The sequence below is a fragment of the Enterococcus sp. AZ167 genome, assembly GCF_051714025.1.
GTDB classification, from domain to species: domain Bacteria; phylum Bacillota; class Bacilli; order Lactobacillales; family Enterococcaceae; genus Enterococcus_D; species Enterococcus_D casseliflavus.
The window spans coordinates 229914-345256 of the sequence record NZ_JBIORB010000001.1 but is presented as its reverse complement, the minus strand read 5'-3'; the positions used below and the strand labels follow the sequence as shown (position 1 = coordinate 345256).

The window sequence follows — 115343 nt, the reverse complement described above, 5'->3', positions numbered from 1 at the left end:
CCACAAAAAAATGCTTGTCAACGGCATCAAAACCTTATTAGTCAGTGCTTCTGACTCAGGTGGGATCATTAGTAACAACATCGAGAACATCAGTATGCTGATCACCATCTCTAAATCTGGCGAAACACAAAAAGTGCTGGAAAAGATGGCATTAGCCAATGAACATCACATACCAACTGTTTTGTTTTGCGGGAACGGTGATCATCGCGCCAATCAACTAGCGACCTTTTCCTTTGAAGTGACCGATGAACGTCCCTACGACACCCAAAACATCCAGTACACTAGCTTCTTTGGTAAACTGCTCTTATTGATGGAATATATCGTCGACGCTTTTACCCATGTTGAAAAAGAAAACCAGCAACCCTAGTGGATTGCTGGTTTTTGCTTATGCTTGAAAATAGGTTTTTGCCAATTCTTGATAGAGCGCTTGGTTCTGCAGATCAGGAACAAATTTTTCATCTGGTTGATCTTGCCGCACAACAGAGCTTTTGTATAAATCATACAAGCCGAATATCGGTTCGTTTTCATCGGAAAGATAACAGGTCAGCCCCAACACATCCGCGGTCATTTGACCTAAAAGTTTTGTTTGAAAGAAACCACCACTTACAGTGACTGCCCCTTCCAACTGCGCCATTTGCTTTAATAAATCGATGTTCATCAGCATGCCTTCGATGACTGCCCGCAACATGTCTGAGCGATTGTGTTTCAGGGTCAAGCCAGAAAAGCCGCCTGTGATCTCATTTGTCCAAAAAGGTGCCCGCTCCCCGTTTAAATAGGGGAAAAAACGTAAGCCGTTACTGCCGATCGGCGACTCCTCCATGACTTGAGGCAGATAATGATAAAACGCATCAGGATCTTCTGATAAGGTCTCTTTTGCCCAAGCAAGGACACAGCCACCATTGTTTGAAGGTGCCCCTACGACATAGAGGTCATCTTGCAGATAGTAGCAAAAATTTTGTTTTTGGCGATCAAAGACGGTGGTCTCACTTACTTTACGAACCGCCGCACTGGTTCCGATCGTCAAGCTGTTGCGGATCCCAGTAGAAATATAGCCAGCATATGCTGCTAAACACCCATCGCTAGCCCCACACATCACTTCTACCTCAGGCTTCAAGCCACACCGCTGCGCCATCTCCTCGGTAATCAAAAAACGATCAGTCGGTGCACATAAAGGCGCTAACTGGGCTTTTGAAAGGGATAAATAATTGAGAATCTTTTGACTCCATTGCTTTTCTTTCAAAGAAAAAAGACCGGTCGCCGATGCGGTACTATAATCGATCCGTGCTTGTCCGGTAAACAACGCCATTGCTAGTTCTTTTAAGCCAAACCATTTCGTCTCTTTGGAATATGAACCATTCGTTTGAAAATAAGCCAGTTTCGCAAAGGGAGACATCGCATGGATCGGGGTCCCTGTCTCTTCATAAAACGTTGCCGCCAGATCCGTTTGACGAAAGGCCGTCATCGTTTGACTCGCTTGATTGTCTGACCAAATGTAAATCTCTTCTGCTGTCTCACCAGCCACTGGCATCAAACTGTGCATGGCGGTACTGAACCCGATCACTGTGATTGCCGCTTTTAATTGAGCGGGAATCGTTGTGACACCACTGATCAATTGGCTACTGATCTGGGTCGCTGATTGGGTCTGTTTTAACCCGTGGCTATGGGTTTTGATTGGTAATGACTGTGAGTAAATGATTTTCCGATCTTCAATGACCCCAAATTTTATGGCTGTCGTGCCGATATCAATCCCTAAAAACATCGCATTGCTCCCTCTCATCTGATTCAATTAGCTTTATTCTACCATAGTTAGTGGCATATTCTAGTATACCTGTCTGATCATTTTGTTGATAAGACGTTTCGTGGTGATTTTCTTCAGAGAATTATCCTTCCACAACAAAAGTAAATATCCACCCGTGAAACGGGTGGCTTTTTAACAGCCCTAGAAGGGCTCACCACTCGCTAGCCCCTTAAAAGGGGCTTTTTAAATGACCACCAACCGCTCACAGCCCTATCTCTCTTTAACTATTTAAATGGATCTACATACTCTTGTTTACTTATACTATCTCTTATTCGATCATCTGCTTCTTGTTCTCGAATATATTTTTCAATTGTTTTTTGATTTAACCCAACCGTACTCACGTAGTATCCTTTGGACCAAAAGCTTTTATTCCCATACTTATATTTCAAATTCGCATGTTTTTCATGGATTAAGGTTGCACTTCGTCCTTTTAAGTAGCCCATAAAACTAGAAATACTAATCTTTGGTGGTATTCTTACTAACATATGAATATGGTCAGGCATGGCATGAGCTTCAATGATTTCAACATCTTTCATCTCATACAATTTTCTTAATATCTGATTAATACTTACTCTTAACTTTCCATAAATCACTTTTCGTCGATACTTCGGGGTGAAGACTATGTGATACTTACAATTCCATCTGGTATGTGCTAAACTTTTATCGTCGTTAGACATAAAAAAACTCCTTTCGATCTGATATGCGGTTGGTAGCCACTATTAGTATATCGAAAGGAGTTTTTTATCGCTAAAGCTATTTCGTCCACGCGTAGAAACGCGCGGTTTTTTTGTTTCGTACGCTACGCGAACGAAACTGACTAAAGTCAATAATCAAAAAAGAGAAAGATTCTTGGAGAATCTTCCTCTTTCAGTTATCCAACCAGAGAATGTTTCGCAAATGTGAAACAAATCAAGACAATCCTGGCCAGTAATCACCATTTTCCGAGACCAAATCATCGAGCAACTCTTTGGCTACTTTTGCGCTAGGAATCGTTTTGGAAAGGCTTAACGCTTGCCACATTTTTTGATAGCTCTTTTCCACATATGCTTCGACCACTAATTTTTCCACAGTCACCTGCTGGAACATGAGCGCTTGTTGGAAGGCAGGAATTTTTCCTTGAGCGAGAGCTTCTGGTCCATCAGAACCGACGATACATGGCACTTCCACCATGGCATCATCCGGGAAGTTCGCAATCGCGCCGTTGTTTTCCACAATCATGACCATTCGCTCATGCGTATTAAAAGCGATGGCGCGTGCCAAATCAACGATAAAGGTTGCATGGGCATCAATCTCAAAGGCGATCCCTTCAGCAGAGCCTTGGGCAGTGATCTTTTTGGCATGATCGAACACTCGTTTTTCCCGTCCTTCCATCACTTCATTGGAACGCGTATACTCTGGATGTTCTTTCATGTGTTCGTAGACGTAATCTGGGTATAAATAATACTTCAAGTACGTATTTGGCAGATATTCTGGTGTGAGCGCCAAGAGGTCTTTGGCTTTTTTGTGGGTGTCTTGCCAACTTGGGTCAGTATGTTGGGTATCCACTTCGATCTGCGTCAAATAGCCGTGTTCTGCAACGTAGTCACGAATGGTTTGAATGTACTCCGTGCCTTCTTTGTCTTTGACGCTGGTCCACCAGCCAAAATGATTCAAGCCAAAGTAGCGAACTTCTAGTTCCTCTGGCTGTTTGCCAATGATTTGCGACATGCGACGCAACGTGCCCACGGGCATGTCACAGATATTCAGAACCTTTGATTTCGGACGCAAGACCCGACACGCTTCAGCTACGATTGCAGCTGGATTGGAATAATTCAGCATCCAACAATCGGGGGAATATTTTTCCATGTAATCAATGATCTCCAGCATACCAGTGATGCTGCGCATCCCATAAGCGATCCCTCCTGGTCCACAGGTTTCTTGGCCAAATACGCCATGACGCAAGGGGACTTTTTCATCTTTTTCCCGCATGTCATACTTTCCTACTCGGATATGCGCCATACAGAAATCGACATCGCTGAAGGCTTCTTCAGGATCCGTCGTAAACGAAAATTCGATTTGCGGTGCTTGTTCTTTTAATAAAATCGCTAGGGCTTCACCAAGGATCGCTTGGCGTGCTTCATCATTGTCGTATAGTTTCAGCTTTCTTAAAGGAAAGCGTTCTTGATTGTCAAGCAGCATCATAACGATTCCCGGGGTAAAAGTACTGCCGCCCCCTGCGATCACTACTGAAAAATTTTTCATCATTCAATCTCTCCTTCTCTTCCAAGATAATTTTCTAACTCTTCCCGCACTTTCGGCACGGTCAACCCATAGACGACATGGACATTTTCACCATTTTTGATCACGCCTTTGGCTTGTGTTTCGTCTTTTAGCAGTGCTTCATCCACGAGTTCAGGATCCTTTAGTTTTAAACGTAAGCGGGTATAGCAGTTGTCGATGGTTTTGATATTGTCATCGCCACCTAGCGCTTTGGTGATGATTGCTGAGATACTTGTTTCACTAGTTGGACTAGGGGCGGCTTGGTCACTCGCCATGACCCCGACACCTGCTCCAGCAAGTTGTTTTTCTTTGTACTCTTTCTTCGAATACAGTTTGGTCTCTGCCCCTTCTTCTTCACGCCCGACCGTTTTCAAATTCAGTTTCGTGATCAAAAAGCGGAACAAGAAGTAATAAAGAAAGAAGAAGACGACCCCGACGATCAAGTACACTGGCCAGCGAGTTTTCTCGATCCCTAAGGGCAAGTTGTACAAAAGAAAGTCGATGAAGCCATTCGGTCCGATGGCGCGAGAACCAAAGAGATTTAACGCCACCATGCTCAAGCCGCTAAGGGCAGAATGAATGACGAACAAAACTGGTGCTACGAACATAAAAGAAAATTCGATCGGTTCAGTCACACCTGCAATAAAGGAAGTCACAACTGCGGGAATCAAAATGGCTTTGACTTTGACTTTATTTTCTGGTTTTGCCGTTTGATACATCGCCAAACAGGCACCGATCAGTCCAAACATTTTTGAGATCCCACGAGCGTCCCAAATGACACTTTGCGATAATACGCGGACTGCTGGGTCAGCAATTTCCGCAAAATAAATATTCCGTGCCCCTTCAAAGACTTGACCGCCAACTTCTGCGACACCGCCTAATGAAGTATACAAAAACGGCGTGTAGATCAAGTGATGCAAGCCAGTTGGTATCAATAAGCGTTCTAGCGTACCATACAAGAAGATACCAAAGTTGCCCGTTTGTTGAATGATGCCGCCTAAACCGTCGATGCCAGTTTGTATTACTGGCCATACAAACGTGGAAACGATGGCTAATAACACGACGACCGGAATCAAGACAATAAAGACGAAGCGCGCGCCACCATAAACTTGAAAGGCATTGTTAAAGCTCGTATCGATGAAACGATTGTGGACCAAAGCCACGACGATTCCTAAAATGATGCCAAGAAAGACCCCCATATCCAGCACTTGGATCCCTAAAACGATCGCTTGCCCTGAACCTTGAAGCGCATCGGCTGGAACCAACATCCCCCGAAGCTCCATGAATTTGTTCATGGCATTTAAGAAGACGAAATATCCCAACAACGCGGTAAATCCCGCTTCAGCCTTTTTCTTATTGGCTAGCCCTAGAGCGATCCCAACACAAAAAATAATGCCTAAATTGGTTAAAATCGGTAATAAGGAAGCGGATAAGATACTACCAAAACCGGTGGTTATCGGATTATCCAAAAAAGGAAACTGCTCAAGCAAGCGGACATTTGTAAACACATTCCCAACGGCAATCAATATCCCTGCGATCGGCAAAATCAAAACGGGCACAAACATTGCCTTGGAGAATTTCTGCATCGCATCCATCACTTTTTCTTTCATTGAGGAAACTCCTTTGTAGTTGATTTGTAGGTTCATTATAGGAAACATTTGTTACTAATAGAATAGCAAACGCTTTCAATTCAATGCGTTTCAAAGATTGGAACATGTTTCATCCATGACAAAGTACATTAAAAAGTGCATTATCATGGTTGCTTAAGCTCTCCCTAAAAAAATGACTTGGATTATCGTTTGCTAAGAGTTGATAAAAGACAAGGAAGAATATAAACTTTTAGTTATCCCAGAAAAACCAATTGCTAATAGTACCACTAGTCCTTTGAGCAAAAAAAGAAGCTGCAACTAGCTGCAGCTTCTTTTTACTTTATTGTTAAGGAACAAATGAAAGTTCCCAGAGGATCGTTGCTGTATATCGTGTGGCTTGAGGTGCTGCACTCACTGGCACCTCCAGTTTCACACTTTGATCCATTGTTTCTCGATCGCCAAAGCGCTGGACCCAAGTGCCTCTACCTTCGTTGGCATTTGCTTGCGCAATCACTTCAGCCTGTCCAACAGTCAGGGTTGCTTGCGGTTTATACGTAGGGGGATCAGACGCATTTTCTCGAGTCGTTGCTACATCGATATTGTTTAACAAAATTCTAGCACCATTCAGTTGATGCCCTTCATCACTTTCAAAAGGGGTTCGTAAGGTTGCACGGAGGGTCCAACCAGAATTTTCCCGCCTCCGATCCGAAACTTGCACATAATTAGGGCGTAGATTATCATTTGGATCAGCCGGATGAAGCAATTTCTGCGGCAAGGCATCATAGGTCGTCGTTTCTGACCGAATGCCAACTGTCCCAAACTGGAATTGGGAAACAAAATCCAAGCTGACAAACCCTTGTTCTTCATCAATCTCAGGCGGATTCTCAGGGTTTACTTGCGTATCCGGGTCAAGAGGATCTACTGGTTGCGGAGTACTTTCTAAACCATACACCAGCCAGTATTCTTGTTCATCTCGGGTGACTCTTGTTTCCAGCGGCTGACCGTCCCGCTCGTAAAGATATTAAAAATAAGGAATCTCCTCAGGCAGTATATCAACCGATTCATTTACGAATTCTCCTTGATAGGTGGGTTCCCTCAGTGCTACCCCTTCTTCATCTATGTGATTGATCTTGATGTTCGATGGCACGCGATCAAATAAAAAAGTCACCTCCTGATGGAAAGGCTGCGGCATAATGTCAAATGTATCTGGGTCAAAGTATTCTGCTTCATACTCAACACCATAATAGTCATACCCTAACTGATAAGGTTCATCGCTTTCTCGATTCTTGGGGTCCAGTGTATGAAGGAAACGTAATGGCAGTTCTAATGTTTCAGTTGGTAAAATATCCACCCCTGTCTCTCTATCTCGATAATTCACATGGACGGTTCCGGTACCAATGTAGTAATTCATCTCTTCAAAATAAAAGGTATGACGATCACTTCTCGCCCCTGTACTACCAGATATTATAAAAGCCATTGCAGAAATATCAGCGGGTTGCCAATCACTGATATCACGTCGCCAAGTCCGATCTCTATACGTAACTTGAAACCAGCGGCCTTGACTATCTGGCCTGTACTCAATCAAGATCGGGTCATTTGCTCCATTCCTAACACCCGTTCTTGCTGCTGGAGCGTCATTTCCCATATATGTTTCCAGTAACAATGGCGTCCTATGATAGATAAAGCCAGCAAAAGGTGCTCCACCGACGGCTATAGGGTCCCTTTCAACAATAAACCTATTCTCGTCAAAAAAACCTCGAGTATCATTATAGTTATTGTCTAGCTTAAAAGCAAAAGCATCCCTCAATCCTCCAATTCCAAACGCATTGCCTTCGTGACCTCTTATGTGAGTCTCAGAATTGTGAAAGCCAAACGCCATCCCATCAGCACCATTCAGTTTAGCCCCTATATTAGCTCTACCTTTAAGCGTAAATGGCTGATCCAGACTAATTCTGTCTTTTAAGGTAACATAACCGACTGACCAAGTGATATCTTCTGTCAAGACTAATAGCCCAGTTTCTTCATTGTAAGTAGCAGTGCCTTGGACATCAAAGTGTTCTCTAAAATTGTTTTTGTCAATCGTCACTTCGACCATCTGATCACTTCTATCATCCACTTCCGCCTCTTTTGCTGCCTCATCCGAAGCCTCGTCTACTTCTTCCTCTGGTGCAGCTTCCGCAGAATCATTTTCATCTTCGTCTTGATCAATATCTTCAATCACCGTGTTTTCAACTATCAGAAGCCGTTGTGACGCAGAATCGGCAACGATGATCTCATATTCTCCGATCGTATCCACAATAATCGGTAAGACAAAGGTGGTTTGTGGGGTCTCGCTGGTCAGCTGCCACACACCTTCGTTTTCTGTTTCTACAGCAGTTAGCCCCTCAATCAATGATTCCTGATCGATGATTACTTGTTCAGGCAAAGCGAGGTCCACCGTTTCAAGGGCATCTTCTGAGTAGAAGATAAAATCTAGTACATGATCGACTTCTCCTTGGATCATTTCTTCTGGAAAAGAAATTTCTCCGATTACGTCTTCAGCTGATTTTTCCTCTTGCTCATTCTCTGGGGTCCACGAAAAAATCGTCTCGGCATTCATGATCGTGAACGTCGTAATCAGTGGGAGTAAGACAAGCAAAACCAGCAATCCTTTATTTTTTTTACGAAAAAATGAGTTCATCCCATTCACTCCTAAATGTCATTCTCTTGTTTGTTTAATGGACGCTATCCCCAGTCAGGGGATGCAACTTTTCCTTTTCGAATGATTTGTTTTAACATATATAAGTCAAGCGCGATAATTAGCAAAAGACCGCCTAGGATCACCCAATCCAATCGCTGAACGGTGTTGGTCTGAGGCAGTTGTCCCCCCGGCTTCACCGTGTCTTGCGGCGGACGTGGGACTGGTCCTGTTGGCGGTGACGGTACTGGGGGATCTAGCGGTTCATATACTCCTGTAAACTGTACGGTCCCATCTGTTTCGGTTGATCGCAGCTCATTGCTGAAGCTTGTTATTGGAAAGCTGCATGCGACCCATAAGACGAGAAAGCCTTTTAGAAGTTTTGCTCGAAAAGGCGCACCTTTGATGTTCATTCTCCCTCCTCCTTTTATAGAATTCACTTCAAAAACCATCGTTTTTGGGATTATAAAAGGATTTGCAAGAAATACAGGAGAAAACCATTTTAAAGCATGGTTTACCAGCCTTATTAAAAATATCGCTCAAAATAAAATAACACGTCTCAAAAACGATGGTTTTCAAACATGTTCTATTTATTATATCGTTGTTTGACTTTTGATAAAATTCACATTCTTCATCGAATGGTGAATATTGTGAATCTTCGTTATCTTTCGTGGCTCATTCCTTCCAAAATACTCGTCATTCTATAAAAATCTAGTGAAAATGACACGAATCCAAGTCATTTTTACTGCACACTTTATCTCACCCCTCATTTCCCCTTGCTTGTCACTTTACTTTTTTTCATACAGCAAACTTTTCAAGTCGACTTTTAACGATACCTAAACCTATTTTTTTCTCTTTTTCCTAATAAAAAAAACAAACAGCCGAATCATTCCATCAAAGGAATCCCTTTTGATGGAATGAAGCTGTTTGTTGATTTACATGTGAATAAAGAGAAAAATCCGTTTACAATTCTTCTGCTGTTAACGAAAACTGACGAACCGTCTCTGATAAAGCTTCCACTAAGAAAAGACAAGGGATTTGCGTCGTCAAATCTTCATACTTGTTGATGCGTTTTACATCAACTGAATAATCCAAGACATAATCGGACATTCGTCCCAGAGTGCTATTGGCGTCACTGGTGATCGCTACCGTGGTGAAGTCTGGATTGTTACGAAACCCATTGACGACTTCAATGATCTCGGTAGTCGTTCTCGTGATGGAAAGGACGACGATCATATTATCCGAAGTATGCTTCAGCTTAGCAAAAATGGGGTACGTATTATCCACTAATGCATAGCTATTAAACCCAATCGTAGCAAAACGGCGGGCAGCGTATTCACACATGGAACCAGAGGCACCGATGCCATAAAAAATGATGTTGTCGCATTCCAACATTCTTTCTGCGATCCGACGAATCTTTCCTTCAATATCTCGCGGAAAATGTTCAGCATTCAGGACATTCATGCTGCTATAAAAACTAACGGCATCTAATTCAGGGACTTTAAACTGGGTACGAAACTCCGTAAAACTTTCGTACCCTAATTTACGGATAAAGCGCATGACCGAAGAAGCTGAAGTGTGGGATTCAAGCGCGATCTCCCGGACAAGCATGTAAGGAATTTTATCACTTTGGCTGGACATGTAATGATAGATTGCACGATCGGTCTCTGATAACTCATTGAAATCGATTTTTCCAAAAAAAGACATGTTAAACGCTCCTATTTTTTTGTTCTCCTATCAATGTACCATAAGCAGGCAGAAACATCACAACTGTTTGACAAGGAACAATTCCATCGGCTGTTCAAATCCAGGACTTGTCAAAAGTAACCCACCGGCATCTTGGTAACCGAGTTTGCGATAGAAATGCTGTGCCTGCTCGTCGACTTGTGAGGAAGTCAAGCAAAGAGCATGGCCAGCTGCTTTTTGCTGTTGTTCCCAATAAGTAACCAACCGTTTCCCGAGTCCCTTGCCTTGATGCGCTTCTGCGATCACTAACATGGTACAAAAAGGAATCGTGTCCCAGAAAAAATTGTAGCGTAGCAACCCTACTGGCTGGTCGTCTGCAACTACAACATAAGCAGTTTTTTCCATTATCTTTTTGGCGAAGACTTCCGTTGGTAAGTGAGTATCCAAAGAAAACCAAAATGCTTGATCTGCAGCTACTGCCGGTCGAATCGTAATCACTGATGTTTCGTCCCTTCCTGCTGTCTTTTTTGTCTTATCTTAGAAAAATGATCTATTTTAGTCACTTTCCGTCTTTTCGTATTCAGAAAGCAATGCTAAAAAGGCGTCGCCATACTTATCCAACTTGTTTTGGCCAACTCCTTTGATCTGTAAAAACTCGATCGGTGTTTTTGGCTGGACTTCTGCCAGCTCTCGCAGTGTTTTATCAGAAAAAACCACATACGGCGGCAAATTTTGTTCTTGTGCGAGATTCAATCGTAAGGTGCGCAGTTGATCGAATAGCTCATCGTCCACCACTAACTGTTTGACTTTGGTTTGTTTTCTATAAACTTTTGCTTTTCCAAGCAACACATCAATCCCCGCATTAGTCACACTTAACAACGGGTATTGCCCTTCAGACGGCAAAAGATACCCTGATGCTGTTAAATAATCGATCAGCTGATTGACTTCCTTTTGGGACCAATCTTTCATTAATCCATAAGTTGGTAACTTTTCAAAGCCCCACTGTTTGACTTTTTGATCGCCTGAGCCAGTTAGCACTTTCCCCACCAGGGCTTTCCCAAAGCGTTCGCCCATTCGTTTCACACATGACAACACTTTTTGTGTATCCACTGTGATATCCACTTGTTCTCTTTCATCAAGACAATTGCTGCAACGACCGCAATCGGGACCATCTTCTCCGAAATAACGCAAAATATAGCGCTGCAAACACAATTGGGTATGTCCGTATTGGCTCATCTCCCGCAACTTCAAGTATTCGTTTTGGCGATAAAGAATGTCTGATTCGGATTGATCGATAAAGAATTGCTGGATCTGCATGTCTTGCGGCGCATAAAGCAAGATCGCATCACTGGGTTCCCCATCTCGTCCAGCACGCCCTGCTTCTTGATAATAAGACTCCAAATTACCTGGTATCTGGGCATGGATCACGAAGCGGACGTTGCTTTTGTTGATTCCCATTCCGAATGCATTGGTGGCTACCATCACTTGCAGGCGGTCATAGAGAAATTCTTCTTGGAAAAAGGAGCGCTCTTCTTCTGAAAGCCCGCCATGGTAATATCCGACTGACACGTGTTCATGCTTCAACAGGTGATAGATTCGTTCCACTTCTTTACGGGTGCTGGCGTAAATAATACCTGATTGTCCTTGGTTCATTTTCAAATACGTCGTTATGTAGGTATCTTTTTGATCCTTGACGACTTGAAAAGCCAAATTTTCCCGCGCAAAGCCGGTCTTGACTTGATTTTCAGCTGGAATCGAAAGTAAATTTTCGATATCTTCGGCAACTTTGGGCGTAGCTGTTGCGGTAAGGGCTACGATCGTGGGCTTTTGTTCCCAATTGTCGATCGTTTCGGCGAGCCGCAGATAGCTCGGGCGAAAATCGTGCCCCCATTGGGAAATACAGTGGGCCTCATCAACGGCTAACAAAGCGATCGGCATCTGCCGCAGCGAATAGCGAAAAGCTTCTGAGTCCAGACGTTCTGGAGAAACGTACAGCAGCTTGATTCGTCCTTGGCGAGCTTCTTGCAAGCGTTGATTGATCTGTGCTCCGGTCAACGAAGAATTGATGTAAGCAGCAGGGATCCCCATATCAATGAGGCTGTCTACTTGATCTTTCATTAAAGAAATCAAAGGGGAAATGACCAAGGTGACCCCATCCAGCAAGAGCGCTGGCAACTGATAACAAATCGATTTCCCGCCACCAGTAGGCATGATTCCCAAAACATTTTGTTGTGTTAAAATAGATTGAATAATCGTCTCTTGACCTTCACGAAACTGTGAATAGCCAAAATGTTCTTTTAAGACTGTTTGAATAGTTTGCATAATACCCTCTTTTCCATTTCCTTATTATACGCAATTAAGTACGCAAAGAAAACGGCATTAAGAGAACTTTCGCTTTTTATTCGCTTTTCATTGAAATCAACCAAAGGAGTCTTCTACTATGAAAAAAGTTGTGATTATCGGCGGTGGGATCATTGGATTGACCCTCGCCAATTATCTTGATAAAACCAAATTTGACGTGACTGTCGTTGATTCCCTTATCGGACAAGCAACGTCTGCTAGTGCTGGCATCATCTCCCCTTGGCTCTCCAAACGCCGCAATAAAAAATGGTACCAGCTTGCACAAGACGGTGCCGCGTTTTTCCCACAATTGGTGCGGGATTTTGCATTAGATGATTCCATCTATGCCCCCTGTGGCACGTTGGTGGTGCGTCCCGAAAACGCGCTTCAGGAGCTGGCAGATCTGGCTGTGAGTCGCCGCAAAGAAGCCCCAGAAATCGGCGAGATCGATTTGCTGACAGGACCACAAACCAAAGAGGCACTGCCATTATTGAAGGAAATGTCCTCATTACGGATCTCAGGAGGTGGTCGTTTAGATGGTCGTGCTTATCTTGCGCACGTAAAAAGAGTTGCCTTACAGCAGCAAGTCACTTTTATCGAAGAAAAAGCCGAGATTTTAAGAAAGGACAGCCATTGGCAAATCAAAGCAAAGGATCAACTCCTTGAGGCAGAGGTTCTTTGTCTGACAGCTGGACCTGGATTGTTAGACTTGTTATCACCTTTGGGGTATCACGTTGATATTCGTCCGCAAAAAGGCCAATTGCTTTCCTTTGCTGCCAACTTGCCGACAGATAATTGGCCAGTCGCCATGCTAGAGGGTGAAGGCGACTTGATCCCCTTCTCAAATGGACAAATTTTATTAGGCGCTACGCATGAAAATGATGCTGGTTGGGATCTGACGCCTACGGAAGCTGCCAAGCAGCAATTGATGACAGGAATCGGTGCTTTTCTTGAAGATCCCGAAGCACTCTTTGCCACACCTGTGACCATGCGCGTTGGCACACGTGCCTATACTTCTGATTTTGCGCCGTTCTTTGGGGAAGTGCCTGATGAAACGAATTTGTTCGCCGCCAGTGGACTTGGTTCTTCTGGGTTAACGACCGGGCCTTATATCGGTTATCTCCTAGCCAATCGGATCAATGATGGACGATCTCAACCAAAAAACTTCTTGAGCTACACAAAACCGATGACAGAATATATCAAGAAGCGTCTTTGACAGAAGACTTAAAAACCACCAGACCCTAGCGGTTCTGGTGGTTGTCATTGATAGTCTTGCAAAATTACGATACAGTCTTCTAGCTGATCGCTAAACATATTCTCCTGTTTCCCAATAATCGAGTAACATTTCATTGATGATCTCGCGATCCAATGGTTCTCTGAAATCGTCATCAAAGGCATCTTCAATTGGAACGTCGCCAACAGCTTTGATACAAACTGGAACGACGGGATCTGGGTGATCTTCTGTGGTCAACACTTTTTCAATTTTGATCTTATGTGTCCAATCTGCCCCCATATCATAAATGTAGGTCATGGACTTGCAATACTGAAAATCTTGGTCAATACCGGAAGCATCCGTTGGTACGGAATTGCCTAAGCCGATCGATTTCGAACCGGCAATAAACAAGTACAAATGTTGATTCATCCACTCAAAGGCAATCTGGATCAAAATATGCAGCTGCTCATAAGTCAGCCCTGCAGGAATGATCAAACGACGCCAAATTGGCGGACGGTATCCTTCTAAATCAATACGGATCTGATAGGCGACTGGTCTATTCGCCGCTTCATCAAAGGCCGTATGTTTCGTTGGAAATGGGACGATTTTTGGCGAGATTGCAGCAATACGCGGGTCATCAACGGGCAATAGTTCATGTTCTTCAGGATCGGTGTCTTGAATCATCGCTAACATCGCTTCTTTCTTTTCAGCTGACCAAAACTGGGGTTTGGACATCCGTGCGAAAAAGATAGGTTGTTTTTCAGCCAATACAAAGGCGATTTCTTGGTATTGTGATTTGGTGATATGCTTTTCTTTATACATGCAGTAATAAAAGTCTTCAATGGCTGTTTTGGCAAACGGAAGAAAATTTAAACTGTACGGTACTTCTTGAGGCAGCATTTCGGTGTACACCGATTCGACAAAGACTTTGTCTTTTAATTTAGTCATGCCACCATCTGTTTCCGCGCAAAAGATCAAGTAAAAAACAGGATCTAAGTAGTGTTCAAGATCGTCGTCACTAACCACACTTGGTCCGCCATACAAATCAACGTGATCCATCATACGGTCAATCACTTTCGCTAATTTCTTCAATGTTTTTTCCAAAAAAATTCTCGCTCCTTCCTATCAAGTTTACTTTGACGAAAAGAGCGAGGATTGTCAATCTTTTTTTTAATGGGAAAGCATTTCCTGTGCAATTTCTAATCCGCTCATCCCAGTTGGATAATAGGTTGGCCAATGATCCATTTCTTCTAATAAGGCTTCATGACTATCATTGCCGAAGTAGATATGGAAATGATGGGACGCACTTGGTGCGATCATATGGTCGCTGAATTGGATGTATTTGAATGCCGCATCTTCGTCAGTGCTTTCAAACAAGAAACGTACGCCACGATTACCAGCGGAATAGTTCAAAATCTCTTTGCCAGTATACACATAATTTGCTTCTTTCTTCGTACCATCATCGAAGATAAACGTCATTGTATTGTCTGTGATCTTGATCTGAGCAACATCTGTTTGATAACCGGTCGTATAATACTCTTTGTATTCGTCAGCCGTCATTTTCTTGTCCATTTTTGCTTTATAATCAAACACTTGGTCTAATGTTCCGTCTTGTAAAAATGGATACACGGATTGCCATTCTCCTGCCCAATCAGATAAGGGACGATCTTGAACATCTGCATCCTCGAAATAGCCGTTATAAACCGTTTTTTCTTTTTCGGCTTCCGCTATTTCTTTGTCATTTGCTACATCGGTCGTTTTTCTCAAGGCATCACGGTTTTGTTCCATGATCGAAATATAGTCTTCCCCGTTATCCATTTGTTCTTGGGTCAACCCTTCTAATGGATTCAAGACAGCCAGTTCGACACCTGCTTCTGAAGCTAACGTTCGTGCAATGCTGTCTTTGGCATTTTCTTCAAAGTAAATCGTTTGGATACCTGTTTCTTGAACGAACTCTTTTAGTTCTGCGATTCGTGAAGCGGAAGGTTCCTCGCTTGGTGAAAGACCAGAGATCGGTACTTGGGTCAACCCGTATTCCAATGCCAAATAACCAAAAGCTGCGTGCTGGGTCACGAAGTGATTTTGCGCTGGATTGCTAAACGCTTCTTCATAAGACGCATGAAGCTCTTGTAACTTCGCTAAATAATTCGCAGCATTTTCTGCAAAGGCTGTCGCTTTCTCTGGATAAGCCTCACTTAGTTGGTCACGGATCGCCTCTACTTGTTTCATGGCTAAGCTTGGTGCTAACCAAACATGGGGATCCAATTCATGGGAATGACCATCATCGCCATGATCGTGGTCATGATCATGATCCTCGTCTCCTGGAAGTAAGACCATTCCTTCTGTGGCTTTGACCACTGTCACATCGCCATCATTTAACGTAGCTTCAATCGAAGGAACCCACATTTCCATGTTTTCATTGTTGTAGACAAAGACATCCGCATCTTGGATCTTTGCCATGTCCTTTGCAGAAGGTTCGTAGTCGTGGGAATCAGTGCCTGCGGGCATCAATAATTCGACCTGCCCTTCCTCCCCTACGACTTGGCGTGTAAAATCATACATCGGATAAAACGTGGCCATGACCTGAATTTGTTCATTCTCAGAAGAGGCGTTTCCTGACTGCTCCGTAGCGTCAGAACCACCTTGACCACAGGCAGCCAATGCGAGGGCTACTGCTGATAACATCGTTATTTTAAAAAACTTCTTCATTTTCTAACTACACTCCTTTTATTTTTCCTCTTTTTCTTTCCCTTGGTAAAATACTGATAAATCAATTACGATTTATAAAAACAAAACGTAACGTTTACGTTTTACCATCGGTTTTATACTTTACACAACTATTTGCAACCTGTCAACCGCTTTTTCACTTGTTTTTTTATATGTAAAAACCTTCATATGTACCACCACAGATATCAGTGAAGAAATTTTCTTGAAAGACCTGCTCTGCTGATTTTTTTTCAATCGTCGAACATCTCTTTTTATTGTCCTTTGCTGGGTCCTGTGCTACACTCGAGGGGTAATTGAATAGAAGATTATCCACTAGGGGCGCTTTATGCTGAGATAGACGTAAGTCTGGTCCCTTAGAACCTGATTTGGTTAGTACCAACGTAGGGAAGTGGCAGCGCATGATTTTTCGCGTTCCCATTTTTTCTGTCTACGTGTGGATAGAAAAAGGAGGAACGCTTTTTTTTGTAGACAGAAAAACCATCGAGAGGAGAAGAGAAAATGACAAATGAACCAATCGCCTGTGCCGCAGGCGGGATCGATATCACTGGGTGCCGAGTAAGTTTGTACCCCATGAAAGACCACTTCGCGCAACAAATCGTAGCGAGCATTGAGCGGACGGATACAACAGCTGTTTGGCAGCAAACCGATCTGTTCAGCACCCTTTTCCGAGGGGAAGCCCCAAGTGTTGTCGATGCGGCAGCTGGGCTATTTATCAACGCTTACGAATCCAAGACACACCTCGTGGGTGAGTTTACTTTTTCTAAGGGCTGTCCTGGCGATTCTGCAGGTGACGCGTTTTTGAATGGAGAACAGGCACAACCCAATAAAGCAAGCAATCTTATGAATGGTACGTTTGACGTGGATTGTAAATACTCGTTTTATGTATTTGGGGAAAACAATTATATGGAAGAGATCGCCACCATCGTCCAACTGGCAGAAACCTATGGTTTGGCTCCTCGCTCCGCCCATTATGTCACGATGCTGACGGGAACGGCCAGCCAACTCTTTGCGTATTTTGAAGCGGCATTAGCGTATACCCATGACCATCTTCCCCATTATGTGTTAGAAGCAACGGTCTCAGTCAACAGTCCTTCCAAAAAGAAGGCGGTGACGCATGACTAAATGGGTCTTAAAAGATGTCATTATGGTGGGGATCGCTTCGTTGATTTTTGGCGTGATCTATTTGGGCGCTGTTCATTTTGGGCTGTTGTTAGGTACGCTTTTAACCCCCTTTGGTTTGTCTGTTTTAGCGAATGAGTTTATTTTCGGGGTTTGGTTCATGGCAGCGGCTTTTGCTGGCTATGTGCTGCGCAAACCGGGCGCAGCGACGATCACTGAGATGATCGCCGCACTTTTAGAAGTGTTTATGGGGAATTTTTATGGACCGATTATTTTTATCAGCGGGTTTGTACAAGGGATTGGAACAGAAGCTGGCTTTGCATTAGGTGGCTACCGTCGCTATGGCTGGTTCCCTTTGATCACTGGTGCCATTGGCGCCACGATCACGAGTTTTCTTTGGGGGATCATTCGGTCAAATTTCGTTGACTTGCAATGGCAGTTGTTGGTGGTGATTTTTATTATTCGCTTGCTTTCTTCTTTATTCTTTTCCGCCTTTTTGGTCAAGATCGTCTGTGACCATCTGACACGCATGGGCGTTCTCAACAGTTACCCGATTGCTGAAGACCAAACCATTAGCGCCAAACGAGAAGCGGCATGAGCCTGCTCGTGAAAAACGGCTGCTTTTTCGTGGATCAAAAACGGCTTGATCTGACACTGTCTTTAGCCCCCGGAGAAACAAAAGGAATCTATGGTGCTTCAGGAACAGGAAAAAGCACTCTTTTCCACCTCTTAGCGGGGCTTAACGAGAAAGGGTTTGAAGAAGGAACCTATACGATCGATGACCGAATGCTAAACCAGCTTTCCATTCGAGAAAGAAGCACGTCGATCAGCTTACTGTTTCAAAATCCAGATATGCAATTTTGTATGGCCACGCCTCGAGAAGAACTACTATTTTGTCTTGAAAATCAATGTATTCCCCAAGCCGACATGCCAAAAAAAGTAGCGGATGCCTTGACGTTTTGCGAGATCAGCCATCTTGCCGATCAGCCCTTTACGACCTTGTCTGGCGGTGAGAAACAGTTAGTAGCATTGGCTTGTTGTCTGATTTTAAAGAGTCGCTACTTGCTTTTGGATGAACCATTTGCCAATTTGGACGCCGACACAAGTCAAAAAATCATTCGAAAACTGCGACAGCTCCAAAAGCAACATGCCATTGGCATCTTACTGATCGACCATCAAATCAAAGAAACTGCTGACTGGGTTTCTGAGTGGCTGCTGATTGAAGAAGGATTCAGATCCGTCGATCAAGAAAAGATGCGCACACTCGATCAGGAGTTGCGCAGGTCACTAGCGCCTGTTGAGATCAAGAAACTTTCTGCAAAAGGGCGGCTATCTTTTCAAGATTTTCGCCTGCCGATCCGTAACCAAGCGATTGTTTTTCCGAATCTTACCTTTGATAGTGGGACAATGATTGGGCTTACCGGACGTAGCGGCAGCGGCAAATCTTCGTTTTTAAAAGCGATCTTGCAGCAGCAGGCGTACTCAGGAACCATTCGCCTGTGCGGGGATCCAATCAAGAAGCATCCCTCCCCTTTTCGGTCCATCAGCTGGATCATGCAAAATCCGCAGGACCAGTTTTTGGCTGCTACAGTGGCACAGGAGCTTAGTCAAGGACGTGCAGCGACCGAGAGTGACAAACTGCTGGAAAAATTGCGACTACAAAACAAGAGCACTCAGTCCCCTTTTCTACTCAGCCAAGGCCAGCAAAGACGCTTGGCAGTAGCAGCTTTATTGCAGCGACCAGTCAAATTACTGTTGGTGGATGAACCGACCTATGGCCAAGATGTCAAGCAAGCTTGGCAGGTCATGCAGCTGTTAGCCGAAAAAGCCGCAAGCGGCACCTTGGTTTTAATCGTTAGTCACGATGTCTTATTATTGGAAGCATTTTGTTCACAAATCATTGATTTTAATCATTATGAAAAGGAGGACATAGATGCGCACCCTCAACCCGACAGTCAAGTTATTCGCCATTTTAGGACTCGCCTTACTGGTTTCTTTTCAAAATAATTTCAGATTGAATCTGCTACTCTGTGTCCTGTTCTTTGCTGTTTCTGTAAACGAACGCTCTTTGAAAAAAAGCCTTTTGCTTGTTTCTGCATTGACCTTGGCAGCTGTGGGGGTCTTTTTCACCGGACTCCTTTACTACCAGGACAACCAAGGTGGCTCCTCCTCAGCAGCAGCTATGCGCTATGGACTTGACATGGCAAGCCGTATCTATTGCTTTGGTATGTTGGGTAGTTCTTTCAGTGTATCGACCACGATCAATGAGCTGATTTATTCGCTGCAGCAACAGCTGCGACTCCCCGCCGTTTTTGCCTATGGTCTGCTCGCTGCGTTTCAAATTGCGCCCATCATTCCAGCCGAGTATCAGAATATCCGTAATAGCATGCGTTCTAGAGGAATCCCCGTCAATCTATTTTCATTCAAGATGCTGATCCCTTTACTGGTCAAATCGATTCGTTGGTCTGAGCTCTTGGCGACTGCGATGCTTTCAAGAGGATTTGACAGCGAGGCAAAGCGAACCTACGCCAAGTCATTTCGCATCACTTTCGCCGATATGCTCTTTCTATCTTTTTGTCTGATAATCGGCCTCGCTGGAACACTGCTCTTATAAAGGGGAAAAAGAGAAAAAGCCAAAGAAACACTGCCGTTTCTTTGGCTTTTTCCTTCTTATGGCTAAGAGATGATTGATTTTTTTATGGATCCAGATTTGATTTGATAGAGCGTTACAAACAAGGTGGTCACTAAAATATACATTGCGAAAAGGAAATACATGTTTTTAAAAAGCTGGATCGTCGTTTGATTGAGCCAAGCCCCTACTTTAGGGATATAAAAAATGGGTTGCCCAATCAATTGGCTTTTTTGGATTTCTTTTGGTTCCATCTGGCTTTGGTTATCACCGATCGTATAAAGCACCGATTGGTTTTCTCCCACTGCAACGATTCGCCGTGTGCGCATCTGTCTGCCGTGATCGACATAATAGGTCACTTCATTACCAACGACCAAATTGTCTTCTGAAGCCTTTTTAACAAAAAGCAATGTCCCTTCGGAATATGTAGGTTCCATTGCATCGCTGTTAACGATGGCCATTGTGAAACCAAACGCATGAGGAATCACGACCGCTAAAACAGAAATCAGCATAAACAACAATACAAAAAGTGAGAGCATGATACTTTGTTTTGGCAAAAGTTTCTTTTTCTTTTCTCCTTCTAAGGCTCAGTTTCTTTTTCGATTCTATAACATATTTAAATTTTTTTCAAATATTTAAAAACGATTCATTGAATTTTTATGCGTATTTTTTCTCATTATTATTTGACTTTATTTTACTATTTATATTATGCTAAAGGCGATTAAAAAACATAGGAGAAAAAGTATGCTTTTTTTAAATAACAAGTTCTTTTTTAAACGTTGGATTCCCTTTATCCTACTCGTTCTATTTTTGCTAGGAAGCATCGGTTTTTTTCTTATACTCTTCCTATCTCCTACTTCTGATAACCATACCGTGGAGAAGAAGGAAGATTGGATTTTTTATGCGGAAGACAATCCTGATTCTACTTTTATTAGCCGTTATGTGAAATATTTACCTAGCGTAAAAGCCAATGAGCGATTTGTCATGCAGCGAAAAATGACCAATGAATACAAATATCCAACGATGCTGCTGATTGGCGATCATCAACACATGACCGTCTATTTGGATGATCAAGAAATTTATACCAATGAAGCTGCCGAACATTCATTGACCTTCAACCATCCTGGCAAAACCTTATCTTTTATCACATTGCCAGAGGATTACGTTGGAAAGACGTTGAAGATCTACGTGACTAGTCCTTTCGACACCTATTCTGGCTTTCCAGCCGAAGTCTTTTTCGGTCCTGCCAATGCATTGATCGGTTATGTTTTTAGTCTATCAATTTTGAATATCTATATCCTCCTATTTACCGGATTTATTTGTATCCTTAATTTATTTTATCTCTTCGTTTCTTTTATCAACCAAAGAAAGCTGAAAGTATCTTCCATTTTATTCAGTGGCTTTGCCTTAAGTGCAGGTTTAGAAGCAGGCTTCGGGGATCTGCTGGGTGGACTGCTTTTTTCTCCCATCGTGAATTCATTTATGTTAAATTTTCTTTCGATTATTACGCCCATGTTTTTGATTGGGTTTTACTACACAAACATGCACTTCGTACGTAAGTATTATCAGAAATGGTTGTTTGTTCACTACTCCTTTGGGATCTTTGCCATGTTTTTGGCACTTTTTCAAAAACAAAGTTTGCCAGTCGTCATGAACTATCTGTTTTTATTAAATATCACCAGCACCTTTGTGACTTCATTTGCGGCGATTTATGAGGCGTTAAAAAAGAATCAATTTTATGTCCTTTGTGCACCTTGGATCGTTGTCGCGGCAATCGGTCATGGGTTCTTGTATATCCAAGATATTTTAGTCCTCCCGCAATCTGACATCAATTGGCGCTCGATCATCTTTTTCTTACTGATACTTATTTTTACTTGTTATGGGTTCCTCGAACTCTTTTTTGCCAGTGAAGGCAAAAATAAGCAGATCGACACAGCAGACATCAAAGTGCGATTGTATGAAAATCAGCAGGCGATCGGTCCAGATCAAACGGCACAATGGCAGCAAGTTCTACAAACCATCAAAAAGAGAACCCATACCATTAAAGACATGTTAGAAGACGAACAACTAGCGGCTGCGTATGAAGGTCTTTGCGAGATTGAAGAAGAAATCAAGCAGCAGCTAACGATCCCTGCGGTTGAAAAAGAATCGATCACGACGATGCTGCTTGCTGATTATCAACACACTGCCGCTCAAAAAAGAATCACGCTTACCTGCGATGACCTCACGGAACCACTGGAACGATTGGAAGAAAATGATCGTCTGTCCTTGATCGCCCATTGCTTAGAGTACGCCATCCGCTACACCTGTTCGGTCACAGATCCTCAAAATCGCAGGCTTTCGTTGAAAGTGACTGACACAAAAGAACAGCTACATATCGACTGTCAAATGCCGCTTTTGACAGAGGATGAGGCAGAAAAACTGCAAACTGACGAAGCAAAACGACAGGCGATCCATACCGATGTGCAAATGCTGGAACAAATTTGTCTTGTCTATCAAGGAAGTATGCGTATCGAGGATTCAGATGGTTTTCATTTTTTGCGTTTGACACTTGCCGCTAAAGCGGATCTGCTGTCTTTTGACTGACTGCCTTTTCTCCGATACGTTAAACGGTCTATTTTAAGAAAAAGCGAAAAAACTCTTGCTTTTTTCGCTTTTTCGCTTTAGCATGATAAAGAACAGCAACAAGCATTGGAATAGTAATTTTATGATGGTCTTAGAGAGTCGATGGCAGCTGAAAAATCGACACCCGCTGATAAAATGAACCTACCCAATGGCAATGACCGCAAAACGGTCGGTGGAAAGGCCTTATCCTTTACGAGTTGGATTATCCCTATCGATAATCAACAAAGGTGGTACCGCGAAATCCAAGCATTTCGTCCTTTTTTAGGACGAGATGCTTTTTTATTTTTTTAAGGAGGAAAAACAATGACACAAAAAAATGATTTTACAGAATGGTATATACAAACGATCCAAAAAGCCGAATTGATGGCTTACTCCCCAGTGAAAGGTTCCATTATTTTCCGTCCTGACGGCTTCGAACTTTGGGAACATATTCAAGAGGAGTTCAATCGTTTCTTGAAAAAAGAAGGCATTCGCAATGCATACTTCCCAATGCTGATTCCGCAAAATTTCTTTATGAAGGAAGCGGATCATATCGAAGGCTTTGCCCCTGAATTACCTTGGGTCACAGAAGTCGGCAACGAAAAACTGGAAGAACCTTTGGCCTTGCGTCCAACCTCAGAAACCATGATCGGCTCTGCCTTTTCTGATTGGATCAACTCCTACCGTGACCTGCCTTATGAAATCAATCAATGGGCAAACGTCTTTCGTTGGGAAAAGAAAACATTGCCTTTCTTGCGTACCTCAGAGTTTTTATGGCAAGAAGGTCATACCGCTCATGAAAATGAAGAAGATGCTCGTCAACGCACCATGAAAGTCTTAGATGAATATGCCCGCCTTTGCGAAGAATTTCTAGCGATCCCTGTTTATCGTGGACAAAAAACCCCATCTGAGCGCTTTGCCGGGGCAGTAGATACGTATTCGATCGAAGCGATGATGAAAGACGGCAAAGCAGTCCAAGCAGGAACCAGCCACTACATGGGGACAAAATTTGCTGAAGCATTTGATATTACGTATTTAACGAAAGAAAACAAGCATACCCATGCCCACACAACCTCTTGGGGTGTCTCTACCCGCTTGTTAGGTGCCTTGATCATGACCCATGGCGATGAAAATGGTTTAGTTTTCCCACCAACCATTGCACCAACCCAAGTTGTGTTGTTACCAGTCGGTCCTTGGAAAAAGAATCCAGCCATCTTAGAAAAATTAGAAGAACTGTATGCCAACTTTAAAGCCAAGGGCATTCGTGTTCGTTTGGATGATTCTGATAACTCACCTGGCTATAAATTCAATGAATGGGAACTAAAAGGCGCTTGCTTGCGAATCGAATGTGGCCCAAGAGATTTAGAAGCTGGCAAGGTCATGGTCAAAGTCCGTGACCTACCTGACAAGCAAACGGTGGTGCTTGAGGAATTAGAAGCGTTTGTTGACCAAGAATTACAAGCAATGACTCCACGTTTATTAGCAGCTGCGAAGGAACGTAACAAAGATAATGAGTACACCGACATCGATACATTGGATGAACTAAAAGCCCATATCGAAACGTGCAAACAAGAAGACAAAGTGACTGGTTTTGTTTTGATCGGTTGGGACGGCTCGGAAGAAACCGAAGCCAAAATCAAAGAAGAAACTGGCTTTACTACTCGGAACATTCCGTTTGAAGCGCCAATGGAAAAAACGGTCGATATCGTCAGCGGGAAACCTGCCAAACACACCGTTTGGATCGCCCGCGCATACTAATAAAAAACGAAGCAGCCAGATGGAAAAGGCTGCTTCGTTTTTTGATTAATAAATCAATGAAAGAAAATCTTCAGGCGTGATGTTGCCAAAATATTTTTTGACATCAATGTTGGCAATGACTTGTGCCAAATCTTCTTTGGCATAACGAGTACCGATCAGTGCTTGTTCTACATCTGCAATGTCCCCTAGGCCGAAAAAGTCGCCAAAGATTTTGGCATCTGTGATTTTTCCTTCTGCCACATTTAAACGAACTTCGATGGAACCGATCGGGAATCGATGACGACGTTCTATATCAAAGGCTGGTGATTTGCCGTAATTCCAATCCCAGTTACGATAATACTTATCGGAAATCTCATTGATCTTGACCCAATCCTCTTCTGTTAGTTCATAGGTTTTGACGTCTTCCACGGAATCGACACCAAAAATCTTCAATAAGATTTCTTGACGGAACTCTTCAGTCGTCATGTCTTGCTTCTCTTTTGGCAAGAATGGTTTGATGTTGGTCACTCTTGAACGGATCGATTTGATGCCTTTTGATTCGATTTTGTCTTTACGGACTTTCAAGGCGTTAACTACTTCATTGATATCACTGTCAAACATGATCGTGCCATGAGCAAACATCCGGCCATTTGTTGCGTACATCGCATTCCCAGAAAACTTCATGTCATTGATCACAAGGTCGTTGCGGCCTTTTAGTTGCGCCCCTTCAACCCCCATCTCATGTAAAGCTTGGACGATTGGTTTGGTCAGTTTTTCAAAATCTCTGAAAGAATTCCCATCGTCAGGCATAATAAAGCTGAAATTCAAGTTTCCGAAATCATGATAGACTGCACCGCCGCCGCTGAAACGACGAACGACATGGATCCCATGTTCATCCACATATTCCTTATTGATCTCTTCGATCGTATTTTGATTGCGTCCAATGATAATCGATGGTTCATTAATGTAAAAAAGTAAGATGGGTTCATCCACTTTCATTTCTTGAAGAAGAAAAATCTCGATGGCTAAATTGATGCGTGGGTCATTCAGTTCGTTCGGTACAAAAAGCATACTATTCGTTCCTCCTAATTAGATGATTTCAATTATTTTTTGAACAGCCGCCAATTCAACGGGGATCCCGTTGGCAGCTAGTGCAGCCTCTTCTCGTAACTGTTCTAAATCACCGTGTTGCGGCAAATGCGTCAACATTAATTTTTTTACCTGCGCCGCATGGGCGATCTCGCCTGCTTCTTTTGACGTAAAATGAGCCTTGTGCCGCTCATTGCCTGCAAAAAGATAGGTATCTGCCAAAAACAGGTCAGCTCCTTGTGCAAACGGAACAAAAGATTCTAAGTAGCCAGAATCGCCTGTAAAAACAAAAACCTTGCCTGTGCTTTTCTCAACAAATCGCATGGCATAGCAAGTGACTGGATGGATCGTTTTCATAAAGGTAATGGTAAACGGGCCCAATTCCAATGACTCCGTTTGGAGGTAATCAATTCCTTGAGTCACTCCAGGCATCGTCAGGCTTTCAAAATGAACAGTGTCCTCCCCATGTCCGTAGATCGGCAAAACCTGGCGTTCTTCGTTTCCTGGATATAATTGCCAATAGTATTGCAATACCCCTAGATCCGCAATATGATCGTGATGGTAATGCGTCAGAATCACTGCATCTAAGTCTAAGGGATCAAGGATTTTTTCTAGTTGGACCAAGGTGGTGCTTCCCGCATCAAGCAGCAAATGAAAGCCTTCCGACTCAATTAAATAGCCAGTAGTCCCTTCACCATTATACGGATAGGCACCTAAACAACCTAAGACAGTTATTTTCACTTGTGTTTCCTCCTCTTTGGCTCAAGCTGATTTTCTACTTCTTTTATGCTATCACATCTCAGCTGATTTGACTAAAATCCGACCATTTTTTTGCAAAAAAAGATCGAGAAAACGAGAAAAAAACGACGTCTATTGGTAGAACCCTATGAATGAGTTTTTTACTCTATCTGCAGGGAGCCAGACCAATGGGCCATCGTCTTTTTTGTTTATCTGATCATCGCTCGTTGTTCATTGATCAATTCCTCATAAAATACTGCATTAACCGCATAAGCGTAGGCGTTTGCCCATAGCATCCCGATCATCAGTGCCAAAAAGCCGAGAATAAACCAACCAATCAATGATAACTGTAGCCAAATGTATTGACCCAGATGTGGACGCAAGAGCGCAAAGGCCACTTTAATTGACTGAAGAACCCCTAATTCCGGTTGATCATAGCGCAGATAGATCGCTAATTGGATCACACCAGTAACGACTTGTGACAAAAAGAAGAACAAAATGATGGCGAGAAAAGTCCCGAGTACAAAAGCCAGGGAGCCATTAAACATCGCCAAATCAATAGAGATTCCCCGATTAAAATTGAATACCAAGTCCAAATATTGATTGAGCCCTGATAAGACAAACTGCGGCAAGAAAATCGCAAAACTCAAAAGATAATTTAAAAGCGCGCTCACTAAATTTAGTAGCAAAAACGGTACATACAGACGTTTATCAAAGACTAGAAAAATATCCCCCACCTTGATTCCTCTGCCACGAACCAGATAGAGTGCCATGATACTCAACGCTACCGAAAACGCAAAGAAGACAAAATTGTCCAAGATCAGATCGATCCAGCTCCCTGCATTGTTTGCACCAAAAGAAGTCCCAATACTACTAAAAAGCGAGCTGACCACCGCTTGTACCGCAACCGTCGCTAAAATACTTAAGACGAACGTTCCCCAGAATCCGCGCAAGGAGTTTTTGGCGGTCTCTCGAATCATTGTATTTGATCTCATAGACTCACCTTAATAACTGCGCAATGCTTTAACGGTCTTATCGTCTAAGCGGCGAACCACTTCCGTTACAAGCTTGACTGTATTGAAGTAGTCATCCTCATGAATGACAGAAGTATGAGAATGCAGGTAACGAACTGGCACGGTAATAGCGATCGAAGGGACCCCATCACGAGTCAAATGCATTTGACCAGCATCGGTTCCTCCACCAGTGATCACGGTATATTGGAAAGGAATTTCCATTTCTTCTGCGACATCGATCACAAAATTCAATAATTTCTTGTGAGGAATCATGGAAGCATCAAAAATCAGGACTTGTGGGCCTTTGCCTAACACAGAATCCGCTTCTTTTGGTGTCATTCCAGGCGTGTCCCCAGCGGTACCAGTATCTAGTGCGATCGCGATATCGGGATTCACTAAGTGAGTGCTTGTTCGCGCCCCTCTTAGGCCAACTTCTTCCATCACGTCACTGCCAGCAAACAAGCAGTTGGGATGTCCTTCTGCTGCCAAGGTTTCTAATACCCGCAGTGATACCGCCGTACCGATTCGATTGTCCCATGCTTTGGCTAATAAAAATTTGCTGTCGTTCATCCGTTTGTATTGGATATAAGGGGTGATCATATCTCCCGGACGGATCCCCCAGCCTTTGGCTTCTTCTTCACTTGAAGCGCCGATATCAATGAACATATCTTTGATATCATACGGTTTATTTCGAGTCTCTGGACTCAAGACATGGGGTGGTTTTGAACCGACGACACCGTGGATCAATTTGCCTTCATTGGTTTTGATCTCGACTTGCTGTGCCAGCATCACTTGCCCCCACCAACCACCAAGGGTCTGGAATTCAATAAAGCCTTTTTCTGTGATTTTAGTTACCATAAAGCCGACTTCATCCATATGTCCCGATATAAAAATTTTCGGTCCACCGCCATCACCAACATGTTTGGCAATGACACTTCCTAAACCATCAAAAAAGATATCTTCAGCAAAGTCTTTGGCATATTCTTTAAAGACTTCACGCACTTCCTCCTCATTCCCAGGAACCCCACGTGCAGTCGTTAGGTCTATTAAAAGCTGTTCTTCTTTTTTCTCCATCTTGCTTCCTCCTTTGTCTCATTGATTATGATTATACCATTCTCTTAATCTGGTGCCAGAGGGAAATACAAAAAGATTGGTTAAATGAAAAAACGATCCTCGTTTTGTAGTGATCCTCAAGGTTAGATTTTTTGGTCTAACTTGTAAGGTTCGCTTCAATTCTAAGGATCGTTTTATCAAGAATTCAATCAAGTTTCAATTATTCGCAGACACAGCTTGACGGTAATCAAATAGGCAAATAGATAGACGACTGCTGCAACTGCCGCAAACAAATGAGCCACCCAATACCCAGGACTGTCGATGATTTGGGTGAAGGTATTGATGGCAAAGACGGCATGCAAGATCGCCAGTAGCGTACCTGGCATAAAAATCCAGATGTTTTGCCAGTAAACGAGTTTGCGTACTTCTTTTCGGGTGTAACCTAGTTTGGTCAATAATCGGTAATTGTGTTTCTCCCGCTCGGTATTTGAAAATTGCCGAACGATCAAACTGCTGGATGTCGTGATCAAAACGATCACACCTACAAATAATGACACAAACAAAACGATTCCTGCTTGCCGCCGCACGCCGCGCATCGTTGTAAAACGATTCGCTAAGGTCAGTCGATATGCGGTCATCTGGTTATTCTCACTGGTGGAATCTCGGGCAGTCTCTGGATAAAAACGCACGCTTTTTTGGTCATCGCTAAACTCATAGGTCAAAGGATGCGTCCACTCAATCGGCAGCTCTTCATCTAGCAGCTGAGTCAAGCTCTCCGTTTGCACCTTGTCTGTTTGTAAATAAGCAACGCTATAGGTGAAGCCCTCAACTTGTTGGTACGCATCATCTTGGATGACAAGGACATTCGGCAAGGAATAGCGCAAGGCAGAATCCCCAAAATAATCCTGTTCTGCTTGAATGAGTTTGAACGTATGTTGACTGCCGATTTTGACCTCATCGCGATAGGTGATAAACGAACGAGTCACATCGTATTGACTGTCAAAAAGCACCGCTTGTTTATCGGTACTCAGTTGAATCTCCGGGGCATCGGGAACCAGTTTTCGCAGACGCTGATAATCAGAAAAAGCGACCAGATTCACCATGATATTTTCAATATTTTCGTCTTGCAACTCTCCAAGGTAACGGGTTTGAACCGTCATATTGGTCATTTTATAGGGAATCGATTGTTCGGCAATAATCGGTGTATCGGCTTTTTCTAAAAGGTCCCGCAAGGTATCTGCCTGCTCTTCTGACACTTGAAAGGACGTTGGATAAATGCGGTTCGTTGCTTGATAGTTTAATGAGATGACCCCCATCGTTCCCCCGATCAGGGAGATTGCGATCGCTGTGATGATCGTCAAAAGCGCATAGCTTTTCCACGTTCTTTGCAAGTAAGCCCGCACGTTATTGTAAGCAATCAGTTTCGCCCCTTTGATAAGACGTTTTTTCGGCTTACTCAAAAAATATAACAATGCCGGCAACGAGCAATCAAAAAAAAGATAGGTTGCCGTCACACAACAAAACAGAATCAATAAAGGAATCCATAAAATTGCTGAAAAATCTTGTGTGTACGTGATATAGTTGGTCCACGTTTCCCGCAGGGTCAAAGACAAATAGTAGCCTACCCCCAGTAGAATCAGACCTAGAACCCCCATTAATGAACGAAACGGGGTCATTTTCATTTTCTTGATCGGTAAGCGGTATTCAGTCTTGATCAGCTCACTCATTGGGGTACGCCATACAAAAAGGATCACTTGAATACTCAAAATAATCATCGCCGCGATAAAGACAAAAACCGTTGAAAAAATCGATTGGGGCGAATTAAAGAAATGACTCGTTAAATTCAAGCCCATCGCTCGAATCAAAATCATAGAAAAAAATTTCGAAAAAATAATCCCCATAAAGATGCCGGTCACTAAAGAGAAAAAGTTCAATAGAAACGTTTCCCGCAGCAACAGCCAAGCCAGACGACCTTGCCGCAGCCCCAAAAGCTGGTAAACACTGATTTCTTTTTGCCGCTGACTAAGAAAAAAATGATTGGCACTCAGCATAAAAAACAAGACGACAAAGGCAACCACACTGCTGCCGAATCCTAAAACCCCTTCAATGCGGATATCTTGCTGGACCCGTTGATTCAGCAGACGATCATTCATCAAGGCGTTAAAGGAATAAAAAATCATCACAGCGGTCATCATACAAATAAAGTACACCATATAGTTGCGAAACTGCCGTAAAAAACTCCGCCAGCCGATTTTAAACAACATGGCGCGGACCGCCTCCAATCGTTGCCTGCATATCGATGATTTTTTCAAAAAATTCCTGACGCCCGCCTTTTTTGACGACTTCTGCAAAGAAGACACCGTCTCGGATGAATAAAATTCGGTTGCAGTAGCTGGCGGTGAAAGGATCATGGGTGACCATCAAGATCGTTGTTTTCTCTTGTTGATTGATTTGTGCTAAATACCGTAACAATTCTGTCGCCGCTTTTGAATCAAGGGCGCCAGTGGGTTCATCAGCAAAAAGGACCGCCGGACGACTAATGATTGCTCGAGCAGCAGCGACCCGCTGTTTTTGCCCTACAGACAATTCTTCTGGGTAGCGATCTAACAAGTGCTCGATTCCTAACAAATTGGCCGTTTGTTCAATGCGCTCTTGGGTTTCACTCACGGGCAAACGATCAATGGCAAGGGGAAGCAAGATATTGTCTCTGGCAGTCAACGTCTCTAAAAGATTAAAGTCTTGAAAGATAAAACCGATCTGCTGACGACGAAAATCACTGAGGGCTTTTTCCGACATTCGGGTAATGTCTTTGCCATCGATATAGATCGAGCCTAAGCTAGGTCGCATGATTGAAGACAACAGATTCATCAAGGTCGTTTTCCCAGCGCCGCTGGGCCCCATGACCCCGACAAATTCTCCTTGATCCACTGCAAAAGAAAGGTTATCTAATACTTTGGTTTGATTGAAACGAGTGCCGTAACTTTTGGTCAGATGCTTCACATCAATCATATTTTTCACATAGAACCCTCCTTTAATAAAATTCTCTCCTTATGGTAGCATACTTTTTCATTGAATACTTCTGCTTCAAAACAGAGAAAAAATAAATTTAAAAAAGTTTTTTATTCATTATGTGAAACATGGAACAACCAAATCCTTAATCTTATCAGTTTTCTCAGAAAACACCCCAATGAATATACACCATATATTGTGTATATCCAATTTATCAACCCTTATTCACCACTATATATAGTTGCTCATTTCTACAATTTGTTTTATTATATTGAGGAAGATAAGGAGTGGTAGAAATGATGAACATTAAGAGAAATCCTGAGCAAGGGTTGGAAAGACAGTCCGCTTTGCGTCAGTTAAAAATCGTAAAACGTGATGGACGGCTTGTCGATTTTGATGATCAAAAAATTTACGATGCGTTAGTGAAAGCCCTAAGAAAAATCAACGGCGAGCTTTCTCCCATCGACCACGAAAAAATCACCGAGATCGTTGACAGTGTCGATCACGAGATCGCGGAACGTTTTCGTACGAATGTAAAAATCTATGAGATCCAAAATATCGTCGAGCATATCTTATTAGCAAAAAACGAGTATGCCTTGGCTGAAGAATATATCAACTATCGGACCCATCGTGATTTCGAGCGCAGCAAAGCCACAGACATCAACTTTACGATCAACAAATTGATGAATAAAGATCAATCGGTCGTCAATGAGAATGCCAATAAAGATAGCAATGTGTTCAATACACAACGTGATTTGACCGCTGGGATCGTAGGAAAATCGATCGGTTTGAAAATGCTCCCTCCTCACGTGGCAAATGCTCACCAAAAAGGCGACATTCATTACCATGACTTGGATTATCATCCTTACACCCCAATGACCAACTGCTGCTTGATCGATTTTAAAGGCATGCTGAATAATGGGTTTAAAATTGGGAACGCCGAAGTGGAATCGCCAAAATCGATCCAAACGGCCACCGCTCAAATCTCACAAATCATTGCAAACGTAGCATCGAGTCAATATGGCGGCTGTTCTGCTGATCGAACAGATGAATTATTGGCTCCTTTTGCTGAGTTGAATTATCAAAAGCATCTAAAAGATGCCGAAGAATGGATCGAGTCGCCTGAACGTCGGGAAGCTTATGCGAAGAGCAAAACGCGCAAAGATATCTACGATGCAATGCAAAGTCTAGAATACGAAATCAATACGTTATTCACCTCAAACGGACAAACGCCGTTTACTTCCCTTGGCTTTGGTTTAGGAACCAACTGGTTCGAACGGGAAATCCAACGAGCGATTCTCCAAATTCGCATCAACGGGTTAGGCAGTGAAAAGCGTACCGCTATTTTTCCAAAATTGATCTTTAGTATTCGCCGTGGCGTCAACTTGGCCCCTACCGATCCGAACTATGATATTAAAGAACTGGCTTTAGAGTGTGCCACCAAACGGATGTATCCTGATATTTTGAATTATGATAAATTGGTTGAATTGACCGGCAGCTTTAAAGTGCCGATGGGCTGTCGTTCTTTCTTGCAAGGCTGGAAAAACGAACGTGGCGAAGAAGTCAATGTCGGTCGGATGAATCTAGGCGTCGTAACATTGAATATTCCTCGGATCGCCTTAGAAGCAAATGGTGATCAAGAAAAATTCTGGACGCTGCTGGAAGACCGTCTGCAAATCGTCAAGGATGCTCTTGTCTATCGGGTGGAGCGCTGTAAAGAAGCCAGCCCTGCGAATGCGCCGATCCTTTATATGTATGGGGCTTTCGGTGAACGTTTGGATCGCAAAGACAATGTGAATGAACTATTCAAAAACAAACGTGCTACTGTTTCTCTTGGATATATCGGTTTGTATGAAGCTGCTTCGGCTTTTTATGGTGGAACATGGGAACAAGATCCAGAAGCAAAAGCCTTTACCCTAGCGATCGTGAAAGAATTGAAAGCTCATGCAGATGCTTGGGGCGATGAATACGGCTATCATTTCAGCGTGTATTCGACGCCTAGTGAAAGCCTGACTGATCGTTTCTGCCGCTTGGATACCGAAAAATTCGGTGAAGTTGAAAACATTACCGACAAAGAATACTACACCAACAGCTTCCACTATGATGTGCGGAAAAATCCGACACCATTTGAAAAACTTGATTTTGAAAAAGAATATCCAAAATACTGTTCTGGCGGGTTTATTCATTACTGTGAATACCCAGTCTTGCAGCAAAATCCAAAAGCGTTAGAAGCGGTTTGGGATTACGCTTATGATCGGGTCGCCTATCTTGGAACAAATACCCCTATCGATCACTGTTATGAGTGTGGGTATGAAGGAGATTTCAATCCAACCGAACGGGGCTTCGAATGCCCGCAATGCGGCAATCATGACCCCAAAAGTTGTGACGTCGTCAAAAGAACCTGTGGGTATCTTGGAAATCCTCAAGCTCGTCCAATGGTCAATGGACGGCACAAAGAAATTTCTGCCCGGGTCAAACATTTGCAAGAATAAACGAAAAAGGAGTGCTAGAATTCTTCTACACTCCTTTTCTTGAAGACCAATCCCTGTAATTCATGATAGAAAGAAGTTTTCTTATGAGAAATCCGAAACCTAAAGAATGGCAAGCCAAAGAATATAGCCAAAATTATATTGCTGATTACAAAGCCTTCAACTTTGTTGATGGTGAAGGCATTCGAAATAGTTTATACGTGAGCGGCTGTCTCTTTGCTTGTGAAGGCTGTTTCAACAAAGCGGTCCAAAACTTTCGCTATGGTACACCTTTTACGCAAGAACTAGAGGATCGAATCATCGAAGATCTGCGGCATGATTATGTCCAAGGGCTGACCCTCCTGGGCGGCGAACCTTTCTTGAACACAACAGTCTGTCTGAAAGTCGTTGATCGGGTTCGTGCTGAATTTGGGCACAGCAAAGATATTTGGAGCTGGTCAGGCTACACCTATGAAGAATTGCTTTTGGAAACACCCGATAAATTGGAACTTTTATCCAAAATCGATATTTTAGTCGACGGTCGTTTTGAACTGAGCAAACGAAATTTAAACTTGCAGTTTCGCGGCAGCAGCAATCAACGAATCATTGATCTTGCTGCATCTCGGGAACAAGGAAAAGCGGTTATCTGGGCAAAGTGCAAAGATGCTGAAGCAAGCTACGAACAAATCAAAAAACAAATTTAAAAACTAAAAACACCGTGCATCTTGAGGTGACCCCAAAAGTTAGACCAAAAAATCGAACTTTTGACGGTCACCTCCTCTTCCTTCAAAGATGATGCACGGTGTTTTTTTATGTTATATCAACTCAGTGACCAAGCTTTTTACAGGTACTTACTTGCTTCACGAATCGTCAAAGGCGCCAGACTTGTTTGATAGCGAAGCAGAAAGTCTTGGACCCACTGAGGATTCGTCTTGGCATAATCTCGTAAGCTCCAACCAATGGCTTTGTTGATAAAGAATTCAGAACTCCCCAAATTATTGACGATGACCTCTTCAAGCAGTGGTCGATCCATCTGTTCTTTTTGCAGCAGTTGATGGAGTATTGCCACTCGCCGCAGCCAAAGATTTTCCTCAAGACTCCAGCGAAGCATTTCAGCTTTTAACGCTGGCAGTCGGCGAACTAGTTTTCTGACAACCTCACTTAGGGCATCCACGCTATCCCACCAAGCTTTTGTTATGACTAGCTGTTCAATTTTTGCCAGATCGATGGCCGCTAGAAACGGCTCCATCACCACTAAATAATCAATCGCAAGGTATTGGTGTTCCCGATAGCTGCTTTGCCAACAATGATCGATAAAATCCCAATCAACCGTTTTCGTTTGTTTTGCTGCTTTGAAGGTCGCTTTCTCCTGCTGGCGGCGCAACGGCGTAGGAATGCCTAAAAAATCAAACTGATGCCGCATGTAGGCGGCCATTTTTTCACTTCGCTCCTGATCAGCCAACCCCACCATCGTGTCATATACTTGATAGAGTGTCATTTTGCTCCTCCTCTTCTGACTACTGCTCGTCAGATAGTTGCCATAAGGGCAGTACGATATTTTCATAGGTCAGTGGATCAAGATTTGTGACGGTGATCCCCAAAAGACGGATGCCTTTTTCCAGACCTAAAATTTCTTCCCAAATCAGACTTGCTTCGGAAAATAGCTGTTCTTTTTTATGAACATAGGTTGGCAAGGTCACTCGCTTGGTGATCGTAGAGTAATCACTGTAACGAACTTTCAACACGACCGTCTTGCCATGTTTTTGTGTGCGCTTCAGTGATCTTTCGACTTCTTCTGCGATAGCCCGTAACTGGCTCAATACTTGTTCTTCACTGGTTAATGGATTGCCGTATGTATGCTCTTTTCCAACTGATTTCCGTTCTCTCGTCACACTAACTGGGGAATCATGGATCCCTCTAACTTTCCGATACAAGGAATACCCCATTTTGCCAAATTCACGAATCAGTGCCATCTCACTCCAGCCATACAGATCAGCTCCTGTAAAAATACCTAACTCATGCATCCGCGGAACAGTTTTCTTCCCGATCCCGTGAAATTTATCAATGGGTAATTGTTGCAAAAATGCCACTGCCTCATCTGGCATCACCACCGTCAATCCTCGTGGTTTATGATAATCCGAAGACAGTTTTGCCAAGAATTTGTTGTAACTGACTCCTGCCGAACAGGTCAGATGAGTCTCTTGCCAGATGTCTCGTTGAATCAAACGAGCGATCTTAATTGCTGAAGGACAATTGATCTTGTTGACTGTGACATCTAGATACGCTTCATCAATAGAAACTGGTTCGATGATGTCGGTGTACCGATGAAAAATTTCTCTGACTTGCTGGGACACTTCACGATACTTTTGATGATTTCCCGGTTTAAAAATCGCTTGCGGACAAAGCTCATAGGCTTTTTGCGCACTCATTGCCGAGTGGATGCCATATTGTCGTGCCAGATAATTGGCGGTCGTTACCACTCCTCGTCCGCCAGTATCACTTGGGTGACGGGCAATGACGAGGGGATGCTTGGCAAGCTCTGGATCATCCCGTTCTTCCACCGAAGCAAAAAAAGCATCCATATCAATATGAATAATTTTGCGGCTCGTATCATTTTTTAAGGGAAATTGCAGTTCCGACATCGTTGTTCACCCCACTTCTTATTATAAACGAACAGAGGTTCCCTATCAAGCAAGGAATCGAGGGAAGCACGCAAAAAGGACCAATCTTCATTGGTCCTTTCTTCTACATTCACTGCTTTTGCGGCCCTCTTCATGGTTCAATAATTTCTACTATAAGGCAGCTTCCCCTCGTTCATTAGTGCGAATCCGAATCGCTTCTTCCAACGGGTAGACGAATATTTTGCCGTCACCGACTTCATCTGTCCGACAGATCGATACAATCAGCTCAATCACCGCATCGACTTTTTCATCTGCTAAAACAAAACGGACATTTACTTTTGGTAAAAGAGTTGTGATCACTTCTTGGCCACGAATAAACTCTTTGAGGCCTTTTTGATTGCCACAGCCCAGCACTTGACTGACTGTCATGCCGCTGATCAAATCAGACTGATCCAAAGCGGCCTTTAGTTCTTCTAATTTTTCTTGGCGAATAATCGCTTCAACTTTTTTCATGACTGCTCCTCCACTCTTAAGAATCTAACCCCATAAAGGTAGGATAGGCCGTTTCGTCATGTTCGATCCGATCCATCCCCACTGCTTCTTCTTGTTGCGATACGCGAATCGGCATTACCCATTTGATCAAAGTGATAATGACAAAGGATAAGATACCTGCAAATAGAATCGTAAATACGATACTTTCGGCTTGTGCGAGAAAAAGATCAACGCCGCCATAGAGCAATCCTGACCGTCCACCCACTGCTGGATCCGCAAAGATCCCCGTCATCAAACCGCCAAAGATCCCGCCTACGCCATGGCAGCCAAAGGCATCCAGCGCATCATCTAATCCTAGACGATGTTTGATGACAGAAATAAAGAAGTAGCAAAACGGACTGACTAAAGCGCCAATGATAAAGGAAGACCAAAGCGAGACAAATCCCGCACCTGGTGTGATGGCAACTAAGCCCACGACGGCTCCAGTACACGCACCAACGATCGTCGGTTTGCCCAACACGATTTTTTCGATCAGCATCCAAGAAAGCATCGCACTGGCTGCTGCCGTATTCGTGGTCATTAGGGCGTGGATCGCTAGACCATCAGCTGCTAACGCAGAGCCAGCATTAAAGCCAAACCAGCCAAACCATAAAAGGCCAGCACCTAGTACAACAAATGGAATATTATGAGGACGATATTCGGTTTGATGAAATTCTCGCCGCTTACCGACAACGATCGCTAAGACTAACCCACTGATACCCGAACTGATATGAACGACATTGCCTCCTGCAAAATCGATCGAGCCGATCGCATCTAAGAAACCGCCGCCCCATACCATATGTGCCATTGGAAAATACACGAGAACTAGCCAGAAGCCGATAAATAGGAAAATAGCTGAGAAACGCATTCTGCCCACGACAGATCCAGTAATGATCGCCGTTGTGATCAAGGCAAACATCATTTGAAAGGCCGCAAATAACCCTTCAGGAATCCCTTCTCCTTCTGTCATCGAGACATGATTGAAAAAGACTTTATCTAAATTCCCAATAAATGAGCCTGTGCCGCTAAAAGATAAGGTATACCCTAAAGCGACCCATAGCACAGACGCCAAGCCCATCGTACAAATCACCATCATCATGGTATTGAGGATGTTTTTGCGACGTTCCAATCCTCCGTAAAAAAATGCCAATGCTGGAGTCATAAGAAAAACCATGCCGCTACAAATTAAAATAAATGCAATATTCCCTGTGTTCATTTTTGACGCCTCCTTTTCTTTATGTTAGCTATCCTAACATCATATTTCCAAATAATCTAGATTTTTCTGAGAAAACCGTGAATTTTCTGAAAATAGCTAACTATTGATGTCAGATAATTTAACACAAGTCCGAAAAAAGACAAAAAAATACCGAGAGAATTCTCGGTATGATTACGTTTCTAATTGATGGTAGGCTTGATAAACAAGCTGTTTCTTCACTTGATTGCGTTTAGCCACTTCTTTGATGGCTTCTTTCGAAGACAAGCCAGCCTCTTCCATCAAGGCTGCCACCTGTTCAGCATAGCTTCCTTCATAAACGACTTCAGGGATTTCAGAAGCGCCTTCCACTAATAGACAGCATTCCCCTTTGATTGGTTGTTGGTCGAGGTATTCAATCAATTCTGAAAAGGTCCCTCGCAAATATTCTTCGTGGATTTTTGTCAATTCACGGCAGATAACTGCTTGACGTTCTCCCAATACCTCTTTCATCGTTTCGATCGTCGCTGCGATTCGATACGGTGACTCATAAAAAATCATCGTAGCTTTTTGGCTTGCCAATTCACTTAACGCTTGCTTTTGTTCTTTTTTCTTACGAGGTAAAAAGCCATAAAAAAGATTCGGCTGCGGTGATAAGCCAGAAGCGATCAGCGCGGTCAAACCAGCCGTAGGTCCTGGGAGCGCAATCACTGCGATTCCTTCGACCAAGCACGCCTTGACTAATTCATGACCTGGATCACTAATGGAGGGCATACCAGCATCACTGCATTGGGCAATAGTCTTGCCCATTTGCAGCTGTTCTATCAGCTGTGGCACCCGTTCTTTATAATTGTGTTCATGTAAGCTTTTTTGCGGTGTCGCAATCTCAAAATGATTCAACAATTTCTGGGTATTTCGAGTATCTTCACTTGCGATCAGGTCCGCTTCTTTTAAAATTTTGACACATCGGAACGTCATATCTTCCAAGTTACCGATCGGTGTTGGAACAAGATACAGTTTTCCAGTGTCTTGTTTATAACTTTGCTGCTTTTGCATGTACTGCTCCTTTCGAAAAAAAGACCAGCAGTAACTGATCTTTTTTCTAACGAACCGCTTCGTCTGTCAGCTATTTGCCGCTTTCACGATAGATCACTTCTAGACAAAACGCACAAGGTTCGTCATGTTCTCTGCGAGAACCGTATAAGTCATAACAAACATGAAATCCTTCTTCGTAAATCTTTTCTAAATTCATCCGTGATTTAGAAAGCTCTTGTTTGACCGATTCAGCGGGTGCATCTGCCACTTGGTTCAACTCACGAATGTGTTCACGTAAGCGTTGATTTTCCAATTCTAATGTCGTATTTTTTTCGACGATTTCTTGCAAAGACTGCTTCATTTCCGCTAGATTATTCAAGGAATTTTGCAACTCCACTTCTAACTGATTCAATCCGTCATATATTGATCGTTTGTCCATGCTCATTATGGTCACCTACTTATTTTGTCACTAGTTCTTCATAATCATACTCGATTGGTGTTTGCCGATCATGCAAACGGACTTTGATCACTCGGCTCAACAGATCCAGCCCGACCACACGTCCTTTGCCATCTGGCGTTTCAACTTCCTTGCCGCGATCCGGCAATTCTTTTTTTGCACGCTCATACTCTTCACTTTCGTACTTAAGACAACACATCAAACGACCACATAACCCTGAAATTTTTGCAGGATTTAAGGAGAGTCCTTGATCCTTAGCCATCTTGATGGACACTGGGATAAAATCGCCTAAAAACGTCGCACAGCATAGTTTGCGACCGCAGGGTCCAACTCCGCCTAGCGCCTTTGCTTCATCCCTGACACCAATTTGGCGCAGTTCGATCCGTGTATGAAATTCACTTGCCAAGTCTTTGACCAACTCACGAAAATCAACGCGGCTTTCTGCCGTGAACGAAAAAATCAGTTTTGTGCGCTCAAAGGTATATGCCACCCGAATCAGCTTCATTGGCAGCTGGTGTGCTCGAATTTTTTCTTTCCCGATTTTCAACGCTTCGTCTGCTGCTTTTTGATTGGCGGCAGCTTGCTCTAAATCTTTTTTCGTCGCTCGACGCAGGATCGGTTTGACTGCTTGAGGCAAATCGCTCTCATTCATTTTTCTGCTTTTTGTAACCACCGTGGCAAGACATTTGGCATCTTGTGATTCCACGATGACTTTTTCATTTATGGTATAGGTCTGTTTTTTTGGTGTGTAAAAATAAATCTGGCCCACGTCATGATAACGCACTCCGACAACTTCGATCATCTCTGGTCTCCTTTTCCGGCTGCTGCGTTTTATCCATAGATGATTTTCACGGAAAATTGTTCTGCCACTCCTTGGAAAGACACATTGGCTTGCAATTTTTTTTGTGCTTGCAATGCGGCTTCAATGGCACGATTGATCTCTTTTCCCCATAAACCTTGTGCCAACAATCGATCTCGTTCCTCTTGAAAGTAAAATAACAAGAGCAAAAAGATTTCTGATTGCTGATTTTTTTCTTTTGCTAGACCCAATAATTTTTTCTGAACAAAAATAAATGCTTGCGGGTCTTTCTTCAAAAGGTAATTCACCCAACGCTTAACAGCATCCTTAGTTTCATTAAACCATTCATTCTGCGAGATTTCAACTGCTTTATGATAACTATTCGTCAAGTGGCTCAGAAGTCGACTCGTCTCTTTGGAAAGTCCTTCTTCTTGGAGCTTCTCCTGTAGTTTTTCTTTTGACAGCTGCGAAAAATGAATGATCTGACAGCGAGACTGAATCGTCGGCAAAATACGTCCTAAACTCTCAGTTTCTAAAATCGCCAAAAAGTTTCCCACCGGTTCTTCCAAAAACTTTAATAGGCTGTTGGCAGCGCTGTTGTTCATTTTGTCAGCTTGAGACAAAATAAAGATTTTCAGACGACTTTCAAAGCCGCTTTTTGAGAACTCCTCTTGCAGCTGCCGAATCTGGTCGACTTTGATCATCTGCCCATCCGGCTCGATTTGGATGACGTCAGGATGCTCTCCTTGGGCGATCCGCAGACAATTGCTGCATGTGCCGCACGGGGCTTCTTCTTGCACATTGGTACAAAAAAGGCGTTTTGCGAGCCACAGACTTAATTCGTGCTTGCCAGTCCCCTTGTCCCCTTCAAAAAGATAAGCATGAGCAATGCGCCCATGCTTGATACTTTTTTTTAGTTGGGCAAAAACAAGAGGCTGATATTCTTGTAGAAATAACTCCTCCATGAAAAGCTCCTTTTTTAATATTGATGGAATCCGTCAACCGGTAGCACGAACACAGTTGCTCCGCCGACTTCGACTTCGACTGGATAAGGAACTTGACCGTCTAAGGAAATGTCTAAAGACATCGGTGTCGAGACATATTGTTTTCTTGATTGACAGGTTTTTTTGATCAATTCTAATGCATCTTGTACCCGATCGTCTTCAATACCAATGATAAACGTACTGTTGCCAGCCTTTAAAAACCCACCCGTTGAGGACAATTTTGTAGCACGGATATTGGCATCAATAAACTCATTTGCCAAACGATTACTGTCTTTGTCTTGTACGATTGCCATAATTAATTTCATGGGACCATCTCCTTTGTGTTATCCAACCTACTCTAGATTGACTTGAAGTAAGCAGGATACGATTCAACGATTGCTGAATAGCTGGATTCAACAACTTCTTGTAACCCCATTCTAGCATCAATCTTATGAATGCGTACAGGATTTTCTTCCGCCAGCTTAAGATACGCATGACGAACCCGTTGATGAAACTCCAATCCTTCCGAATCTAAGCGGTCATATTGATGTGCGCGGTTTTCTTGGATGCGACGCAAGCCAGTATCAGAGTCAACATCTAGATACAAGGTAAAATCAGGCGTCGTTCCTTCCGTCGCAAACTCGTTGATCCGTGCGATCTCAGGAATCCCGATGCGGCGTCCAGCTCCTTGATAGGCAAGCGAACTGTCAACAAAGCGGTCACAGATCACGATGTGTCCAGCATTCAATGCCGGCAGGACAATCTCAATCAAGTGTTGGCGGCGGGCCGCTGCATAAAGTAAGGCTTCCGTCCGCTCATCCATTTCTTCATTTCGCGGATCTAAAATAATTTTACGAATCTTTTCAGCGATTTTAACTCCGCCAGGTTCTCTTGTTTTCACGATTTTTCTTGTTGCTTCAAGCTGTAACCGAGGATACAACTCTTCGATCACACTGGTTTTTCCAGCACCATCCGGTCCTTCGATGGTTATAAACAATCCATTCACCCTAATTGCCTCCAATATCTTTATAATTCTCGGCGACCTTCTACTGCTTTTAGCAAGGTCACTTCATCCGCGTATTCAATATCGCTGCCCACAGATAAGCCATGAGCCAAACGCGTGACTTTAATACCAGCAGGCTTGATCAAACGTGACATATACATCGCCGTTGCTTCACCTTCCGTGGTCGCATTGGTCGCAATAATCACTTCTTTGACCTGATCATCATGCAGCCGCTGTATCAGCGATGCAATGTTGATATCTTCTGGACCTGTCCCTTCCATCGGGGATAACACGCCATGCAGCACATGATAAAGTCCATGATACTCCCGGACTTTTTCTAGTGCCATGACATCTTTAGGCTCTTCAACCACTAAAATCGTTTCTTTGTCTCTTGTTGGATCACTACAGATCTCACAAGGATCTTCTTCAGTTATATTTCCGCAAATACTGCAAAAGTGCAAATCTCGTTTGACACTAAGCAACGATTTGGCAAACTCATTGACGACTTCTTCTTTCATATCGATTGTATAAAATGCCAAACGTGTCGCGGTTTTTTGTCCGATTCCCGGCAGTTTCATGTAACTGTCGATCAATCGGGCGATCGGTTCAGGATATTGCACCGTCATTTCTCCTTTTATAGACCCGGAATGTTTCTTGTATATTTGCCCATCGTTTGTTCCGATTCTTTTTCAATTTTCTTCAATCCGTCATTGACAGCTAAAATGATCATATCTTGCAGCATTTCCACATCGTCAGCATCAACGATCGCTTCATTGATAGTAATGTCTTGTAACGTCTTATCGCCAGTAAAGGTCGCTTTGACATAGCCATTTGTCGATTCGCCGATAAATTGTTTGCTGTTCAGCGCTTCTTGTTCTTTCATCATTTCTTTTTGCATTTTTTGCATTTGTTTCATCATGCCTTGCATATTTCCCATGCCTCGCATCATTATCAATCACTCCATTTTCATTAATTTTCTTCAATGCTGGTTAATTCACCAAATAACTCTTGCGCTTTTGTTACTAAGTCGTCATTTTCAGGTTCGACAGGAGCGGCTTCGGTCTCTTCTTGGTCTACTTCAATTTCCGAATCTGCCGTTGCTTGACCGCCGGCCAAAAACTCTTGCCGTAGTGCCGGCCAACTTTCTTTTGTGATAAAGACAGCCTGTGGGGCATAGTCTTTGATCATACGAGACAATTGATTATGGATCATCAATTGAAACTCTTGGTCGTTACTTGCACGCTGGCATAAGATCTCATAGTCAAAAGCGATCACGACGCCCGATTCGCTGGCAGCTTTTGCTTCACTGGAATGCAGCATCGCTCTTTGCGTCACGGAAAGAGACATCAAAAGATCGTCCCAAACATTGCGAACGTTTGCCAAGTCTTTCTTCGTTGCACTTTTCAGTACTTGGAACACGCGTTCCTTTGGTAAACGGAACGTAGTGGCCGCCTTGGCTTTCTTCACTGGTGCAGTGGTTTCCGCAACGGCACCTGCCGGTCGATTCTCCTGCAGTCGTTGCACCTCTGCCTGAAGTTTTTGCAATGCTTGCCGTAACTGCGCCACTTCTTGACTATTATCAGCTGAATTGCTAGCAACAGCAGCACTTTCTGGATCATTGGCTAATTTGACCACAGCCACTTCCAAATAGATCGTAGGATTGTTCGTAAATCGTACTTCATTTTGCGTATCGTTTAAGACCGTGATCCAGTGATAGATTTTTGCTGGCGGGGTATTTTTTGCCAGTGTTTGAAACGCTTCAGTCAACTGTAGCGACTTTTCAGATAACAGCTGCGGCGCTTGTTGATACATCAGCAAGTCTCGACAATAAACCAACAAGTTTTCCAATAAACGTCGGGCTTCTTTACCAGAGGCTAATAACTCCCGCAAGGTCGCTAACGCATCGGCAACTTCTTTTTCCCCGCAAGCTTGCATCAGACGGTCCATCATTTCATAGGACAAGCTGCCCGTCACTTCAAGAGCATCTTGGGTCGTTACGGTTCCATCACTAAAAGCGATCGCCTGGTCGGTGATACTCAAGGCATCCCGCATACCGCCTTCTGCGGCTCGCGCAATGATCTGTAAAGCTTCTGCTTCGTAATTGATCTCACTAGTAGTAAGGACCGTTTCTAAATGACCCACGATATCTTGCGTATTGATCCGTTTGAAATCAAAACGTTGGGTTCGAGAAATGATCGTTGCTGGAATCTTATGGGGCTCTGTTGTTGCCAAAATAAAGACAACATTTTTCCGTGGTTCTTCCAATGTTTTTAGTAAAGCGTTGAATGCGCCTGTTGACAGCATGTGCACTTCATCAATGATATAAACTTTGTATTCAGCTTGGGTCGGTGCATAGTTCGCACGATCACGAATAAAGCGAATTTCTTCTACACCGTTGTTGCTTGCCGCATCGATTTCGATCACGTCTTCTTGCGTCCCTGCTGTGATTGAGCGACACATATCGCACTCATTGCAAGGCTCACCGTTGACCTGGTTCGGACAATTGATGGCTTTGGCAAAAATTTTCGCTGCACTTGTTTTCCCGGTTCCTCGAGGACCCGTAAATAAATAGGCATGCGAGATCTGGTTTTGATCGATTGCATTTTTTAAGGTTTGGGTAATTGCTTTTTGTCCGACAACATCATCAAAACGCTGAGAACGCCAAACACGATATAATGCTTGATAAGCCATAGTTTTCCACACTCATTTCAAAATTCGCTACCTTCTATTATACGTAATATCAGCCAAAAAAACCACCGTTTGCGTGGGGGAATCTCAAAAGAAATGGAAATTTAATCCGCAACCTCCAATTTGTCTCTTTTATTCAAATCCACCTGCGAACGAACCGTTTATTGATGGATTTTGCGAAAAACTCCTCTCCAACTTTAGACTGATAACGTAAATCTCACCTCCTATGGTATAATGAATCTATGTTCATCTATTGTGATGAAAACAATTTAAAGGAGGACTGAAAATGGGTATTATCAAAGCGGCAACAAGCGCAATTGGCGGCGGATTAGCAGATCAATGGCTAGAGGTGATCGAGCCTGACAATATGAGCGATTCGACAGTAATGACAAAAGGTGTCAAAGTGCGGCGTAATGACAAACGCGGTTCCAACAGAAAAGGGACAGAAGATGTCATCACTGATGGCTCAGTGATCCATGTCTATCCGAATATGATGATGTTATTGGTTGATGGCGGGCGAATCATCGATTATACCGCCGAAGAAGGCTACTATACAGTGAAAAACGAATTAGCGCCTTCAATGTTAAACGGTTCATTGAAAGATGCGATTTCTGAAACGTTTGACCGCTTTAAGTTTGGTGGCGTTACACCGCAAAAACAACAAGTTTTTTATATCAATCTACAAGAAATCAAAGGGATTCGCTTCGGTACTTCCTCGCCTTTGAATTATTTTGACAACTTTTACAACGCAGAACTTTTCTTGCGGGCGCACGGAAACTATTCCTTACGAATTACCGATCCAATTTTGTTCTATACGAATGCGATCCCAAAAAACAAAAGTCAAGTCGATATCAACGACATCAACGAGCAGTACTTAGCTGAATTTTTGACCGCCCTACAAACAGCGATCAACAAAATGTCCGCTGATGGCGAACGAATTTCTTACGTTCCATCTAAGAGCATGGAATTAAGCAAATATATGGGAACAGTTCTTGATGACAGCTGGCGAGAACTCCGAGGAATGGAAATCGTTTCGGTTGCCGTCGCAAGCATCTCTTATACGGATGATTCCGTAAAATTGATCAACATGCGGAACCAAGGGGCAATGTTAGGTGACCCTTCGATTCGTGAAGGCTATGTTCAAGGTTCGGTAGCTCGTGGTATGGAATCTGCCGGTAGCAATGCCGCTGGCGCTACGACTGGGTTTGTTGGCATGGGCATGGGGATGAACGCTGGTGGCGGTTATTTGAACCAAGCGTCACAAAACAACCAACAGCAGATGCAGCAGCAACAAGCACCTGCACAAAGCAACGCAGATCATTGGGACTGCCCACAATGCGGCACATCTAATACTGGTAAATTCTGCAGCAATTGCGGCACACCTAAACCAACGAGCGATGGACCAAGTCTGAAAATGAAATGCAGCGATTGTGGTGAAGTGATTGATTTAGCCAACGGCATTCCAAAATTCTGTCCGAATTGCGGCAAACCTTTCAAAGGTGTCCCAGTAGACTAATTGAGGAGGATTGCTGATGGATGTTATCACACATAAGTGCCCCAATTGCGGGGGCGCTTTAACCTTTGATCCTGGCGATCAAAAATTTCATTGTCCATTTTGTCTGAGTATTTTTACTGAAGACGAAGTCACTGCCTTTGAAGAAAAGCAAAAAGAAGCGCAAATGGCCGCTGATTCTTCTGTAGATGCCACGGCTGCCTCAGTGACGGAGCCGAGCCTTGAAGAAGAAGTGCAGCAACAAGCCAATGCACAAGCGGGACAGATGGACCTTTTCACCTGCCCCAGCTGCGGTGCTGAAATCGTGACGGATGCGACTACAGCTGCAACCTATTGCTACTTTTGCCATAACCCGGTCGTTTTATCTGGACGGCTTTCGGGAGAATTTTTGCCAAACAAAGTCCTTCCCTTTGCGATCGAAAAAGAAGAAGCAACGCAAAAGTTTTTAGAATGGGCGCAAAAGAAAAAATTCGTCCCACGGGATTTCTTCGACCAAGCACAAGTAGAGAAATTGACTGGCGTATACTTCCCTTATTGGGTCGTCGATGCCGAGATGAACGGCTCCCTCTCAGGAATGGGTACCTCCTTGCGTATTTGGCGCGTTGGTGATATTGAATATACTGAACACAAACAATACGATGTCTTGCGACGAGGAAAAATCAAGGTGAATGAATTGCTCAAGCATGCGCTGTCAAAAAACGTCCAACAAAAAATGGTAACTGGCGTTCAGCCGTTTCCCCTTGAAAAAGCTGTTAATTTTCGCAGTCAGTATTTAGCCGGCTTCCAAGCAGAAAAAAGAGACATTGAATACATTGATCTTTCCGACGAAGTCAAAAACGAATTATCGGGTTATGCTGAAAACCTGCTAGCAGGTACGGTCAATGGCTATACTAGTTTTAAACGCAACAATCGATCCATCAATCTAACAAAAGAAGAAAACAACTACGTTTTGCTTCCTGTATGGCTAGTGACCTATCGAGCCGATGATGAAAACAAGAGTGCCTTTTATTATGCGATGAATGGGCAAACAGGAAAAGTCAGCGGTGTTTTACCGATCAGTTACAAACGCTTGGGAATCGTCAGTGGCGCAATTTTCGCGGCAACGACCATCCTCGCATTGATTGGAGCGTATTTCTTATGAAAAAACTATCTTATTTGTTGCTTCTGCTGGTTGGCTTTTTCTTCACCACCCTGCCCGCCTTTGCAGCCGAAGAGACAGTCGCAGACCACGCTGGACTTTTTACCGAACAAGAAATCCAGAAGTTGAATGAAGAAGCAGAAGCGCTGAATGCGAAAATCAAAGGCGAAGTGTTTATTCAAACAACGAACAGCAACACGGGAGATATCGAGTTGTATACTAATCGATATCTTTCGAGACGAATCGGCAACGACAACAATGGATCCGCTTTGGTGATCGATATGTCGCAACGTAAATTTCACGTTTCGACTTCTGGAAATATGATCGATTACCTCACTGACTCACGTCTAGACAAGCTACTTGATGCGGTATTTGACCAGATGGCAGAGGGAAATTATTACCAAGCGGCATTGGTCTATCTGCAAAAAGCGGCTGGTTTTGTGGAAGCAGGTGTTCCTGCCGATCACTATCGTATCGATCGTGATACTGGAAAAATTACTTATTACAAAGTGATGACGCCACTAGAAATTGCTATTTGCTTAGCAATCGCAGCAGTGATCAGTATCGCCTTTTTCATCATTGTTAAATCCCGTTACCAATTAAAAATGGGCGGCTACAAATTTAACTATCTAGAAAAATCAAGTATTGATCTGACCCAAAAAGAAGATCGCTTAGTCAACTCCTTTGTCACAACCAGACGCATCCCCCGTCCTTCGAATAATGGCGGAAGCGGCGGTGGTGGCGGTTTTTCTGGCGGCGGAGGCGGCAGTACGACCCACTCTTCTGGCGGCGGTACTTTCGGCGGCGGCGGACGCAGTTTCTAATCGTTGAATAGTTGTTTTGAATGTAAAAAAGAGTTCCTTCAAACGGGAACTCTTTTTTTTCTGCTATTCATACCATGAATCGAGAAGATCCTTTAGCTATCGTCACAATGATTTTGACCCTATCGCAGTTAAAGATATAGAGATCCTTTTGATAATTTTAAATGAACCTCATCGATTTTACTTGAGTATGCTTTTTATTCAAATCATTTCCTTAAACACAGAGAAATCAATATTGCCGCCGGAGACCAAAGCCACAGTTTTCTTTCCTCGAAGTAAATGATCGATCTGTCCGCTTAAAATCGCCGCTGTACTTAATGCACCAGCACCTTCTGCAATGACTTTTTCCTTCAAAGCCAAGTAATGGATCGCTTGTTCGATGTCGGATTCTTCAACTAAGACCGTTTCATCGATACGGGTCTTTAAAACATCATAGGTCAGCTCCCCTGCCAAAGCGACGTCACAGCCGTCGGCAATCGTTCTACTGCGGCGATTAGCTACCAGCTTTTGCTGCCAGATCGATGCGATCATACCATAAACGCCATAGGATTGAACGCCGATGATTTTGACTTCTGGACGAAGTTCTTTTAAGGCTAAAGCCATCCCAGCGATCAACCCACCACCGCCGATGGGAATAATGACATTATCAACATCTGGAAGATCCTCTAACAGTTCGATCGCAATCGTTCCTTGCCCCTCCATTACTGCACGATCATCAAAGGGAGAGACAAAAACTTCGCCACTTTCTTTCATGGCGTCTACTGTCAGTTGTTTGGTTTCATCAAACGTCTCTCCTGCTAAAACGACTTGTGCGCCATAGCTTCTTGTCGCCTCTATTTTTGTTTTAGCAGCCGTTAATGGCATAAAGATTCGGACATTGATCCCCAGTAACGATCCGGCCAGAGCAACACCTTGCGCATGATTTCCTGCAGAACATGCGATGACACCGCGAAGTTTTTCTGCATCAGTCAATGAAGCGAGCTTGTTATACGCCCCCCGCGCTTTAAAGGAGCCGGTACGCTGTAGATTTTCTAATTTCAAAAATATCGCGCCCTCTTTTTCTTTGCCTAAAATATTACTTGGTGCAAGTGGTGTATGGATCATGATTGGTTTCAATCGTCGATACGCAGCAGCGATCCCCAGACTGTCCGTCAACACTTCCTCAATCACAAACGTTCCCCCTTTTTTGTTTTTTTATACTCTCATTGAAGCACAGAACTTGTAGAAAAACAAACTGGGGAACTCGTACAAGCAAAGAGCACTTCCCTATCCTTTACACGTCAATGTCACCAACTATTCTTACAGAAGAATTTTCAGAAAATAATGACATTTCTTTTCTGAAGTGCTATACTTAGAAAAATTAAAAAAGGGTGTGAACGAATGACAATCGATTGGTCAAATTTAGGGTTTTCTTATATCAAGACGCCATGGCGTTTTTTGGCAACATGGAAAGACGGTTCTTGGAATGAAGGCGAACTTACCGAGGATAATTATCTGCATATCCACGAGGGATCAACCGCTCTTCATTATGGACAACAATGTTTTGAAGGACTAAAAGCCTACCGAAGAAAAGATGGCGGCATCAATTTGTTCCGTCCAGACGAAAATAGCAAACGGATGAATCGCAGTGCCTATCGCCTGCGCATGCCAGAGGTTCCTGAGGACTTTTTCTTAGATGCGGTAAAACAAGTAGTAAAAGCAAATCAGGAATATGTTCCACCTTATGGCAGCGGCGCCACCTTGTATATTCGTCCTCTATTGATTGGGGTCGGAGAAAACATCGGTGTCAGTCCAGCACCAGAGTATATTTTTACGGTTTTTTGTATGCCTGTCGGTCCTTACTTTAAGGGCGGATTGACACCGACCAATTTCATTGTTTCTGATTATGATCGCGCGGCACCAAATGGTACTGGCGCAGCCAAAGTTGGTGGAAATTATGCTGCGAGTTTGTTGCCTGGATACGAAGCCCATCAGCGGAAATTTTCCGACTGCATCTATCTGGATCCAGAAACGCATACCAAAATCGAAGAAGTCGGTTCTGCTAACTTTTTCGGAATCACGGCTGACAATGAATTTTTGACACCAAAATCTCCTTCTATTTTGCCAAGTATCACAAAATATTCATTGCTGCATCTAGCGCAACACTCATTAGGATTGACCCCTGTTGAAGGCGATGTTTATCTCAATGAGCTGGATCGGTTTGTCGAAGCGGGTGCCTGCGGAACAGCTGCTGTTATCTCCCCAATCGGCGGGATCCAAAACGGTGAGGATTTTCATGTGTTCTATAGTGAAACGGAAGTTGGTCCACAAACAAAAGCATTGTATGATCAATTGACCGGCATTCAATTTGGGGATATTGCGGCCCCAACAGGTTGGATCTTTGATGTCCCATTGAAATAGCCACACCCATAGACCATTATAAAACGAACGGTCCACTGTGATCGTTCGTTTTATTCTCTTTCCGCCAACCAATTCCTTTCCATCAGGAGAGAATTGATTGCCACAACTCTTTCGACTTGTTACAATCATAGCAAAGGGAGGCGTAATGATGGGTAAACGACTCGGCTATTCTTTGCTTGCAACAGCATTGTATTTGGTGGTTTCCAATATCGGTAATCTCGTTTTTGGTATCAACCGCAGCTTTAGCTGGACCACAACATTGTGGGAAGCATTTTTCTTTTTTATTTTTGTGTTCCTATTCCAACAATTCCGAAAAAAATAAGCAGTGATCCTCGCTAGTAAGAAACGGGGATCGCTGCTTATTCCTTTTGCAGGAATTTCATTTACAAAAAAAAGCGCCAAATCCCTTCATACAAAAGGATTTGACACTAAGAAAAATTATTTAACTGTTACTGAAGCGCCAACTTCTTCTAAAGCTGCTTTCAATGCTTCAGCTTCGTCTTTAGAGATGCCTTCTTTAACTGCTGAAGGAGCTCCGTCAACGACTGCTTTCGCTTCTTTCAAGCCTAAGCCAGTTGCTTCACGAACTGCTTTGATAACTTTAACTTTTTGATCGCCAGCTGCAGTCAATTCTACAGTGAATTCAGTTTGTTCTTCAGCAGCACCAGCATCGCCAGCTCCACCAGCTACAGCTACAGGAGCTGCAGCAGATACGCCAAATTCTTCTTCGATAGCTTTAATTAAATCGTTTAATTCTAAGATTGTCGCGCCTTTTAGCTCTTCGACAATGTTTTCAATGTTCAATGCCATTTTGTTTTCCTCCATTTAAGTAAGTAGTTTAGTTTTTTAATACTGAAAAATCATGCGGCAATTATGCTGCATCTTCTTCTTTTTCTGCCACTGCTTTGACAGCGTAAGCCACGTTGCGGATAGGTGCTTGTAGCACAGATAGCAACATAGAAAGAAGTCCTTCGCGGTTTGGCAATTTCGCCAATGCAGTAATTTCTTCCAATGAAGAAACTTTGCCTTCGATGATACCGCCTTTGATTTCTAAAGCTTTTGCGTCTTTTGCGAAATCGTTAATGATTTTTGCAGGTGCAACAACGTCTTCGTTACTGAATGCTACGGCAGTAGGACCAGTGAATACTTCACCTAAACCTTCTAGACCAGCTTTTTCAGCAGCACGAGAAAGAATTGAGTTTTTGATAACTTTCATCTCAACGTTTGCATCACGCAATTGTTTACGTAAGCGAGTTACTTCATCAACAGTTAGTCCACGGTAGTCAACAACGACTACAGATGCGGCTGCAGAGAATTTTTCACTCACTTCATCAACGATCGCGGATTTTTTAGCGATAGCTGCTTCACTCATTTATATTTCACCTCCTGATTTTGATGGAAGAGTTTCTTCGAAACGAACGGTTCCTTTGTCTTAAAAAAAGACAATAAAAAACTCTATGCCACCGTAGACATAGAGGGACTATTGAAGGTTCTCAATAAACGTCCTCGGTAGGGAATTAAGGCAAATGCCACCTACTGTCTTCGGTACAGTTAAACTTTTAACCTTGACTACCTTACCATAGATAAAGCAGTCAAGTCAATAAAAGTTTTAAATTTTTGTATTAAATTAGAAAGAAGCTTGTTCTACATGGATCCCAGGTCCAAATGTTGTTGTAACTGAGATATTTTTCATGTATTGACCTTTTGCTGCTGAAGGTTTAGCTTTCAACAATGTTTCATGGATTGTTTTGAAGTTTTCGATTAATTTGTCATCTTCAAATGAAACTTTTCCGATTGGTACGTGGATGTTTCCAGCTTTGTCAACACGGTAAGTTACTTTACCAGCTTTAACTTCGTTAACTGCTTTTGTTACGTCCATTGTTACTGTACCAGTTTTAGGGTTAGGCATCAAACCTTTAGGGCCTAACACACGACCTAATTTACCAACAGTAGCCATCATGTCAGGCGTTGCAACAACAACGTCAAAATCGAACCAGCCACCTTGGATTTTTTGAACCATATCGTCGTCACCAACGAAATCAGCACCAGCTGCTTCTGCTTCTTTGGCTTTATCGCCTTTAGCAAAAACTAAAACTGTTTGTGTTTTACCAGTACCGTTTGGTAATACAACCGCGCCACGGATTTGTTGATCCGCTTTTTTAGGGTCTACGTTTAATTTGTAAGCAACTTCAACCGTTGCGTCGAATTTTGCAATATTTGTTTCTTTTGCCAAAGCTACTGCTTCTTCAACTGAATAAGCTTTTGTAGCATCAACTTTTTTCAATGCTTCTTGCATTTTTTTGCTTTTTTTAGCCATTTTGTTTCCTCCTTGATGTGGTTATAACGGTAGAACCTCCCACGTGTCCCATATTTTTCAATATGAAGCCGACTGAGAAGCTACTTCCTTAGGGCTGTAATTATTCTACAGTGATCCCCATGCTTCGTGCAGTTCCTTCAACCATGCGCATTGCTGCTTCAACGTCAGCTGCGTTTAGGTCTTCCATTTTCAATTCAGCGATTTCTTTTACTTGATCGCGTGAAACTTTTGCAACTTTTGTTTTGTTTGGTTCGCCTGAACCTTTTTCAACGTTTGCTGCTTTTTTCAACAATACTGCTGCTGGTGGTGTTTTTGTAACGAAAGTAAATGAGCGGTCTTCGTATACAGAGATCACTACTGGAATGATCAAACCTGCTTGATCAGCTGTACGAGCATTGAATTCTTTAGTGAATCCCATGATGTTGATACCCGCTTGACCTAGCGCAGGACCTACCGGTGGAGCTGGTGTTGCTTTACCTGCAGGAATTTGCAATTTAACGATTTTTTCTACTTTTTTTGCCACGAGACATACCTCCTTGAGTCCGTGATGTGGTTAATTGGAGATCCAAATTTCTCCTCCCACTTTGGTGATTCATGTGCACACACAAAAAACGTGTGACGAAAGCACACTGGAATATTATAGCATCTTTAAGGAATAATTCAAGGTTTTTCAGCTGTTTTTTTTTGAAAAAATACTCACCAACGCTTTTCATCCTTCCTTTGATAAAAAAATAAATAAAAATCTCTTGCTTTTGGTCTGCTTTTTTCATTCTCTCATTTTTTTATGCTACACTACTACTGGAATTCTTCCCTATTCGTTTACTACTATCGAGGTGAAAAAAATGGAACAATTAAAATACCGCAGTGTATTTGATATAATCGGTCCCATCATGGTGGGTCCCAGCAGTTCTCATACAGCCGGTGCGGCTCGGATCGGAAAAATCGTTCGCAGTATTTTTGGTGAACAGCCAGACAGTGTTGATATCCTTTTGTATGAATCGTTTGCCAAAACCTATCGCGGTCATGGAACCGATATTGCGTTAGTTGGCGGTCTTTTAGGCATGGAGCCAGATGATGCTCGCCTAGCAGACTCTTTAAAAATCGCTTATGAGAAAGGGATCGAAGTCCTATTCGTTCCTAAAAAAGAAAAAGCGGAACATCCAAATATGGTCAAGTTGATTTTGACAAAAAGTAGCCACAAACTTTCTGTCACTGGTATCTCGATCGGTGGTGGTAATATTCAAATCTCAGAGCTTAACGGCTTCAAAATTTCTCTGACGCTGGGTACGCCAACTTATGTGATCGTTCATCAAGATGTTCCAGGAATGGTTGCAAAAGTAACCAATTTACTATCAGAGGCTCAAATCAATATCGGTACGATGACCGTAACAAGAGAAGCTGTCGGTGATAAAGCAATCATGATCATCGAAGTCGATCAGCGCAATGATCAGCTGGCGCAACAAATCAAAGTTTTGCCACACGTTTACAGCGCTGCGTATTTTGATTAAAGGAGAAAAGGCACATGTTCTATACAATAGAAGAATTAGTAACAGAGAGTAAAAATTATCCTTCCGTTGCAGAGATGATGATTGCGATCGAAGCTGAAAATACTGGCCGTAGTCGCGAACAGATCCTTGCAATCATGGAAAAGAATTTAGTTGTTATGGAACAATCAGTCGCTGAAGGTGTCGCTGGTGTAAAATCGGTGACGGGATTGACCGGCGGCGATGCGACACGCATGAACGACTACCTTGCTGCCGGTGATTTTTTAAGCGGAGAAACCATTCTACAAGCGGTCCAAAATGCCATTGCAGTCAACGAAGTCAATGCGAAAATGGGCTTGATCTGTGCAACACCGACTGCCGGTAGTGCGGGTGTTGTTTCTGGTGTCTTGATGGCCGTACGTGAACGTTTGGCACTGACTCGAGCGCAACAAGTCGACTTTTTGTTTACAGCCGGCGCCTTTGGTCTAGTGATTGCCAACAATGCCTCGATTTCTGGAGCCGAAGGCGGTTGTCAAGCGGAGATCGGTTCTGCTAGCGCAATGGCAGCGGCAGCTTTGGTTTGTGCAAAAGGTGGCACCCCTCACCAAGCGGCTCAAGCGGTGGCGATCACCCTCAAAAATATGATGGGCTTGATTTGTGACCCTGTCGCGGGCTTAGTCGAAGTCCCATGCGTGAAGCGCAATGCCCTGGGATCTTCCCAAGCCTTTATCTCTGCCGACATGGCACTGGCAGGAATCGAAAGTGTTATCCCACCTGATGAAGTGGTCTTAGCGATGTATCAAGTCGGTCGCCAAATGCCTAGCATTTTCAAGGAAACGGCTGAAGGCGGTCTAGCCATGACACCGACTGCCCAACGCTTGCAGGCAGAAATCTTAGAAGCCAATCGTTGATTTTTTTAGAAACGAACACGAATAAAAACCAACCAAGAACAACCAATCGTTGCTTGTTCTTGGTTGGTTTTCATTTTCCCATGATTTCCAGCGACGAAAAGACAAGTAATCCACACTTGTTAAACAAGTAACAAACGACATTGGCGGTTTTTCTACTCCCACTCGCCTACTCCATAGTGTTTCTTTTGGGCAACGGGTTTTAATACCTTCACAGGCTCGGAAAATTTAGGTTTCCCTTCTGTTTGATCCAACGTGACCAATGGCTGCTCGCTTTCTTGTGCTTTCAAGTCCATTTGTGGTTTTTCTTCCTGGGTAGCTTGTGCCTGATCGGCTGATTTTTGCCAGAGCTGTTTGCTGAGATCCAATAAGGGAATGATCATCATGGCGACGAGCCCGCCAGAAAAACCATTGTTATACAAGTTCAAGCCACCATGTAAGAAATCAATATTCAGTACCATTGAGGCGTGGACAAAACCGACCACCAAGCCGCCTTTCCAGCCATAGGCATTTGTTACTGCACAGAGCATCATCGCAAAAATCGCTGACGTGACTGTAACCGTCTCGTTGATGGTGTATACGCTCAATAGATTGGCGATTGTCACCCCTGCCAATAAAGGCAGCGAGTTAAACACATGAGAGCCACAAGCAGAAAAGCCGATGACACAAAAGATCGCACCGATAACTGGTCCATTTAAAACCGCACCAATACTGACAACGTAAGCCACTAACAAGAATGTCATTAACCCCATATTGATCATCGTATTATAAACGCCAGTATCCCTTAAAATATCTCGCTCGATTTTGCCACTATGCGACCAAATCGCTCGCATATTCAATCGTTTTTTCTTGATCGCCATCAACAAGCCATAGCCGACGAATACCCCACCTAAAACTAGCATCATAAAAATCAATCGAGGTTGCTGCTCTTGAGATACTAATGTTCTTAGCTCGATCGTCAAGCCAAACATTCGGCAGATGGCAGCGACCAGTGTACATAGCATCCCTGAAGTAAATCCCGCACTGTATAGACTGACGCTTTGAAACAGCGCTTGAAAGTATAAGGCCATAGGAACCATCAAAAAACCGGTGAAGAGCCCAATGCCATACCCCATCACTAGACTAAAGTATGGTGGTAAGGAATCATTGAAAGCAAAATAGCTGACGATTGGGGAAACCGATGACCCATAGAGGGCGATCAACAGAAATTTTTTCAATGGTTCGTTCATAAAATACGAATACAGTCGAACGCCTAAAAATATTGGGATAAAATTCAGGAGATTTTTCCCAAAAAAGCCATAGCCAGTCACCATGAAGATCGCAGAGACTGCACCGCCCGTGATCGGTACCCGATAGTGATAGCAAATCGAGATCGCTACAAAGGTCATCAGACTGCTATTTAACAAAGCCGTCCCTACCGAGGTCATGGCAATATAATCGGTGACTAAATGACTTTCCGAAAACAAAATCAACTTGAGCTCTTCGATTGCCACCATTGGATCAAAAAACAACATAGCAAAGAAAAATAGCAGCAAATTGAAAAGAAATAACAAGCTATATCCATTATGTACAGAGATCATCCCTTTACCATGGGGATGAAAATCATTGTGAAACTTTACTCTAAAAAAAGTGACTAGTTTTGACATAGGACCCCTTCCTCTTATAAAGCGCTTACTGATTTTGAGAAAAAAAGTGGGCCAACGAATTGGTCCACTTTATTCTCATTACTGTTATTTTACCGTAAAAGAGTCATTCTTGCTAGTGAATCCAGTAGTTAAATCTTATCTACTTGCTCAAAATCAAGTTCTGTACTCGTTTCACGACCGAACATATCGATGTTCACTTTTAGTTTTTGTTTTTCTTCATCGATTTCTGCTACTTGTCCTTCTAGACCAGAAAACGCACCTTCGATGATTTTGACGGTTTCGCCAATTTCTACTTCCAGTTCAACTGTCCGAGTGCTCATACCGATCGAACGTAAAATTGAATTGATTTCTTCTTGTAATAAAGGCGCTGGCTTGCTTCCTGCACCATGGGAACCAACGAAACCTGTTACCCCAGGAGTATTACGTACAACGTACCAAGATTCATCCGTCATGACCATTTCAACTAATACATAGCCAGGAAATGTTTTATGAACGATTTCTTTGGTTTTGCCGTTTTTTTCTTCTGTTTCTACTTCTTCGGGAACGACGACACGGAAAATATAATCACCCATACCCATGCTTTGTGCACGTGACTCTAGGTTCGCTTTTACTTTGTTTTCATAGCCAGAATACGTATGCAGTACATACCAATTTTTTTCAAAAGATTCCATTTTTTTCGGACTCCCCATCTTTTTGTAAAATAAAAAAACCTCAGCTGCACCGAAGTTTTTCCTCAAAGCGATTATAGCATGATTTGCGATAAATGACTAGCGCTATCAGTAAGAAGTCTTACTTTAGGATCCAATTGAAGACTGTTTGAATCAGTGTGTCCATCACAAAGAACATCAATGCAAAAATAATGGTTGTTTGAATCACCACAAAGGTATCTTTACGTAATTGCTTTTTCGATGGCCAAGAAACGTTTTTCATTTCTTCAACAACATTTTTCAAAAATTTCATTTGATTCCCTCCTTACTTCGTTTCACGATGCAACGTATATTGATTACAATACTTGCAAAATTTGTTGATTTCAAGGCGTTCGCCTTTTTTACCTTCACTGACTGATTTTGAATAGTTGCGGGATCCGCAGACAGAACAAGCCAAAGCAGCTTTTTTTGTTGCCATCTTAGTGTCCTCCCCCTTTTTATAAAGTTTTCCAACACTAAAAATACCATTTATTTAAGAATGTGTCAATTTTTGATTTTCTGTCGTAAAAATATAGTTTCTTCTAATTTTGTGGTATGATAATGGTGTTAAATGGGTATTTGGGAGGGAAAATTATGTTATTAAAAACAATGGTTTACAAAAAACGCGATTTAACAACGGTAAAAGAAACAGCTACTTTAGAAGAAGCGCTGGCAATTTTGGAAGAATCTGGTTATCGTTGTGTGCCTATCCTAGATGAATCAGGCAAGATTTTCAGAGGAAATATTTATAAAATGCACATTTATCGCCACAAAGCAAACGGCGGCGACATGACTTTGCCAGTCACTTATCTACTAAAAAATGCGACCAAATTTATTTATGTCAATTCTTCTTTCTTTAACGTTTTCTTTACGATCAAAGAATTGCCTTATATTGCTGTATTAGATGAAAACAATCAATTTTATGGCATCTTGACACACAGTTCTTTGTTGAACATGTTGTCACAGTCATGGAGTGTTGAGCAAGGAAGCTATGTGTTGACGATCGCATCAACTGGTCAACAAGGCGACTTAGCAGTCATCGCAAAAATAATCGCAAAATACAGCAGTATTGCCAGCTGTATCACACTGGATATCGGTAAAGATGAATTTATCCGTCGTACGATGATCACTTTACCAGCGAACACATCAAAAGAATTATGCGACAAGATCGTTTCTCAACTGGAAGCAAAAAATTTCAAAGTTGTGGAGATCGAAGACCTAAAAGCAGAATAAAACAAAAGATCATTCCTAAAAAAGAAAGGAATGATCTTTTTTCTTGTTTTTTGAGAACCATCAAAGCAAAAAACAAGATTTTTTTTAAACGCGCTTATCGAAACGAACGGCACGATTGATGATATACATCACAGGTGCAGTGATCGTCATCACGATAAATTCACTCAATGCCGTTGTTGCAAAGGTTGGCCAGAAAGGTAATGCTAAGGTGATGTTTAGCATAATCGCAATCAGGAACATGCTTAATGAAAAAACAATTGTATTAAATGCGAGTCTTAAGAAAACATTTGGAATCTTCTTATGTACCAAGGCAGTTGCTCCTAAGGCTAAAAAGCTTCCGAAACCGCCGAATACGACATCCAAGATCCCCATTCCAAAGAACAAGTTATACACAACGACCCCACCGACGACACCCCACATCAATTTTCTGTTGAAAACGACTAAGTGATTCAACCCTTCAGATATTCTGAATTGAATCGCTCCTGAGGCGACTGGTGCGACCAGAACCGTTACAGCAACATAAAGTGCCATAATGATCCCATTGGCTGCGACGACACGCAAACGTTGATTGGTTAGATTTGTTGATTTTTCCATTTGATCCCTACTTTCTCCGAGTTTTGATTACGCGGGATGGTTGATGAACCGCGGTGCGCTTCGCACAAGTACTTATTATACACATTAATAGCCATATATCAATGTTAAACCAGCCAAATCCTTTTCTAAATCACCTTAAAAGCTTTTTCTAAGTCAAGTTTCTCACCGATTGCCATTCATTCAGTGCTTCTTTATTCTACTTAAACAAGCTAGTCACGGCTCATGGGGTAGCTTTTCTTTTTGGCTTCCAATAAAAGCATACTTTTGGAAAGCAAACTCAATGAGAAATACTCTTGCAAAGCCTACGCTTACTAATAAAAAAGTACCGCTAGTCATGCTGATCTTTCAGATAGCAAAACTAAAAAAAGAAGGGAGAGAAGCACTTGTAATCGATGTCGCAAATCACGTGATGGATAATCATATTTTTTTACTTTAACGAGGCACGCAATAAATATGTTACAATATACTCATATAAACAAAAATAAAAGGAAGAAAAGGTGTAATAATGAAAAAAATAGCGATAAAATTAATAACTCTCCTTCTGATGGTCATAGCTGTTGGTTGTGGAAATGGTAATGGTAATGAAAATATCACAAAAGAAGACTTACAAAAAAATGACTGGCTTATTGAGATAGATGATGATGGTGAGTATGCAGTGATGACAGCCACATTTAGTGAAACGAATCTTACTATTGGTACCGATAATAGCTCGCTACAATCAGAAGAAGATGATGAACTGGAAGAGCTTGGAGTAGCTTTTGATGGGGTAGTCTGGGAAGAATTCGAGTATACCTACAACTATACCCTTGAAGACAATCAGCTAGTGATGCAAGATCCAGAATATGAAACTGAGATGTCCTACTTCTTCCTTGAAAGAGATGGTAAAAATATTATTTTTACATTTATTGAAGGAATGAACGATGAAGATGGTAGCTTTGTGCTGAAACCTCGCTAAAAAAAGGATCAGCCTATAAAGCGGGCAGCCAGTAAACTTACTTTGTGAATCCTCATATCTAGCAAAAAATACTATGGAATAAAAAACTCCTTTCCCGCTGAGGGGAAGGAATTTTTTATAGTGATCGAACCAGTTTCAAGTGCCCGATTGTGTACACATTGACTGAGTCCTTCTCTATTTAGCAGGTCGAAAGCCCGCTTTGTAAGCTTCCACCTCTGTCTTGAACATACGAATCGGACTGGTCGTTTTCTTATAGTATTGACTGCCCGGTAGGTGATAAATCTTTTGTTTTGACCCTTTGATCAACCCTTTGCCCCGTTTATCTACATATTTTTTCAGTCCATCTCGAAAGCCATTATTCGTCGTTCCAGGTGCTTTCCCACCTTTTTTTACCAGCTTGATCTGAATTGCTTCCAATTGAAAACCAAAGCCAGAAGTTCCTGAGGACTGCCCGTTTTTTGCCCAGCCCATCCAGCCAAATTGTTGTGCATTGACTCGATAATAGACATCATAATACTTAGCGATCTCACCGGTAAGTTTGATTTGGATCGCTTCCAAACGCTGCCCCTTACCGCTTGTACCAGATAGCGCACCATTTTTTCTAAAAGATTTTTCCCATCCTTGTTTCTGAATGGATGTTTTATATTCAATACTTCCTTTATATTTTTCGTTTGTAATTTTTATTTTGATTGCTTCAAGTCGCTTCCCTTTTCCTGTAGTCCCTGACGTCTGAGCGTTTGTTTTCCATGATTGCCACCCTTGAGACTGGACATTCGTTTGATAGCTCACGCTCGGTGAAGAAGCAGCGAAAACTGTCACTGGAAAAACAACAAAACCAAGTAAGAAAACAAGTAATACAGAAACTTTTTTCATTTTATCCCCTCCTTATTTTTGATTATCTCAATATAATATCTAAAAAACAAACTTTTTATAAACAATAAATAGTTTTTTATCAAAACAATTTATATAAATGATAACAGGACTGAAAAATCAAAAGAAGGATCACTCATGGAAATGAAAAGGAGCTTTGAACGAGGAATGCGAAAATCAATTCATTTTAAGTTAGGTTTACTTATTGTATTCCTTTCAATACTCAAAGTTGATAAGTGCATAGGATAAAACTAGCTTTTCGACTACGGGTAGAATTTACCTCTCAACGCACGATGAAAGAATCGTTGTTCATTTTTCAGAAAATCTAAAATATGAGTGCTTGCGATATGGTATAATCTATTTCGTTGAAATTGTTTTGAGAGGATGGCATGATTGAAATTATTTGGATTGACCTTTGGCTTAAGAAATGTAAAAACTGGCATTAGTGTATTTCTGTGTATTTTGATTAGTTTTCTTTTGAATCGTGAAACGTATGTTGTATCGACGATCACAGCTGTTTTCACATTACGAGAAGACCATGAAAACACCGTCAAATACGGGAAACATCGGATTGCCGGCAACAGCTTCGGTGCAATCGCTTCTGTGTTTTGTATTGCGATATTTAACTTTTTCGGACATTCGTCCGTTATACAAATCATTGCGATCCCTTTAGTGATCATGTTGATGATCGCTTTATTGGTCAAATTTGATTACTCCGAGGGAACAGTTGGTGCTTGTGCCACACTATTGACGATTTTATTTATGATTCCTCAAACTGAATCATACTTGTATGCCTTTAATCGGATTATTGACAGCTTCATAGGCATGACGATCGCCATACTGGTGAATCGCTTTTTCCCATTTCCCAATAAACGCACTGCACAAACGAAGACAACACCGAGTCAGAGCGATTCGGTTTGAAACAAAGCAGAAAAAGAACCCCATCTCAAAACGGCATTGAGATGGGGTTTTAAAAATGGATCAATTACTGAAAAATACTTGTTGGTCTTCAACTAATGGATAAGCGATCGGTACATTGCCTTCCAAATCTTCTTTATTCATATCGACTGCAACGATCTGACTATTTTCATACGTACGATAGTAATAGATCCCTTTGTCTGTATTGCAGCAAGAAGTATAAATCGTGTATTCATAGTTTTCATTTCCAGTATCACATAGTCCTTTTTGCTGTTCGACAGAACCTAGAATATGGAAAAACTGACTAATGCTTTCGGATTCAGATTCTCCAGAAACGGAATTCAATCGGGTAAATGCCGCTTTGACAAAACGAGACATCGAAGAAAGATCTCCTGGCAGACCTAAGCCCCCCATTCCACGACTGTACTCATCAAAATCCAGCTTGTCAGAAAAATGCGTTTCTGGTGTTTTCGATGATAACACACGGTAGTTATTCAAATTGAATAACTGGTAGTCAAATGGCGGATTATTCGTTAAGACCCCGACCGGATTTTCATGAATATGAAGACCATCACTCATACTCTCAACAACGATGGCGCTCTTTTTATCAGCAATCATCCAATGCAATGGCGATAATGGTAGTTCTTCACTAAAATTGATCTTTACCAGATTAACCTTCGCCAACAGGGCTTTTGCCTCTTCCACGGTAGCGCATTGTCCTAGTATCCATGGGATGAATTCAAAAGGCGTGACATTTTCTTTCCCCTCTTGAAACTCATTGTATACAGCATTTTCTGGAAAATTCAAACCAGCGATACCTAAGCCTTTTTCGTTGACCGCATCATAATAGAGTGGGTATTCAGCGACTCCAGCAGCAATCCCGATCATCGCATAATGGTGATCTATTTCACTTACTTTGCGAAATTTCAATTGATAATTTCTCGGAGTAATGGTCACCACTTCTTTATAAGAAACATCGTAATCAAAATTTCTGCCAAAATAATGATCCTTCGTTACATACGTTAGCGCAGTACACATCCTAATTCCTCCTAAAATAAGTTTTTACACCTTTAATTTACTCCTATCGCATTTTTTTAACAAGTAAAACGGAAGAAATATTAATAAAAAAATAGTTAGATATATTATGATTGTTTTAATACTACAAAACAACAAAAATCAGCTACCTTGAAAGTCCTTCCATCGATGAAAGCGCAAATTTATTCAATTTTAACAACATTATAACGTATACATTGTTAAATAATGATTAAAAATCGGAATATTTCTTTATTTAAGAAGTGCTTAAATGTAAAATAGATAGAGTATTAGGAAAGAATGGTAACCGTTCTTTTTTTACAATACAAAAATACTAATTCATCGAAAATTATAAAAAGAAATTATAGTTTTCTTTGAACAAAGGGGATAAACAAACGAAAAAGACTCTATTTGGATTTGTGTTGGTAACGGCCTTATTTATGGCTGGCTGCTCGAGTGAAGACGCGGAAAGTGATACTGTCGAATCCTCACAACAAACAACAGAAACCACGACGGCGCCATCTGAAGATGATGAAGAGATAGATGATTCAGACGAAACTGATGATTCTGATGCCGACATCAGTGAAAGTTCTGAAGAAGAAACTGACAGCGAAGCGAATCAAGTGTCTGCTGACGATCTAGAAGTACAACTTGAAAAATTATCCGATACGTACGCTGAAATGATTGCAGAAGTGGAGGGTTATATTGCGAATCCTGACACGTATGACTTAACAGCCTACACCTCTATCATGCGCAATTATACTGATTTGATGAGAGAATTACAAACGACTACAGAAGCAATTGAAGCTGCTGATTTAGGTGACGGCTGGGCCTATCACGATATCTATATGGATATTTTGGAGGACTCTGTAAAACTAACAGAAGCTTTCGGTAATTTACCAGAAATGCAGCCATAATTAAAGGAGAAATGCGATGAAAAAAGTACTAATCAAACTGGTACGAATCTTAAGCATTATCGCGATTATTTTAAATGTGATAGGCACTTCTGCTCTGTTTTATATTGCTCACACTCATAATTTACTGGGATTTATGATTCAAACTTGGCAAAATAATCCATTAAATTTTAGTAATTCAGATGTGCTCATAATCAATAATGCGATTATATTTTTGGTGATTCCAATTTTACTTTTAACTTTCGTGAAAAATCCCAAAAAATAATCTTTCGTGGCTGCTCGAGCCGTAAACTTTAAAAGCAAAATCGTTTGTCCATCGATTTGCTTTTTTTCTTTACCTTTCATTTAGAAAGTTTAAAATTCTCTAAAAAGCACAAAACAAATATTGTAAGCGATTGCTAAAATAGGAAAACCTGCTATACTGTAAGTGTAAGGAGCAAGGATTCCCAGTAAAGCAGACGAAGCAGGTTCTGCAAGAAAAGAATTGTTGTCAACTTAGAATAAAAGACAAAGGATGTGGGAATTTGAGTTACTCCTTACTAATTGAATAGGATTCGGCGATGGGCATCGTTACCTGAGGATCAAAGTGGACATAAGAACCTTTGAGAACCTAGAAAGCACAATCGTCGAATCTATTTTTTTGCTCTTTTTTTCAGGCATCGTCCCCCCTCCTTCTGTCGAAACATGCTATAATTAATCGCATTGAACGAAAAAACGATATGGAGCTATTCATAAAATGAACTATTATTATCACTTCCTCGTGAACCCTGCCTCAGGCAGTGGACGAGGAAAAAAAGCGGTGGAACGTGTGCAAAAAATCGTAAAAAAACATCGTTTCCCCCATCAAGTCCATGTAACAAAGTCTCCAGGTGATGAACGAACGATCACACGAAAACTCTTAAAAGAACGCCTCATTCCTTGGGATGAGGTCTATTTAGAAAATGGCGAGATGCTTTATCCATTATTGGTGGTTATCGGCGGTGATGGAACGTTGCACCAAGTAGTATCAGAGTTACAACTTGAACAACAACAAATCCCCGTTGCCTATATCTCTGCTGGTTCAGGAAATGATTTTGCTCGGAGTATTGAGTTGCCGCGGGAACCAGAAAAAGCATTTTGGAAAATTGCTGGTACTACTAAACCTCAAGAATTGACCATTATCCGTTATGAGGAGCAGATCCAAGAAGAAAATGGCATTGCCCTTAACAATGTCGGAATTGGTCTTGATGCGGCAATCGTCTATACCACCAATCACTCTATGGCAAAAAGCAATCTAAATAAGTTTAATCTTGGCTCCTTTTCCTATATCGCTGCGATTATTCGGGTTTTGTTTCGCCAAAAAGACTTCCCGATCTTAGTTGAGTGCAATGGGCAGCAGTTCAGTTACAAAAAAGCTTTTTTATGTACCACGACCAATCATCCTTACTTTGGCGGCGGTGTGGCGATTGCCCCAACTGCTTCAGTCAAAGAGAAAAAGTTTGATTTTGTTCTTGTCGAACGTGTGTCGCTTTTTAAGATTTTTTGGCTGATCGGCTTACTGATGCGAAAGAAACACATGAATTCACGTTACTTTCACCATCTTTCCACTTCGAAGCTGAGAATCATCTCCACCGTTCCTCAACATGGACAAGAAGATGGCGAGGAAATGGGGCAACGCCCCTTTGATATTACCTTTACCACGGCTTCACAATTATTCTGGTGCCCATAAAAAAAACGATACAAATCGCTGCTGATTTGTATCGTTTTTCTATACGTTCGATCATTAATTTTTCGCCGAGTGGTATTGCCAACGACGGCTTCCTTCTCTTCCCAAAATAAATTGGAGCATTGAAAATACGGCAGCAAAAGCAACTAGTACGAAGCCATTGAACCAAAAAGATTCTGTGAACGCTTGATTATAAGTGAGGGTTTCACTGATCAATGTATTGTTTTGTACAAACCAATAGGTTGGCGTAAACGCTGCAATTTTATTGACGATATCTGGCAGGAAATTCGCGGATACAAAGACGCCACCGACAAAACAACTTCCTGTTATAAAGATATTGCTGATCCCACCGATTGCTTCTGAGTTTTTCACCAGGGAAGTGACACAAGCTGAAAAGCTGATAACTGGCAATAAAAACAAGAACGTATTCAAAATGTGGTACCAGGCTGCTGTATCCCAAGACGTGCGAATCACTAATAACACCATCAGTAGTAGAAAGCCGAAGGTCAAGAGTAGCGAGTAGCTGATCAAACTTAGAAGGATTTTCCGCTGCAATACACGCTTCGGAAGTGGTGCACTCTGGTTTCGCTTGCTGATTTCTTTGCGATTGAATGCCAAGTTGATCACACCAAACCCGCTAAATACCGAGAGAAAGAGCCCATAAGACAATAAGTTAAAGGTCATGCCAGTCAACAGTTTTTTCATTCGCTGCCCATACTCTGCACTCAGCTTCACATCCCCTGTGACCGCCAGTGCAGATTGCGCTTGTTCTATCGCCGATCCGACGGTTTTGCCTTCCTCCTGAAACAAAAGGACTGTTTGTAAAAAAGTGTTCACTTGCTGAGTGACGACTGTTTTAGAAAAGGCATCTGGTCGACTTTGAATCTCGATCGTCGGCATCTTGCCTGCCTCAACTTGATGAGTGAAATCTGCTGGCACATGCAAGACGATGTTTACACGATTAAAATAAAGCGCATCATCAATTTCTTTTTGCGAGGTGCCATCCAACGTGACCAAGGTTTGCTTTTCTTTTAAATAGGCTCGGAGACCATCCACGACAGGCGACTCCTCCTCACTGATCAAAGCAATTTTTGCCTCTTGCAAAGAGGTGTTTTCGACATCGATGCTTTGTGCATAAAAGAATGTGACAACAACAGTGATCAATACCCCAATCAGTAAGTTCGACTTATTTGCTTTAAGCAAAGTCCAAATCGTTTTATAAAGCGTCATAGCGCACCCCTCTTTCGATCCAAGCATTCCCGATGGCAAATAGGACGATAAAGCCAGTCAGCCATAGAAGATTGCTATAAAAGCTAGTCAAATCTGTATAGTAGTACAATTGATACAGGCTTTCACTGATCAAATTGACGAGATTCACTTGCCCCAACAGTGGCACATGCAGATCAAGCCAATACTTGATTTGTTCCGAGCCCATCATCCCGGCAAAAAAGCTCATTGCCATCGTCACGGAAATCAAAATTCCGTCCTTTTGCACCAAATTCATTTTTGGTGTCAAATTCCCAATCAATGTCCCTAGCAAAATCGCACACAATGATCCTAATGCGGCAACCAGCAGTAACCACTGCCAACGTTGTCCGAAGTCTACTTGATAGACAAAACGAAAGACGGCTAAGATAAGATAGATTTCGACTAACACAATCGTAAAACTTGCCGCTAAATTCGCACTTGAAACCAATGTCCGTTTCCTTGGTATCAAGGAAAGCCGAATACCATTCGCGGATTGATTGGCTTGCTGATCCTGGACATTGCGGACACCCCACATCGTCCCGTAGAGGATCGCCATCCCGATCAACGTAAAGAAATAGAAACTTTTGACACTCATGTCACGATCAGCATTCACTTCTTGAAAAGTCGCTTCCTGCTCAAAAGCCGATAGAATTGGTGCCAGATCAAGGCTCTCAAGTTCTGCCGCTTTACTAGCAATGATTGCTGTGCGTTGTAAAAATTGATCCATTACATTTTTCATCAACGACTGGCTCATGCCCGCTTGGCCCACATGCAGAGAAATGGTTTCATCATCAATCAGATAATACCCAGCTAAATCACCGGCAGTCAGCTTCTCAGCTGCCTCTGCCTCTTGTAATTCCTCGAGTTCAAATAATGGTTTTTCATTGATTTTTACTTGTTCAAGGACGGTGGAAAAATTTTCCGAAAGCGCTGTTTGATCTCCAGTCTTTACGATCCCCGTTGTGATCGTTTCTAGATTGCCCGCTTGATCGATCTCCCCGAAGGCAGCCATAAACATTAGACCTAAGAGGATAGGAAACGCCAACGTCCAAAACAGCATGGATTTATTTCGCAGCAATACTTTTGTGCGGTATTTATAAAAATGCCAAAACATTGTGATTCCCTCCTTTAGTCTCTCAATTCCTTGCCCGTGATCTCTAAAAAGACATCATTCAAGGTGGCTTCTTTGGTTGCAATTTTTCCATAAGTGATATGCTCTGCTTGTAAGAGCGTCAGAATCGGTAATAAAACTGTATTCAGCTCCGTCGTTGTTACTTCAAGCTGACCGTTTTTATAGGCGATCCCATCAGAAGCAATGGTTTGCTGAATCGTTGTCAATACAGGCTCAGGTAGTAAGGGGATATCGATGGTCAAACGATCCGCTGTCCGTACCATATCTTTTAGAGATTCTTTGGTTCCTTTAGCAATCACCTGTCCTTGATCCATAATCACGATCTGGTCACAAAGAATCTCCACCTCTTCCATGTAATGGGTCGTATAAACAATCGTCGCTCCTTGACGATTCAGTTCTTTGATACTTTCTAAAATTTTGTTCCGACTTTGAGGATCGACCGCTATCGTGGGTTCATCTAAAAAGATCAAGCGCGGCTTATGAGCGATCCCGCAGGCGATATTCAATCGTCGCTTCAACCCACCGCTGAGCTCGCCTGGGTGAAACGTCACAAAATTTTCCAATCCCACTAATTGAATCACTTCTTCGATCAAGGCTTGGCGTTTCTGTTTGTCAGCAACATATAAACCGCAAAAGTTATCGATATTTTCTTGCACACTAAGTTCTTCAAAGACGGCAACATCTTGAGGAACGACGCCAATCATTGCCTTGACGGCATAATTTTCCGGCGTCATGATTGATCCAAACAGTTTAATGGTCCCTTTGTCATAATTTAACAAAGAGAGCATACAGTTGATGGCGGTGGATTTTCCGCTCCCGTTTGGTCCCAATAATCCTAAAACTTCTCCTTCTTGAACTTGCAGATCAAAATGGTTCAATGCCACAAAATCACCATAGCGTTTTACTAATTTATCAATTTCGATAATCATGATGAAAAACTCCTTCCAAATTTCTTGTTAATCTGACTATAATAAAGTTCAAGGAAAGAAACTAGTGACGATTGGCTAAACCAACCATGACATTTGTCACAATGAAGGAGTCTCCTATGACGAACTATCGACCACTCACCGAAGCGGGCTTTTTCCTCGCTATCTCATTGTTCTTATTGGTAAACCAAGGATTTGTTGCTGTGCAAGTCATCTATCTGCTGATCGCTGTTTTATTTACTGGCGTCAGTTATTTGCTGCCTAAGAAACCAAGCTGGTTTTTTCAAGTTATTCTGTTGCTGCTATGTGCCTTTTGGCCAGCGCTTGCCCTCTTTTTGCCCGCAATGATGCGAGTGATCGCTCCAAAAGAAAGACAAGATGATGGTTTATTCCTATTAGGTTTTTTGTTGATTTCGACGGTGGGCAATCATTCCCCCACTGAGCTCGCCTTTATCATCCTGTTACTGCTTTTCGCTTTTTATTTACGAAAAAAAGAGCAGCGAATGATCGATCTTGAGAAAAAATATATTGCTTCAAAAGATACCCATTGGGAAAAGCAGCAGCAGTTATCGGAACAAAACAAAGCATTAGCCCTGTCACAAGAGACAAAATTAGCCTTACAAATCGTGGAAGAACGAAATCGAATCGCGCGAGATATCCATGATAATGTCGGCCATCTACTTTCGAGTGCCATTTTACAAATTGGTGCGCTTGAAATGATCAATCAAGAGCCGAAATTAAATGTGCCGTTAGCAAATTTGAGTGCAACGGTTCACACTGGGATGGATCGCATTCGGCAAAGCGTTCATGATCTCCATGAAACATCGATTTCTTTTCCGCAGGCCATAGAGTTTCTGATTGCTGATTTCCCCTCTTCCGTAACGATTGAAGGAAACTTGTTTGAAGGATTGAGCGAAGCACAGCAAAACTGTTTCTTAATGGTCATCAAAGAAGCCTTGACCAACAGCATCAAACACAGTCATGCCAAAACCGTTGTCTTGCATTTTCGCACGCTGCCCGCCTTTTACCGTTTGCAGATCACGAACGAGGACGTCAATTCACCCCAAACTGCAAACAGCGGAATCGGTCTGAAAACGATGCGTCAACGGGTCCAGGAGCTGCAAGGTCAAGTTCATATTTTGCAAGAAAACCAACGCTTTCAGTTGACGATCATTTTACCAAAGGAGGAACACCAATGATTACTGTAGTCATTATTGATGATGACCCGTTTGTGACGACCTCGTTACAAACCATTCTTGAAAGCACAGAAGAGATTCAGGTATTGGGTATCGGTCATTGTGCCAAAGACGCCATTGCTCTTTACGAAGCCCATCGTCCTGACGTTTTGTTGACCGACATCCGTATGCCGGAACAAACTGGGATCGCTGCTGCCAAAGAAATACTGGCTAAATTTCCGCAAGCGATCCTCTTGCTTTTGACCACCTTCAAAGATCAAGAATACATTCGTGAAGCCTTTTCTATCGGTGTCAAAGGATATTTGATCAAACAGAACCTGCAAGCGATCATCCCTTCTGTCAAAGCCGCTTATAATGGCCAAGTTGTCTTTGGGAATGAGATCGTCGAGACCTTCACGCAAATGATGAAGAACCAACCAGCGATAGATAATCAAGCATCTTTTAGCGAACGTGAACTTGCGATCATCAAAGAAGTAGCAGCGGGTAAAAATAATAAAGAAATCGCCGATGCCTTGTATCTAAGTGATGGAACCATTCGTAATTACATCAGTCAATTACTAGAAAAGCTGGAGTTGCGGGATCGCACGCAATTAGCGATCTATTATTATCAGCATTTACAGTAAACCTCATCGATTGCAAAAAAGCCTGAAGAATGCGAAGCTGCATTCTTCAGGCTTTTTGTTTTCTATTCGAATATCCGACTGTCGTAGTTTTTTGGTGGACAAGCTATGGATTTCCAGGACTGCCAGGATTCGTTGGATTATTCGGTGTGTTAGGCGGAAAAATCGGTGCCTTATCTAACGTTTTTTCTAAGCCAGATTCTTCCCGATCGCCTCGTTCTGACTCAGGACTTTCATCCAATTTGAATTCTTTTTCCATCTCATCTAACTTTTTAAAGTCGTTGCCAGATTCTTTTGCTAATTTTGCTAATTTATCTTCGGTTTCTTTCGCCATAACGTAACGCCTCCTTTTGATTTTAGCTTAGCATAAGAAGCTAAAAAACCAAAAGAAAGCGCTCACTAACGACCCTTTTTTAGTATTTTCTCATCTTTGAATCATCCATTTTTTGTGGGCATAAAGTCGTATGGAGAACAATCCTTCATGCCAATCATTGGATCCACTAAATGCTTTTTGACCATCGTTAAAGTCAATACACCATCGTTTGGCGTTTCTTCGATGAGTGCTTCTTCCCCCGTGGTCCCTTCACTTAGAACCTTATCCCCTGACAGAGGCTTTGCCGTTTCTGTCTGATTTGATGCTGACGGCTCCGTCTCGGCAAAAGCAAACAAATCAAGCCCACTATCTGAGGTCTTTTCTACCGCTTGCTTGTTAGCAGTAACTTCAGTGCTGGATTGCTCCTTTATCTTCGTCGAAGACGTTTTTACTTTCGTGTCAACAGAGGAATCATCATAAAATGGATCATCCGCTTCTTCAAATTGGGCCAATTTTGCTCGTTGCAACGGCGTCATTTTTTCTGTGCCATTGATGCGTTCTTTCAGCGTCGTTAAACGAGTCGCAGATTCGTGGTTGACACAAGTTTGGTACGCTTGTGGTTCACCAAGTAAAATCAGCATCTCTTTGCTGCGGGTCACAGCAGTATATAGCAAATTGCGCTGCAGCATGCGTTGGTATTGATGAACCATCGGCAAAATGACCATTTGAAATTCACTGCCTTGAGATTTATGGATCGAACAACAGTAGGATAACGTGATCTTGTTCCATTCATTCCGCTTATAGGTTACTTCGTTGGCATCAAATTGAATGACCAGCTCGTCGATCTTGTCTTCCGACTGTTTGGCTAGAGTGATCCCAACGATTTGCCCCATATCGCCATTAAACACGTTATCTTCAGGAGAGTTTACCAACTGCAAGACCTTATCGCCGATACGATACACCGTATCATTGAAGGTCACCTCTTTTTTGGTCCCATCATTGGGGTTAAAAATCTCTTGCATCATTTTATTAAGGGCATCGATACCCGCTGCCCCACGATACATCGGTGCCAACACTTGAATATCTTGCGGCGTGTAGCCTTTGTCTTTTGCCCGTTTCACGATTTGAGCGATCAACGGTTCGATTTTGTAAGCATCACACGCAAAGAAAGAACGATCTTTTTGGTTTTGTGTAAAATCAGCAGGCAGCTGCCCATTTTTTATGGCATGGGCGAGTGGAATAATACTTGACCCATCGCCTTGACGATAGATTTCCGTCAATTCTTGTTTCGGGATCGCATCGATCGCTAGCAAGTCATGAAGGACTTGCCCTGGTCCCACAGAAGGAAGCTGATCTTTATCCCCCACAAAAATCACTTGCATATTCGTAGGAATCGACTTAAAGAGGGTATTCGCCAGCCATGTATCCACCATAGACATCTCATCGACGATCAGTAAGCCGCCTTCTAATTCTTTTGGACTGATCGATGGCGCTTTTTCACGTCCGTTCAAGCCTAACAAACGATGGATCGTACCACTTGGCAAGCCAGTCGTTTCGTTCATTCGTTTGGCGGCTCGACCAGTCGGTGCTGCCAAGAGAATCGGAAAGGTTTCGTCGCTGTATTTTGATGGTTCTAAGTCCAAATCGTTCAATTCAGCAAACAATTGTACGATCCCATTGATCACCGTCGTTTTCCCAGTACCAGGTCCTCCTGTCAAAATAAACAATGGCGAACGAATGGCTTCTTTGATTGCTTCTTCTTGCGAAGACCCATAGGTGATGCCTAAATGCTTCTCAATTTTTCGCAGCGTTTTGCTGATTTTTTTCTCAGGATACACGATCTCTTTTTTGCGGGAAAGCAAGCGTTCGATGGAACTAGCGATTCCCCACTCAGAAAAGTACAAACTGTTTTCATATAAACGAGTTTCTTCTTGCTGGATTTTTCCTTCCTCCACTAATTGAATGATCGTTGATGCCAGGTCGTCTGGCGCGACCTCAATAGGACGACTCGTCTCTAATAAACGCAGTGTCTGCTCTAACAAGTCCTGGGCGTGGATAAAGGTATTACCCGTCTGCAAGGATTGGGCAAAGATCTGATGCAAGACTGCGGCTCGAAACCGTTGCGGTGACGAAGCTTCGATCCCTAGCTGCTCAGCGATGCCATCTGCGCGTTTAAAGCCAATGCCTTCAATGTCTTCCACCAGCTGGTAAGGATTTTCTTCGATAATTGCTAATGCTTCATTTTTGTAGGCTTGGTAGATTGCAAAAGAAAGCTGACTACCAAAACCATAACGGCTCAAGCCAACGATCACTTGATCCATCCCATGATTTTGCCGAACAGTATCTAAAATCATTTTTTGCTTACTTTCATTCAATCCTGGAATCTGCTCCAACAATGTTGGTTCTTCCAGCATCCGGTCGATCGCTTCTTCTCCTAAAAGATCAACGATTTTTTCAGCGGTCTTCTTACCGATCCCAGGAAATTTTTCTCCAGAAAGATAGGCGATCAACCCTTGTTCAGAGGTCGGTTGTTCTTGTTGGTAGCTTTCGACCTTCAACTGGACGCCATACTTGGGATGATTGACCAGCTCACCAAAAAACCGATACTTTTCCTCTTCTTGGATTTCGCCGAAACTACCAGTAACGACGATCTCCGAGTCTTTGTAGTCGGCATTATTCTCAGTGACTTTAACTAATAGTACTTTATAAAAATTGCTGGGATTCTGGAAAAAGATGGCGGCAACATGGCCGACAAAAAACGTTCTTTCTGGAATCATGGTGCCGCTCCTTTCATGGTTTACAATAAAGCGTCTAATCCTGCCTGATTGCTTAAAAAGCTTGCTTCATTCCAAACTTTTAGTTCAAAAGGCAATACTTTTTGTTCATTCGTCTCTAATAAGCTAACGCTGTTATTGACTAATCCACCTTGCTCTCTTAATTCGGCTAATGGTTTGCCTGCAAGCCACTGTATAGCAGCCGTAAAGGATGCTCCATGACCGACGAACAATAATGGGCCTTCATGCTGCATCACCGCATCCATGACGACGGTCTCGATTCGGCTCAATGTTACTTGGATCGGCTCACCTTTAAAGGCACTGGGATCGTATCGATCCAGGTGATTACGCAAATCAGTCAGTTGTTGGGGATACTTCTCATGCATTTCATCGATGGACCGACCTTCCAATTCACCGAGTCCGATTTCTCGCAGGTTCTCATTATAAATGATTTCAACAGGGTGTTGGAGTCTTGCTTGGATCTCTTGAGCAGTCACTTTTGCTCGCAAAGATGTACTTGAGTAAATCTTCTCAAAAGGAATAGCTGCCAGATAATCACCGAGTAATTTGATCTCATCATAACTTTCTGGCAATAACGGCGAATCCCCCAGCATTCCTTGAAAGCGGCGTGCTTGGTTCCACTCTGTTTTTCCGTGACGGGTAAAGTATAATTGCATCGAAAAAGCCTCGCTTCTTAGTCTAATTTGTCGTTCTCGTAATGATGCGTCAATTCCAACTGCGGAAATCCTTGCTGCCGCAAAACTTCATAAATGATCAACGCAGCCGTATTTGATAGATTTAGGGAACGAACGTGCTCATCATTCATAGGGATCCGCAAGCATTTTTCGGCATGCTCACGCATAAAACTTTCTGGAAGCCCCGTCGTTTCTTTCCCAAAAATGAAGAACTGATCGTCATCTGCGGTGTAATCGACATCAGAATACACGCGATTGGCAAATTTCGAGATCAGGTACAACGGACGCGTTCCTAAAAAGTCCATAAAAGCAGCTAAATCTTTATGATAGGTAATATTGACATCGTGCCAATAATCAAGCCCAGCACGCTTCAATTGCTTGTCATCCGTTGAAAAGCCTAAAGGCTCGATTAAGTGTAAATGAGTATTTGTTGCTGCACACGTCCGTGCAATATTCCCCGTATTGGCTGGGATCTGAGGTTCAAAAAGAACGATGTGATTCATAGATAAAAACTCCTTTCGATCGGTTACTGCCGATCGGTTCTCGCATTGATTTGTGTCGTTAAACGTTACGTTTTCCATTGCATGCTCAGTAACTACTTCAATAACTTCTATAGTACCATATTTTGGCACGCTTGTTTTTCTAGAAACAACATTTTTTTGGGCGCTTTTTTGGGCATAAAAAAAACGTACCAACTCGGTGTCGATCACTGCGAGTCGTTACGTTAGTGAAGCTCTTTTCACTAACTTTTATCAGAACAGGAACCTGATAAAAACCAATGAAAAATGACTTGAGAACAATATATCACTCCCATGGCATGATTGCAAGAGTAAATAACAAAAAAGTTCAAAATATTTTCAGGAAATTTTCGCAATCAACACCTCAACATCAACCGTAATCTGTGTCAAAGGGGTTTGTCGCAGCTTTTCTTTGCGTTCCTCCGAAGCCCCCCACTCTAACGGGGACATGGCAAGTAAATCTTGACGATTTTCTTCAGGGATCGCAAAAACATGCGTCACTCTTTGACGGGATGCGTTGGGATAGTGTTCAAAAAATTTGCTAACGACCCGTTCATTCGAATACTGTTGTTTTGTTTCATCATCAGGATAAAAAGCGGCTCGTAGTTCTTTTAAATAATCCGCCGCAGGGACCACTTTGATCAGCTGTCCGCCTTTTCTTAAAATGCGGTTAAACTCCCCATAATTTGACGGCGAAAATAGATTGAAAATCGTATCAAAGCTCGCTTCAGCAAACGGCAGGTTGGTCAGATCCGCCACACACCAAAAAGCTGGTACGTTTTGATTGGTTGCTAGGTAGACTCCGTCCTTTGCAATATCAAAACCGACAGCCGCCTGAGTCTTTTCATTGACCAGCTGAGCCAGAAAACTGCCTTCCCCGCAGCCAACATCTAAAAGATGCTTAGCATCCCCCAAAGCTGCTTTGATGCATTCAACGACTGGTGCATACATGCCACTAGCGATCATACGTTGACGCGGCAAAAACAGTGCTTGATCATAATCTGCTTTGACTTGATGATCCAAAAAGAAAAGTGTGCCTTTCTTTGATAAGTCAAATCGATGACGATTTGGACAAACCAAGCCATTTTCGGTCGGGAAAAATGCTTGGCGGCACAATGGACATTCAAACAAGTGATAATGGGCGTTTAAAAATAGGCGCCCGCGATCGATTTTTTTTAACATTCAACTTCCCTCATCTCTGCTCTACTTTAGCATATTCTTGTGGTAGAATGCTAGTGGATAGAATAACAAATCAATTGAACACCCATCAAATGGAGGTAAATCATGTTAAAAGAATTTTGTGCAGAAAACTATACCAATATTCCCTTAGCAATCGCCCGAGGTGCAAAGCGCATCGAACTCTGTGATAATTTAGCAGTCGGCGGAACAACACCAAGTACCGGCGTGCAAGAAGAAGTTCTGCAATATGCTGGCGAAAAAGGAATACCCGTTATGACGATCATTCGACCTCGGGGCGGTGATTTTGTTTACAATGATACAGAATTGAAAATCATGCATACCGACTTGATCGAAGCAAAAAAAATAGGAACAGACGGCGTTGTTCTAGGTTGCTTAACACCTAGCGGTTGGTTGGACGAAGAAGCATTGGAGCTACTGTTAGAAACCGCAGAAGGCTTGCAGGTTACTTTTCACATGGCGTTCGACGCGATTCCTGCAGCGCGCCAATTCAAGGCGATCGATTGGTTAGCTGAGCATGGGGTACAGCGGATTTTGACCCATGGTGGTGCTGCAGGCACTCCAATCGAAGCAAATTTCGATCGTCTGAAAGAATTGATCGCCTATGCTGGTGAGCGTTTAACGATTTTACCTGGCGGTGGCATTTCCTTTGAAAATGCCCAAGAAGTTGCCGACACACTAGGTGTAAAAGAAGTTCATGGAACCAGAATCGTTGACCTTAACGATTGAGCTTGAAGGACACAAAGAAATCCCCACAAACGATGTGTTTCTATCGTTTGTGGGGATTCTTTTAGATCGCTTGCAATAAGTCGTATTGTGATTGATACAAATGGTGATACAAGCCTTTTTGTGCCATTAGCTGATCATGGTTACCCGATTCAGCGATTGTCCCCCCTGCCACGTAAAAGATTCGATCAGAATTTTTGATCGTGGACAGTCGGTGAGCGATGATAAATGAGGTTCTGCCTTCTAACAGCTTCAACAATCCTTCTTGCAGCAATTCTTCTGTCTTCGTATCGATACTTGAGGTCGCTTCATCTAAGATCAAAATTTTTGGATCAGCCAACAACGCTCGGGCAAAGGAAATCAGTTGCCGTTGCCCTGCAGATAAAGTACTTCCTCGTTCTTCGACGACGGTTTGATAGCCGTCTTTCAACTCCGTGATAAAGTCGTGGGCACGGACGATCTTCGCTGCTTCGATGATCTCTTCTTCTGTCGCATCTAATTTTCCATAGCGAATATTCTCTATGATCGTTCCTGAGAAAATAAAGGTATCTTGCAGCATGACACCCATTTGTGAGCGCAGCGATTCCAGCGTCACGTCACGAACGTCCATCCCATCCACTTTAACACTGCCTTCATTGACATCATAAAAGCGGCTCAGCAAGTTGATGATCGTGGTTTTCCCTGCACCAGTAGGACCAACCAAAGCAATACTTTCCCCAGGTTCAATGTGGAAGTTAACATCAGAAAGAATGTTTTTGCCTTCTTCGTATCGGAAGGTCACGTGTTCAAAATCAACGGTCCCTTTCATCGTCGGCAATACTTTTGCATCAGGTTTGTCTTCGATATCTGGGACTTCATCCATCGTTTCAAAAATCCGTTCAAGATAGGCTGTTGCTGTAATCAAAGAATTATAAAAATTCCCGATATTGATGACTGGATTCCAGAAATTATTGATATAACTGATAAAAGCGATCAGAGTACCTGTGCTGACATCGACACCGATCTGACGAATGCCGACAAAATAAATCAAACAAGTCGTAATGACTGAAATGTTTTGCACCCCTGGCCACATCAGAAACTGAATTTTGACAGCTTTCATCCATGAAGTCCGGTAATCATTGCTGACTTCTTGGAAGATCTCAGCATTTTCTTCTTCTCGCGCAAAGGATTGGGTAATCTTGATACCAGCAATACTTTCATGAATGTAAGCATTTAGATTGGATTGTTTATTACTCAACACCTGATAGGCTTTGCGCTGGTTATTCTTGATCACCATCACCATGATGAACAAAATTGGCAGCAGCGCAAGGGAATACAAGGTCAATTTGAAGTCGATCGCAAACATAAAGATCAAGGTGATGATGACGTTGAAAACATCCGAGATCAAATTGATCAGGCCGTTGCTCAATAGGTCACTCAGTGTATTGATATAGTTTACGATGCGAATCAAGATCTTGCCGTGGGGCCTTGTATCAAAATAAGAAAAAGGCAGTCGCTGCAGATGTTCAAAAATATCAAAGCGCATATCCTTCAATACGTCTTGACCAATATTCGTGATATGGTAGATACGGTAACGCATGCAGACGCCGATAACGATCAAGGTCGCTAGAAAGGCAGCTCCCAGAAGCAGCAATTGGTTGACATTTTTCTCAGGAATCGATGAATCGATCGCGATCTTTGTAAACACGGGCGCCAACATTCCTGCTAAGTTTGCCAGAATGATCGTAAATAGGACTTTCGCAATACTTCTTTTATAAGGAACGACATATTGTGACAAGCGTTTGAAATCCTTCCAGCTAAACTCCTGGTCTAATTCCTCATCCACATCAAATTTATTTCTCGCCATCGTCTTCACCTCCTGACAAGCCTAATTGTTTTTGATACACTTCGTAGTATTTGCCCCGCAGACTGACAAGTTCTTCATGGGTCCCTTGTTCAACGACTCGTCCTTTTTCCATCATCAGAATCTGATCGGCTTCTCGAACAGAGGAGATCCGATGCGCAATGATAAACGTCGTTTTCTCTCCTGTTAATTTTGTCAGCTCCTGTTGGATCTTCGATTCTGTCTCCATATCGACGGCAGACGTCGTATCATCCAAAATCAAGATCGATGGATCTTTGGCTAAGGCCCGTGCTAGGGAGATCCGTTGTTTTTGTCCGCCAGAAAGCCCTACACCTCGCTCGCCCACGATCGTTTCATAGCCTTGAGGCATCCGAGAAATAAAGGTGTCTGCATCAGCGACTACCGCCATTTGCCGAATAAAGCCTTCATCCGCTAAAGGATTTCCAAAAGCAATGTTGTCGGAGATAGTATTGGAAAACAAGAAGACATCTTGCATCACCATTGAAATGTTTTCCCGCATTTGACGCACGGGATACTCTTTGGCGTTTTTTCCATCAATCAATACTTCCCCTTCAGTCGGATCATAAAAGCGTCCAACTAAATTCACTAACGTCGTTTTCCCTGAACCGGTTTCCCCTAAGATCCCTAACGTTTGGCCAGGGCCAATTTTGAAGTTGATGTTTTCCAACACATTTTGATTCGGATCATCCGAAAAGTGGAAGGAAACATCTTTAAACTCTACAAATCCTTTGATTGGCTCTAATTTTTCTTGTTGATGAACAGGAATTTTCGATTCTTGCGCCAACATTTGCCGAATTTTGATACAGGCTGCAGAAAATCGCTGAACGTCGTTGATCAACCAACCACTCATACGCATAGGATTATTCAACATCCAAAGATAGCCATTAAACGCGACAAGATCCCCTAATGTCATCTCGCCGTTGATGACGAAGATCCCACCCAAAATCAAGGCAATGACTGACAAACTTCCTGCTAAGCCATCAAGCCATGGCAGATAGGTACGGGATACTTTGGCAGATGCCATATTGCGGGTCTTAAAATCTTCGTTGTAGGAGCGAAATTTTTCAATCTCAAAATTTTCACGAGCAAAAGCTTTCACCACTCGATTGCCGCCGATATTTTCTTCCACCATTGAATTCAAGCGCGAAAAGCTCTCACGAATGTCAAAAAACAACGGGTGTGCTTTCTTAGACATGCGATTGGTCAACAGAAATATGATCGGTGTGACAGCCACCAGCGCCAACATCAATTTCCAATCAATAAAGCTCATAACCACCACCGCTGAAAAGAACCACAAGATACATTCAGCGATATTGTAGGTCACCCAAGAAACAAAGTGGCGAATGGCATCGGTATCACCAGTCATCCGTGCCATAATATCTCCCACACGAGTGTGATTGAAAAAGTCGAAATCCAATTCTTGAAGCTTCTGATACAAATCTTCCCGTAAATCGTATAGCGTATTTTGCCCGACCCGTTCAAATAAAATTTGATAACTGTAGCGGACAATGGTACGAATGACGGTCGTTGCGATCATGATCAGCAATAATGGAATCAATAAGTGCGTTTTTTGCTGATTGATGACATCATCGATCACCATTCCTCCCAAGTACGGATTAACAATGATCAGCGCTGCATTGATCACTAAAAACAGGACTGCCAATATGATTTTTCCCCGGTTCTTTTTGACATAGCGCCAGATCCATTGTGTATTACTCATCTAATTCCCCCTCTCGTTGTTAAGCTTAGCGTTTTGAAAAGCGATTTGAATGGTTTTTCTTACTCATTTTGATGTAAAATATTAGTAAGAAGTACCATTCCCTTTTTTTACAGGAAATAAGCACCCAATTGGAGTGAATCAGCCATGAATTTAGTGAACCCTCGCACGTTTAATCCAGAAATCATCTATCTCTTTGACCCATGGACACAATCAGAAAGTCATGGAGAAATGCACCATCATGACTTTTTAGAAATCAGCGTCTTATTAGAAGGAGAAAGTACCTATTATTTTGAAAAAGAACCAGCGAAAAAAATCCGTGCTGGCAGCGTCATGCTTTTCAATCCTGGCGTCGATCACTGCGAATTGCAGCCTAAGGGCACTCGCTCCCATCAGCTGCATATTGGTTTGAAAAATATTTCTTTGGAAGGGTTTAAACGTAATTTTTTCCCGAACAAACACCCCTTGTTGGAGCTAGGCAAATACCATCATCAAGTTTTGGAAAAAGCCTGGCAGTTGGTGAGAGAAAGCAGTGAAGAGCGGGATGAGTTTCAATTGATGCAAAAGGCTGTTTTGATGGAGATGCTCGTCTACATTTTACGTGGACTAAATGAAGACCATATCAATGTCGTGCCTTACCTTTCCAAAAGCCAACGACGACAACAACAGATCGTCAACTATACGGTCTATTACTTGGAAAATCATTACAAAGAAGAAATCACGTTAGAGAAGCTCGCACAGGATCAATTTCTCAGCCCGACGTACCTTTCAAAGATTTTTAAAGAGGCGACGGGTGTCAGTCCTATCAACTACTTGATTGAGATTCGCTTAAAGCGTGCCAAAGACATGTTAAAAAATGAAAACCTCACGATCAAAGAAGTCGCCTCTGCTGTGGGCTATCAGGATGCTTATCACTTTAGCAAGTCTTTTAAAAAACTTTATGGTGTCTCTCCTTCTGGGGTATTGCCAAAACCAAAAAATTAAAGAGCAAGCCGATGATCTTCCTTTGAATGAAGAATCATCGGCTTGCTCTTTTTTGTTCATTGAATAAAATAGTTCATAAAAAGACTGGCAATGTTGAAGTAGATCAAAACACTGGTCAAATCGCTAAGGGTCGTGATAAACGGACCACTTGCCACTGCTGGATCAAAACCCAGCTTGTCCATCAGCATCGGGATCAAACTTCCCGCTAAGTTGGCTACTGTGATGGCACACATCATCGCCATCCCAATCACAAACCCTAGAATCGGATTTTGTTTCCAGACAGCTACGATAGCAAAAATCGTCACCCCCGTGATGGCACCTGTGAACAGTCCCGTCAGCACTTCACCTACCACCGTCTTCATAAAGCTGTTTTCTTTGTCGTCATTGATCGCCAGACGACGAACGGCTACGGCTAAGGATTGGGTACCAGCATTACCGGCGGTCCCAGTGATCAGTGAGATAAAGACAGCGAGAATACTTGCTTCGCTGACCAACTCTTCATAATGACTGATCAGACTGGCGGTGGCCATTCCGAGAAAGAGTAAGGTGATAAGCCAAGGCAAGCGTCTCGAAGACGCTTTGATCGGGTTCTCACTGACTTCTTCCACATTGACCCCTGCCAAACCAGAGTAGTCACTGGCTGCTTCATCATCGATAACGTCGATGATATCATCGACGGTCACGATCCCTAATAGGTGATCGTCATAATCGGTGACTGGCAATGCGAGAAAGTCATAATCTCGGAAGGTCTGAGCGACATCCTCTTGGTCATCTCCAACATGGACCGACATCACCCGCTCGTTCAAAATATCAGCGATCATGGTATCTTCATCATTGATGATCAAGTCTCTTAAAGAAATAACGCCCACAAGCTTATTATCAGTATCCACGACGTAAATATAGTAAATCGTCTCGGCAACATCTGCGGCATTTTTTAAGACATACATCGCTGAACGAACCGTTTGGTTGGCAACAATGGAAACAAACTCGGTAGTCATCAGCGATCCAGCAGTTTCATCTTCATAATGCAGCAGCTCTTTGATTTCGCTAGCAGCTTCAGCGGTCATCAAACTCAAATATTTTGCTGTTTGTTTTTTATCCAGAGTATTCAGCAGGTCAACCGCATTATCGGTATACATTTGCGCCAACATATCAGCCGCATAGGCAGGGCGCATCTCTGAAAGATAGTCCACCATGTGTTCATCATCTTCTTCAATGACGTCAAACATGTCTGCCAATTCTTTCGGGGAAAGATACGTATAGACGATTTGTCGATCGGCTGCTTCTAGAGATTGGTAGAACTGACCCTGCTCGTAGATATGCAGATCCAAGAACGCCTCACGAAATCCCTGGATATCATTGTCTTTTAATGCTTGATTCAGTTGATCAAACCGTTCAGTTAATTCTTGATTTTCATCCAATCTCTTCACCTCATTTGTTATTGCCTATCCATGGCTGAGCAAACAGCGGCCATGTCTGCTGGTAAGGGCAGCTTAAAAGCCAACGGTTCATTCGTAAAGGGATGCTGAAATTGCAGCTGACAGCAGTGTAATGCTTGTCGTTTGATCCCAAGAGCCATTGTACCGCCATACATCTCGTCTCCTAATAAAGGACAACCGATTGCAGAAAAATGGACCCTTATTTGATGCGTCCTGCCTGTGTGTAACTGAATATCAACTAAAGCGCAATCTGAATTGCGTTGTTTTAGCCAATACTCCGTCCGTGCTTCTTTTCCTTCGTCACTGACCTTGCGTTTCAATAGTGACGTCAGGTCTCTAGCAATCGGCAGCTCAATCTCACCATGGGCAGAAAGTGCGGGCAGTTCACCAGCAACGAGGGCTTGATATTTTTTTACGACCTGCTTCTTTCGCAACTGGCTATCCAGCTTCGCATGGGCAAACCCATGTTTTGCAAAAAGCATCAGTCCTGATGTGTCACGGTCTAACCGCGTGACTACATGAATCACTTGATCTTCATAGTGCTGCGCTTGATAGTAGGCCTTGACGCGATTGGCCATCGTGCCAGTCGGATGATATTGCGCAGGGATCGATGAGATGCCTGCTGGCTTATTCACGACTAACAGATGGGCATCTTCATACACGATCTCAATCGGTGTCGGGTCAGCCAGCATCGTCTCATGTTCCCCTTCAGGAGGAATTACAATAGTTACCCTATCATTTTGCGCCAAAGAAAACAAGACGTTTTGCTCTTGATCGTTGACAAATATCTTTCCGCCTTGAAATTTGATTTTTGCTAACAGTCCTTTGGACACCCCCTGTTCCTTCAAAAAGTATTTGACTTGCTGTCCTTGTCCAGTATAGTGATACGTAAATTCCATGGGTTTATTCTTCTCCAATAAAGGAATCTTTGACCCGATTCCAAAAATGCATATGCCGATAAGACGCAAAATGAATCCGTTCATCGGCAATACGGTAATAGATAGCATCGATTTCTTCTTGTTCGATGGTAAACTGATCGATCGTCACTAAATAGTCGGTGCTTTGCTGCAGTTGTACTTTGACCCATTCATGGTGACCCACGACGATCGGCGAACCAAGGGTCCGAAAGACACGATTGTTCAACGAAGCAATCTCTGCCAATTGAAAGGCATTGATACTTGGGTGCAAGACTGCCCCACCAACACTCTTGTTATAAGCAGTGGAGCCAGTGGGCGTTGAGATCGATAAGCCATCGCCGCGAAACTTTTCAAAGAGGTCTTCTTTAATAGAAATATCGGCAACCATCGTTCGATTGCCGCGCTTGATCGTTGATTCATTCAATGCTAGGAAATGCTTGTCTGATTTTCCATTCGCATACGTGATACGGACATCTAATAACGGATAGCTGACGCTTTTTTGATGGTCATTGCATAATGACTCGACTAGTTCTTCCAATTCATAATCTCGCCAGTCCGTGTAAAAGCCGAGATGACCCGTATGGACGCCTAAAAACTGTACTTGATCCAACTTATGATTGTACAAGTGAAAAGCAGAAAGGAGCGTGCCATCTCCCCCAACAGAAATCACTAATTCAGGATTGTCTTGATCGATCTTATTTTCTGACTGTTCTAAAAGCGTAGTTAAACGCTTTGTCACTTCTACCGACTTGCTTTCTTGATTATGGACGATTGCCACGCGGATACCTTTCATTCCGTTTCCCCCTTTGGCAACGGGTTCTGATCATGTCCGCCTCGCTTGCCTTTCCCATGTGAAAATAACCGTTGTGCCTCTTGGATCTCTTCACGGATATTGGACATTTCTTCATCTAGCTGATAGGCGGCTTCTGCCGACCGACGCAGCCGTTCACTGATTTCAGCGGGAAATTCCCCTTGGTATTTGTAGTTTAGTGAATGTTCGATCGTTGCCCAAAAATTCATCGCTAGTGTCCGAATTTGAATCTCAGCTAAAATAATTTTTTCCCCGTCGATCAGTTGAACGGGATATTCGATCACTAGGTGATACGAACGGTAGCCACTGGCTTTTTTATTGGTGATATAGTCCCGTTCAATGATCACTTTCATGTCTTTGCGTGTTCGTAAGAGTTCAACGACTTGGTGAATGTCTTCCACAAATTGACACATGATTCGCAAGCCAGCGATATCAGACATCTCTTCTTCAAGCCGATCCAAAGCAATCCCACGTAATTTACTTTTCGTTAAAATGCTATCCACTGGCTTGACCCGCCCAGTGACAAATTCAATGGAAACATGCTTGTTTTGTTCCCGATATTGTTTTCGTATGCCTCTTAATTTTACTTTTAATTCTGAAACCGCCTGTTCATAAGGCGCTAAGAATTCTTCCCAATCTCGAATCATTCTTCTCCCTCGATTCTGTTCATAACATACCTCTTATTCTACCATACTCTTGGAATAAAACTGAATGAACAGAAGAGCAGAAACAAAAGATTTTTTGTCTCTCCCCCAACATCTCTGCTTTTCTTTGTTTGGTTTCTTTGACGGAATAGCTGAAACAGCGTACACTATGGTTGCAATAGAAAGAGAGTGAGAAACGATGGGCGAACAAGTAGAGATCGAATACAAGACGATGTTGACGGAAAAAGAATACCACCAGCTGCTTGCTTATTACAATTTGTCAGAAGAAGCATTTAAGATACAAACCAATTACTATTTTGATACGGTAGATCATAAGCTGCGGGAAAAGCACTTTGGCTTGCGTATTCGCACGACTGCTACCAATGCGGAATTAACGCTAAAAACCCCCATTGAGCACGGGTTATTAGAGACGACTGATCCTTTAACGAAAACGTCCGCAGCTTTATTGATTGCTTCAGAAAAAATTCTACCTACGGGTATCGTTGCTCAGCGCCTAAGAGCGGCAGGTATCGAGCCTGACACGTTACGTATGATCGCAGCATTAAAAACGAAACGGGCGGAATTTCCGATTGAAGAAGGATTGCTCGCGTTAGATGAAAGCTGGTATGGTCAACAGCATGATTATGAGTTGGAGTTAGAAGTCAACGAACCGATTAAAGGGAAAGATGCCTTTCACTCCTTGTTACGTCTCTTTGGCGTTCCTTACCGACCAGCGAAAAACAAGATCATCCGAGCCGTTGAAGAAAAATCATAGTAAGCTGTCCTTTTGCTTACTTTTTTCGCGTTTTTTTGCTATATTTAATAAAACATACTTATTTTGTTTTTCAAGGTACAAAAGAATCTTAATTGGGGAGAGATTCAAATGATCGAACTGTTTTTATTTATTAATCCGATTGGGCCTATTTGTTATGATATCGAAAAAGAGATTCTCAATAAATTAAACACCAGCCGCAAAAAAATCCATTTGCAGATCCTACCTTTCGTTAACTTGTTTTCCGTAGGTGTCTCAATGGACTATTTGTCCATGAATAAGACGGATTTGGTCTTGCGAAATGAACAGACCAACCAAATCTATGCTGCATCACTGGACTATAAGGCCGCTCAGTTGCAAGGGAAAAAAATTGCGCGGGATTTCTTGTTGAAACTGCAACAACGGATAGGTATCGAAAGACAAGAATATAGCGATGCCTTAGTGAAAGAATTATTTTCTGAAACGAATGGTGATTTAGAGATGTTCCTAGAAGATCGATCCTCTGAGCTAGTGAAAAAGAACTTTGCCACCGATCAGCGTGTAGCCAAAGATATGGGCATCACGATCACACCCTCTGCTGTGGTGTATGATTTTTCAAGTGAAGAAGAATATGGGGTCCTTTTAGAAGGATCAGAGGAACTGCGAAGTCTTCCGCTCGTCTGTGGTACAGCAACAGAACTCGATACATTTTTGCAAAAAGCTCAGTCTTTGAAAGCACCAAAACTTTCCACTATTCATGAAATTGATCGCGGGTTGATTCTTTTATGAAACCCTATTCAATAGCGACGCTGCGCAGCGAGCCAAACGATGATCTTGTGTTTGGCTCGCTGCGCAGCGTTTTTTATTGTGGACAAACAAAAAAACAAACCAATCCTTTACGGATTGGTTCGCTTTTCAATTATGCTTCAATTTCTTTGACGAGTTCTTCCAATTCATTCAAGCGTTGCTCAAATACTTTCATCGCGTCTTCAATATAATCTGCTTTTGTCATATCGACGCCCGCTTTTTTCATGACTTCGATTGGATAATCACTGCGTCCAGCTTTCAAATAGTTCAAATAGTTGGTTAAGGCATCTGGTTCACCTGCTAAGATTTTCTTCGCTAAAGCAGAAGCTGCCGAAAATCCGGTTGAATACTGGTAAACATAGTAATTGTAATAGAAATGCGGAATGCGTGACCACTCAAGACGAATCTCAGGATCTTTTTCAACAGAAGGTCCGTAGTATTTTGCATTTAACTCGGCATAGTTCTCGCTTAAGAACTCACTGGTCAATGGCGTTCCTTTCGCATCTTCCACGTGCATGAAGTGTTCAAACTCGGCAAATTGTGTTTGACGGAAAATCGTTCCTTTGAAGCCATCGAGAAAATGATTCAAGACATAAGCTTTGACCCGTGGATCTGTTTCAGTCTGCAGCATATACTCTGTCAAAATATTTTCATTGGTGGTTGAAGCGATTTCCGCTAAAAAGATCGAATAATCCCCATAGGCATAAGGCTGGTTGTTACGTGTAAAGTAACTATGCACACTGTGTCCCATTTCATGAACAAGAGTAAAGAGTTGATCCAATCGATCATTCCAGTTCATCAGGATATATGGCAGCGTATCATAGGCACCAGAAGAATACGCGCCACTGCGTTTGCCTTTGTTTTCAACGACATCGATCCACCGATTGCTGAAGGCTTCTTCAACCACCGCAAGGTATTCTTCACCTAATGGTTTTAACGCTTCTTTCGCTTTTTCGACCGCTTCTTCATAGCTATATCGAATGGGTGCTTCCCCTAAAATCGGCGTATAAACATCATACATATGCAACGTATCGACAGCCAACAGGCGTTTTCTTAATGCCATATAACGATGCAACAATGGCAGGTGCTGATTGACGACATCCACTAATGTATCGTAGACACTTTCAGGAATGTGGTTGGCACTCAAAGCGGCTTGCCGTGCCGAATCAAATTTGCGGGCTTTTGCTTTAAAGTTATGGGCTTTGATATTGGTGCTTAATGTTTGGGCAAAGGTATTGCGGAATTGCTCATAGACACCATAAAGACCTTTAAAGGCTGCTTCACGGACAGACCGATCCGTGCTTTCCATCAACTCACCGTATACACCATGAGATAACTGTACTTTTTCCCCGTTTTCGTCTTCAACTACTGGAAAATCCAAATCAGCATTGTTTAAAACAGAAAAAATGTTGCCAGGTGCCCCAAAAATTTCGCCAGCACCGGCTAATAACGCTTCTTGCTCCGCTGGCAAGACATGTGGACGCTCGTTGATGGTTTTTTCGATCATATGACGATAAACAGCTAGTTTCGGCTCTTGATCGAAATAGCCCCAAATCGTTTCATCAGACATTGTCAATAGCTCAGGATCAAACCAAGCAACGGCTTCACTTACTTGCGCAACCAAGTTACTTGCTTTTGCATACAAGCCTTGATACGTCGTATTGGCAGTATCTTGGTCGTTTTTCAAATGACTGTATACATAGAGTTTCTCTAAACGACGAGAAAGCGCTAAAACAAATTCTAATGCGGATAAGAAGGCTTGCGGCCCATCGGCTAAAGTGCCTTGGTAACGACTTGCTTCTTTGACTTGTGCTTGGATCTCTTGAAATTCTATGTCAAAAGCCGCATCATCGGCATAGATTTTCGTTAAGTCCCACGTTTTTTCGACTGGAATCGATTCACGTGCTGGTAATTGTTTTGTTTCTGACATTCCCTTCACTCCTTGTTCATTGGTTAAAAATATCTTATCATACTTTTCAGTGAAACCAAATCATTGGCTTAAAAAGAAACCGAATTTTCTAAATATTGGCATTCTTGAAAGAGTCCGCGCAAAATTTCCCGCTGATCCAGTAACGGGAATTGCCATTGCCAATCCAGCTGCCGAAGCCGTGCCACCCATTGATCAAAACGAAGTGGACAGTCACTTAAATAAAGAAAGCGAAAAACCAATATTCGATGCTCAAATAAAATGCCAAAGCTGCTTGCACAGTAGCACCACATAGGCAGCTGGGAGACATTGCCTTTTAACGGATACAATATTTCTTGGATCACACGGATTTTGGGCAGGTTCTTTCGCAGTTTTTGTATCAACCAGACCTGATAGTCTGCAGCAAGCCATTCAGGAGGACGGTGATGGTTTGATCTTTGTCCTTTGCACAAAGGGCGAAGTGTTTCTTTCTGGTAAGGCGCCCCTTTTCGAGCATCGCTTTGTTGACTGCTGACTCCTTCTTGATAGTGCCAGTTGATATGTTCTAACTTCATTAAGGATTGATTTTGCGTATCAATCAGCCACAAACAAAAACCAGTTGCCTGATAACTACAGCAGGCTTTTGCCAAAAGTGACCACTGGCGTTTCGGATGCAATTTCTCCCCTAAGATCCACCATGGTCGATAGCCGTTTGCTAAATACGTGCTGGTTCTTTCAAGAAATCGTGAAAACTTGAGGGAAGAACACTGTACTTCAATGGCGATATTCTTATAACAAAGGTCAGGACGCTGTTGGAGTTTAGGCAAAAAGGCTTCGATCTCAATCCCTGTATCTTGAAACCATTCAAACAATAGTTGTTTGGCTTCCAAGTGTTCCTTCGTCTCCCCTTCGCTGTAAGTCTGACAATCAGCAGTTGCTTGATGGGCAAAGTGGGGCTGTCGTTTGGTTCCTTGCCGCAAAGTCACTTCTTGGTGACACCCTGGGCAATAAAAAGGACCTGATGCTTTCTTTCTCCCTTTCGCTGCAATGACTTCTTTTCTTTGGTTCAATGCTTTCAGCATCTAACTCACCTCAATAAAAGATACGCCATTTTTATCAAACACAATTGAAAAAGCCAAGAACATTAGCAACATGTTCTTGGCTGGAAATGAATTTCATTCATTAATCATTCTTGAAGTAGAAACGAGTCAATTCAAGTGCATCGTTTTCCATGATCAACTGACCATATTCAGATAAAACCTCTGGCGTCACTGATGTCCGTTGGGCAAATTCCATCAAATAAGAAAGTGCATTTTCCACTTCAATATCAGTAACCTCTGCATCCATGAATCGAATTTCAATATAATAATGGTTACCCATTTGGTAAAGATTGGTTGCAACGGAATCCAAATATACTTCGGATGCCAATTGAATCATATCTTCGAATCGCAACAACTCGAATACAAAACGATTGCCGATGTCTTCTGCTTGCTCCGACTCTTGTAATTGAGCCGCCACATGCTTTTTCAACATGTCGGTAATGTCTTCATTCGCTTCATCGTTCATCTCATCAAAATTTTCCATTCCTTCTGGTGGAAGATTTTTGCTAATAAACAATTCTAACCCATCGCCTTTAGGCAAGACTTGGAAAGTTACAGCTTCACTGCCCTTAAATTCTTCGTCAATATCAACTTCTTCAAGAATACTGTAAAAGAAGTTTTCAATTTCATTGTGATTTCCTAGAAGGTCAAGAAAAGTGATGCCTCTCGCAGCTAAGTCTTCACTTTTGATCAATACACGAATGGTGTTCTCATTGATATGTTCCATTTCCATATTAGCTACACCTCACTTTTGCTACTCACTATAGGTTCATTGTATCGAAACCTGATAAAAAGTAAAGAGAAAACGAATATCCTCTTAAGAAAAACGTAAAAACTCAAAAAAAGACTCACTTTCAAAGAGAAAGCGAGTCGATGAAGTCAAATTTATAATCCTGCCATTAATTGCGCTTGTCTTAGTTCCAGTTGGCGAACATCCCTAGGTAAGAACCGACGAATTTCATCTTCGTTGAACCCAACTTGCAATCGTTTTTCATCAATCATGATCGGACGACGCAATAATCCTGGGTTTTCTTGAACAAGTGTCAATAAATCTTTTAGGGGCAGGTCATCTAGATCCATATTCAACTTTTGGAATACTTTGGATCTGGTGGAAATAATTTCTTCTGTGCCATCTTCTGTCATTTGTAGAATTGCCTTAAGCTCAGAAATATTTAACGGTTCTGAAAAAATATTTCTTTCAACAAAAGGGATTTCGTGCTCTTGTAACCACGCACGAGCTTTGCGACAAGATGTGCAACTTGGGGAAGTGTATAGTGTCAACAACGTGCATCTCTCCTTTTTAATTTTCAATCAAGCAAGTCCTGTTCCCTCGCTTGATTTCAATTATACAGGTTTAACTAAAAAAAATCTAGTCTAAATCTCATATTTTTTAATAAAACTCGAAAGTTATATTAAAAGCGAAACCTTTAAGGCAAAAGGTTTCCTTCAAAAAGTTTATTTTTAAATGAGAAAACTCAAATTTTTTTTTAATATTACTCCTTTTATACAACAGTGTGTCAAAGGTGTATCAAAAAGATGTCAGAATATTAAAATATTCTTTTAACAGAAGGCAACGTTTTTTAATTTCCCTTCGACAATTACAGATGTAATCAAAAAATGAGAGAAAAACCAAGGCCATCGCTCAATCGTTTTCAAAAGAACTTTTTCACGATCCTTCCTTTGCCGAGAAACGATCGTGCTACAATGAAAATGGATGTTATTTTTTTGTACGAGTAATCGCAACCACTCTCTTTCTTCTTGGTTTTATTGTATCACATTCCTTTTTAATCAGAAAACCATAGAAGCATTTCTGTCATAATCTGCTATAAAACAGCAGCAGAAATGAACAACTGCTTATAAATGAAAAGGGTTTCTCACAAAAAACTCAGTAAAAAACGATCAATCCAAGAAGCCAGCCACTATGTTGCTTGGTCACTGACAAAGCATTATAGACTGTACTATTCTTGAACTGATCGTTTACCATGTCTTTCTTCTAAGCGAGTGTTGGTTCTCGGTCACGAGCGAATTGAGCATCATGCAATGCACGATAATGCCCTTTTCTCGCCATCAACTCTTCATGGGTTCCTTCTTCTAAGATCCCCTTCTCACTAACGACAATGATTCGTGTCGCATGTTTGATCGTTGCGAGGCGATGGGCAATGATCAAGGTTGTACGCCCATCTGCCAAAGAATTCAATGATTCTTGGATCACTTGTTCCGTTTCGGTATCTAACGCTGAAGTTGCTTCATCTAAAATCAGAATCGGCGGATTTTTCAAGAACATCCGAGCAATCGCTACTCGCTGCTTTTGGCCACCGGATAATTTGACGCCTCGTTCACCGATGACCGTATCCAAGCCATCCGTCATTTGATCAATGACTTTTTCTAAGTGTGCCAATTTGACTGCCTTTAAAATCTCCTCTTCTGTTGCATCAAGTTTGCCATAAGCAATATTTTCTCGAATCGTTCCTGGGAAAAGAAAAACATCTTGCTGCACCGTACCAATCTGCTGACGTAAAGATGCCAAGGTCATCTCCTGAATATTGATGCCATCAATCGTAATGGCGCCTTCCGTGACTTCATAAAACCGCGGCAACAAGTTGCATAACGTTGTTTTCCCTGAACCACTTTGCCCAACGAAGGCGATCGTCTCACCCGCTTTGATCGACAAGTCGATGTGATTCAAGACTTTCGTCGCATCCGCATAGGAAAAAGAAACATTATGGTAGACGATGTCTCCCTTTAAGGAAGTTACTGCCCGTGCCCCTGGCTTGTCTTTGATCGTCGGTTCTTTATCCAACTCTTCGGTCAAGCGTTTGAAGCCAGCGATTCCTTTCGGATAGCTTTCGATCATCGTATTAACCTTCTCAATTGGTCTAACAAAGACATTTGACAATAAAATAAACCCTACGAACTGACCGTTCGTCAGTTCACCACGAATCACGTAGTAGGCACCAAAGATCAGAGCAAACAAGTTGATCAACCGAATCAAGAAATAATTGTACGCTGAACTGATTGCCATTACCTTATAAAAAAGGATCTTAGACTGCCGATAAATCTCACTTAACCCGTCAAAGCGTTTATGTTCAAACGTTTCATTGGCAAATGATTGTGTCACTCGAATGCCACTGACAGATGCTTCCACTCCGGCGTTGAACTCACCAAGATTATCATAGATCTGTGTGTTGACTTTGGTCATTTTCTTATTGAAAAAAACCAAGGCGATCGTGATCAAGGGAATCAACGCAAATGTTGCCACAGCTAATTGAACATGCATATTTAACATCAATAGGAATGAACCGACCAAAGTCATGATGGTAATAAAGACATCTTCTGGCCCATGGTGAGCGACTTCAGAAATCTCAAAGAGATCCGTAGTCAAACGACTGATCAGCTTGCCAGTCTTTTGATTATCATAATATTCAAAAGATTGCGTTTGCAGATGTCGAAATAACTCTTGACGCATATCAGTTTCAATATTGACCCCAAGTTTATGACCATAAAAAACCACGATATATTGCAACACAGTATTGATCACATAAAACAAGAACAAGCCTAAGCAAGCCAACAGTATTAGGCGAAAGTTGTTCTGGGGCATGATCTTATCGATTACTTGGTTGACGGCAACTGGAAAGGCTAGTTCCAATAAACCAGCAAATACCGCACAAGTAAAGTCGAGTATAAATAGTGACCGATACGGTCGATAATAACGAAAAAACCTTTTTAACACATTTCCCCCTCCTCAATAGCTATCATTATAAGCAACTCTCAGTAGAAATGCAAAATGAGAAACATGTGAAAATGGGTAAAATTCACTATAATTTTGAAAACCTATGAAGACGCGGATTTCTAAAAACAGTAAATAAAACCTTTATTTTACAGGGGTTTTCCTCTTTTTTTTACAGGAATAATGGCTTATGATTGATTCGAAAACAAACTGAAAATTTTCACTAACTCTGAAAGGCGTGTCTTTTTTGATCACTAGTATTCTTTTTGATGTCGATGATACCTTATATGACCAGCAACAACCATTTCGCAATGCCGTAACCTCATGTTTCCCACAAATAGCCCACAAAGATTTAACTGCTCTTTACTTACGGTTTCGGGTGCACAGTGACGAGCAGTTTGGACGGGTATTGGCAAATGAATGGACGCTAGATCATTTTCGTTATTTTCGACTGACCCATTCATTAACGGATTTAGGGTACTTACCTATTACAATGGAAGAAAGCTGTAAATTTCAGCTGTGTTATGAACAAGAACTAGATGCCATCACGCTGCATCCTGAAGTTGAGTCAACTTTGAACTATTTGTCCACATTGCCAGTCAAACTAGGAATTATTACCAATGGTCCCACTGACCACCAGCAAAAAAAATTGGATCAGTTGCAACTGACTCGATGGATCAAACCAGAGCATATGATCATTTCACAAGCAACTGGTTATCAAAAGCCGCAACTTGAAATCTTTCAATTGGCAGAAACCGCCTTTGCTCTTGATCCGGAAACCACATTGTACGTTGGTGATAATTTTGATAATGACGTGGTTGGCTGTAAGAAAGCCGGTTGGCAAGCTTTGTGGTTCAATCATCGTCTCCGTCAAGCGCCTAGTGGATTGGAAGACTTACCAGATGCATCGATCACTGCTTTTTCACAGCTGCAAGACAGTATTGACAGACTGATGCAAGTGCCTGCATACATGTATAACTAAAAAAAGATGGACCTTCGCTCCTGCGGCAGGTCCATCTTTTTGATTGGCTAACTTTCTTCGCCTATACTCAATATCAAGCGAATATCTTCTTCTGTCATTTGTTGAAGCTGTGTTTCATTGCCTTGGATCACTTTTTGGAAAAGCTCACGTTTTTCTTGTTGCAACGCATCCATTCGTTCTTCAATGGTTCCTTCAGCAATCATTCGCCAGACTTCGACAACATTTTTTTGACCGATCCGATGGGCTCGTCCAGCGGCTTGTTCTTCCACCGCCGGGTTCCACCACAAATCGTATAAGATCACGGTGTCTGCGCCGGTCAGATTCAGTCCTGTTCCTCCTGCTTTTAACGAGATCAAGAAGACGTCCTTTTCTCCACTATTGAAGGCATCGACCATCGTCAAACGATCTTGCGGCGGTGTGCTGCCTCGCAAGTAAAAGGACTCAAACCCTTCTTGTGCTAGCTCTTCTTCAATGATCGAAAGCATGCTAGTAAACTGAGAAAATAACAGCACACGACGCCCATTTTCTTTGGCTGCTAAGAGTAAATCTTTGACCTGTTCAAGTTTCCCAGAAGACCCTTCATAATCCTCCACGAATAATCGTGGGTCACAACAGATTTGCCGCAGTCGAGTCAAACCAGCTAAGATACTGATTCGATTTTTACGAAAAGACGTAGAATCCATTTGCGCGATTTCTTCCCGCATTTGCCGCAAGTACGCCAAATAGATTTTCTTTTGTTCTTCTGTTAAAACACTGTAATAATTTGTTTCCAATTTTTGCGGCAAATCATGCAGCACGGATTTTTTGTCTCTTCGCAAAATAAAGGGTTTGATCATTTTCGCAATTTCTTGCGTAGACAGCTCTTTAAATTTCTGCTTGTTCGGGAAAAAGCCTGGCATGATCATTTGGAACAAGGACCACAATTCTTCTAAATTATTCTCGATCGGTGTGCCGCTGAGGGCGAACCGCTGTGGAACTTCCAAGGAGCGCAAGGCCTGTGCCGTTTTGGTCGCACTGTTTTTGACCATTTGCGCTTCATCTAAAATCAAACAAGTCAGATCTAGTGCTTGATAGGCATCAATGTCTTGCCGCAAGCTTGCATAAGAAGTGATGCGGACGTCCGCTGGCTGCGCCATCTGCCCTTCGCGCTCTTCTTTCGTTCCGCTGATGACAGACGCAGAAATTGTCGGCGCAAACCGTTTGATTTCTTGTTGCCAGTTGAATGTTAGACTCGCCGGTGCCACGATCAATGCATTCAATTTTTGTTTCTCTTGTTTTTCTGAAAGTAAGTAGCTGATCGTCTGAACGGTCTTCCCTAACCCCATTTCATCGGCAAGGATACCGCCAAATTGATAGTGGCTCAACATTTTTAGCCAACGGAACCCAACTTCTTGGTATTGCCGCAACTCAGTATGCAAGTTTTCTGGCAGCTGCGCCTCAAAGTTTTCTGGATGGATCAAGTCTTCCGTCATTTGCTGAAAACCGGCACTAAAGCTGGCTTGATCAGCAAACTGCTCTTGCAGGAGCAGCCCTTGATTCAAAGGAACTTGGATCGCCCCATCCTTCGCTTCTAGTGAAAGACGCAATTTTTTCAGGGCAGCACTTGCTTCTTGAAACTCTTCCGATTCCAATGAAAGGACTTGCCCATTTTCTGTGGTATAAAATTGTGCAGACTGTAACAGGCTGCGCAAGACCTCATTGATCTCTGACTCTTGAATGCCGCTGACATCAAACTTGATATCCAACCAAGAACCATTTTCTTCGATAACGATTTCTGGTCGATGGTGTTGGGCGTCAAGGTAAAGTTCCCGCAGCTTCTTGCCGATACGGACTTCACCTAATTGCCTTAAAACAGGGATCTCCCTTGTAAAAAAGGTATAAAGTTGTTCCCCCGTAGGTAAGCTTTTTTGCCAATTTTTAGTGCTCGCTTGATAGCCAAAGGTTTCAATAATCGCTTCAATTCGTGCTTCTTGTTGAAAATCACGTAAAATCTCGGGATGATTTTCTGGCATATAGTGATGTTTTTCATCACTTGAAAAAACGACTTCTCCATAAGTGAAGTCTACTTGTAAATCGACTTGTCCTTTGATTTTCCGTAACGAAAAGACAGCTTTCAATTCAGACTCTTCGATTTCATTTTGAACTTCAGGTGCTACTTGGACACGTCCGATTTTTCGCAAATAAGGCAATACTTTCATAAAAAGATTCGCTAGTTCTTCTTTCGGATAGTCGATGACTGGCTGTTCAAATCGTTTAAACAACTGTTGCATCGTGACATAGATTTCCTTTTGTTCGACAGTCAGTTCATAAAAGGTTCCATCCAGCAGACCCCAATTATAATAGCTAAGTAAATGGTCAAAATCTTTCACGAATTCAAGCGGAAAATGATCCTCCTGTTTTGTGACTGAAAACGACAAAGGTTCACCGATTTGAAAATCGGCTTCATTGACTTTTGTTTCACCAATGGTTATTTGCGTATAGACTTCGTTTAACTGTAACAACAATTCTTTGCCGAACTCAACTGGTAGCAGCAAATACTTTTTGTCAAGTTTACCATTGATCTGAATGCCTGCTTGCCCGATTAACTGTTGCGTTTGCGCGATTCCTGCCAATCGATTCAACAAGGCTCGATTTTTCTCATCAAAGGCATCCGCAGATAGAAAGAAGGTCTGCTGCTTATTCGCTGCGTACTGCTTGTTTTCTTGGTACATCTGCAAAAATTTATAAATGTTTTTAACGACATAGGTCCGTGCGGTGCCACGATGGCCGACTTTGAGGGAAATCCCTAGGATATCCATTTCTTGATGGTAAGGATTGGTGGCGATGGTATCTATCCGAAATTCAACCTGTAAGGGTTGGCTCGTTTCTTTTTCGCTCCCTAAGCGGGCAAAGCCATTGGAAAACATCTCTGAAGCAGAAAAGGCTTTTTTGATGGGGGTTTGCTCATTGATTTTTCGTGTTTTCCCTTGTTTGCGTAGATAAAGTTCGACTGCCACCGTGTGTTTGCAATAATGATGCTCTTCCCAGTACGGACATTGGCAATAATCTACCTCTTTGGCTGTAGCATCTAAGGTCACTAAGTACAATTCTGTCCCCAATACTTCTGCGTGCCACACATTTTTTTCTTTGTCTGGTGTGACAGATAAGACGCGATCTTCGTTGACATACGTTCTGCCACGCTCAATTACTTTTTCTGGAATACTCCACTTCATAAGAGCCCTCCTCTCCTTATTCTTTTATTCGGATCCGGCTTTGCCCGCTGCCGTTAGTTTCTACGAAAACTTGCTGCAGGATTCTTGCCCGCAGTTCTCGAACATGACTGATGATCCCAATCATGCGCCCTTCATTTTCGATCATTTCTAATGCTTCCATCGCCATTTCCAATGATTCTTCATCAAGCGATCCAAAGCCCTCATCAATAAAGAGGGCTTCGATCTCGATCCCACCAGCTCGTTGCTGGATCACATCCGCCAAAGAGATCGCCAACGCTAAGGCAGCAATAAAGCTTTCGCCGCCTGAAAGTGTATGAGCTCTTCTGACTTGTCCCGCATTATCGTCATATATGTCAATTTCTAAGCCTGTTGAGCTTCGATAGCTCCCGACTTTATCCGCTAATTCAAATTGATAGCGGCCACGAGTCAACCGAGCCAAGCGTTCATTGGCGACTTCTAAGATCTCTGTCAGAAATTGCTGCAGTACATACCGTTCCAAGCTGGTTTTTTTGACGTTTTCGCCGTTGATGGTTTCTGCCAACTGCTGAAGTTGGCCTAATTGGGCCAGTTCTTCGACATTTTGCTGATAAATGACCTGCAGCTCGTCAAACAACCGTTGATTGCCGTTGACTTTCTCCTGTTTGCGAATTGTTTCTTGCTGTAGTTCCTCCATCACGGTCTGCAACTGAAGGTAGTCAGCTTCCAATTGGTTTAAATCTATCGCAGCTTGCTCTTTTAACTGTGCATCTAACAATGCTAGCCGTTGCTGAACAAACACCGTTTCTTGCTCATAGGTTTTGATTTCTTCTGAGAGAACGGTTGTTTGAGCGGCTTGGGCAATCAATTCCCGCATCGTTTCTTCCGTCATACCAGCTTCTTGGAGTCGCTGCGTCAGTCGTTGTTCTGCTTTTGTCTTAGCCGCTTGCTTTTCTTCAAAAAATTGCTGCAGATTTTTCAGCTTCTCTGAAAGAATCGCTTGCTGTTCGTTTAGCTGCGCTTCTTGTCGGGCATCAGCTTCAATTTGTTGCGTATATTCCCTCAGTAAACCATTGGTTTTTGCTAAATCGGCTTGTAATTGTTCATACGTTGCGCCTGCAAGTTGTTCCTGTAAAGAAGCCAATTTCCCCTCCGCAAGCTGGCGCGCTTCTTGGGCTTTTTTCGCTTGCTCACTGACTTGCTGATAGGACTCATTTAACGTTGCTAATTTCTCATTTACTGCCTGATGTTTCTTCTGCGCGTCTTCATAAGAAGCGGCTTTTTGTTGATTGAAAGATTGCCGTTTCTTTAGTTCCGCTACCGTCGTTTCCTCGGTAATCGTCTCTTGGTTTTCTATCGGCTGCAAGGCAGCAAATGCCTGTTGAACTGTAGTCCAAGCGAATGCCACTTGCTTCTGCGCAGCAGCACTGGTGGCTTGCCATTCGCTGATTCGCAATGTGGCTTGCTCCTGCAGCGTTTGATTTGCCGATACTTGCTGCTGGATCTTCGTCAATTTTTCTTGTGTTTGCTCAAGTCTTTGTTCACTGGCAATGATGTCTTCGATGCGATAGGTCGTGTGCTCCTGTGTATTCGGATGATCCAAGGATCCGCAAACCGGACAGGGTTCATTTTCTTCCAGCAAAAGACGAAGCCGAGCAATTTGCATTCGAGCATTTTGACTGGTTTCTTGTTTTAACGTTTTTTGCAGCTCCAGCAAGGATGCTGCTAATTGCTGTTGTTCAAGAACCAACTCCGAATGAATTTGTTGCTGTTCCCCTGCTTTTTGCTCGGCTTCACGAAACTGCGCTTTTGCTTGCTGCCATTTTTCTACCAGAGCCTGCGTTTCTACTAATTTCACCGCTTCTGCTTGAAACCCTCGCAATGCTTCGATTTCTTCTGCCAGATGCTGCGCTTGCGCTTTGGCACTTGCTTGCGCTTGGTTTATCTTCGTTAATTCGGTGGTCTGTTGTTGTGCGGCTTTTTCAAGTTGCACCACTTCTTCTTGCTGCGCTTGTGTGCGCTGTGCTAGCGGGATCTGCTGCTGGATTCGTTGAACTTTTTGACTAGCAGCTTCCTGTTTTTTCTTGATGCCGTCAATCAACGCTCGTTGGTCTTGCCAGCTTACTTGTTGCAGCTGAATTTCTTGCAGCTGCTGCTTTGTTTCGTTGATTTGCTGAGCAGCTTGCTGTGCTTCTCTCACTCGTTCTTCTTTTTGCTGCATGATTTCTTGATGTTCAAGCGCCCACACCAACTGGTTCAACTGTGCTTTTTTCTGAGCGATCTCGGTTTTTTTAGCATGCAGCTCTCGGGCTTTTTCTTGTAGACCTTGCCATTCGATCCGTGTATTTTCAATTTCTTTTGCACGGTAAAAAGCGTCTTGCGCAGCTTTCATTTCTTGGATCGCTTGGTCTTTTTTGTGCAATAACTGCTGAAGCTGCGCCTGTTGTTTTTCTAAATCCTGCGCCCACAAAGTCAGACCTTCCGCAACCGTTAAAACCTCCTGCGCTTCTTCCCATTCAAAGCGCTCCATGATTTGCGAGGCGAGTAGCTGCTGATGCTCAAGCTTTTTACTTTGTGCTTTGACTTGCTCTTTCAACCATTCATTAAATTGTTGATACATTTCCGTGCCAAATAAATTCCGTAAAACGCGTTCTTTCTCATTGCTGCTGGCAATCAAAAAATTACGAAATTCTCCTTGCGGCAACATCATGATTTGAAAAAACTGTTTGGCATCCAGCTGCAGCAGATCCTTGATAAATGCATCAACTTCTGTGCGTTTACTGATCTGCTTTTTCTCTTTGCCTTCGGCGTCAAAAATCGTCAGCTGGACTTTTGCCGTTTGGTTGGTGACCCCGTCACCACGTTTTTTTGCTAAGGTCTGTTCCGGTTTCCGTTGGATCTGGTAGGTAAAACGCTGATGTTCAAAAGTAAAGGTGACGCTGGTCTCTTCGGTTGGTGAAGCAAACATCGAGCGCATTTCTTTGCCTGAGCGCAGATTCCCCGATGTTTCACCGAACAATGCAAACGTCATGCCATCGAAAATCGTCGTTTTTCCTGCACCCGTTTTGCCGCTGATCAAAAACAAACCGCCAGCTTGCAGCTGACTAAAATCCAATTTTTCATCAATGAATGGACCAAAATTTTTCATTTGTAAAGACTTAGGTTGCATGACTATTCCCTCTTTTCCACGACAAATGCTTCATTTAATCCTTGTTCGATCCACTTGGTTTGTGCATCGAGCAATGAATCTCCCGTCATCTCTTGAAAAAAATGACTGATCAAGGCCTGCGGGTCGGTTTCTCGTGTCGTTAGCTGTCTTTTTTTCGTCTGTTCTCGACCATTCAACCGTTCGACAGACAAAATAAATGGATAGATCTTTCGCAACTGATTCATCATATTTGGAATCACAGCACGATCCGTCAGCAGAAAATGCCAAAACGCCTCACGATCCAGCTCACGGTAAAAAACCGGATCGATCAACTCCTCAAAGGAGGCTGTCAGTTGCTGGATATCCCTTTTTGGTGTCAGGGGAATAAATTCATTTGTGTCTTTTACAGTATCAACAAGATAGACCCCTTTTTGGTTCGTCCGTTCAGAAAGGGAAAATTTCAGCGGAGAGCCACTGTACCCGATTTTCGGATGTTTCAGGGCGGTATTGGCATGTAAATGCCCCAAAACGACTCGATCAAAAGGTGCAAAAGCTGTGGTCGGCACGCTGTCCAATCCGCCAACTTGAATTTTCGTTTCAGAATCCGTTTGGCTAGCGCCCGCCACAAAAAAATGGGTCACTAACACTTGTTTTTTTGACGAATCAAAGTGCTTGGTCATCTCCTCGATCACTCTTTGGACACTATCTGAAATTTTCGTTAACGGTTCGTCAAAAAATAAGCGCGCCTCGATCGGTTCAAAATAAGGCAGCAAAAAGAATTGTGTATCGTCAAACTCGACCGGTTGTAAACTTTGTTCGATGCTGGTGGACAGATAAAAACGTGTTTGCTGAAACCACTGACTACCAGTTTCTAGCCGCGTTGGGCTATCATGGTTTCCTGAGATAGCCAATAAAGGCAGTTCATTCGTTAGATTGATTTCTGCGATTTTTTCATTCAATAATTTGACCGCATCGACAGCGGGAACGGAACGATCATACAGATCACCTGCAATGACGATGGCAGCGGCTTTTTCTTCTAAAGCGATCGCAATGATTTGATCGATAATTGCTCGCTGGTCCTCCAGCAGATCATAGCCATGTAGTTTTTTTCCGATGTGCCAATCAGCTGTATGTATAAAGCGCATTTCTTCACCTTCTTAAAAAATATCCTTCCAACCATTATACCACTTTCCCTGATCGTTAGACATCTCTCTGCCAGCGAAATTTCACTTACCACCCATTTTTGATAAAAAGAGCGAACACCTGACATCATTATGTTGAAATGTTTTTTCAATTATAAATTTATATCTTGAAATATAATTACACTTCATTTACAATGAGTGTGAAATCGAATTCAACAATCGCTTTCATCACTATTCTAAAAGAAAGGAGAAACGCTATGCTTGCAATAGGACTAATGTCAGGAACCAGTTTGGATGGGATCGACGCTGCTTTAGTAAAAATCAATGGCTGCGGCACCGAAACAGACGTACAGCTGATGGAAATGGTCACACTACCCATTGGTGAAGAATTGAAGGAACGAATAAAAACTGCTTGTGATCCGGTGGAATCAAATGTTCCCCTCATCTGCCAATTAAATACTGAATTAGGATATCAATTTTTGAAAGCGTGTCAAATCCTCTGCCAAAAAGCTGGTATTGAAGAAAAAAGCATTGATTTTGTTGCCAGCCATGGACAAACGATCTGGCACTCCCCCGATTCTGATCCAGCGAAAAACAGCACCTTGCAAATTGGCGAACCTTCGATTATCGCTTATGGCTTACAAACGAAAGTCGTCGCCGATTTTCGAGTGATGGATATGGCTGCTGGCGGTCAAGGCGCCCCTCTTGTTCCTTATACAGATTATCTGCTCTATCAATCAGACAGCAAAAATCGTTTGCTGCAAAATATTGGCGGCATCGGCAATGTTACTGTACTACCAAAAAGTGGCAGCTTAAACGAGCTGTATGCCTTTGATACAGGTCCAGGAAACATGGTCATCGATGAATTAATGGTTCAGTTATTCGGCCAGCCTTATGATGCGTTTGGTGAAACAGCCCGTGCGGGAGCAATTATACCCACCTTGCAAAAGGAATTAAGAACTCATTTTTATTTGTCCCAGCAACCGCCGAAAAGCACCGGGCGTGAGCTTTTTGGAAAACATTTCGTGCAGCAGTTATTGACCAAGTATCCCGAAGCAGCACCTGAAGACTTGGTGAGGACTTTAACCGATTTCACCGCTTTTTCCATCGCTGACAGTTACCAACGGTTCATTTTTCCTCAGTTGGGAACAAACGATCTAGAAGTGATTCTCTCGGGCGGCGGTGCCCACAATCCTCTGCTGATTGAACTGATCCAAGGCTATTTACCAGAATCAGCAGCCGTTGGAACACAAGATGACATTGGCGGTTCCAACGATGCCAAAGAAGCGGTGGCTTTTGCCATCTTAGGAAATGAAACCCTTCACAGCCGTGTCAATAATGCCCCTGCAGCAACCGGGGCAGCCCAAGGCGTGATTTTAGGGAAAATCATTCCGAATCCATGGGAAGCAAAAATGTAAAACACCTTAGGAGGATAAACCATGTTAGATAAATTCACTCAATTCATCGAGCGCCATTTGGCAGGACCGATGGAAAAACTTGGCAGCCAGCGTCACTTGCGGGCGGTTCGTGACGGGATCGTTTCAACCTTGCCATTGATCATCGTCAGTTCGTTCTTTATGATTTTAGCCTTTCCACCGCTGCCTCAAAGTTGGGGCATCTATCAATTCTTGTCTAGCAATGCCACAACGATCTTATTGCCTTATCGAATGACGATGTACATTATGAGCTTGTATGCGGCATTCGGGATCGGATACAGTCTTTCTCGCTCTTATAAGCTTGATGGTCTTTCTGGCGGGATCCTAGCTACGACCGCCTTCTTACTGACCTTCACCCCTGTCAATATCCCAGCAGAAGCCTTGGATGCTGCTGGAACGGTCGGCTTTGTCTTGCCAATGGCCAATTTAGGGAGTGCTGGTATGTTCGTGGCGATCATCACCTCGATTCTTGCCGTTGAAATCTATCGGTTAACGGACAAATCGAAATTTAAAATCACGATGCCAGAACAAGTCCCACCTGCAGTCGCTCGTTCTTTCGAAGCCTTGACCCCTACCTTAGTCATTATTTTAGGAATGGGTGCGATCACTTACTATATCGGCTTTGACTGGCACACGATCGTGGCAAAAGTCGTTGATCCTTTAGTCAGTGCCGCAGACACCTTGCCAAGTGTGCTTTTGATCACCTTCTTGACGACCTTCTTCTGGTCATTCGGGATCCATGGTGCTTCTATCGTTGGTTCACTGGCTCGTCCATTATGGTTGCAGTTATTGGAAGGAAATACGACTGCGCTTGCTTCAGGAGATATGATTCCCAATATCGCAGCCGAACCATTTTATCAATGGTTCATCTGGATCGGTGGGGCTGGTTCAACGATTGGTTTGGCTATCTTGTTAGCGTTTCGCACCAAATCGGAATTCGGTTCAAAACTAGGAAAAACAGCCTTGATTCCAGCTATTTTCAACATCAACGAACCACTGATTTTCGGTACACCGATCGTTTTGAACCCAATCTTGATCCCACCTTTCATAATTGCACCACTGATCAATGGCGTCATTGCGTGGGTCGCTACCTCAGCTGGTTTAGTCAATGCAGTTACGGTCAATGCCCCTTGGACATTGCCTGGACCAATTGGCGCTTTCTTAGCGACTGGCGGCGATTGGCGTGCGATCGTGCTGAATGTTCTTTTGATTCTTTTATCGATCCTGATCTATTACCCATTCGTAAAAATCTATGACAAAAACGAATTGGAAAAAGAAAATCAACCAGTCGTACAATAATGTGTAAATAAAGGTCGTACGAAGCACCCACCAAGACAAACAGAAGAAGCCTTCCTCACCAGCTTTTTCCAATGCCAAGAGGTGCTTCGTGCGGTTTTTTAGAAAGAAGGAAAACCATTGAAACGAGAAATTGGCCTTTCGATTTACCCCGACCATAGCGATCCTTTACTGGATCAAGACTATTTAAAAAAAGCTGCTGCCCTTGGTTACTCTCGCTTATTTATGAGTATGCTAGAAGTCAGTGAAGGCAAAGAGACCGTCAGAAAAAAATTCTCTTCGATTATCGGCTTTGCCAAGAACCTTGGCTTTGAAACGATATTAGATATTTCGCCTGCTGTTTTTAGTGATCTGGCGATCTCTTATGACGATCTTAGCTTCTTTGCAGAATTAGGTGCGGACGGTATCCGCTTGGATCAAGGGTTTGATGGCAGTAAAGAAGCCCAGCTGACCTTTAATCCATTTGGCTTGGCGATTGAATTGAATATGAGTAATGATGTGAACTATTTAGAAAATATCCTTTCTTATCAAGCCAATGAACCTTTTTTATATGGCTGCCACAATTTTTACCCCCAACGAGGCACAGGCTTAACGGATGCTTTTTTCCGCAGCTGCAGCCAACGTTTTAAAAAATATGGGTTGAAAACAGCCGCCTTCATCACTAGTCAATCAGCCAAAATCGGCCCTTGGGAAGTCAATGATGGCTTACCGACCTTAGAATCTTGTCGAGATTTACCATTGGCGCTGCAAGGGAAGCTGCTTTTTGCTTCTGGGTTGATCGATACCGTGATTATCGGCAATGCTTATGCGTCGGATGCAGAGCTGAAAGCTCTGGCGGCGATCGATCGTTACAAGCTGACCTTTGGCGTTCTCGTAGACGCAGACGCCAGCGAAATCGAACGGAGAATATTAGCCGAAACCAATCATTTTCGTCGTGGTGACAGTAATGCGTTAGTCGCTCGTTCCACACAGTCACGGGTGAAGTACCGTCCCATCGAAAACCTCCCTCATACAAACCAAGAACCTTTTGCCTATGGGGACATCGTTATCGGCAATGATACCTTTGGCCAATACAAAAACGAATTGCAGATCGTTTTGACCCCTCACCAAGACACACGGAAAAACAAAGTCGGCGCCATTTCAAATGACGAGCTGCCTTTGTTGGAATATTTAAAACCGTGGACCAAATTTGCTTTCGAATTATTGGATTAACTCTTTAGAAAAAAGCCGCTGATCACAAAAGGATCAGCGGCTTTTCTTAGGTATTAATCTTCTCTTTTGGACTCATCGATTTGATAAACAAATGACGGATCAATCGCTTGATCCAGTGTGTCAAATGCACCCTGGATGCGCCGTTCGACTTCCGCCAAGCCCTCTTTGTCCATCTTTTTGATGTCACTGATGTCAATGGGCTCCCCAAAGCGGACGGTTACTCGCTTGCGTTTAAAAAGATCTTTTAACGTCAGCGGTCCTTGATAAACAGAGGGAACGATCTTGACCTTAGCCATTTTTGCGATCAACGCCATGCCGCCTTTTAAAGCCGTTGCGTGTCTCGTACCACTTGGAAACATGATCAAGCTAAGATCCGTTTCCTTCAAAATTTTGACTGGCGTCTTTACCGCGCTCGGTCCCGGTTTGTCTCGTTTAACTGGAAAAGCATTGGCATGGATCAAAATGAACCGTAAAATCGGGTTTTTGAACAGCTCTTCTTTCGCCATAAAACTAAATTTCTTTGGTCGAGCAGCCACTGCTAGGTACAATGGATCCCACCAGGTTCGGTGAGGAGCCACTAAAATGTAGTTTTCATTTTTAGGTAAAACCTCTTTGTTTTGATAACGAGCATTGCCGTTGATCAAAAATAATACTACGCGAACCACACCGCGCATAAAGCGAAAAAACATACTCATTTTCCTTTCTATTTCTCTCCTATTCAAGTATGCAAAAAAACGGTTTAAATGACAAGCATTTTTTAGCGTTTCCCATTATTCTTAATCGTAGTATAATACATTGAAATGAATTTAGAACAGGAGTATGCTTCATGTTGCAACCGAACGAACGCATCGACCAATTGTATGCCAATGACATCAAGATCATTCAAAGTTCCGAAGTTTTTTCTTTTTCATTAGATGCTGTGTTATTAGCAAATTACGCTAGAGTGCCAAAAAGAGGCGTAATCGTTGACCTTTGTGCAGGGAATGGCGCAGTCGGTTTATTTATCAGCAAAAAAACGACCGCTCATATTTATCAAATCGAATTGCAAGAACGCTTAGCGGATATGGCGCAGCGCAGTATCGAATTAAACGACTTGCAAGACCAGCTGACGGTCTATCCTTTGGACTTGAAGAACCTCTTTCAAAAAATCAAGCCTGATTCCGTCGATCTATTGGTCTGCAATCCCCCTTATTTTAAAAATGTACCGACGGCGATCAAAAACCCGAATCCCTATTTAGCGATCGCTCGGCACGAGATCACCACAACTTTAGATGAAGTGATCCAAACCGCTAGCAAAGCGTTAAAAATGAACGGACGGTTTGCGATGGTTCATCGCCCGGATCGCTTTCTCGATATTTTGGACCATATGCGCGCCCATCGAATCGCACCAAAGCGCGTCCGCTTCGTCTATCCGAAAGTAGGCAAAGAGGCCAATATTTTATTGATTGAAGGAATCAAGGATGGCAAGGCGGATGGCTTTAAAATTGATTCCCCTCTCATTACCTATGATGAAACGGGTGCCTATAGTCCCGAAGTGAAGGCGATGCTCTATGGCTGCTGAGAATCATTATTTTTATGTCATGCGTTGCAACGATCAATCCTTCTACGGTGGTTATACCACTGATTTGAGCCGCCGCTTATTAGAGCACAACAAAGGGATCGGAGCAAAATATACCCGTCCTGCTAGTCGCAGACCATTACAAATGATCCATGCGGAAAGCTTTTCCACTCGCAGTGAAGCCACTCAAGCAGAAGCAGCCTTCAAAAAATTGTCTCGCAAAAAGAAAGAGGACTACCTGAGCAGCCATAGCGAGAGTAATGTTATCTGACCAAGCATACAAAAAACTACCTGCGCACGGAAGATTCCTGCTTGAAGGAGCTTTCTTTCGTGACTTAGGTAGTTTTCTTTTATGGTTATTCATTCCTATTTGGTAACGCCCATTGGGTTTGACTTTTCCCAAATTCTTTCGGGATCACAGAATCGACGGATTGATATTCGAGGGTTTCTTGAGTCTTTGGAATCGTAATTGCCGTCAAATAGTTGTTGGTTTCGGAATAGAAGCCGATCGTTTCAAAGGAAGGATCAGTCAAATGGTATTGAACCCCCTGCAGCTTAGCCGTTGTTTCCTCTTCCACAAATGTCGGTTGATAGCGAGCATAGTAAACCTGGGCGCCCATTTTAAAATATACGGAGTTATGAGCAGATCCAAGAAATTCAATCGCCCGTTCCACTGATACTGCTTGATAGATCCCTAAAGTTTCAATCGCTTCATTGCTTTGGATGCGCTGATAAACTGCTGTAGTATCAGATTCGTAATATTTATAGCCTAAAAACATTTTTTCGCGGTCTCGGATATTCGGTGTGATCAGCGCATTATACGTTTTGAATTCACCATACACTTGATCTCCAATAAAAAAGCCTAGCAGACACGCAACGACTATGCCGCCAAGCAATAGCGTCACTTTCGGGTTACGGTTTTCTCGATAAAGCAGAACCATCAGGAACCCTAATAATGCGATCAGACCAACCACCATGAGAATTGGTAGGATCACATAGTAAAAACGCTCACTTTGCAGCCATTTTTCGATCGTCATAAATGCAATCATTCTTTCTTCCCCTTCGATTCCTCACTACCTACTGTTTTTCCCTTGGTCAACCAGTAGAAGGATCGTCCTTTCATCCCTTTTCTTGCCATTGACTCTTCCGACGCTCAATTCACACGTAAATTCTTATGAAATTAATTTTACCATAAGTATGTATAAAAGATAAGTATTCGTTGGATTGCTTTTCACGACCAGCATCCATTGACAAAACGAGGGTTTTATCAGATAATATTGATGCTAATAGGGAATGAATGTCTCCCTCAGTTCTTACTGAAACCGCAAGTTTGCTAATGACTTCTACCACTTTTTTTAGTGTGTAGTAGTCATTTTTTATTTTCACTCGTTCGTCATAGTTGCAAGAGCATTATTCCTATCTTTTTTAAAGGATCGTGATAGAAATGAAGAAACAAGAAACAACGTATTTTGAACTGACTGCATTAGGTTTGCTCAGTCTGGTGATTGGGGTGCTTGCTGGAGCTGTTGACACTTTCTTTGGCAAAATTTTGCTGTTCTTAAGTGCCTTCCGTGAAAGTCATTTTTTGCCATTGATTCTCTTCTTACCAATTATCGGTATTTGCTTTACTTACCTTTTCCAAAAGTATGGCGATCGGAGTCCTCAAGGAATGAACTTAGTGTTTTTAGTCGGGCAGGAAGAAGAAAAAGATATTCCGCTGCGTTTGATTCCTTTTGTAATGGTGGGAACCTGGCTGACGCATTTATTTGGAGGAAGCGCAGGCAGAGAAGGAGTTGCGGTTCAGTTAGGTGCCACCATCGCCAATCGTTTAGGAAATTGGGTGCGACTAGAAAAGTACGCCAGCACCCTGATCATGATTGGGATGGCTGCGGGATTTGCTGGTTTATTTGAAACCCCCATCGCTGCAACGTTCTTTGCATTGGAAGTGCTTGTCATCGGTAAATTTAGTCATCATGCCCTCTTACCTGCTTTGCTGGCTGCTTTCACTGCTAGTACGACTTCTCAATGGTTAGGCTTAGAAAAATTTAGTCTTATGTTGCCTCAATCCGTCGATTTGACGATACCTGTTTTTCTGAAATTACTTGTGATTGGGTTGATTTTTGGTATGGTTGGCGGCAGCTTTGCGGGCTGTTTAGAAACGATGAAACGCATCATGAAGCGGCGCTTCCCGAATCCACTGTGGCGTATTGGGATTGGCGCATTGGCGTTAGTCTTGCTTTTTGTTTTGTTGTATCAAGGGCGTTATTCAGGCTTAGGAACAAATTTGATCAGCGCGAGTTTCACGAAGCAACCGATCTATTCTTATGATTGGCTGCTTAAGTTGGTGTTGACCGTATTAACCATCAGCATTGGTTTTTTGGGTGGAGAAGTCACCCCTTTGTTTGCGATTGGCTCTTCTTTGGGGGTCGTGTTGGCGCCACTGTTCGGACTGCCTATCGAACTGGTAGCAGCACTAGGCTATGCCAGTGTTTTTGGCAGCGCCACTAGCACCTTATTTGCACCGATCTTTATTGGTGGAGAAGTCTTTGGCTTTCAAAATCTACCCTTCTTTGTGATCGTCTGCTCCGTCGCCTACTTTATCAGTAAACCTTATAGTATCTATCCTTTACAAAAAAGATCGGCAAAAGGACAATGAGCCACTTCTGAACACGACAAGAGCAAAGAAAAAACCGCGAACAAGTCGCGGTTTTTTTGCTATTTTGCACGTTTTAAATAAGTACCTTCAGCTGTATTGATTTCTAGCATTTCGCCTTCTTCAACAAAGTCAGGAACATTGACAACTAAGCCCGTTTCCATCGTTGCTGGCTTTCCTGAACCAGTCACAGTTGCCCCTTTGATTGATGGCTGTGTTTCAACAACTTTCAAGATTACACTTGAAGGTAATTGCACGCCGATTACTTCGCTGCCGAAGAATTGAATTTTTACTTCCATGTTTTCTAGAATGAACTTCATTTCTTCTTCAACCACTTCAACTGGAATTTCATATTGTTCATAGGTTTCCAGATCCATAAAGAATGCGGTATCGTCCATTGTATATAGGTATTGTACAGCTTTCGTATCGATATGCGCTTTTTCAAATTTTTCTTCTGGACGGAAGGTTGTATCGTAAGTAGAACCAGTCCGAACGTCACGTAATTTCATACGCATAACCGTATTTCCTTTACCTGGTTTGTGGTGGCTGGCATCTAATACTTTGATAAGTTTGCCGTCTTGAACAAACGTCATTCCAGCTCTTAAGTCACTTGCATTGATCATAATTTTGAAATCTCCTTCACTATGTGATAATCCTTGTCTATTGTATCAAAAAAAACAGCTTTATTCTAGCTAAATCAGTGGGAAGGTCGCACAAGTTTGCGCCGCTTCTCCATGTAGTGAGGATCGTACTCATCCGTTTCAATATAAATATAGACTTTTTTATCTGCCATTTGATGTCGAATCTCGGCTTCGATCTCATTAATGATCTCATAGCCGACCTCTTCTTGTTTTGCGGCAATATCGACTTTCGCTGCAATCAAAATTTCTGCTGGCCCTAAATGGACTGTTTTCACATCGATCAAGCGATCAACATCGGGACGTTCAAACGCTTGTTTGATCACCGCTAAATCAAGTTTAGTAACACTTTCCCCAATCAGTAGACTGTAAAATTCGCGGGCTAAGAAGATCGCTGCTACCATCAATAAAAGACCAATCAATAAGCCGCTGAAGGCATCAAAAAATGCGTTCCCGGTAATCATTGTTAAAACCGTTCCGATCAGTGCGATCATCAGACCGATCACCGCACAAAAGTCTTCTGTGAAAATGATCAAAATCTCACTATGCCGACTTTCTTTCAAAAAACGATAGATTGGTTGACGTTCGACGTTTAGCTCGCGGATCTCCTTGATTGCGATCCACAACGAACTTCCTTCAACGATCATCCCGAAGATCAAGATAGCGATCACTAACCAAGTATTGCCGACTTCATGGGCGGGATGCAGCAGCTTTTCCACTGCTTCCATCACGCCTAATGCGCCCCCACCAAAGAAGAGCATCATCGCAACGATCGTGCTGAAAAAATATTTCGCCCGACCTTCACCAAACTGATGCAGTTCACTTTGTCCCTTTGTTGCCCGTTTATCACCGATCAATAAAAAGATCTGATTGCTGCAATCCACGACACTATGAATGCTTTCATTCAGCATGGCCGCACTACCGCTCAAGGCATAACCGACAAACTTACTGATCGCTACCAAAATGTTTGAGATCAGTGCAGCGATAACCGCCATCATGCCATTTGCTTTCTTTTCCACACCTAACGCTTCCTCTCATCAATAAACTCCCTGCTTATTATGCAACTATTCTTCACGAATGGATCAAGCTGCCTCTAGTTCCTCAATCAACAGGTGCTTGCTTTTTCAACTTCGCCTCTCTACGGCTGATTTTTTTGGTCCAAAAACCGCCCGAAATATACTTGGGTTCATAGCTGATGATAAACGCTCGCTCTTCCACCGCTTTGATCGTTTGATAGAGCTTTTTCTCACTTTTTCTTTGGGAAAGAATCTCTAAAATCAGTCGCGGGCCTTCCAATCCTTCACCAAAGCTTTGTGTCACACCATAACCCTCTTGTCGCAAAATCTTCGGCAAACTCTTTTCTTCATCCGTATTACTAGGTAGGATCACTGTGACCATTGTATAGCCCAGAGCCAGCTTATCTTCGATTTTGATCCCGATACTGACTCCTGCAGCATAGCCTAGTGCATAGAACAAGAGATTCAGCGGGTTATCCAAACGATCCAATACCATAGATAAGCCTAAAATATAGATCGTGATTTCGATCATACTCACTAATGGGGCAATCACGCGATACCCTTTCATTGTCAATAAAAATCGCAGTGTGTTCAATGTGACATAGGCGAGATTGATAAAGAAAATCATCGCCAGCATTTGTAGATCAACTTCCATCTTTGATTCCCCCTTGTTCTTAGCATATCAAAAGGCAAGCGAAAATTAAAATATTTGAGCAGGATTTAATTACTAAAATAGCTAAATAAAATTTATTCTGGAGAAGACACAGTGCTTAGGTGATTTTGTTGAGGACTACCATGTTATGATTTTGCTCATCGATACACTACCTGTGGTTTCACTCACTTCTATTGATTGAAAAGCGTATCTACCAAAGTGGGAAAAGTAGTGTAAACCACTACTCGTTTGTTTCAGACAAAAAAGAAGTCCAATGCAAATGGACTTCTTTTTGTCTGATCAACTTTTACAGTGTTCGATCATATTCACGATTGCAGAACATACTTACTTGTTTTCCAAGGGGTTATTCGTCAGCACCAGGTACGAAACTCAGCTCCCAATGGATGGTTCCTTGATAACTTGTTGCTTGCGGCCTCGCGCCAATAGGGATTTCCAGCTCGACACTTTTTTGCATGGTATCCTCGTTTCCATAGCGTTGAATCCAAGTTCCCGCCCCTTGCTTTTCATTGGCACGTGCAATCACTTGGTTCTGCGGTCCCAGCTCGATTGCATCAAAGTAGTCTGGTGCTTAAGAGGGATTTTCTCTAGAGGTAACCATTTCAATATTCGTCAAATGCACACTCGCTCCTTTTAAGTGGTGCTTAAACGCATCCGTGCTAACGAACCCTTCCTCTGATAATCGGGCACTCAAGGTCCAGCCCTTTTGAAGAAATCGACGATCGGAAACCTGAATGTAGTTTGGTCGTTCGGTTGATTCATGATCATCCACTAAAGAAATTCGTTGCGGACGCGCCGGATAGCGGCTTGTCGACGAGCGAATCGGTACTGTACCAAAATCGAATTGTGAAACAAAGTCTATACTGATAAACCCGCGATTTTCTGGTATCAAGGGTGGATTTTCAGGTAGAATCGGTTGATCAGGATCAAGGGGATCTTTTGGGTCTACGTCACCAATGGGTTCCACAGTGGTTGATGCTTCTGCCCATTTGCCATCAAGAAATGCCTGAGCGGTGACCACCTCACCTTGAGTAAAATACTGGAAAGGTTCTAAATCAGATAGATCAAGTAAATAATGCCCGTTTTCATCCGCTTGGGTGTGAAAATACGTGCTATTGCCAGCACTATCGACTGTCGTTTCAAGCGTCGGTTCTGGCATCAGTCCCTCTCTTTGGAATCGAAGGTAGCTACCAGGATTGGCGGTTCCCGAAATCGTATAGGCATTAGGTAAGGTTCTATCTTCTGTCAAAGGATCGATGGTCACCGTGACGTCTGGTATGTTCTCAAACAATAGCCGTTGCGAACGAGAAGCAAACTGCGCGGCAAACCCTCGACTTGTTTCCTCATTCAGCGAAGATACATTGGTCACATTGGTATTGGTTCCTGAAATCGCCGCAGTCATGGACAGAATCGGTTGCCACTGAAAATCAACTGTCTCTCCTGTATTTCCATGCCGCCACTGGCGAATCGCCTGATTCTTTGCAGTGATTCCTCCCCCTTCAATTAGACCATTTGTGGTGGTCGTTATGGGGCGGGTTCTTTGCAAATTGACACGCTTGGCATCGTCGATCGTCAATCTTGCGGGATTGTTGGCGCCGGTAAAGAAAAGTAGCCGTTGGACAGCTTGTGGGCTGTCCGAACGAATATCTAAGGTAGCATCTTTGCCTACGTTGAGATTGCCAGTCGTGCCAGAGAAGTGGAAGATATTTGCGGTTGTATTTTGATTTGTTGCTTCAACCTCTAAGGTGCTGCTGTCTTCTAAGGTGACATGCGTATTGGCACTTAACCAGAAAATATGACTGTACAACGTTCGGTTTGCAGCAGCAACCGACAAGCGACTATTTTCCATTAAGCGAATATCATGGGTCGAGCCTGATGTGATGACTGCTGGGCTGTTGTTTTGTGTATTTAGTGCCAATTCCGCGCCTTTTCCTAACTCAATGCGTCCATTGCCAGCGACAAAGCGAATATTAGCACCGCCTGCTTCACCAGCTGAACCGTTGGCATTTAATGATAGTCGGGCATTATCCCCTAATACGAGACGCGCATTTGTATTATAAAAATCAAGATTTCCTGAGCTGATCGTCGACATTTCGACGTTTGCTCCCTCACGAAGCTCTATTTGGTTGATTTCAAAATTCGCCTGAGTATTTGTGTGAATCGTCCAAGAAGCATTGAAGTCTGAGGTATATCTAGGCGTT

The 115343-nt window shown here is 42.7% G+C and carries 105 protein-coding genes, 2 pseudogenes, 2 riboswitches and 2 other annotated features (2 of these 111 cut by a window edge); of the genes and pseudogenes, 36 read left to right on the top strand and 71 right to left on the bottom strand.

From position 1 onward, the window contains the following. Positions 1-367, top strand: partial view of a MurR/RpiR family transcriptional regulator gene (locus IGJ05_RS01640; protein ID WP_266167098.1) — the end only. The gene continues 374 nt to the left of window position 1, outside the view; only the last 367 of its 741 coding nucleotides appear in the window; its start codon lies off the left edge, out of view; it ends in the stop codon at positions 365-367. A gap of 18 nt (positions 368-385) precedes the next feature. On the opposite strand, the gene IGJ05_RS01635 is transcribed toward IGJ05_RS01640, so the two are convergent. The 9 genes and pseudogenes from IGJ05_RS01635 to recQ all read right to left on the bottom strand — a co-directional run bounded on the left by IGJ05_RS01635 (position 386) and on the right by recQ (position 12331). After that, on the bottom strand, positions 386-1759 hold the full coding sequence (locus IGJ05_RS01635; protein ID WP_266167097.1) for a gluconokinase: 1374 nt from the start codon (positions 1757-1759) through the stop codon (positions 386-388). A gap of 263 nt (positions 1760-2022) precedes the next feature. Next, positions 2023-2475, bottom strand: coding sequence for an IS200/IS605 family transposase (tnpA, locus tag IGJ05_RS01630; protein WP_010750015.1), 453 nt, complete (start codon positions 2473-2475; stop codon positions 2023-2025). Positions 2476-2707: 232 nt separating this feature from the next. After that, complete coding sequence (locus tag IGJ05_RS01625) at positions 2708-4039, bottom strand: 6-phospho-alpha-glucosidase (RefSeq protein ID WP_034858513.1); 1332 nt, start codon at positions 4037-4039, stop codon at positions 2708-2710. Next, positions 4039-5667: a PTS transporter subunit EIIC gene (locus IGJ05_RS01620; RefSeq protein WP_115232480.1), complete on the bottom strand. Its 1629-nt coding sequence runs from the start codon at positions 5665-5667 to the stop codon at positions 4039-4041. Before IGJ05_RS01620 ends, IGJ05_RS01625 begins: the two co-directional genes overlap by 1 nt. A gap of 325 nt (positions 5668-5992) precedes the next feature. Then, a pseudogene (locus IGJ05_RS01615) lies at positions 5993-8326 on the bottom strand (lectin-like domain-containing protein). 44 nt (positions 8327-8370) lie between these two features. Further along, positions 8371-8736 carry a hypothetical protein gene (locus tag IGJ05_RS01610; protein ID WP_225001066.1) on the bottom strand — a complete coding sequence of 122 codons (366 nt, stop codon included), beginning with the start codon at positions 8734-8736 and terminating at the stop codon, positions 8371-8373. Between the two features lie 550 nt (positions 8737-9286). After that, on the bottom strand, positions 9287-10030 hold the full coding sequence (locus IGJ05_RS01605) for a MurR/RpiR family transcriptional regulator (protein ID WP_266166396.1): 744 nt from the start codon (positions 10028-10030) through the stop codon (positions 9287-9289). 57 nt (positions 10031-10087) lie between these two features. Continuing rightward, positions 10088-10507, bottom strand: coding sequence for a GNAT family N-acetyltransferase (locus IGJ05_RS01600; protein WP_266166394.1), 420 nt, complete (start codon positions 10505-10507; stop codon positions 10088-10090). A gap of 57 nt (positions 10508-10564) precedes the next feature. Further along, on the bottom strand, positions 10565-12331 hold the full coding sequence (gene recQ / locus IGJ05_RS01595) for a DNA helicase RecQ (RefSeq protein ID WP_266166392.1): 1767 nt from the start codon (positions 12329-12331) through the stop codon (positions 10565-10567). A 118-nt stretch (positions 12332-12449) separates the two neighbouring features. Between recQ and IGJ05_RS01590 the strand changes: the two genes are divergently transcribed. Further along, the gene (locus IGJ05_RS01590; RefSeq protein WP_317725849.1) at positions 12450-13565 is read left to right on the top strand and encodes an NAD(P)/FAD-dependent oxidoreductase; all 1116 of its coding nucleotides are present in this window, start codon (positions 12450-12452) and stop codon (positions 13563-13565) included. Between the two features lie 90 nt (positions 13566-13655). Here IGJ05_RS01590 and IGJ05_RS01585 read toward each other — a convergent pair whose 3' ends face one another. Together IGJ05_RS01585 and IGJ05_RS01580 are read right to left on the bottom strand one after the other, a co-directional pair. Then, on the bottom strand, positions 13656-14666 hold the full coding sequence (locus tag IGJ05_RS01585) for a plasmid pRiA4b ORF-3 family protein (RefSeq protein ID WP_015509935.1): 1011 nt from the start codon (positions 14664-14666) through the stop codon (positions 13656-13658). A gap of 66 nt (positions 14667-14732) precedes the next feature. After that, positions 14733-16271: a zinc ABC transporter substrate-binding protein AdcA gene (locus IGJ05_RS01580; RefSeq protein ID WP_270290214.1), complete on the bottom strand. Its 1539-nt coding sequence runs from the start codon at positions 16269-16271 to the stop codon at positions 14733-14735. A gap of 322 nt (positions 16272-16593) precedes the next feature. Further along, positions 16594-16693: riboswitch (TPP riboswitch) on the top strand. 94 nt (positions 16694-16787) lie between these two features. Between IGJ05_RS01580 and IGJ05_RS01575 the strand changes: the two genes are divergently transcribed. The 4 genes from IGJ05_RS01575 to IGJ05_RS01560 are packed head-to-tail and all read left to right on the top strand — an operon-like array spanning position 16788 to position 20022. Next, positions 16788-17411: a YkoF family thiamine/hydroxymethylpyrimidine-binding protein gene (locus IGJ05_RS01575; RefSeq protein WP_266166385.1), complete on the top strand. Its 624-nt coding sequence runs from the start codon at positions 16788-16790 to the stop codon at positions 17409-17411. Beyond that, entirely contained in the window at positions 17404-18006 is a 603-nt protein-coding gene (locus IGJ05_RS01570) for an ECF transporter S component (protein WP_010749530.1), read from the top strand. Before IGJ05_RS01575 ends, IGJ05_RS01570 begins: the two co-directional genes overlap by 8 nt. Then, positions 18003-19415, top strand: a complete 1413-nt coding sequence (locus tag IGJ05_RS01565; RefSeq protein ID WP_266166384.1) for an ABC transporter ATP-binding protein — start codon at positions 18003-18005, stop codon at positions 19413-19415. The genes IGJ05_RS01570 and IGJ05_RS01565 overlap by 4 nt, the downstream gene beginning before the upstream one ends. After that, entirely contained in the window at positions 19342-20022 is a 681-nt protein-coding gene (locus IGJ05_RS01560; RefSeq protein WP_051095383.1) for an energy-coupling factor transporter transmembrane component T, read from the top strand. Before IGJ05_RS01565 ends, IGJ05_RS01560 begins: the two co-directional genes overlap by 74 nt. Positions 20023-20084: 62 nt before the next feature. On the opposite strand, the gene IGJ05_RS01555 is transcribed toward IGJ05_RS01560, so the two are convergent. Continuing rightward, positions 20085-20594: a S24/S26 family peptidase gene (locus IGJ05_RS01555; RefSeq protein WP_266166383.1), complete on the bottom strand. Its 510-nt coding sequence runs from the start codon at positions 20592-20594 to the stop codon at positions 20085-20087. Positions 20595-20745: 151 nt separating this feature from the next. Between IGJ05_RS01555 and IGJ05_RS01550 the strand changes: the two genes are divergently transcribed. Together IGJ05_RS01550 and proS are read left to right on the top strand one after the other, a co-directional pair. Further along, positions 20746-22623 (top strand): hypothetical protein, encoded by a 1878-nt coding sequence (locus IGJ05_RS01550; RefSeq protein WP_151195013.1) that lies wholly within the window; start codon positions 20746-20748, stop codon positions 22621-22623. A gap of 96 nt (positions 22624-22719) precedes the next feature. Further along, positions 22720-22924, top strand: a binding site (T-box leader). Positions 22925-22965: 41 nt separating this feature from the next. Further along, the gene (gene proS, locus IGJ05_RS01545; protein ID WP_225001004.1) at positions 22966-24399 is read left to right on the top strand and encodes a proline--tRNA ligase; all 1434 of its coding nucleotides are present in this window, start codon (positions 22966-22968) and stop codon (positions 24397-24399) included. A gap of 45 nt (positions 24400-24444) precedes the next feature. Here the strand turns inward: proS and IGJ05_RS01540 are convergent, their stop codons facing one another. The 6 genes from IGJ05_RS01540 to IGJ05_RS01515 all read right to left on the bottom strand — a co-directional run bounded on the left by IGJ05_RS01540 (position 24445) and on the right by IGJ05_RS01515 (position 31289). Beyond that, positions 24445-25449, bottom strand: a complete 1005-nt coding sequence (locus tag IGJ05_RS01540; protein ID WP_015509943.1) for a lipoate--protein ligase — start codon at positions 25447-25449, stop codon at positions 24445-24447. A gap of 18 nt (positions 25450-25467) precedes the next feature. Beyond that, positions 25468-26208: an MBL fold metallo-hydrolase gene (locus tag IGJ05_RS01535; RefSeq protein WP_005229857.1), complete on the bottom strand. Its 741-nt coding sequence runs from the start codon at positions 26206-26208 to the stop codon at positions 25468-25470. 206 nt (positions 26209-26414) lie between these two features. Further along, the gene (locus IGJ05_RS01530; protein ID WP_225001005.1) at positions 26415-27200 is read right to left on the bottom strand and encodes a DUF975 family protein; all 786 of its coding nucleotides are present in this window, start codon (positions 27198-27200) and stop codon (positions 26415-26417) included. Positions 27201-27209: 9 nt separating this feature from the next. Continuing rightward, positions 27210-28292, bottom strand: coding sequence for a M42 family metallopeptidase (locus IGJ05_RS01525; RefSeq protein ID WP_010749523.1), 1083 nt, complete (start codon positions 28290-28292; stop codon positions 27210-27212). 188 nt (positions 28293-28480) lie between these two features. Further along, positions 28481-30535 carry an FtsX-like permease family protein gene (locus IGJ05_RS01520; protein ID WP_060793061.1) on the bottom strand — a complete coding sequence of 685 codons (2055 nt, stop codon included), beginning with the start codon at positions 30533-30535 and terminating at the stop codon, positions 28481-28483. Continuing rightward, entirely contained in the window at positions 30525-31289 is a 765-nt protein-coding gene (locus tag IGJ05_RS01515) for an ABC transporter ATP-binding protein (RefSeq protein ID WP_005229848.1), read from the bottom strand. Before IGJ05_RS01515 ends, IGJ05_RS01520 begins: the two co-directional genes overlap by 11 nt. A 287-nt stretch (positions 31290-31576) precedes the next feature. On the opposite strand from IGJ05_RS01515, the gene nrdD reads away from it, so the two are divergent. Continuing rightward, positions 31577-33772, top strand: a complete 2196-nt coding sequence (gene nrdD, locus IGJ05_RS01510) for an anaerobic ribonucleoside-triphosphate reductase (RefSeq protein WP_034869343.1) — start codon at positions 31577-31579, stop codon at positions 33770-33772. Positions 33773-33855: 83 nt separating this feature from the next. After that, a complete protein-coding gene (nrdG, locus tag IGJ05_RS01505; protein ID WP_005229836.1) occupies positions 33856-34452 on the top strand; it encodes an anaerobic ribonucleoside-triphosphate reductase activating protein in 597 nt (198 codons plus the stop codon). 137 nt (positions 34453-34589) lie between these two features. Here the strand turns inward: nrdG and IGJ05_RS01500 are convergent, their stop codons facing one another. From IGJ05_RS01500 to dnaX, 13 genes are all read right to left on the bottom strand, one after another. Continuing rightward, the gene (locus IGJ05_RS01500; protein ID WP_225001007.1) at positions 34590-35246 is read right to left on the bottom strand and encodes a DNA alkylation repair protein; all 657 of its coding nucleotides are present in this window, start codon (positions 35244-35246) and stop codon (positions 34590-34592) included. A gap of 19 nt (positions 35247-35265) precedes the next feature. Continuing rightward, positions 35266-36390 (bottom strand): DNA polymerase IV, encoded by a 1125-nt coding sequence (gene dinB, locus IGJ05_RS01495; RefSeq protein ID WP_005229832.1) that lies wholly within the window; start codon positions 36388-36390, stop codon positions 35266-35268. A gap of 150 nt (positions 36391-36540) precedes the next feature. Further along, the gene (locus tag IGJ05_RS01490) at positions 36541-36882 is read right to left on the bottom strand and encodes a P-II family nitrogen regulator (protein ID WP_005229830.1); all 342 of its coding nucleotides are present in this window, start codon (positions 36880-36882) and stop codon (positions 36541-36543) included. 16 nt (positions 36883-36898) lie between these two features. Beyond that, the gene (locus IGJ05_RS01485) at positions 36899-38116 is read right to left on the bottom strand and encodes an ammonium transporter (RefSeq protein ID WP_005229828.1); all 1218 of its coding nucleotides are present in this window, start codon (positions 38114-38116) and stop codon (positions 36899-36901) included. Positions 38117-38287: 171 nt separating this feature from the next. Next, positions 38288-39148, bottom strand: a complete 861-nt coding sequence (rsmI, locus tag IGJ05_RS01480) for a 16S rRNA (cytidine(1402)-2'-O)-methyltransferase (RefSeq protein WP_266166371.1) — start codon at positions 39146-39148, stop codon at positions 38288-38290. Between the two features lie 70 nt (positions 39149-39218). Continuing rightward, a complete protein-coding gene (locus tag IGJ05_RS01475; protein ID WP_026008088.1) occupies positions 39219-39566 on the bottom strand; it encodes a DNA replication initiation control protein YabA in 348 nt (115 codons plus the stop codon). 19 nt (positions 39567-39585) lie between these two features. Beyond that, entirely contained in the window at positions 39586-40386 is an 801-nt protein-coding gene (locus IGJ05_RS01470) for a PSP1 domain-containing protein (protein WP_438724987.1), read from the bottom strand. Between the two features lie 29 nt (positions 40387-40415). Then, positions 40416-41348 (bottom strand): DNA polymerase III subunit delta', encoded by a 933-nt coding sequence (gene holB, locus IGJ05_RS01465; protein WP_015509950.1) that lies wholly within the window; start codon positions 41346-41348, stop codon positions 40416-40418. Positions 41349-41362: 14 nt separating this feature from the next. Next, on the bottom strand, positions 41363-41692 hold the full coding sequence (locus IGJ05_RS01460) for a cyclic-di-AMP receptor (protein ID WP_005229817.1): 330 nt from the start codon (positions 41690-41692) through the stop codon (positions 41363-41365). A gap of 32 nt (positions 41693-41724) precedes the next feature. Further along, entirely contained in the window at positions 41725-42372 is a 648-nt protein-coding gene (gene tmk, locus IGJ05_RS01455; protein ID WP_266166370.1) for a dTMP kinase, read from the bottom strand. A 20-nt stretch (positions 42373-42392) separates the two neighbouring features. Then, the gene (gene recR, locus IGJ05_RS01450) at positions 42393-42989 is read right to left on the bottom strand and encodes a recombination mediator RecR (protein WP_005229813.1); all 597 of its coding nucleotides are present in this window, start codon (positions 42987-42989) and stop codon (positions 42393-42395) included. A gap of 14 nt (positions 42990-43003) precedes the next feature. Continuing rightward, positions 43004-43318 (bottom strand): YbaB/EbfC family nucleoid-associated protein, encoded by a 315-nt coding sequence (locus tag IGJ05_RS01445; protein WP_005229811.1) that lies wholly within the window; start codon positions 43316-43318, stop codon positions 43004-43006. A gap of 20 nt (positions 43319-43338) precedes the next feature. Further along, positions 43339-45060, bottom strand: coding sequence for a DNA polymerase III subunit gamma/tau (gene dnaX, locus IGJ05_RS01440; protein ID WP_266166368.1), 1722 nt, complete (start codon positions 45058-45060; stop codon positions 43339-43341). 283 nt (positions 45061-45343) lie between these two features. Here dnaX and IGJ05_RS01435 point away from each other — a divergent pair, with 283 nt between their 5' ends. From IGJ05_RS01435 to IGJ05_RS01425, 3 genes are read left to right on the top strand one after another with little or no spacing between them, the layout of a single operon-like run. Next, positions 45344-46573, top strand: coding sequence for an SPFH domain-containing protein (locus tag IGJ05_RS01435; RefSeq protein ID WP_010749514.1), 1230 nt, complete (start codon positions 45344-45346; stop codon positions 46571-46573). Positions 46574-46589: 16 nt separating this feature from the next. Then, positions 46590-47711 carry a hypothetical protein gene (locus IGJ05_RS01430; protein WP_015509952.1) on the top strand — a complete coding sequence of 374 codons (1122 nt, stop codon included), beginning with the start codon at positions 46590-46592 and terminating at the stop codon, positions 47709-47711. Then, positions 47708-48532, top strand: coding sequence for a TPM domain-containing protein (locus tag IGJ05_RS01425; protein WP_266166367.1), 825 nt, complete (start codon positions 47708-47710; stop codon positions 48530-48532). Before IGJ05_RS01430 ends, IGJ05_RS01425 begins: the two co-directional genes overlap by 4 nt. A 198-nt stretch (positions 48533-48730) precedes the next feature. Here IGJ05_RS01425 and IGJ05_RS01420 read toward each other — a convergent pair whose 3' ends face one another. Then, positions 48731-49699 carry a pyridoxal-phosphate dependent enzyme gene (locus IGJ05_RS01420; RefSeq protein ID WP_142968239.1) on the bottom strand — a complete coding sequence of 323 codons (969 nt, stop codon included), beginning with the start codon at positions 49697-49699 and terminating at the stop codon, positions 48731-48733. A gap of 210 nt (positions 49700-49909) precedes the next feature. Between IGJ05_RS01420 and IGJ05_RS01415 the strand changes: the two genes are divergently transcribed. After that, entirely contained in the window at positions 49910-50929 is a 1020-nt protein-coding gene (locus tag IGJ05_RS01415; protein ID WP_266166366.1) for a branched-chain amino acid aminotransferase, read from the top strand. A 148-nt stretch (positions 50930-51077) separates the two neighbouring features. Next, complete coding sequence (locus IGJ05_RS01410) at positions 51078-51251, top strand: hypothetical protein (protein ID WP_005231922.1); 174 nt, start codon at positions 51078-51080, stop codon at positions 51249-51251. A gap of 116 nt (positions 51252-51367) precedes the next feature. On the opposite strand, the gene rplL is transcribed toward IGJ05_RS01410, so the two are convergent. The 4 genes from rplL to rplK all read right to left on the bottom strand — a co-directional run bounded on the left by rplL (position 51368) and on the right by rplK (position 53769). Beyond that, entirely contained in the window at positions 51368-51739 is a 372-nt protein-coding gene (gene rplL / locus IGJ05_RS01405; protein ID WP_003127081.1) for a 50S ribosomal protein L7/L12, read from the bottom strand. 61 nt (positions 51740-51800) lie between these two features. Then, positions 51801-52301, bottom strand: a complete 501-nt coding sequence (gene rplJ, locus IGJ05_RS01400; protein ID WP_016610861.1) for a 50S ribosomal protein L10 — start codon at positions 52299-52301, stop codon at positions 51801-51803. A gap of 65 nt (positions 52302-52366) precedes the next feature. After that, positions 52367-52493, bottom strand: a sequence feature (ribosomal protein L10 leader region). 63 nt (positions 52494-52556) lie between these two features. Further along, a complete protein-coding gene (gene rplA / locus IGJ05_RS01395; RefSeq protein ID WP_005229790.1) occupies positions 52557-53246 on the bottom strand; it encodes a 50S ribosomal protein L1 in 690 nt (229 codons plus the stop codon). 100 nt (positions 53247-53346) lie between these two features. Beyond that, positions 53347-53769 carry a 50S ribosomal protein L11 gene (gene rplK, locus IGJ05_RS01390; protein WP_005229787.1) on the bottom strand — a complete coding sequence of 141 codons (423 nt, stop codon included), beginning with the start codon at positions 53767-53769 and terminating at the stop codon, positions 53347-53349. 319 nt (positions 53770-54088) lie between these two features. Between rplK and sdaAB the strand changes: the two genes are divergently transcribed. Then, positions 54089-54754, top strand: a complete 666-nt coding sequence (sdaAB, locus tag IGJ05_RS01385) for an L-serine ammonia-lyase, iron-sulfur-dependent subunit beta (RefSeq protein ID WP_266166365.1) — start codon at positions 54089-54091, stop codon at positions 54752-54754. 14 nt (positions 54755-54768) lie between these two features. Continuing rightward, the gene (sdaAA, locus tag IGJ05_RS01380) at positions 54769-55641 is read left to right on the top strand and encodes an L-serine ammonia-lyase, iron-sulfur-dependent, subunit alpha (protein ID WP_010749448.1); all 873 of its coding nucleotides are present in this window, start codon (positions 54769-54771) and stop codon (positions 55639-55641) included. Positions 55642-55793: 152 nt separating this feature from the next. On the opposite strand, the gene IGJ05_RS01375 is transcribed toward sdaAA, so the two are convergent. The 4 genes from IGJ05_RS01375 to rpmG form a co-directional block, all read right to left on the bottom strand. Further along, positions 55794-57284, bottom strand: a complete 1491-nt coding sequence (locus IGJ05_RS01375; protein WP_010749447.1) for a DUF1576 domain-containing protein — start codon at positions 57282-57284, stop codon at positions 55794-55796. A 128-nt stretch (positions 57285-57412) separates the two neighbouring features. Then, complete coding sequence (gene nusG / locus IGJ05_RS01370; protein ID WP_005229769.1) at positions 57413-57955, bottom strand: transcription termination/antitermination protein NusG; 543 nt, start codon at positions 57953-57955, stop codon at positions 57413-57415. Between the two features lie 118 nt (positions 57956-58073). Continuing rightward, a complete protein-coding gene (gene secE, locus IGJ05_RS01365) occupies positions 58074-58244 on the bottom strand; it encodes a preprotein translocase subunit SecE (protein WP_005229766.1) in 171 nt (56 codons plus the stop codon). A gap of 12 nt (positions 58245-58256) precedes the next feature. Continuing rightward, positions 58257-58409: a 50S ribosomal protein L33 gene (gene rpmG, locus IGJ05_RS01360; RefSeq protein WP_005229764.1), complete on the bottom strand. Its 153-nt coding sequence runs from the start codon at positions 58407-58409 to the stop codon at positions 58257-58259. 155 nt (positions 58410-58564) lie between these two features. Between rpmG and cbpA the strand changes: the two genes are divergently transcribed. Then, entirely contained in the window at positions 58565-59203 is a 639-nt protein-coding gene (cbpA, locus tag IGJ05_RS01355) for a cyclic di-AMP binding protein CbpA (RefSeq protein ID WP_005229762.1), read from the top strand. Between the two features lie 84 nt (positions 59204-59287). Here the strand turns inward: cbpA and IGJ05_RS01350 are convergent, their stop codons facing one another. Continuing rightward, a complete protein-coding gene (locus IGJ05_RS01350) occupies positions 59288-59797 on the bottom strand; it encodes a QueT transporter family protein (RefSeq protein ID WP_005229760.1) in 510 nt (169 codons plus the stop codon). A gap of 505 nt (positions 59798-60302) precedes the next feature. Between IGJ05_RS01350 and IGJ05_RS01345 the strand changes: the two genes are divergently transcribed. Beyond that, positions 60303-60752: a hypothetical protein gene (locus tag IGJ05_RS01345; protein WP_266166364.1), complete on the top strand. Its 450-nt coding sequence runs from the start codon at positions 60303-60305 to the stop codon at positions 60750-60752. Positions 60753-60926: 174 nt separating this feature from the next. Here IGJ05_RS01345 and IGJ05_RS01340 read toward each other — a convergent pair whose 3' ends face one another. Continuing rightward, positions 60927-61625, bottom strand: a complete 699-nt coding sequence (locus tag IGJ05_RS01340; protein ID WP_118215482.1) for a sunset domain-containing protein — start codon at positions 61623-61625, stop codon at positions 60927-60929. Between the two features lie 390 nt (positions 61626-62015). Between IGJ05_RS01340 and IGJ05_RS01335 the strand changes: the two genes are divergently transcribed. Then, entirely contained in the window at positions 62016-62543 is a 528-nt protein-coding gene (locus IGJ05_RS01335) for an FUSC family protein (RefSeq protein ID WP_034858419.1), read from the top strand. Positions 62544-62603: 60 nt separating this feature from the next. Here the strand turns inward: IGJ05_RS01335 and bsh are convergent, their stop codons facing one another. Continuing rightward, complete coding sequence (gene bsh / locus IGJ05_RS01330; RefSeq protein WP_266166360.1) at positions 62604-63578, bottom strand: choloylglycine hydrolase; 975 nt, start codon at positions 63576-63578, stop codon at positions 62604-62606. Between the two features lie 368 nt (positions 63579-63946). Here bsh and IGJ05_RS01325 point away from each other — a divergent pair, with 368 nt between their 5' ends. From IGJ05_RS01325 to IGJ05_RS01315, 3 genes are all read left to right on the top strand, one after another. Continuing rightward, positions 63947-64489, top strand: a complete 543-nt coding sequence (locus tag IGJ05_RS01325) for a hypothetical protein (RefSeq protein ID WP_438724986.1) — start codon at positions 63947-63949, stop codon at positions 64487-64489. Positions 64490-64505: 16 nt separating this feature from the next. Continuing rightward, a complete protein-coding gene (locus tag IGJ05_RS01320; RefSeq protein ID WP_015509962.1) occupies positions 64506-64751 on the top strand; it encodes a hypothetical protein in 246 nt (81 codons plus the stop codon). A gap of 471 nt (positions 64752-65222) precedes the next feature. Beyond that, entirely contained in the window at positions 65223-66194 is a 972-nt protein-coding gene (locus IGJ05_RS01315; protein ID WP_438724985.1) for a diacylglycerol/lipid kinase family protein, read from the top strand. A 54-nt stretch (positions 66195-66248) separates the two neighbouring features. Here the strand turns inward: IGJ05_RS01315 and IGJ05_RS01310 are convergent, their stop codons facing one another. The 3 genes from IGJ05_RS01310 to IGJ05_RS01300 are packed head-to-tail and all read right to left on the bottom strand — an operon-like array spanning position 66249 to position 69500. Beyond that, positions 66249-67421, bottom strand: a complete 1173-nt coding sequence (locus tag IGJ05_RS01310; RefSeq protein WP_156235826.1) for an ABC transporter permease — start codon at positions 67419-67421, stop codon at positions 66249-66251. Next, the gene (locus IGJ05_RS01305; RefSeq protein ID WP_266166353.1) at positions 67408-68553 is read right to left on the bottom strand and encodes an ABC transporter permease; all 1146 of its coding nucleotides are present in this window, start codon (positions 68551-68553) and stop codon (positions 67408-67410) included. The genes IGJ05_RS01310 and IGJ05_RS01305 overlap by 14 nt, the downstream gene beginning before the upstream one ends. Before the next feature lie 14 nt (positions 68554-68567). Further along, on the bottom strand, positions 68568-69500 hold the full coding sequence (locus IGJ05_RS01300; RefSeq protein ID WP_266166352.1) for an ABC transporter ATP-binding protein: 933 nt from the start codon (positions 69498-69500) through the stop codon (positions 68568-68570). A gap of 86 nt (positions 69501-69586) precedes the next feature. Here IGJ05_RS01300 and IGJ05_RS01295 point away from each other — a divergent pair, with 86 nt between their 5' ends. Then, positions 69587-70696 (top strand): sensor histidine kinase, encoded by a 1110-nt coding sequence (locus IGJ05_RS01295; protein WP_404851322.1) that lies wholly within the window; start codon positions 69587-69589, stop codon positions 70694-70696. Then, entirely contained in the window at positions 70693-71316 is a 624-nt protein-coding gene (locus IGJ05_RS01290) for a response regulator transcription factor (protein WP_005229739.1), read from the top strand. Before IGJ05_RS01295 ends, IGJ05_RS01290 begins: the two co-directional genes overlap by 4 nt. Positions 71317-71419: 103 nt before the next feature. Here the strand turns inward: IGJ05_RS01290 and IGJ05_RS01285 are convergent, their stop codons facing one another. From IGJ05_RS01285 to IGJ05_RS01265, 5 genes are all read right to left on the bottom strand, one after another. Next, complete coding sequence (locus IGJ05_RS01285; protein ID WP_005229738.1) at positions 71420-71647, bottom strand: hypothetical protein; 228 nt, start codon at positions 71645-71647, stop codon at positions 71420-71422. A gap of 101 nt (positions 71648-71748) precedes the next feature. Then, positions 71749-74403, bottom strand: coding sequence for an SF1B family DNA helicase RecD2 (gene recD2, locus IGJ05_RS01280; protein WP_266166350.1), 2655 nt, complete (start codon positions 74401-74403; stop codon positions 71749-71751). Between the two features lie 20 nt (positions 74404-74423). Continuing rightward, complete coding sequence (locus IGJ05_RS01275; RefSeq protein WP_118215474.1) at positions 74424-75077, bottom strand: histidine phosphatase family protein; 654 nt, start codon at positions 75075-75077, stop codon at positions 74424-74426. A 17-nt stretch (positions 75078-75094) separates the two neighbouring features. Further along, the gene (gene trmL / locus IGJ05_RS01270; RefSeq protein WP_087627679.1) at positions 75095-75598 is read right to left on the bottom strand and encodes a tRNA (uridine(34)/cytosine(34)/5-carboxymethylaminomethyluridine(34)-2'-O)-methyltransferase TrmL; all 504 of its coding nucleotides are present in this window, start codon (positions 75596-75598) and stop codon (positions 75095-75097) included. Between the two features lie 354 nt (positions 75599-75952). Further along, positions 75953-76795 carry a methyltransferase domain-containing protein gene (locus IGJ05_RS01265; RefSeq protein ID WP_225001024.1) on the bottom strand — a complete coding sequence of 281 codons (843 nt, stop codon included), beginning with the start codon at positions 76793-76795 and terminating at the stop codon, positions 75953-75955. Between the two features lie 102 nt (positions 76796-76897). On the opposite strand from IGJ05_RS01265, the gene IGJ05_RS01260 reads away from it, so the two are divergent. Then, positions 76898-77539: a copper homeostasis protein CutC gene (locus IGJ05_RS01260; RefSeq protein ID WP_225001025.1), complete on the top strand. Its 642-nt coding sequence runs from the start codon at positions 76898-76900 to the stop codon at positions 77537-77539. Between the two features lie 61 nt (positions 77540-77600). On the opposite strand, the gene IGJ05_RS01255 is transcribed toward IGJ05_RS01260, so the two are convergent. Both IGJ05_RS01255 and IGJ05_RS01250 read right to left on the bottom strand, forming a co-directional pair. Then, positions 77601-79382, bottom strand: a complete 1782-nt coding sequence (locus IGJ05_RS01255) for an ABC transporter ATP-binding protein (RefSeq protein ID WP_225001026.1) — start codon at positions 79380-79382, stop codon at positions 77601-77603. Continuing rightward, on the bottom strand, positions 79369-81120 hold the full coding sequence (locus IGJ05_RS01250; RefSeq protein ID WP_266166346.1) for an ABC transporter ATP-binding protein: 1752 nt from the start codon (positions 81118-81120) through the stop codon (positions 79369-79371). The genes IGJ05_RS01255 and IGJ05_RS01250 overlap by 14 nt, the downstream gene beginning before the upstream one ends. 144 nt (positions 81121-81264) lie before the next feature. Between IGJ05_RS01250 and IGJ05_RS01245 the strand changes: the two genes are divergently transcribed. Next, a complete protein-coding gene (locus IGJ05_RS01245) occupies positions 81265-82101 on the top strand; it encodes an AraC family transcriptional regulator (protein WP_010749431.1) in 837 nt (278 codons plus the stop codon). A 56-nt stretch (positions 82102-82157) separates the two neighbouring features. Here the strand turns inward: IGJ05_RS01245 and mgtE are convergent, their stop codons facing one another. From mgtE to IGJ05_RS01225, 4 genes are read right to left on the bottom strand one after another with little or no spacing between them, the layout of a single operon-like run. After that, on the bottom strand, positions 82158-83522 hold the full coding sequence (mgtE, locus tag IGJ05_RS01240; protein ID WP_266166344.1) for a magnesium transporter: 1365 nt from the start codon (positions 83520-83522) through the stop codon (positions 82158-82160). Positions 83523-83539: 17 nt separating this feature from the next. Then, positions 83540-84439 (bottom strand): RluA family pseudouridine synthase, encoded by a 900-nt coding sequence (locus IGJ05_RS01235; protein WP_266166343.1) that lies wholly within the window; start codon positions 84437-84439, stop codon positions 83540-83542. A gap of 4 nt (positions 84440-84443) precedes the next feature. Further along, a complete protein-coding gene (locus IGJ05_RS01230) occupies positions 84444-85241 on the bottom strand; it encodes an NAD kinase (protein ID WP_026008090.1) in 798 nt (265 codons plus the stop codon). Positions 85242-85246: 5 nt separating this feature from the next. Further along, positions 85247-85915, bottom strand: coding sequence for a GTP pyrophosphokinase (locus IGJ05_RS01225; RefSeq protein WP_266166342.1), 669 nt, complete (start codon positions 85913-85915; stop codon positions 85247-85249). A 196-nt stretch (positions 85916-86111) separates the two neighbouring features. On the opposite strand from IGJ05_RS01225, the gene IGJ05_RS01220 reads away from it, so the two are divergent. Continuing rightward, positions 86112-86687, top strand: coding sequence for a CYTH domain-containing protein (locus tag IGJ05_RS01220; RefSeq protein ID WP_087627683.1), 576 nt, complete (start codon positions 86112-86114; stop codon positions 86685-86687). Positions 86688-86795: 108 nt separating this feature from the next. Continuing rightward, the gene (locus IGJ05_RS01215) at positions 86796-87452 is read left to right on the top strand and encodes a ClpXP adapter SpxH family protein (protein ID WP_005229705.1); all 657 of its coding nucleotides are present in this window, start codon (positions 86796-86798) and stop codon (positions 87450-87452) included. Between the two features lie 130 nt (positions 87453-87582). Here IGJ05_RS01215 and pepF read toward each other — a convergent pair whose 3' ends face one another. The 5 genes from pepF to IGJ05_RS01190 all read right to left on the bottom strand — a co-directional run bounded on the left by pepF (position 87583) and on the right by IGJ05_RS01190 (position 94206). Further along, positions 87583-89400 carry an oligoendopeptidase F gene (gene pepF / locus IGJ05_RS01210; RefSeq protein WP_266166341.1) on the bottom strand — a complete coding sequence of 606 codons (1818 nt, stop codon included), beginning with the start codon at positions 89398-89400 and terminating at the stop codon, positions 87583-87585. A gap of 68 nt (positions 89401-89468) precedes the next feature. Further along, positions 89469-90458 carry a competence protein CoiA gene (locus tag IGJ05_RS01205; RefSeq protein ID WP_317755977.1) on the bottom strand — a complete coding sequence of 330 codons (990 nt, stop codon included), beginning with the start codon at positions 90456-90458 and terminating at the stop codon, positions 89469-89471. A gap of 100 nt (positions 90459-90558) precedes the next feature. Beyond that, on the bottom strand, positions 90559-91209 hold the full coding sequence (locus IGJ05_RS01200; protein WP_005229698.1) for an adaptor protein MecA: 651 nt from the start codon (positions 91207-91209) through the stop codon (positions 90559-90561). 152 nt (positions 91210-91361) lie between these two features. Further along, complete coding sequence (gene spxA / locus IGJ05_RS01195) at positions 91362-91760, bottom strand: transcriptional regulator SpxA (RefSeq protein ID WP_003127030.1); 399 nt, start codon at positions 91758-91760, stop codon at positions 91362-91364. A 709-nt stretch (positions 91761-92469) separates the two neighbouring features. Beyond that, positions 92470-94206, bottom strand: a complete 1737-nt coding sequence (locus IGJ05_RS01190) for an ABC transporter ATP-binding protein (protein ID WP_266166582.1) — start codon at positions 94204-94206, stop codon at positions 92470-92472. A gap of 244 nt (positions 94207-94450) precedes the next feature. Between IGJ05_RS01190 and IGJ05_RS01185 the strand changes: the two genes are divergently transcribed. Beyond that, positions 94451-95185, top strand: coding sequence for an HAD family hydrolase (locus IGJ05_RS01185; RefSeq protein WP_034858406.1), 735 nt, complete (start codon positions 94451-94453; stop codon positions 95183-95185). 47 nt (positions 95186-95232) lie between these two features. On the opposite strand, the gene IGJ05_RS01180 is transcribed toward IGJ05_RS01185, so the two are convergent. From IGJ05_RS01180 to IGJ05_RS01170, 3 genes are read right to left on the bottom strand one after another with little or no spacing between them, the layout of a single operon-like run. After that, positions 95233-98397, bottom strand: a complete 3165-nt coding sequence (locus tag IGJ05_RS01180) for a DEAD/DEAH box helicase (protein WP_266166581.1) — start codon at positions 98395-98397, stop codon at positions 95233-95235. 16 nt (positions 98398-98413) lie between these two features. After that, positions 98414-101542, bottom strand: coding sequence for an AAA family ATPase (locus IGJ05_RS01175; protein ID WP_266166580.1), 3129 nt, complete (start codon positions 101540-101542; stop codon positions 98414-98416). Positions 101543-101544: 2 nt separating this feature from the next. Beyond that, positions 101545-102666, bottom strand: a complete 1122-nt coding sequence (locus IGJ05_RS01170) for an exonuclease SbcCD subunit D (protein ID WP_005229687.1) — start codon at positions 102664-102666, stop codon at positions 101545-101547. A gap of 254 nt (positions 102667-102920) precedes the next feature. Between IGJ05_RS01170 and anmK the strand changes: the two genes are divergently transcribed. From anmK to IGJ05_RS01155, 3 genes are all read left to right on the top strand, one after another. Next, positions 102921-104081, top strand: a complete 1161-nt coding sequence (gene anmK / locus IGJ05_RS01165) for an anhydro-N-acetylmuramic acid kinase AnmK (RefSeq protein WP_438724984.1) — start codon at positions 102921-102923, stop codon at positions 104079-104081. A gap of 21 nt (positions 104082-104102) precedes the next feature. Next, on the top strand, positions 104103-105398 hold the full coding sequence (locus IGJ05_RS01160) for a PTS sugar transporter subunit IIC (protein WP_016610823.1): 1296 nt from the start codon (positions 104103-104105) through the stop codon (positions 105396-105398). 117 nt (positions 105399-105515) lie between these two features. After that, positions 105516-106607 carry a DUF871 domain-containing protein gene (locus IGJ05_RS01155; protein ID WP_266166577.1) on the top strand — a complete coding sequence of 364 codons (1092 nt, stop codon included), beginning with the start codon at positions 105516-105518 and terminating at the stop codon, positions 106605-106607. Positions 106608-106660: 53 nt separating this feature from the next. On the opposite strand, the gene IGJ05_RS01150 is transcribed toward IGJ05_RS01155, so the two are convergent. Next, positions 106661-107296 (bottom strand): lysophospholipid acyltransferase family protein, encoded by a 636-nt coding sequence (locus tag IGJ05_RS01150; protein ID WP_005229679.1) that lies wholly within the window; start codon positions 107294-107296, stop codon positions 106661-106663. A 137-nt stretch (positions 107297-107433) separates the two neighbouring features. Between IGJ05_RS01150 and IGJ05_RS01145 the strand changes: the two genes are divergently transcribed. Next, on the top strand, positions 107434-108168 hold the full coding sequence (locus IGJ05_RS01145) for a tRNA1(Val) (adenine(37)-N6)-methyltransferase (protein ID WP_266166576.1): 735 nt from the start codon (positions 107434-107436) through the stop codon (positions 108166-108168). Continuing rightward, a complete protein-coding gene (locus IGJ05_RS01140) occupies positions 108158-108436 on the top strand; it encodes a GIY-YIG nuclease family protein (protein WP_266166575.1) in 279 nt (92 codons plus the stop codon). The genes IGJ05_RS01145 and IGJ05_RS01140 overlap by 11 nt, the downstream gene beginning before the upstream one ends. An 85-nt stretch (positions 108437-108521) precedes the next feature. Here IGJ05_RS01140 and IGJ05_RS01135 read toward each other — a convergent pair whose 3' ends face one another. Then, positions 108522-109214 carry a hypothetical protein gene (locus tag IGJ05_RS01135; protein WP_266166574.1) on the bottom strand — a complete coding sequence of 231 codons (693 nt, stop codon included), beginning with the start codon at positions 109212-109214 and terminating at the stop codon, positions 108522-108524. A 231-nt stretch (positions 109215-109445) separates the two neighbouring features. Next, a riboswitch (Fluoride riboswitch) is annotated at positions 109446-109518 on the top strand. A 91-nt stretch (positions 109519-109609) separates the two neighbouring features. Here IGJ05_RS01135 and IGJ05_RS01130 point away from each other — a divergent pair. After that, a complete protein-coding gene (locus tag IGJ05_RS01130) occupies positions 109610-110821 on the top strand; it encodes a chloride channel protein (RefSeq protein ID WP_121260985.1) in 1212 nt (403 codons plus the stop codon). Between the two features lie 59 nt (positions 110822-110880). Here IGJ05_RS01130 and efp read toward each other — a convergent pair whose 3' ends face one another. The 4 genes and pseudogenes from efp to IGJ05_RS01110 all read right to left on the bottom strand — a co-directional run. Continuing rightward, positions 110881-111441, bottom strand: coding sequence for an elongation factor P (gene efp, locus IGJ05_RS01125; protein ID WP_005229668.1), 561 nt, complete (start codon positions 111439-111441; stop codon positions 110881-110883). 74 nt (positions 111442-111515) lie between these two features. Beyond that, the gene (locus tag IGJ05_RS01120) at positions 111516-112475 is read right to left on the bottom strand and encodes a cation diffusion facilitator family transporter (protein WP_266166571.1); all 960 of its coding nucleotides are present in this window, start codon (positions 112473-112475) and stop codon (positions 111516-111518) included. A gap of 82 nt (positions 112476-112557) precedes the next feature. Further along, positions 112558-113127, bottom strand: a complete 570-nt coding sequence (locus IGJ05_RS01115) for a DUF2179 domain-containing protein (RefSeq protein WP_005229664.1) — start codon at positions 113125-113127, stop codon at positions 112558-112560. Positions 113128-113488: 361 nt separating this feature from the next. After that, positions 113489-115343, bottom strand: a pseudogene (locus IGJ05_RS01110) (WxL domain-containing protein); it runs 443 nt beyond the window's last position.

Coding starts and splice junctions, on each gene's coding strand:
- IGJ05_RS01635 (WP_266167097.1), bottom strand. CDS start 1,759: ATGTTTTTAGGGATTGATATCGGCACGACAGCCATAAAATTTGGGGTC.
- tnpA (WP_010750015.1), bottom strand. CDS start 2,475: ATGTCTAACGACGATAAAAGTTTAGCACATACCAGATGGAATTGTAAG.
- IGJ05_RS01625 (WP_034858513.1), bottom strand. CDS start 4,039: ATGAAAAATTTTTCAGTAGTGATCGCAGGGGGCGGCAGTACTTTTACC.
- IGJ05_RS01620 (WP_115232480.1), bottom strand. CDS start 5,667: ATGAAAGAAAAAGTGATGGATGCGATGCAGAAATTCTCCAAGGCAATG.
- IGJ05_RS01610 (WP_225001066.1), bottom strand. CDS start 8,736: ATGAACATCAAAGGTGCGCCTTTTCGAGCAAAACTTCTAAAAGGCTTT.
- IGJ05_RS01605 (WP_266166396.1), bottom strand. CDS start 10,030: ATGTCTTTTTTTGGAAAAATCGATTTCAATGAGTTATCAGAGACCGAT.
- recQ (WP_266166392.1), bottom strand. CDS start 12,331: ATGCAAACTATTCAAACAGTCTTAAAAGAACATTTTGGCTATTCACAG.
- IGJ05_RS01590 (WP_317725849.1), top strand. CDS start 12,450: ATGAAAAAAGTTGTGATTATCGGCGGTGGGATCATTGGATTGACCCTC.
- IGJ05_RS01580 (WP_270290214.1), bottom strand. CDS start 16,271: ATGAAGAAGTTTTTTAAAATAACGATGTTATCAGCAGTAGCCCTCGCA.
- IGJ05_RS01575 (WP_266166385.1), top strand. CDS start 16,788: ATGACAAATGAACCAATCGCCTGTGCCGCAGGCGGGATCGATATCACT.
- IGJ05_RS01570 (WP_010749530.1), top strand. CDS start 17,404: ATGACTAAATGGGTCTTAAAAGATGTCATTATGGTGGGGATCGCTTCG.
- IGJ05_RS01565 (WP_266166384.1), top strand. CDS start 18,003: ATGAGCCTGCTCGTGAAAAACGGCTGCTTTTTCGTGGATCAAAAACGG.
- IGJ05_RS01560 (WP_051095383.1), top strand. CDS start 19,342: ATGCGCACCCTCAACCCGACAGTCAAGTTATTCGCCATTTTAGGACTC.
- IGJ05_RS01550 (WP_151195013.1), top strand. CDS start 20,746: ATGCTAAAGGCGATTAAAAAACATAGGAGAAAAAGTATGCTTTTTTTA.
- proS (WP_225001004.1), top strand. CDS start 22,966: ATGACACAAAAAAATGATTTTACAGAATGGTATATACAAACGATCCAA.
- IGJ05_RS01540 (WP_015509943.1), bottom strand. CDS start 25,449: ATGCTTTTTGTACCGAACGAACTGAATGACCCACGCATCAATTTAGCC.
- IGJ05_RS01530 (WP_225001005.1), bottom strand. CDS start 27,200: ATGAGATCAAATACAATGATTCGAGAGACCGCCAAAAACTCCTTGCGC.
- IGJ05_RS01525 (WP_010749523.1), bottom strand. CDS start 28,292: ATGGAGAAAAAAGAAGAACAGCTTTTAATAGACCTAACGACTGCACGT.
- IGJ05_RS01520 (WP_060793061.1), bottom strand. CDS start 30,535: ATGTTGTTTAAAATCGGCTGGCGGAGTTTTTTACGGCAGTTTCGCAAC.
- nrdD (WP_034869343.1), top strand. CDS start 31,577: ATGATGAACATTAAGAGAAATCCTGAGCAAGGGTTGGAAAGACAGTCC.
- nrdG (WP_005229836.1), top strand. CDS start 33,856: ATGAGAAATCCGAAACCTAAAGAATGGCAAGCCAAAGAATATAGCCAA.
- IGJ05_RS01500 (WP_225001007.1), bottom strand. CDS start 35,246: ATGACACTCTATCAAGTATATGACACGATGGTGGGGTTGGCTGATCAG.
- dinB (WP_005229832.1), bottom strand. CDS start 36,390: ATGTCGGAACTGCAATTTCCCTTAAAAAATGATACGAGCCGCAAAATT.
- IGJ05_RS01490 (WP_005229830.1), bottom strand. CDS start 36,882: ATGAAAAAAGTTGAAGCGATTATTCGCCAAGAAAAATTAGAAGAACTA.
- IGJ05_RS01485 (WP_005229828.1), bottom strand. CDS start 38,116: ATGAACACAGGGAATATTGCATTTATTTTAATTTGTAGCGGCATGGTT.
- rsmI (WP_266166371.1), bottom strand. CDS start 39,148: ATGCAAAAGCAGCAAAGTTATAAACAAGACACTGGAAAACTGTATCTT.
- IGJ05_RS01475 (WP_026008088.1), bottom strand. CDS start 39,566: ATGGACAAACGATCAATATATGACGGATTGAATCAGTTAGAAGTGGAG.
- IGJ05_RS01470 (WP_438724987.1), bottom strand. CDS start 40,386: ATGATCGAAGTTGTCGGAGTGCGTTATCATGACGTGGGCCAGATTTAT.
- holB (WP_015509950.1), bottom strand. CDS start 41,348: ATGGAGGAGTTATTTCTACAAGAATATCAGCCTCTTGTTTTTGCCCAA.
- IGJ05_RS01460 (WP_005229817.1), bottom strand. CDS start 41,692: ATGAAATTAATTATGGCAATCGTACAAGACAAAGACAGTAATCGTTTG.
- IGJ05_RS01445 (WP_005229811.1), bottom strand. CDS start 43,318: ATGATGCGAGGCATGGGAAATATGCAAGGCATGATGAAACAAATGCAA.
- dnaX (WP_266166368.1), bottom strand. CDS start 45,060: ATGGCTTATCAAGCATTATATCGTGTTTGGCGTTCTCAGCGTTTTGAT.
- IGJ05_RS01435 (WP_010749514.1), top strand. CDS start 45,344: ATGGGTATTATCAAAGCGGCAACAAGCGCAATTGGCGGCGGATTAGCA.
- IGJ05_RS01430 (WP_015509952.1), top strand. CDS start 46,590: ATGGATGTTATCACACATAAGTGCCCCAATTGCGGGGGCGCTTTAACC.
- IGJ05_RS01425 (WP_266166367.1), top strand. CDS start 47,708: ATGAAAAAACTATCTTATTTGTTGCTTCTGCTGGTTGGCTTTTTCTTC.
- IGJ05_RS01415 (WP_266166366.1), top strand. CDS start 49,910: ATGACAATCGATTGGTCAAATTTAGGGTTTTCTTATATCAAGACGCCA.
- IGJ05_RS01410 (WP_005231922.1), top strand. CDS start 51,078: ATGGGTAAACGACTCGGCTATTCTTTGCTTGCAACAGCATTGTATTTG.
- rplL (WP_003127081.1), bottom strand. CDS start 51,739: ATGGCATTGAACATTGAAAACATTGTCGAAGAGCTAAAAGGCGCGACA.
- rplJ (WP_016610861.1), bottom strand. CDS start 52,301: ATGAGTGAAGCAGCTATCGCTAAAAAATCCGCGATCGTTGATGAAGTG.
- rplA (WP_005229790.1), bottom strand. CDS start 53,246: ATGGCTAAAAAAAGCAAAAAAATGCAAGAAGCATTGAAAAAAGTTGAT.
- sdaAB (WP_266166365.1), top strand. CDS start 54,089: ATGGAACAATTAAAATACCGCAGTGTATTTGATATAATCGGTCCCATC.
- sdaAA (WP_010749448.1), top strand. CDS start 54,769: ATGTTCTATACAATAGAAGAATTAGTAACAGAGAGTAAAAATTATCCT.
- IGJ05_RS01375 (WP_010749447.1), bottom strand. CDS start 57,284: ATGTCAAAACTAGTCACTTTTTTTAGAGTAAAGTTTCACAATGATTTT.
- nusG (WP_005229769.1), bottom strand. CDS start 57,955: ATGGAATCTTTTGAAAAAAATTGGTATGTACTGCATACGTATTCTGGC.
- secE (WP_005229766.1), bottom strand. CDS start 58,244: ATGAAATTTTTGAAAAATGTTGTTGAAGAAATGAAAAACGTTTCTTGG.
- rpmG (WP_005229764.1), bottom strand. CDS start 58,409: ATGGCAACAAAAAAAGCTGCTTTGGCTTGTTCTGTCTGCGGATCCCGC.
- cbpA (WP_005229762.1), top strand. CDS start 58,565: ATGTTATTAAAAACAATGGTTTACAAAAAACGCGATTTAACAACGGTA.
- IGJ05_RS01350 (WP_005229760.1), bottom strand. CDS start 59,797: ATGGAAAAATCAACAAATCTAACCAATCAACGTTTGCGTGTCGTCGCA.
- IGJ05_RS01345 (WP_266166364.1), top strand. CDS start 60,303: ATGAAAAAAATAGCGATAAAATTAATAACTCTCCTTCTGATGGTCATA.
- IGJ05_RS01340 (WP_118215482.1), bottom strand. CDS start 61,625: ATGAAAAAAGTTTCTGTATTACTTGTTTTCTTACTTGGTTTTGTTGTT.
- bsh (WP_266166360.1), bottom strand. CDS start 63,578: ATGTGTACTGCGCTAACGTATGTAACGAAGGATCATTATTTTGGCAGA.
- IGJ05_RS01320 (WP_015509962.1), top strand. CDS start 64,506: ATGAAAAAAGTACTAATCAAACTGGTACGAATCTTAAGCATTATCGCG.
- IGJ05_RS01315 (WP_438724985.1), top strand. CDS start 65,223: ATGAACTATTATTATCACTTCCTCGTGAACCCTGCCTCAGGCAGTGGA.
- IGJ05_RS01310 (WP_156235826.1), bottom strand. CDS start 67,421: ATGACGCTTTATAAAACGATTTGGACTTTGCTTAAAGCAAATAAGTCG.
- IGJ05_RS01305 (WP_266166353.1), bottom strand. CDS start 68,553: ATGTTTTGGCATTTTTATAAATACCGCACAAAAGTATTGCTGCGAAAT.
- IGJ05_RS01300 (WP_266166352.1), bottom strand. CDS start 69,500: ATGATTATCGAAATTGATAAATTAGTAAAACGCTATGGTGATTTTGTG.
- IGJ05_RS01295 (WP_404851322.1), top strand. CDS start 69,587: ATGACATTTGTCACAATGAAGGAGTCTCCTATGACGAACTATCGACCA.
- IGJ05_RS01290 (WP_005229739.1), top strand. CDS start 70,693: ATGATTACTGTAGTCATTATTGATGATGACCCGTTTGTGACGACCTCG.
- IGJ05_RS01285 (WP_005229738.1), bottom strand. CDS start 71,647: ATGGCGAAAGAAACCGAAGATAAATTAGCAAAATTAGCAAAAGAATCT.
- recD2 (WP_266166350.1), bottom strand. CDS start 74,403: ATGATTCCAGAAAGAACGTTTTTTGTCGGCCATGTTGCCGCCATCTTT.
- IGJ05_RS01275 (WP_118215474.1), bottom strand. CDS start 75,077: ATGCAATTATACTTTACCCGTCACGGAAAAACAGAGTGGAACCAAGCA.
- trmL (WP_087627679.1), bottom strand. CDS start 75,598: ATGAATCACATCGTTCTTTTTGAACCTCAGATCCCAGCCAATACGGGG.
- IGJ05_RS01265 (WP_225001024.1), bottom strand. CDS start 76,795: ATGTTAAAAAAAATCGATCGCGGGCGCCTATTTTTAAACGCCCATTAT.
- IGJ05_RS01260 (WP_225001025.1), top strand. CDS start 76,898: ATGTTAAAAGAATTTTGTGCAGAAAACTATACCAATATTCCCTTAGCA.
- IGJ05_RS01255 (WP_225001026.1), bottom strand. CDS start 79,382: ATGGCGAGAAATAAATTTGATGTGGATGAGGAATTAGACCAGGAGTTT.
- IGJ05_RS01250 (WP_266166346.1), bottom strand. CDS start 81,120: ATGAGTAATACACAATGGATCTGGCGCTATGTCAAAAAGAACCGGGGA.
- IGJ05_RS01245 (WP_010749431.1), top strand. CDS start 81,265: ATGAATTTAGTGAACCCTCGCACGTTTAATCCAGAAATCATCTATCTC.
- IGJ05_RS01235 (WP_266166343.1), bottom strand. CDS start 84,439: ATGGAATTTACGTATCACTATACTGGACAAGGACAGCAAGTCAAATAC.
- IGJ05_RS01225 (WP_266166342.1), bottom strand. CDS start 85,915: ATGATTCGAGATTGGGAAGAATTCTTAGCGCCTTATGAACAGGCGGTT.
- IGJ05_RS01220 (WP_087627683.1), top strand. CDS start 86,112: ATGGGCGAACAAGTAGAGATCGAATACAAGACGATGTTGACGGAAAAA.
- IGJ05_RS01215 (WP_005229705.1), top strand. CDS start 86,796: ATGATCGAACTGTTTTTATTTATTAATCCGATTGGGCCTATTTGTTAT.
- pepF (WP_266166341.1), bottom strand. CDS start 89,400: ATGTCAGAAACAAAACAATTACCAGCACGTGAATCGATTCCAGTCGAA.
- IGJ05_RS01205 (WP_317755977.1), bottom strand. CDS start 90,458: ATGCTGAAAGCATTGAACCAAAGAAAAGAAGTCATTGCAGCGAAAGGG.
- IGJ05_RS01200 (WP_005229698.1), bottom strand. CDS start 91,209: ATGGAAATGGAACATATCAATGAGAACACCATTCGTGTATTGATCAAA.
- IGJ05_RS01180 (WP_266166581.1), bottom strand. CDS start 98,397: ATGAAGTGGAGTATTCCAGAAAAAGTAATTGAGCGTGGCAGAACGTAT.
- IGJ05_RS01175 (WP_266166580.1), bottom strand. CDS start 101,542: ATGCAACCTAAGTCTTTACAAATGAAAAATTTTGGTCCATTCATTGAT.
- IGJ05_RS01170 (WP_005229687.1), bottom strand. CDS start 102,666: ATGCGCTTTATACATACAGCTGATTGGCACATCGGAAAAAAACTACAT.
- anmK (WP_438724984.1), top strand. CDS start 102,921: ATGCTTGCAATAGGACTAATGTCAGGAACCAGTTTGGATGGGATCGAC.
- IGJ05_RS01160 (WP_016610823.1), top strand. CDS start 104,103: ATGTTAGATAAATTCACTCAATTCATCGAGCGCCATTTGGCAGGACCG.
- IGJ05_RS01150 (WP_005229679.1), bottom strand. CDS start 107,296: ATGTTTTTTCGCTTTATGCGCGGTGTGGTTCGCGTAGTATTATTTTTG.
- IGJ05_RS01145 (WP_266166576.1), top strand. CDS start 107,434: ATGTTGCAACCGAACGAACGCATCGACCAATTGTATGCCAATGACATC.
- IGJ05_RS01140 (WP_266166575.1), top strand. CDS start 108,158: ATGGCTGCTGAGAATCATTATTTTTATGTCATGCGTTGCAACGATCAA.
- IGJ05_RS01135 (WP_266166574.1), bottom strand. CDS start 109,214: ATGATTGCATTTATGACGATCGAAAAATGGCTGCAAAGTGAGCGTTTT.
- IGJ05_RS01130 (WP_121260985.1), top strand. CDS start 109,610: ATGAAGAAACAAGAAACAACGTATTTTGAACTGACTGCATTAGGTTTG.
- efp (WP_005229668.1), bottom strand. CDS start 111,441: ATGATCAATGCAAGTGACTTAAGAGCTGGAATGACGTTTGTTCAAGAC.
- IGJ05_RS01115 (WP_005229664.1), bottom strand. CDS start 113,127: ATGGAAGTTGATCTACAAATGCTGGCGATGATTTTCTTTATCAATCTC.